Source organism: Sediminibacterium sp. GW821-FHT12F12 (assembly GCF_058806635.1).
Genome location: NZ_JBXAPW010000003.1, coordinates 230,400 through 345,742, shown reverse-complemented (window position 1 = coordinate 345,742; position 115,343 = coordinate 230,400). Strand labels below are relative to the sequence as shown.

The window sequence follows — 115,343 nt, the reverse complement described above, 5'->3', positions numbered from 1 at the left end:
TTACCCATCAGAAAAGTGCCGCGCACATTAATGCTCTGCATCAGGTCAAAACGTTTGGTCTCGGTTTGTTCGGTGGGGGTGAGCTGGATGGCTGAGGCATTGTTGATGAGTACATCAATCCCGCCAAAACGGTCTACCGCCTGTTGAACGGCCGCCTGTACCTGCTCTTCGTGACGGATATCTACCTGCACAGCCAGTGCTTTTCCGCCTGCAGCTTCTACTTCCTGCGCAGCAGAAAAAATAGTGCCGCCCAAGCGGGGATCTTCTTCTACACTTTTGGCAGCAATTACAATATTGGCACCTTCCTTGGCCAAACGCAGGGCCATGGCTTTACCGATACCTCTGCTGGCGCCGGTAATAAATACGGTTCTGTTCTGAAATGACATACGCAAATAGTTAGGTACTCAATTTCAGCAAAACCAGCTTACCAACCTAAGAAATCTTTGATGACCTGCTCGGTTTCGGCACAGGCTTTTTCCAGATCCTCGTTCAGGATGGTTTTGGTAAAATGGTGGTTGAACGACATTTCATAACTGGCTTTGTTTACCCTTGTTTCCAGGCTTTCGGGTGTTTCGGTACCGCGGGCTTCCAGTCTGCGCCTGAGTTCGGCCACCGATGGAGGTTGTATGAAAATAGACAGGCAGTTGTCCGCAAACTGTTGTTGTACATGAATGGCGCCCTGCACATCAATATCGAGCATCGGCACTTTGCCTTCATTCCAGATCCGCTGCAGTTCACTTTTGAGGGTACCATAGTATTTGCCCTCGTATACCATTTCCCATTCAATGAATTCGTTGGCATCAATTCTGGACCTGAAATCATCTACGCTGAGAAAATGATATTCTATCCCGTCTTTTTCCGTGCCACGGGGGGCACGGGTAGTGGCAGAAATGGAAAACGACAAACGCGGGTATTTACCAATCAGGTAGCGGGTGATGGAGGTTTTACCCGATCCGGAGGGTGCCGTAAGAATGATCAGTTTCCCGTTTGTTGCTGACATGGTGGCGATTTGGGCAAAGAAACAATTTTATTGTGAATGGTGAATGGGCAATTGTCAATTCACCATTCACCATTGCCCATTGACTACTCACGCCTCACGAATGCCATTTTACTTTCTCTTCCAACGGGATCCTTCGCTGGCCTTCTTTCACAGGTGCATCTGTGTAGCCGAGGAAGAGCAGGCCCATCACGAGGTCCTCTTCGCCGAGGCGGAGGTATTGTTTCATAGAAATATCATGTGTCATACCGCCGGTACTCCATAATGCGGCAATGCCGAGCGAGGCGGCACCCAGCAGAATATTCTGCATGGCTGCACTAACGGCAGCGATCTCTTCCAGTACAGGAATGCTGTTCTGCACACTGCGTTTCATGTATACCACGATAATATGAGAGAGCTGATCGCCCTGCTGTTCTATTTTTTCAAATTTAGCGTTGGTAAATTTTTCCGGGTCAGTGGCTGCTTTGTACAAGGCCGCATGGTCTTTACAGAATTTGCGCACAGCTTCCTGTTCATATACCACAAAACGCCAGGGTTCGGTACGGCCATGGGTAGGGGCCCAGTCGGCAAGATTCAACAACCGTTGAATGAGTGTGTTCTCTATTTTCTTCCCGTTCATATCAGAAGGCTTCACACTTCTTCTGTGCTGGATAATACTTTGTAAGGTATCGAATGTGTTCATACTGCAAAAGTAGAACCTTCTGCAGGGAATTAACAGTGAAAAATTTTGTGTAACATTCCGGTTCCTTACATAGGAATCTTCAGGAACACAGTAGTGCCTTTGCCGATGTTGCTCTGGATAGATAACTCTCCGCCGATTTCCTTGATAAAGTCCTTGATCAGAGTAATACCCATACCACTACCTTTTTCATCATTGGTACCGGTAGTGGTTACCACATTTTCTGTACTAACGATTTTGCTGATGATCTCCGGTGCCATTCCCACACCCGTATCGCTGATGGCTATCCGGTGATAGGTTTCTGCTACATCGTTGTACACGCTGATGCGTCCGTTATGGGTGAATTTATTGGCATTGGTAACCAGGTTTCTGATCATGAACCGTAACATATTCGGGTTGATGGTGATAGAAGCCGTTTTGTTTACCAGGTTGGTTAACTGGTTATTTTTTGCTTCTGCAGACAGCCGCACCTGTTCAAATTCCTGGTCAACGATCTCTTTCAGGTTTACTTCCTGTTTCACAGATTTTTCCTGCATTTCTATGGTGCCCCAATCAATCAGGTTATTCACCAGGTTAAAAGTGGTGCCTATCTGTTTGGCAAAAATGGAGATCAGCATTTTTCTTTCCTCTTCGGCTATCTCTTCTGATTCCAGCATTTGAAAGGCAGAAAGGATAGAACCGATAGGACCGCGAATATCATGTACAATCACAGAGTGCATTTTTTTCTGTAACCGGTTCTGCAATGCTATCTGCTGAGATGTTTTTTCCAGCTGTTTGCGTGCTACTTTCAGGTCTATAAGTTTGGCGAGGTGATTGCCCAACACCTCCAGCGTAAGTAACTGCTGGCTACTCAGCAGGTAAGGATTTTCATTACTGACACATAACATTCCCACCGCATATCCTTTGCGGCATAATAGCTGCACACCGGCATAAAATCTTTTCTGTAACGGTGATATTTCAATCGGATTGTCGAAAAAACGACTGCCTTTCAGTGCTTCCTGCACTTCTGCAAAATCATGGTCCAGTAAAATTTCCGTTCCGGTAAAAGAGTATTCGCCGGGGATTTCAATGGTTTCCATACCCGCTTTGGCCCTGAACCACTGCTGCGTTCTGTCTATGAGGGAGATCAGTGTAATGGGGGTATTACAGATCGTACTGGCTAACTGAACAATCTGACCAAACTCGTCCTGTATGGAAGTATCGGGCAGTTTTAGTTTTTGTATTTCTTCTGTCCGCACTGTGTTATCCGGTAATAAGATAGCCTGTTTCATAGTGCTGTTTTTACCTGGTGATGAATGGTATGTTACCTGTATCTAAACAGGTATCAGATATTGGACACTGTAAAGTTTCGACTATTATCCGGCCTGGGTAATAGCTCAAAAACGTATAAGTTTGTAGTCGGCTCACTACAGTTCATTCATGCTAGATGTAGACAATACCACTCGCCTCCACCGGCTATAGCAGGTGCTGCATCGAAGCGGCTGAGAACCAGTGGATCATATATAATAATACAGCAACATTATATAAAAGTGGATCATATAGAAGTTGGTAAATACTGGGATCGCAATGCGGCAGCCTGGACCCTGCTGGCACGTGCCGGTGCCGATGTATACAGGGATTACCTGAATACGCCTGCCTTTTTTGATATGTTACCAGATATCAATGGACTAGTAGGGATTGATATCGGCTGTGGCGAAGGCCATAATACCCGTTTGCTGGCCAAACAGGGTGCCCGTGTTACCGGTATTGATATTGCAGCTTTATTTATAGAGAAAGCACAGGAATGGGAACAGAACGAGCCGTTGCAGATCAATTACCAGGTAGCCAGTGCAGTGGCGCTACCTTTTATAGATCAAAGTTTTGATTTTGCTACTTCCTTCATGTGTTTTATGGATATTCCTGAAACAGAAACAGTATTGGCGGAAGCTTTTCGTGTGCTGAAACCCGGTGGTTTTCTGCAGTTCTCTATTTCACATCCCTGTTATACCACCCCGCATCGGAAGAACCTGCGCGATGCAAAAGGTGCTACCTATGCCGTAGAGATAGGTGGTTATTTTGCCGACACCAATGGATTTATTGATGAATGGATCTTTACAGCTGCACCGCCGGAATTATTGCAAGGACTCCCTGTTTTCCGGATCCCGCATTTTAACCGTACTGTAAGCCAGTGGGTGAATATGATTACCGCTACTGGTTTTGTAATAGAACAAATGGCAGAACCAAGGCCATCGGCTGCGCTGATCAAACAAATACCCAAACTACAGAACGCGGATGTGGTAGCTTATTTTTTACAGATCTGCTGCAGGAAACCCGCCTGAGTAAACAATCATTACGCAGGAATCCGCCTGATGGCGGCACCCAGATTACGCAAACGTTCATCAATGTACTGGTAACCTCGGTCTATCTGTTCAATGTTCTGTATCACACTTCTGCCGTCTGCACTTAAAGCAGCAATCAGCAAAGCCTGTCCGGCACGGATATCCGGGCTGCTCATGGTAATACCCCGTAAATTATTTTTTCTGCCCAGTCCGATTACCGTGGCGCGGTGCGGATCGCAGAGAATGATCTGTGCACCCATATCGATCAGTTTATCGGTAAAGAACAAACGGCTCTCAAACATTTTCTGGTGTACCAGTACACTGCCCCTTGCCTGTGTGGCCACAACCAGTACGATACTTAAGAGATCAGGTGTAAAGCCGGGCCAGGGATGATCGTAAATAGTGAGGATGCCCCCATCGAGGAAAGTCTGGATCTCATACACATCCTGTGCAGGAATATAAATATCATCTCCTTTGATATCGAATTGTATACCCAGTTGCCTGAATTTTTCCGGTATCACCCCCAGGTGTTCCACGCCCGCATCTTTGATGGTGATCTCGCTCTGTGTCATCGCCGCCAGGCCAATAAAACTGCCGATCTCGATCATATCCGGCAACATACGATGTGTGGTTCCGCCCAATGAAGTCACCCCTTCTATCACCAGCAGGTTACTTCCTACGCCACTGATCTTTGCGCCCATCCGGTTCAGCATTTTGCATAATTGCTGGATATAGGGTTCGCAGGCAGCATTGTAAATGGAAGTGGTGCCTTCTGCCAGCACAGCAGCCATCACAATATTGGCGGTGCCTGTTACCGAAGGTTCATCCAGTAACATGAAACAACCCCTGAGTTGGGGAGAGGATAATTTGAAACAACCCAGTGCCTCTTCATATTCATATTTCGCTCCCAGTTTTTCAAAACCGATGATATGGGTATCCAGTCTGCGGCGACCAATTTTATCGCCCCCCGGTTTAGGTATATACGCCCGCTTAAACCGCGCCAGCATGGGTCCCGCAAACATCACACTGCCACGCAGTTTGCCCCCTTTGCGCCTGAATTCATCCGATGCGAGGTAATCCGGATCAATCGAGTCGGCCTGGAAAGTGCAGCTATGCCGGTCGGTACGCGTTACTTTTACGCCAATATCTTCCAGCAGTTCTATCAGCAGGTTTACATCCAGAATATCGGGGATATTGGAAATGCTTACCGGCTCATCTGTGAGTAATACTGCCGATAAGATCTGCAAAGCTTCGTTCTTGGCTCCCTGCGGAATGATCTCTCCCTTTAATTTATTTCCACCGATTACTTCAAATGCATTCATGTTGGGTAGTTGGTTTACTGGTTTATTCGTTTATTGGTTCATTCGTTTACCGGGGATCATTTCAGCGAATAGAACCCATAAAAAAGCACCGGAATGTTCCGATGCCTAAAAATATCTTTTTACCGCTAAACCAGTAAACAAATAAACGGGTAAACTAGTAACGCTTCTTAAATTGTCCGCCTCTGCCTTCCTGCCGGCCACCGTTGTTACTCCTGTTCCCACCCTGGCCCTGCTGGTTGCCACCACCGCTGTTGCGGTTATTGCCCCCCTGGCTTCTGCCACCACCGCTGCGGTTGTTATCGCGCTGACCACCGCCGCCACTTCTGCCGCCGCTGCGTCCGCCAAAATTCTGCTGCCAGCGTCCGCCACCACTGCGCGGGTATTCATCGCGCTCAAAATTCTGGTTACGGTGTTTGATATAAGGGGTGTTACTGAATTCCAGTTGTCCGCCGGTGATACTATTCAGTTCGGTACGGATGGTATCATCATGCACCAGTTCTTTGTGCCAGTTGCTGTAAGCCAGCTTCATATAATAGGCAATGGCATGCGCAAATCCCGCTTTTTTCTCCGGATCTTCTTCTTTCAGGGCCTTGTCTATCACCACTTCCAGGTTTTTACCCAGGTGTGCATACTTGGGATGACGCTTGGGATAAGGCAGTGGATCGGGTTTCAGTTTATAAGTTTCTTTCTGGGGAATGGGGTAAGGACTGTCCACATCCAGTTTAAAATCGCTCATAAAAAACAGGTGATCCCATAGTTTATGCCTGAAGTCTTCTACATTCTTTAAATGCGGGTTTACAAAACCCATCAGTTCTATCACATACTGGGCCTGTTCCTGGCGCTTGGCACGGTCCTCAATGGTCAGCAGAAACTCCACCATTTTCTGTACATGGCGGCCGTATTCTTTCATTCCCAGGTGACTTCTCTCCGTATTGTATTCCATAAAATTGTTCATCTACGGTAACAAATGTAAGTAATAAGCGCAGATTAGCAGGATTTAGGGTATGATTGGTTGATTTAGGCTGGTATTCTAAGCTGATTTAACAATCCAATTGGGGGTGATCAGCCTTTTCTGGTGTTGGATTAGCGGATTGGCGGATGTCGGATTCGCGGATTTGAGCAATCTTCTGCTGATTCAACCGATTCTTCCACGGAATCTATTCATTCGTCATCCGAGGACTTTATATCCACCAATCGCTTTTTTACCGGCTTTTCGGCTTCTGGCATCACCTGTTGCGTCGCACACTTGTACGCCAGATCTCATCCCTGCCGGGCATTAGCGGATGGCGGATTCGCGGATTTGAGCAATTTTCTGCTGATGTAACCAATTCCCCCCAATCTATTCATTTGTAATTCGCGAATCCGTCATCCGTCATCCGCTAATCCTCTTCCCCAACAAATCATACCCATCATACCCCAATCATATCCAATCTGCGTTTATCTTCGCAACATGGAACAGTTAGTACAACAGATCGAAGCCTACCGGCAGGAGATCGCGGCGGTTGAGGCAAATAGTCCGGAAGCTGTAGAAGAATTCCGCATCAAATACCTGGGCACCAAAGGACTGGTGAAAACCATCATGGGCGAAATGCGTAATGTACCGAACGAGCGTAAAAAAGAGTTCGGACAGATTCTGAACGATTTTAAACTGTTTGTAGAAGGTAAATACGAAACCCTCAAAGAAAATAACGCACAAGGCTCAACGCAGAACGCAGAACGCATAGATTGGAGTTTGCCGGGTGATCCTGTTGCTGTTGGTACCCGTCATCCGTTGAATATTGTCAGAAATCAGATTGTGTCCATCTTCAAACGCCTCGGTTTTGCGGTAGCTGAAGGGCCAGAGATTGAAGACGACTGGCATAATTTCGGTGCTATGAACCTGCCCGAAGACCATCCGGCCCGGGATATGCAGGATACGTTCTACATTAATCAGAACCCATCCTGGTTATTACGTACTCATACCAGCAGTGTACAGGCAAGGGTTATGGAAACACAGAAACCGCCGATCAGGGTAATCTGTCCGGGGCGAGTGTACCGGAATGAGACCATCAGCGCCCGCGCACACTGTTTCTTTCACCAGGTAGAAGGATTGTATATAGATGAAAATGTAAGTTTTGCCGATCTGAAACAGACTTTGTACTTTTTTGTACAGGAAATGTTCGGAAATGATGTGAAAGTGCGTTTCCGCCCGAGTTATTTCCCTTTTACGGAACCCAGTGCCGAAATGGATATCAGCTGCCTGATCTGCAAAGGAGATGGCTGTAATATCTGTAAACACACCGGTTGGGTAGAGATCCTCGGAAGCGGTATGGTGCATCCGAATGTGCTGGAGAATTTCGGCATCGACTCTAACAAATACACAGGTTTTGCCTTTGGTATGGGCGTAGAAAGGATTACCCAGTTAAAATACCAGGTAAATGATCTCCGCCTCTATTCGCAGAACGATATACGTTTTCTGAAGCAGTTTACGGGTGTTGTCTGAGTAACTGCTGTTAAAACTTGTTTTTTCAAAGACCCGCTAACCGGGTCTTTTTTTGTTTAACAACCATTTGGTCAGTTCGTATCACAAAACAAACAACTATATAAAGCATCGGCTTTTGCATATAATAGTTCAACAGTTACAACAATTGGCGGCTTTATTAGCTTACCTTACCCAGCTAACCCCCTAACCGATTTGTATGTTTGCCATTCTTAGTTTTTTTCTGCTGCATTGGTTCCTGTCATTGTTTTTCCATTCTTTTTTCCTGCATCGGTTCTGTTCGCATAAAATGTACAGTACCAGCAAAAACTGGGAGCGGGTGTTTTATATGAGTACCTGGTTGGTACAGGGCTCTTCCTTTTTGGTGCCACGTGCTTATGGGGTGATGCACAGAATGCATCATACTTACAGCGATACCGAGAAAGATCCGCATTCGCCTCATTTTTTTAAAGATGTGTACCAGATGATGCGCAGCACCATCCTGATTTTTCGTGGGTTTTTAACCGGCAAGAACCTGCCCGATGCACAGTTTACCGCAGCATACCTGCCTGTATGGGACAGGTTGGATAAGTTTGGTCACCATGCACTTACCCGCATCAGTTTTATGCTGGCTTATACTGGCTTTTATATTCTGTTTGCACCCAACCTATGGTGGTTTCTGTTATTGCCTGTTCATTTTCTGATGGGACCGATACAGGGCGCCATTGTAAACTGGTGCGGACATAAATACGGCTACAGCAACTTCGACAATGGAGATCATTCCAAAAATACTTCTCCCTGGGGTATCCTGCTGATGGGCGAGTTATTCCAGAATAATCATCACTATGCAAAAGACGATGCCAATTTTGCCAAAAAATGGTTCGAGTTTGATCTGACGTATTTTATTATGCGGGGGTTAAACCGTGTGAGGATCATTACACTGATTCCGGTTCCTGTACCTGTTAGCCAGAAAGACTAACCTCTCAAATAACATAGAATACACGGAGATGGGGAGCTACGCAGAGTTCACTCTGTGTTGAAAAACCACTGTATTTTTACAGCCACTCATTTCTCGCCACCCATGATTCACGCTACCAAAGGAATTGTGTTACGTACGGTAAAATATGGTGATACCAGTATCATCACTACCGTGTACACGGAGTTGTTCGGGATACAGAGTTATATAGTAAAAGGAGTACGGCAAAGCAGTAAAACCTCATCGGGTAAAGCAGGGTTCTTCCAGCCATCGGCCATGCTGGAGATGGAAGTATATCATAATGAACAGAAGCAACTGCAATTCATCAAAGAATACCAGTGGAGTTACCTGTATGAGAAAGTACTGTTTGATGTGGTACGAAATACAGTGGCTATGTATGTGATAGAACTATTACAACACAGCCTGAAACAACCCGAAGCCAATCCGGAACTGTTTTACCTGATCGAGGACACATTGAAACAACTGGATAAGGGCAATGATACACTAACGGGTAACCTGCCCCTCTATTTCACCCTGCAGCTTGCCGGCGAACTGGGTTTTCAGTTACAGGGCACTTATAGCGAACAAACCCCGGTATTGGATCTGCAGGAAGGCATGTATATAACCGATACACCGGCGCATCCTTATTATCTGGAAGGCATCATGGCCAAAACAACGGCTGATTTATCCGGACTGCAGTTTTACAACGACCTCGAAAATATCGCACTCAACCGGAATATGCGGAGGGAGTTACTGCAATCCTATCAGCTGTTTCTCTCTTTACATATACAGGACTTTGGAGAACTGCGGAGTTTTGCGATTTTGCAGGAGATTTTATCGTGAGTAGTGAGTAGTGAATGGTCAATGGTGAATTGTCAATATATCGGCACTCCACTGCCTACTCACAACTCACCATTCACAAAACTACCCCTAAAGCACCCTTTCTATCTTGCTCGGTGTAGTCAGTTTCCCATTTTCTATTTGTGATAACAATACCAGGCCGGGTTGCTTGCCTTTTTCAAAACTTCCTAACCGGTCTTCCATCTGCAAAGCCTGTGCACCATTGAGTGTAGACCATTGCAGCAGTTCAGCTAAGGGGATATGCGGAAAATGTTGGGTGATGGTTTTCAGTTCATCCAGGACACTCAGGCTCCAGTTGCTGGCCAGACTGTCTGTACCCACCACTAAACGGCTCTGATGTTTACGGAAAAGATCAATAGGCGGAATGGCCTGTTCAATGTATTGATTGGCGTTGATACAGATACACCAACTCAGATCTGACGACTCACGGCTGGCGAACAACAGATCTTCTTCGCTGGTAAATGTATTGTGCACCAGGATCTTTTGGGCAGCGGATCTCATTTTCGGGAAATACGATTGCAGGCTGCTTTTGCCCGTGGGTGTAAAGAAAGCCGTATCCATTTTCATCAGCTCATACATCCGCATAAAATCACCTTTCTTTTTCTCAAACAAACTGTCTTCAAAAGCGGTTTCCTGGTTATGTATGGTTACTGTATTGCCGGCAAAATAAGGAGTAATCAATTCCCATAATTCGTTCGAAACAGAATACGGTGCGTGGGGGGAAAGAGAAGTTGGGAGTTTGGAGTTAGGAGTTTGGAGTTGTTTGAAAGAGTGATAGAATGACAATGACCGCTCAAATCTTGCTTGCGAAAGACCGGGTACCCAGCCGGTGAGTTCGATAAAATTGTAATAGGCCAACCTGGCTTTTTGTTTTTGCGGAAGAGTGAGTGTGTTATTGCAGATATCACCCACTGCTACGATGCCGTTGGTCAGCATTTCTTCTTCTGCTATTGCAATGGCTTCGAGAATTTCTGCTTCGGGGAAATGACGTTCGTTCACGATTTTGAAAACAAAATCCACCAGACCGGTTTTTTCGGGAATGCGTCCGCGGAGATGGCTCAATTCCAGGTGGCAGTGACAGTTGACGAACCCGGGTGAGAGTATGCCATTCAGTTGCTGAATGTTTTCACCAGCCTCTTTTTCATCGAGGATGGTTTCTATTGTTCCTTTTTCATCTGTGATCAATACTTTTTCCGGACCGAGTAATTCGGTGCCGGTGAAGAGTTGGGTGGCCTGGAATTTCTGGTAGGGCAAAATTTACTGGAGTTTGTATTCTTTGATCAAAACTTCGGCAGGTATGCGAAGTATTTTACTGAATTTCCGGATCATGGTGAGTGATAGGGCCTGTTTGTAGTTTAATACTTTACTTACGGTGCCCTTATCGCCATATTCTTTGGCAAGATCGGCAGCTTTGTATCCGAAATCTTCCATTCTTATCTTAATGAATTCGATCGGGTCTACTTCGCCAAGGGAAAAATGCTTCTTCTCATACTCATTAATTAACGTTACCAGTAACATTGCCTCCCGGAAATCCGTGGTTCCTTTTTTAGCAAACCTGATTTCTTCAAATCTGGTCATTGCCTTTCTATATTCGTTTTCCGTTTCCAGGTGATACCAAACATTCATAGCGTAAATTTATATAGTTGAAGGATCTATCTTATCATATTCGCTGTGTGTGCCTATAAACCTGATTTTAACAGCAGATTTATCATACAATACTTCAGCAATCAGACGGTATTTATTATGCTGAATTTCAAAACGTGCCCTGTTGTTTTTGATCATTTTTGCATCAGGGAAAGAGGCAAGCACATCCATTTTATTTTTCCATGTGGATTCTTCTGTAATTTTTTTCCATGTTGCCAAACTTTTCCACGTGGAGGCATGATCCCTTGAAAACCGAAATAAAAGTTCAGTATTGAGAACAATCATATGGGTAGAAATGATTTCTCAAAATACTTCCAAAAGCTACTTATTCATTCTACATGCAGAAAATACGCCGTAAAACTACTCAAAAGTTGGCAATTTGCCAACTTTTTAACCTGGTCTGTCTGTTAAGCCTGCTGATTAAAAGCAGCTGAAACGGCTTACTACAGCTGAATTGTGCGACGCAACTGCAGTTACATAGCAGCAAAATCGCTGGTTTCATGCTGATAATTCAAAAATGATTCAAAATAATTATTGAAAATCAATAAGTTGCAAAGGTACGATCTAAAATACTTTCTCAAATTCTTGGAAAATTGAGTGGGTGAGGCCTACCTTCGCCGTCCATTTAAAGTCAGCGGGATAGCGCTGCTTCATTAAAACAAGAAATATTATGAGTAAACTTCATTTCACCACCAAGCATGCAAACGCGGCTACCGTACAGCACAACTGGTATGTGGTTGACGGTACTAATCAAACCGTAGGACGTATTGCATCAAAAATCGCTTCTGTTCTTCGTGGTAAGAACAAAGCCTATTACACCCCGCACGTAGATTGCGGCGATTATGTGATCCTGATCAACGCCGATAAGGTTGTTTTTACAGGTAACAAAGCTGAGCAGAAAATATACCTCAACTATTCCGGTTACCCAGGTGGTAAAAAAGAAGAAGTTGCTGAAGATCTGCTGAAGCGCCGTCCGGAAGTGATCATGGAAAGAGCTGTAAAAGGCATGCTCCCCAAAAACCGCTTAGGCCGTAAAATGATCAAGAAATTCTTCGTGTATGCCGGTGGAACACACCAGCACAGCGCACAGCAGCCGAAAGAATTGAAATTCTAATCAACTTAATCTAACAACTAATTCCAACATAAATGGAAAAACAAAAAAATGCAGTTGGTCGCCGTAAAGAAGCCGTTACCCGCGTCTTCATCAGCAAGGGCGATGGTAAGATCACTGTAAACGACAAAGATTACAAAGCTTATTTTCCACTGGTTTATTTACAGAACCAGGTTGAAGCGCCACTGAAAACAGCTGAAATGCTGGGTAAAGTGGATATCGTTATCAATGCACAAGGCGGTGGTTTAAAAGGCCAGGCCGAAGCAGCCAAACTGGGTATTGCCCGTGCACTGCTCGAAGTGAACGCTGAATTCCGTCCTGCCCTGAAAGCAGCCGGTCAGCTGAAACGTGACCCACGTGGTGTTGAGCGTAAGAAATTCGGTCATAAGAAAGCACGTAGAAGCTTCCAGTTCAGCAAACGTTAATATTCGGTTTATAGTTTGGGGTTTGGAGTTTGGAGTTTTTCCAGAACCCCAAACTCCAAACCCCAAACCTCAAACCATTTCAAATCATTACAATAATTCATACAAATGGAAAATAACACTTCATTACAACAACAACTGCTGGAGGCCGGTGTACACTTTGGTCACCTGAAAAAGAAGTGGAATCCAAAGATGTTGCCTTACATCTTTGCTGAGAAAAAAGGTATCCACATCATCGACCTGAACAAAACCGTTGATCACCTGCAGGAATCTGCAGCTGCTATCAAGCAGATCGCCAAAAGCGGTAAGAAGATCATGTTCGTGGCTACTAAAAAGCAGGCAAAAGAGATCGTTAGCGAGTGCGCTAAGCGTGTAAATATGCCTTATGCTACTGAGCGTTGGTTAGGTGGTATGTTAACCAACTTCAACACTGTTCGTAAGAGCGTGAAAAAAATGCAGAGCATTGAAAAAATGCTGGCTGATGGCAGTGCAGAAAGCCTGACCAAAAAAGAGCGTCTTACTTTGAGCCGCGATAAAGATAAAATGGAGAAAGTATTGGGCGGTATCGCTCAGCTGGGTCGCCTGCCGGCCGCTTTGTTCCTGGTTGATATCGGTCACGAGCATATTGCTTTATCTGAAGCCAAGCGTCTGGGCATCACTACTTTTGGTATGGTTGATACCAACTGCGATCCTAACAAAGTTGATTTCGCGATTCCGGCAAATGATGATGCTACCAAATCGATCGCTATCATCACCAACTATATCATTGCTGCCATCGCTGAAGGTTTGGCTGAGCGCCAGGCTTCTAAAGACGAAGATGAGTCTGATGATGGTAACAACGAAAACGAAGCAAGAGCCCGCCGCCTGGAAGCAGAAGCACAAGCTGAAGCCGCCCGTGGTGGTCGCTCACGCGGTGCCGCTCCTGCCGGTGGTCCGGGTGGTGCTCCTAAGCGTCGTGTACCAGGTAACCGTCGCCCAGCGGGTGGTGGTAGTGGCCCACGCTAGTATCCCGTTTTACACAGATCTTGATAGAATAAATTAGCAATTAGCAATTAAAAATTAACAATGAAACAGTTGTTGGTTCTTAATGGCTAATTGTTAATTGCTAATTGTTAATTTTTAATTTCCTAAGTAATGTCTACAGTAACAATAACCGCACAGGATATTAATAAACTGCGCCAGGCTACCGGTGCAGGTATGATGGATTGCAGAAAAGCGTTAACGGAAACCAATGGCGATTTTGAAGCTGCTATTGACTGGTTACGCAAGCAGGGACAGAAAGTAGCCGCCAAGCGCAGCGACCGTGAAGCGAAAGAAGGGGTGATTATCGCCAAAACTTCTGCTGATAACAAAGTAGGTTTTGTGGTATGTATCAGTTGTGAAACAGATTTCGTTTCTAAAAATGCTGAGTTTGTGGCTTTTGCACAGAGCATTGCTGATGCTGCTGTTGCCAATAATGTGAAGAGCACAGAAGAACTGAACGAAGTGATGATCAACGGAGCGAAAGTGTCTGATATGATCAATGATAAACTGGCTTCTATCGGTGAGAAAATCGGTATTGCCAAGTTTGAGCGAATTGAAGCACCTTATGTAGCTTCTTATATCCACGGTTCTAACCGCATGGGTGTGCTGGTAGGTATGTCTGCCGAAGCTGCTGAAGCCGGTAAAGACGTAGCTATGCAGATCGCCGCTATGAATCCGCTGGCGGTAGATGCCAACAGCATTCCTGCTGAAACCATTGAAAGAGAAAGAGCGATTGTGGTGGATACCATGAAAGCCGACCCTAAAATGGCCGGTAAACCTGATGAAATGATTGCCAAGATCGCTGAAGGCAAACTGAACGCTTTCTTCAAAGAGAACACTTTGCTGGCACAGGCTTTTGTGAAAGATGGTGCGATCACGGTAGAAGCTTACCTGAAATCTGCAGGTGATGTGAAAGTGACTGAATTTAAACGTGTGGCATTGGGATAATCCATTTCCGGATGAATGAATAGAAAAGGGGGTGCATTGCATCCCCTTTTTGTTTCCGGTAGTCACCGGTATATCCCGCCCATCACCGGCTTTCACCCGGATATCTAATCCATTATTGTTATACGAATAAATTCGTTTATTTAGTAGTTAAATCAACGACTATGCGATTACTGACAGCTTTAATGGTCATCTTACTGGCAAACCGGTTACCAGCACAGGTAAGTCTGACACTGCGTACTGATACTTCCATTCATAGTCCTTTGAATGGCCGCCTGTATATTTACACACAGTCAGATACTTCGAAAAAGGTACCTAATCAACCTGACCCCTCGCAGCCCATGTTCGCGTTTAACCTGAGCGGCTGGCAGGGAGAAAGGGTAGTGGAACTGAACAGCCAAGCAGATCACATGCCAGTAAATTTTTCTGCTTTACAACCTGGTTATTATAAAGTAGCCGGTATCATTGATACGGATCCGGCTGAACGGGGCAGCTTTAATCCGGGTAATGTATATGCCCGAAAAGAAGCGATACTATATGTAAATGAAAAAGGAGAAGGTACAGCCGAGATCCTGTTTGGCTCTGTTGTTCAACCGAGAAAATTCAGGGAGAACGACTCGTTGAAACAGGTAATCATAGCCAGTAAACTTTTATCTGATTTCAGAAAGAGACCAGTGTTTCTACAGTCAGCTGTCCTCTTGCCGTCTTCCTACCGTAATGACGCTTCCCGCAGGTATCCATTGGTACTGGTGATACCGGGCTGGGGTGGTACCCATTATGACTTACAGGGTAGTGGACCCGTGAAACGGTATGGAATGAAAGAGGGTAAAGAAAAGATATTTGTGTACCTCAATCCCGAAAACCAATCGCCTTTTGGTTTGCATGCATTTGTTGATTCGCGGGTTAATGGTCCCTGGGGTAAAGCATTGGTGGAAGAACTGATTCCTTACCTGCAGGAGCAATACCGTATCAATCCAGATCCATCCCAACATTTTGTGATGGGGCAGAGCACCGGCGGTTATGGCTCTCTTTGGTTACAGGCTCATTATCCGGATGCATTTGGCGGCTGCTGGTCAGTTTCGCCAGACCCGGTAGATTTCAGTGCTTTCACGGGAGTGGATCTTTATGAAAAAGGGGCCAATTTTTTTACAGACAAAACAGGCAGCCTCCGTCCTTTTTACCTGGTTAACGGAAAGCCTTTATCCTCTCTCAAAGAATTCGCAGACCTGGAAACTTTTACGGGTGATGGTGAACAACTACAGGCATTTGAAGCCGAGTTTGGTGTGCCGGATGCTTCGGGCAGACCGCGGATGTTGTTTAACCGCCGCACAGGAGCCATCGATCCTGCCGTGGTAAAAAGCTGGACGCCTTATGATATGGGTTCCTTTATCCAGCAAAACTGGCCAAAACTGGGAAAAAAGTTATCCGGCAAAATACATGTGTTTGCGGGTGGTGCGGATAATTTTTTCCTGAACAAAGCGGTAGAAGCTTTTGCCGCCAAAGCAAAAACGGCAAAGGCAGCACTGGTGGCAGAGATCATCCCGGGAGCTGACCACTGGAGTATCTGGTCTCCTGAATTTACCCGGCGGGTACAAAAAGAGATCGACGAAAGGATCAAATGATCCCTTTTCATCTATTTGAAAAGAGGACCCCGCAAAGGTCCTCTTTTTCCTTTTGGCAACTCATCGAAAAATCAGGTTATTTGCATACAAATCAACAGCCCATGCTCCCTAAGTTCAAACGTATCCTCCTTAAATTATCCGGCGAAGCTTTATTGGGTGACCAGCGCAACGGCGACCCCTTTAACCCTACCATTATTGAGCAATATGCGCATGATATTAAACTGGTAACAGAACTGGGTGTACAGGTAGCGATCGTGATCGGTGGTGGTAATATTTACCGCGGGATGAACGAGGCTGATAGTGGTATTGAACGCGCCCATGGCGATTATATGGGGATGCTGGCAACAGTGATCAATGCCATGGCCATGCAGGCGATGCTCGAAAAAATCGGGGTGTATACACGCTTACAAAGTGCCATTAATATGGAGCAGGTAGCTGAGCCTTATATCCGCCGCAAAGCATTACGTCACCTGGAAAAAGGAAGGGTGGTGATTTTTGGAGCCGGTACCGGTAACCCTTATTTTACCACAGATACTGCCGGATCGCTGCGGGCCATTGAAATGAAAGCAGATGTGATCCTGAAAGGAACCCGTGTGGATGGTGTGTACAATGCCGACCCCGAGAAAGACCCAACGGCGGTTAAATACGATAAGATCAGTTTCAGCGAGTGTATCAGTAAGAACCTGAAAGTGATGGACATGACAGCTTTTACCCTTTGTATGGAGAACAAACTACCCATCATTGTGTTTGATATGAACAAACCCGGCAACCTGTTACAGGTGGTAGAAGGTGCCAATGTGGGCACCCTGGTAAGCTGATTCACCCGTTCATATAAAAATTTAGTCAGGTTTTACCCGTGTTGATAATTTCACTACACATGAAAAAAATAGCTGTTCTCTTCTTTCTGACAACCGGTATGACAGGTTTTGCCCAGCAGAAAATGTCGCTCACCGATGCCATTAATACGGCTTTACAGAACAGCTATGACATCAAGCTGGCCAAAAACAATATCGAGATCAGCACCATCAATAATTATGTAGGAGTGGCAGGCGGATTGCCGGTGATCAGTGCTACCGGGAATGATAACGAACAGGTAACCAGCATCAACCAGAAATTTGCCGATCCGGCAAGGGATACCAAGCGGGATAATGTAAGTTCCAATAACCTTACGGTGGGTCTTACGGGTAGTATGTTGCTCTACAACGGCTCCCGTGTAGTGGCGGCCAAAAAAAGACTCGAAGAACTGCAACAGCAGAACCAGCAATTGCTGAGTGTGCAGGTACAAAATACGATTGCAGCGGTAGCTACCAAATATTATGATGTTGTTCGCCAGCAGAGTTACCTTAAAACCATTGCGCAATCCATTGATGTTTCCAAACAAAGATTGTCTGTTTTGCAGACCCGCAAGGAACTGGGCCTGTCTAACAATGCTGATATTTTTCAGGCGCAGCTTGATCTGAATGCACTGATTCAATCGCAGCAGGCGCAGCAACTGGTAATTGACCAGGCTAAAACAGATCTGTTGAACCTGATCTTTCTGAAACCTGATACAAAGATCCTGATCAGTGATACCATTATTGTTGACAGGAAGATCAATATCGACAGTGTTCGCAGTAATCTCGCCAAAAATCCGTTACTGGCCGCAGCAGATAAACAGATCCGGATCAATGAATTGCTCGAGAAAGAAACAGCAGCCTTACGTTATCCCACCCTCCGTGCCAATGCCGGTTATAACCTTACCAGCAGCAAGAGTGCCGCAGGTTTTAGTTTACTGAACCAGAGTTACGGCCCTTTTGTGGGTATCAACTTAGCTATTCCGATTTACAATGGCAGCATCAGTAAAAAGCAACAGCAGGTAGCAGCTATCAATACCCGTAACGCCATGATCCAGCGCGATAATATCCTGCTCGATAATGAAAACGGAATGATCCGCACTTACCAGGCGTATACCAACTCTCTTGCCCAGCTGGAAACCTCCCTGCAGAACTATGCTTTATCTACCCAGTTACTGGAGCTGATCTTACAGAAATTTCAATTAGGTCAGGCCACTATCATTGATGTAAAACAGGCGCAGCAGAGTTTTGAAAATGAAGGCTACCGGTTGGTAAACCTGAACTATGCAGCTAAAGTAGCTGAGATAGAACTGAAGCGGCTGGCCAGTGCATTGGCTTTATAAACAATTCGATCCTCCTTTCTTTACCGGGTATGATTCTGTTGGTGTTGGTTTATTCCTCATTAACTAAATTGCCGACCTAATACCTGTAACATGACTCCGAGCATTGTATCCAAACTGCCCGATGTAGGCACTACTATTTTTACGGTAATGAGTCAACTGGCTACAGAGCTGGGTGCGGTAAACCTGGGTCAGGGTTTTCCTGACTTTCCGATGAGTGCAGAACTGACATCTTTGGTGGATGCAGCCATGAAGAACGGCTATAACCAATACACCCACATGAATGGTTTGCCCTTACTGCGGCAGCGGCTGGCAGAAAAAGCAGCGGATCTGTATGGTGCAGTTGTTGATCCGGATACACAGATCACGGTTACACCGGGAGGCACCTATGCCATTTATACTGCATTGACCACCGTGCTGCGGCCTGGCGATGAAGTGATCGTATTTGAGCCGGCCTACGATAGTTATATCCCCAATATTGAGATCAACGGAGCGATAGCGGTGAGAATCTCTCTTCAATACCCTGATTATTCCATTCCATGGGAAGAAGTGCGTTCAAAGATCACCGCACGCACAAGGATGATCATGATCAACACACCCCATAATCCAACAGGCAGTGTATTAAGTGAAGCGGATATTGCAGAGCTGCGCAGTGTGGTAAAAGATACAGGTATCATGATCCTGAGTGATGAAGTGTACGAACACCTGATCTTTGATGGAATTGCCCACCAGAGTATGCTGCGTTATCCCGATCTGCTGGAGCGTAGTTTTGTGTGTTTCTCTTTTGGTAAAACCTATCACTGTACCGGCTGGAAACTGGGCTATTGCATCAGCTCGCCCGCTTTGATGAAAGAGTACAGAAAAGTACACCAGTTCAACTGTTTTTCCTGCGATACACCCAAACAGGTAGCGATTGCGGAGTATATTCAAAACAAAGAGGCCTACCTGGCATTACCAGCTTTCCTGCAAGAGAAAAGAGATTTTTTCAGGGAACTGATGAAGGCAACTCCTTTTCAATGTATACCCTCGCATGGCAGTTATTTTGAGTGTTACAGTTATGGACATTTCAGCCAGGAACCGGATAAGGAACTGGCTATCCGCTTAACCAGGGAATATGGCATTGCTACTATTCCGATGTCGGCTTTTTACAAACAGGGAGAAGACAATAAAGTATTGCGTTTCTGTTTTGCTAAAAAAGAAGAAACCTTACAGAAAGCTGTGGAGAAACTGGTTGGCCTACAATAGAAACATGCTGCTTACAACTGTGCCCTTGTGCCCTGGTGCGGAAAATGCACACCAAGGCACAAGGGCGCAGTTTTACAGGCTCCACCAGTAATTGAACTTCAGCACCAGCGCACGGTTTTTAACGGAGAACGGACCGGGGAAGTAATTATCTGTGTACACAATAAACAGATCAGAAGCGGGTTTATAGCGCCACTGTAAGCGTGCATTTACATTCACATTTTTCTGCTGTTCGTTGTATTGGACATAAGTAGTAATAAACAATTTATTGGTAAGGGTCAGATCTGCTTTGGGGCCAATGAGAAAAAAAGACACATTACCCCAGGGTTGTGGTAGTTTCAACTGATTGTAACTGGTGCTTATTGCCAGACTCAGGTATGGCTGGAAACGATACCCGATATCTGATAAGAAAGAGAATTTGGTGCCATCTGCATAATAACCACCATAACGAACGGAAGCAGAATAGGTAAATAATTGCTGGGGTTGCGATACCACATCGAACCCATAGGTATTGGCCGAATGGCGCGTACCTTTTGCCAGTGAATCTTTTCCGGTATTGGTAGGATCAAAGGGGTTCAGTAATTCTATAAAATCGCGCTGGAAAGAACCGGTGAAAGTAATGCGGTTACGCAGTGTTATCAGGTAGGACACATTAAACCAGTCGTCTGTTCTGCGCATTTTTTCTGTGAAGTACATGGCTGCACTTAATTGTGGTCCATGACTCAGTATTTTACCTGTTCCCGGAAAATAATTTCGGATAAGCACCGGGTTGAATTTGATATAACCCTGCCTCGGCACATAACCCGCTTCTGCTGTATAATTTTTGCCAACGTATTCGTGCTGCCAGGTAATATTCCAGATACGGCTGTTGTAATTGATACTACCGGTATGTGCCAGATCATTACCCGTTTTACCTGGTGTAAATGATTTGATAAACATGCTTTTACCTGTCCAGATATTATTGGAGGAAGCAAGGTTGTATTCGAAACCCAGGTTGCGGTTATACAAACTGTACTGCGGTTTGGAAAGATCGCTGCCCGGTTGGTAATTCAAAGAGGTTTTATCGAGATATAAAAAACCGATCGATGATCTTTTAAACAGTTTCCGCTGTAAAGAAACAACGGCAAAATTTTGTGCGGGCAGTCCCCGTTCTTCCACTTTTTCTGTCTGGATATTCATCGCGCCTATGCGCCAGTTTTTGTCGAGTTTACCACTGAGGCGGGCGCCGAAACTGATCGGCACACCTAACCCGATCCTGCGCGAAAAAAATGGGCGGATATTGGTATTCCCGAAATTGCCGAAGATGTCATTGTTTTCCAGAAAGAATTGTCTTCTCTCCGGAAAGAATAATTCAAACCGGTCCAGGTTGGTTACCTGCTTGTCTACTTCTACCTGCGAAAAATCAGGATGAAGGGTAAGGTCGAGGTTGAGGGAGGAGGTAACCGAAATCTTGGCGTCCAGTCCGATATCAGATTTGTATTGGATGGGTGTTTTGTTCACATAGTCTTTCGAAAGGCCACTCAGTACATAAGGGATCACAGAAACATTGGGCCCCTGCACCGGTGGGGGTTCATCCCATACCAATACACCTGTGTAAGCCAGCGAAGCTGTGGGGAATTGCCGGGGCACCGGTGCCCAGCTCGATTTTTCAGTTGTTTTCAGATCGTTCCTGCTGAAATTAATACCCCATTCCCGGATTCCCTTTTTATACCGGATGGTTTTAAAGGGGATGGCCGCTTCAAAGATCCAGCGGTCGGGATAGTCGGTAACGGCAGATGTCCATTTGTTGTCCCAGTTCAGATCCGCTTTTCCGCCTTCGTATAAAGTAGCATCCCACTGGGCACCTGCGGCATTGGCACCGAATGTGAAACCATTGGTCTGGTCTTCAAACGGATCGATGAAAAAAATGAAATTATCATTCTTACCGAAATTGAAATCCCTCCTCAAAGATTCCACCATATTGACACCCGGAATCTTTTTGTAGCAGATGGCGATGATATAAAGGTTATGATCATCGTAACACATCCGCACATCGGTAGGTACCGTAGCCATGCTGGTGTCCATGGGTAGTACCATGTAAAATTTATCGGCCCGTTCCGCTTTTTCCCAGGCAGGATCGTTGATGGAACCATCTACCTGTACAGCAGCATTTGTTCGATGAATGGGTAGGCGGAAAGCGTCGTTCTTTTTCTGGGCAGCAAGGGTCAGCGACAGGAGCAGACCGATCAGGGAACAAAGTTTTTTCAATGCAGTAGATTTCCTTGGGGGCGATAAATGGCTGTAAGGTAAATCCTATTTCTGAATCGTATCTGCTTTCCCATAGGGAAATGAAAACCACGGATTCGCAGATATATTCATCTGCGGACCCGTGGCTCAAAAAAGTGTATTCGGATTATCTCCAGCCGTCACCGTCAAGTATATTGCCGATACCACCGAGAATGCTGCCTTCTTCTTTACGGCTGGTAGTGGCATAACGCAGTATTCTTCCGGCCAGACGGCTGATGGGCAGTGTCTGGATCCACACGGTTCCTGAACCACGCAGGGTTGCAAAAAACAAACCTTCGCCACCAAAGATGGTGTTCTTGATGCCGCCTACAAACTGGATATCATAATCAATGCCATTGGTAAAGCCTACAATACAACCTGTATCGATGCGCAATGTTTCGCCTGGTATCAGACGTTTTTCAATTACATGTCCACAGGCATGCAGAAAAGCCATTCCATCGCCTTCCAGTTTTTCCATGATAAAACCTTCGCCGCCAAACAAACCGGTACCCAGCTTACGCTGGAACTCGATACCGATACTCACTCCTTTAGCTGCGCAGAGAAAAGCATCTTTCTGGCATACCACCCTGTTTCCATAACGGGCCAGATCGAGTGGTATGATTTTACCGGGATAGGGAGAAGCGAAACTGACACTTCTTTTTCCATTGCCCACATTGGTAAAAGCGGTCATGAACAGGTTTTCGCCTACGAGTACCCGTTTGCCGGCATTCAATAGTTTACCGAGAAAACTGCTATTCTGCTGCTGGCTGCCATCTCCAAATAAAGTTTCCATCTGGATATTGTCATCCATCATCATAAAGGCCCCGGGTTCTGCTATGGCAGTTTCATTCGGGTCCAGCTCAACTTCTACGTACTGCATTTCTTCTCCAAAAATGCGATAGTCTATTTCGTGGTTCTGTAACATTTTTTTTGTTTTGATGAATGTAAGAAAGCTATGCCGGGTGTAAAAATTTTTTCGGGATGAGCGGGAATGATTTGCGAATTAACGGATTGCGGATTCACGGATTTTTATCAACAAATCTCAATTCGCTAATCCGCAATCCGTTAATCCGCGAATTTTCCCAAAAAAAACCGCCTCCGAAAGGGAGGCGGTTCAATTATAAAACCAAAATACAACTCTATCTTATTTAGCCGGTGAATCTTTCATTTTACCGAGCCATACTTTTTTACCCTGAATTCTTCTCACGAGGAACATGATACCTACGGTGATGAAGAAGAATGGTCCGGTGAAACCTAATAAAGCCACATACTTGGTGCCATAGAATTTCTCCATCGGTCTTCTCAGTCTTTCGCTGATCAGGTACATACTTGGTACCATTACCAGTGTTAAAAAGAAAGCGAAGATCAGACCGAAAATGATGGTCCAGCTCAGTGGTCCCCAGAATACCACACTATCACCGCCAATGAAAATATGCGGATTAAAATGGGTGAAGAGGGAAACGAAATCGATATTGAATCCTACTGCCAATGGTAACAGTCCCAGCATGGTGGCCAGTGCCGTCAGCATTACCGGGATGATACGGATCTTTCCGGCTTCAATGGCGGCGGCCCTTGTTTTGTATCCTCTGCCACGCAGTTCATCGGTGAACTCGATCAGCAGGATCCCGTTTTTGATCACGATACCCGCCAGACCAATAATACCCACACCCACCATGATAGTGGCCATTGACATACCCGTGATGGCATAACCGATCAATACCCCGATGATGGAGAAGAATATCTCTGTTAATACAATGAACGGTTTACTCAGACTGTTAAACTGTAATACCAGGATCAGGAAGATGAGCAGTAAGGCAGATAACATAGAAGTTCCGAGGAAGCTCATAGTTTCGGCCTGTTGTTCTCCTTCACCCGTCTGCTTGATGGTTACATCCGACGGGATCCTTGTTTTGTCTTTGAATTCTGCGATCTTCTTGGCCAATTCCGTATTGATCGGTCCTGTTAGAGACGGATCAGTTACATTGGATTGCAACTGGATAGTACGTTTTACGTTCTTACGTTTTACGCCACCAGAGGTATTGGTATAGTCAACCGTTGCCACTGCATTCAGCGGAACCTGTTTGATACCCATGGTGCTCATATCACGGAAAGTGATACGCATATTCATCAGGTCGTTGATATTGTTACGCTGTAACTGGTTATAACGGATCTGGATCTTGTATTCATCTTCGCCATCTTTCAGTTTGCTGGCTTCTTTTCCGAATACGGCGGCACGGATTTCCATACCGATCTGCGCAGTGCTGATACCTTCGCGTAAAGCCCTTTCACGATCAATGTTTATGGTTACTTCGGGGTTTTGCAGGTCCACATCCAGTTTCAAACCTTCAATTCCGTTGATCCGGTTGGTGTCGAGGTGGTTCTGCAGATCGTAAGCTACTTTGGCGATCTCATCAAAATTGTCACCGGTTACTTCAATATTTACCGGAGGATCTGTTGGCGGACCAGCATCTTCCTGTTTTACTTCAATCGTGGCGCCGGGTATTCCCTTCATCTGTTCGCGGATGGCAGCCATCAACGGAGCGGTGGATTTGCCATGTCGTTTTTCAAACTCCACAAAAGAAATCTGGATCCTTCCGAGGTTACTCTGGGTACTGCGGTTATTGTCTCTCGGGTTATTGGCACTTACGGCAACGTTCACGATCACACTTTCTACGATAGCGTTTTCCTTACCGGGTAATTCTTTGTCCAGTACTTTATACACCCTTGATTCAAGGATACGGGTAACCGAATCTGTAGCCGTGGTTTTGGTACCGATCGGCATTTTCAGGTATACATATACAAAGTTCGGATCTCCGCTGGGGAAAAACGGTTTGGGGTTATTCCGCAATACCAGCATGAATAAAGAGATCGGGAATAAGAGGAATAACCAGAGCATCAGTCTTGCCGGACGTGCACCCTTTAATACCCAATGCAGCATTTTCTCATACTTGTTCATCAGGTTGGGTAATACTTTTTCCTGGAAAGTATGTATCATATCACGTAGCACAAAACGGTTCAGCACCATGAAGGCGGCCATTACCAGCAGGAAATTGCCAAAGCCATGCCATCCGGCCAGATTGAAGAGTATACCAAAAGAGATCATTGCCCAGAAGAACGGGTTTCTGAATACTTCTTTTTTGGGTTTATCAAATTCTCTTCCGTCGGGGCGCATGAAACTTACCGCAAATACAGGGTTCATGATAAAGGCTACGATCAGGGAAGCTGCCAGTGTCAGGATCAGCATGGTAGGCAGGTAGATCATGAATTTACCAATGATCCCTTTCCATAGTAATAGCGGGAAGAAGGGAGCCAGCGTAGTCAGTGTACCAGCCAGAACGGGGATGAATACTTCACCCGCCGCTTCTTTTGCGGCCCGCTGAATTTTAACTCTTCCGTTATTATAGATCCGGTGCGTATTCTCGATCACCACAATGGCATCATCCACAATAATTCCCAATCCAAACAGCAGGGCAAAAAGCACAATGAAGTTGAGGGTTACATGCGTACCCACGATCGAGTCTGCCGCCGGTAGAAAGAGGAAGGCTACGAACACACTTAACGGTACGCTCAATGCCACAAAAAAGGCGTTGGTTACACCCATGAAGAACATCAGTACGAGCAGTACGAGTACGAACCCGATCACGATGGTATTTACCAGTTCGTTAAACGATGTTTTGGTTTTTACACTCTGGTCGCCGGTGATAACGATCTTCAGGTTTGGCGGCAATTCCTGTTTCTCTTTCATTTCTTCTACAATCGCCTTGATCTTGTCTGCCGCATTAATCAGGTTTTCCCCACTTCTTTTAATGATGTTAAGGGTTACCACATTTTTGCCATCAAGGCGGGCAAAACTTTCCGTTTCCTTTACCGTATCTATGATCTCTGCTACATCTCTCAGGTAAATAGGAGCTGCCTGTAAATTCTTCACCACAATATTGCGCATCTCGAGGGCAGAGGCAAACTGTCCTTTTACACGGATGGTTCTTTTCATCTCACCCACTTCAATCAATCCACCGCTGATATCGCGGTTTTCGTAACTGATGGCATTGGAGATATCGGTGAACGAAAGTTTGGCCGCCTGCATTTTAAAAGGATCCACGTTGATCTGGATCTCTCTTTCCGGTGCACCCACAATATCGGCTCTGCTGATCTCTGTCAACTCTTCAAAGTGATCCTGCATATTGTCGGCATACTTTTTCAGCGTCATGCCGTCATAATCCCCACTCACGTTTACATACATGATGGGCATTTCACTGAAATCGAATTCCTGTACATTGGGTAGCTGGGTAAGGTCGGTAGGCAGATCGGTCTGTGCTTTGTCTATCGCATCTTTTACTTTCTGTTTAGCTACTTCTGTTTTTACATCGGTATCAAACTCAACAATGATGAGCGAGAAATCCTGCTGCGAGGTAGACTGGATCTTTTTTACCTTGGCGCCACTGATCCCTTTCAATTGCTTCTCGATGGGGCGTGTTACCAGGTTTTCCATGTCTTTTGGCGAGGTTCCGAAATAAACGGTGCTTACACTGATGGTAGGTACCACAATATCCGGGAACTGCTCCTTGGGTAATGTATTGAACTTGTTCAGTCCATACAATGAAATCAGTATGGTGATGATATACATCGCCGTACGGTTGTCAACAGCCCAACTGGTAGGTTTGAACTCTTTGAATTTTTTGGCGATGCCTTCTATGAATGGATGCATGTTATATTTTTTTAAGTAGTCAGCTTGGTTCGGGAATCGTGAGTCGTCAGTAGTGAGTAGGGAGTTGTCAGTGTTTATACTCACTACTGACTACTCACTACTCCCGATTAATTCGTTCTCAATAACTGTCCGTCGTAAATATTCTGGAAACCTTCGGTAATCAGTTTCTCGCCGGCCTGTAAACCCGACTTTACTTCAATCAGTGCATTGTATAATTCACCTACCTGGATCTGTCTTTTTCTGGCCACCAGTTTGCCGCCTTCTGATACGGATACATATACGTATTTTCCTTTTTCATCAGTGCCAACGGTATTTACCGGGATGGCAATGGCATTTACGGCACTATAATCGAGGATCCGTACCATGGCAATCTGGTTAGGGCGGATAGCCGGATCAGATGGTAAAGAAGCTTCTGCGCGGAAGGAGCGGTTATTAGGATCGATCACTTTACCCGAAACAGAGATGCTGGTATTGAAGGTCTTGTCGATATCGGGCAGTGAAACTACCACCACAGAACCCTGTTTAATCTTGCCACTGTAGTTCTCCGGAACATCGGTTACTACCTTCAGGCTTTTTGTATTCACGATCTTGATCTGTGGTAAGGTGCCCGCAAAACCGGTAAACAGTTCACCTACACGTACATTCACTTCGTCCGCAATTCCTTCCACATCACTATACACATTGGCACCGCTCTGCTGCTCCTGTTGCACTTTGATAGACTCTTCTGCTGCTTTCACCTGTCTTTCCAGACCTTCCACATTGGTTCTGGCACTGATCAGTTCTATCTCTGTACCAATACCCTGTTTCCAGAGATTACTTCTTCTGTTATACACATCTTTGGCAAAAGTGAGCTGGGTTTTCAATGCTTCTGCATTCTGTCGTGAAGCGGCAATCTGCTGTTTTACGATGGCGTCGTCCAGCTTCAGCAGTAACTGCCCTTTTTTTACATAATCGCCTCTTTTCACATACACTGCCCGAACCTGTCCGCCGCCTAAACGGGGAGAGATATAGGAGATGTCATTTGCATCTACCCTGCCCTGCAGGTCTATATAATGTGAGAAGTTCTGCGTGGTAATATCTGCAGTGCCTACCAGTTTGGCCACATCTTCTTTTACAGCCGAAGTATCCAGTTTGGCGATCTCTGTTTCCAGGGCCTTGATCTTATCGGCCACGGTATTGTGTTCTTTTTTCAGTTTCTCCAGTTCTGCTTTTTTAGCGGTTAGTGATCCACTGCTTTCTGTGTTATTACCACAGGAGGCCAGAACAAGGGAGCTGGTGAGTAAAATAACTTGTATGAACTTTTGCATATCCTAAGATTTATTAGTTGTTGGTTTTATAATTTTCCGGTTGCTTTCTGGTAATCTACTTTGGCAATAATGGCACTATACAATGAACTGATATAATTGGTTTGTGCCGTTACCAGGTCTGTTTGTGCAGCAGTGATCTCGGTATTGGACCCTGTTCCTACTTCAAATTTCTTTTTGGTCTGGTTGTATACTTCTTCTGCCAGTTCCATATTTTTTTTCTGTGTAATCATGGTAGCGAGCGCAGATTTGAAGTTGATCTTTGCTTGTTCTACTTCGCTGTCAATGGTCAGCTTCAGGTTTTCCAGTTGGTTCTCTGTTTGCTTCAGCTCGATCCTGGAACGTTTGATACGGGCACTGCGGGCAAAACCATCAAAAATGGGGACGGAGAGATTCAGTCCTACATAGGATGTAGTGAACCAATCTCCTTTCCCGAAAATATCGAACTTATTCCGCTGCGCGTTTTTGCTATAGGCGCCGGTGAGTGAAAGGGTAGGGATATAACTCAACTGGTACCGTTTGATATTAAACTCGTTCAGTTTTTTACCCAGCGAAAGATATTGAAACTCTTTTCTATCTGTATACTGGTATGCTGTATCATTCGAAAAGTCTTCTTTTACCTGCTCATCACTGATCTTATCTGTCAGTACCAGGGTGTCTTTTACAGGCATACCCATCAGGGTTTTCAATCCCAGGTAACCGATACTGATACTGTTCAGCGCTTTTGTTTTTTCGGTTTGCAGATTCGCCAGTTGTACAGAAATTTTGTCGAGGTCCAGTTTCTCAGCAAAACCATTTTTGTATAATTCACCTGCGTCATGTTTCAGTTTCTCCAGGCGGGCAATATTTGCATCCAGTAATTCCAGTTGTGTTTTACTTAATACCAGCTGGTAATAGATTTTGTGAATATTGGTTTTGATCACTTCTTCCGTTACTTCCTTGTTTTTGGTCTGGAACTCAATCGAAGTAGCCCTTGCCTGCAAAGCAATAAATACCTGACCATCGAACAGCAGTTGCTGCAGCTGTATGGTAGCGGTAGAGTTATACTTGGTACCAAACTGAACCGGGATATAAGTGCCGGCCGGCTGACCAAATATCTCACCCGGTAACAGCGAGGTAGGGATTTTAATGTAATCGGTGATACCTGCAGATCCCGTAATGTTCGGTAAAGCAGCTGCGGTGATCTCGCGGTTGGTTTGTTGCTGGCTTTGGATATTGAGCAAAGCGTTCTTCACCTGTACATTGTTTTTGGCAGCGTATTCCACCGCCTGTTGAATGGTGAATGCATGTTTTGTGGGTGTTTGGGCATAAACAAGCGAAATGCCTGTCATCAACACCAAAACCAGGGATGCAATTCTTGTAAGTCCTCTGTTGTTCATAAGCTAAATGGATTTTAGTCTTTGTTGCTTGTATTTCTGAATCAGTTTCTGGCCCTTGGCTGTTGCCAGTCCGTATAAAAAGTTATCGGTTATTTCTGTTACCACCGTAGGAAGACTGTTTTTACCCACCGGGAACATTTCCGGGTTAAATACGAGGTAAGTAGCTGCCAAACGAAAACGGGCCATGATCTCTGTATTTACTTCTTCCCTGTACAATCCATCCCTTTTGCCCCATTCCATGTTCTCTTTGATAATGGTGTATAAGAACTTGTTTTTGAACTCGTTATGTTTTTTAAAAGCTACCGGGTGGTATTTCTCCAGGTCAAACAGCACATTCGGGTTCATCTTGGTCAGTACTTCCTGTAACATGTCTACGGCCATGAATACTTCATGTATCGCATTTTCACTTTTGGCTTTGTGCTGGGTACATTCGTATTGACTGGCATCTAATTCAATATCAATCACATCTGCTACCAGTGAATCCTTGTCTGCATAAAACTGGTAAATGGTTTTTTTGCTCATTCCCAGCTGACTGGCCACTTCGTCCATGCTCACACTCCGGATCCCGTACCGCATAAACAGCTCGTGGGCCTTATTGGCTATTCGCTCTCTTGGTTCCATAATAATTTTACAATGAGGGAGTGCAAAACTATGGAAACTCAAACCGTGACCAAAGTTTCCGGCCTGTTTTTTTTATTATTTTTGTGTTAAACGGTTACTGGTAGGGATAAATGAAAGCTGCAAAAGCTCACTGGCGTTAGTTTTCAGCGGATTTCGCTGCTGCCGAAAGTTAATAAAGCCGCCCGAATCCTGATTTCTTATTTACTTTACAGCTTAATCAATTTTGCATGAAAAGGCCTCAACCCCGAGTAACCATACGTTTTTACCTGAAAAAGCTACTGCAGTTTTTCTTCCAGGGTTTGATTGTATTGGCACCTATTGGTATCACGCTTTGGGTGGTAGTGGGGCTTTTCAATTTTGTAGATGGTATCCTCCCCAATATAGTATACACACTGGCGCCGGAATTGCTTACCAGAGATGCGGGTGGTAATATCAGTAAAATTCCCGGACTGGGTTTTGTGGTAGTGATTGTGCTGGTATTATTTGTGGGCTGGGTTTCTTCCCTCTTTGTGGTAGGCCGCCTGGTTACCTTATTGGATACGGTATTGGAGAAAACGCCCGGCATCAAATTCATCTATTCTTCTGTAAAGGATTTCCTGGAAGCTTTTGCCGGTAATAAAAAGAAATTCGATAAACCTGTACTCGTTAATGTAGATGCCCCCGAAGTTTGGCGGATCGGTTTTATTACCCAGCAGAATGCCCATGAATTTGGCATGCAGGAGCATGTAACGGTTTATGTGCCGCATTCTTACGCCATATCCGGTATCACCTATATTGTTCCCCGCGAGCGGATCCGGTTACTGCCTCATGTCAGCGCCGCCGATGCCATGAAATATACCGTATCGGGTGGGGTAACGGATGTGCATGAGTGAGGGGTGTGAGACGTGAGTCGGGGCTGTGGGCCGTCTTGTTCTGCGTTTCTGCATAAAATAGTAACAAATGCCCAATCAGCAACTACCTGCTCACTACTGACGACTCACGCCTCACGATTCACGAATTCCTTACTTTCGCATCACAAGCAATCGATATGAAACTGCATAATTTTAATTCTGGCCCATCTATTCTGCCGCAATCTGTACTGGAAGAAGCTTCCAGGGCAATCCTCAATTTCAATGATACCGGATTATCCATACTGGAGATCGGGCACCGTACGCCCTGGTTTGGTGAGGTATTGAACGAAGCCATCAGCTCCGTAAAAAAACTGATGCAGCTGGATGATAGTTATGAAGTACTGTTTCTGCATGGCGGCGCCACCACCCAGTTTATGCAGGTGCCGATGAATTTGCTGGATGAGGGAGAAACAGCGGCTTATTGCGATAACGGCATCTGGGGAAAAAAAGCAGCCAAAGAAGCTTCCCTGTTCGGAAAGGTACAAGTGGTGGCCGATAGTTCGGATAAACAGCATACATATATACAGAAGCAACTGGTGATCCCGGCAGATGCCAGGTACCTGCATATTACCTCCAATAATACGGTAGAAGGTACCCAGTGGCACCGGTTTCCGGATACATCCATACCGCTGGTGGCGGATATGAGCAGTGATATTTTCAGCAGACCAATTGATTTTAAGAAATTTTCGCTGATCTATGCCGGTGCGCAGAAGAATATGGGCGCAGCGGGCGTAAACCTGGTGGTGGTGAAAAAAGAGATTCTGGGTAAGATCCGTCGCAGGATCCCCACTATCATGGATTACCAGAAACATATCGAAGCCGGCTCGCTGATGAATACACCACCCGTTTTTGCCGTATATGTAAGTATGTTAACCCTGCGCTGGATACTGGAGCAGGGCGGACTGCCAGAAATGGAGAGAAGAACCATCGAAAAATCTACTTTATTATATAATACCATCGACAGCCTGCCCATATTTAAAGCATTGGTTGCCAGGGAAGACCGGAGTCAGATGAACGCGGTTTTCTTCCTCAGTGATCCTGCGTTGGAAGCACCCTTCCTCGACCTCTGTAAAAAAGAAGGAATGATCGGTGTGAAAGGCTACAGAACCGTGGGTGGTGTACGGGTAAGTATGTACAATGCTCTCCCTCTTGAAAGTGTACAGTTCTTCTGCGACCTGATGAAAGTTTTCGCATCGCGTAAGGGATAATTTGATAAACGGTTGCTATGGTATATGCTTTTGACGTAATTTTGGACCGAAAAACGATTTTGGTCGAAAGTATGATTCCAACAAAAGACGATATTATCCGTGAAGAGATCCTGCGGGAAGCACAGCAACTATTCAGGCAGTATGGCGTGAAGAAGACCACCATGGAAGACATTGCCAAAGCCATGGGTAAGGGTAAGAGTACGCTCTATTATTATTACTGCAGTAAGGAAGAGATCTTCGATGCCGTGATCCTGAAGGAGATGGGCGAAGTATTTAACCAGGTGAAACAGGCTGTAGCCAAAGCGGTTACAGCTGAAGACAAACTGCGCGCCTTCACACTTACCAAGATCAAAGCCGTTCAGAAATACGCCAATCTATACAAGATAGTAAAGGGCGAAATGCAGGAGAACCTGCATTGCATGAAACATTTGCATACAGAATATGACACCCACGAGATCAAACTGGTAAAAGAGATCCTGAAATACGGGGTGAGTAATGGCGAATTCAGTAAAGTGATAGGGAAGGAACTGGGCATCCTGCCATCGGTAATGGTAAGCTCGCTGCGTGGATTGGAGCGGGATATGTTTATCGATGCCCGTTACGCTAAACTGGAACCTCGTATGGAATCCATCATGGCTATTATGATCCGTGGATTAAAATCGGATCCTGTATAATATCGTATATCCTGAAAAAAACATCAATAAAAAGAAAAATATGAAAGAACAGATTCAACCTGCAGATGGAAAATTAGGTATCCTCTTACCCGGTTTGGGAGCGGTTGCCACCACCATGATCGCCGGCGTTATTGCGGTGAACAAAGGATTGTCACAACCCATCGGGGCCCTTACGCAGATGGGTAATATCCGTTTGGGAAAGCGTACCGAGAACCGTTATCCACTGATCAAAGATTTTGTGCCACTGGCCGAACTCAATAATATCGCTTTTGGCGGTTGGGATGTGTATTCCGATAACGTGTACGAAGCCGCTATGAATGCCAAAGTGCTGGAAGCCGGTCTGTTACAATCCATCAAACCCGAACTGGAAGCCATCAAACCCATGAAAGCGGTGTTTGATAAATCTTATGTGAAAAATCTCGATGGTACACACATTAAGACAGCTGCAACAAAGTATGACCTGGCAAAAGAAGTGATGAATGATATCGAAAACTTCAAAGAGGCCCATGATTGCAGTCGCGTGGTAATTGTATGGTGTGGCTCTACTGAAAAATATATTGAAGAATCAGCGGTACATCAGACCATTGAATCATTTGAAGAAGGTTTACGCAACAATGATCCTGCCATTTCGCCCAGCATGATCTATGCGTATGCCGCACTTACCTTAGGTGTTCCCTTTGCCAATGGTGCACCCAATCTTACCTGCGATATTCCTGCGCTGATTGAGCTGGCCAAAGAAACCGGCACACCTATCAGCGGTAAAGATTTCAAAACAGGGCAGACATTGATGAAAACCATCGTAGCACCGGGTTTACATGCACGTGCATTGGGTGTTCGTGGCTGGTTCTCTACCAATATTCTTGGTAACCGTGATGGACTGGTATTGGATGATCCGGATAATTTCAAAACCAAAGAAGTTTCCAAACTCAGCGTGCTGGAAGATATTCTGCAACCGGAAATCAACCCTGCTTTGTATGGCGATCTGTACCATAAAGTACGCATCAACTATTATCCGCCGCATGGCGATAATAAAGAGAGCTGGGATAATATCGACATCTTCGGTTGGTTGGGTTATGGCATGCAGATCAAGATCAATTTTCTTTGCCGCGATTCGATACTGGCAGCGCCGATTGTGTTAGACCTGGCCCTGTTCATGGATCTGGCCAAACGTGCAGAAATGTCGGGTATCCAGGAATGGTTGTCCTTCTATTTCAAATCACCGCAAACAGCACCAGGGCTGCGTCCGGAGCATGATATTTTCAAACAATTGATCAAACTGCAGAATACCCTGCGCCATATCATGGGTGAGGATCTGATCACACACCTGGGATTGGATTATTACCAGGATCTGGTAGAAGCTTTATGATGCAGTTACCTAAGATAACAGCCAGTTGCCTGGGCATCGGGTATATCAAAGGCGGTGGAACAATTGCTGCTTTGGTAACCTGTTTTCTCTGGTGGAAGGCGGTAATAAATGGTGTTACAGAAGAAACGATGATAGCTGCTACGGCAGCCATCATCGTTATCGGAATATGGGCGGCTTATGTGGTAGAGAAAGACTGGGGTAAAGACAGTAGCCGGGTGGTAATTGATGAGGCAGCAGGTATGAGCATCAGCCTGCTCTTTATACCTGTTAGCTGGCCCTGGATACTGACGGCACTGGTGCTGTTCCGTTTTTTTGATATTGTAAAACCGCTGTATATCCGAAAAGCAGAATCGTTACCCGGAGGTTGGGGCGTAATGGCTGATGATATACTGGCCGGGGTTTATACCAACCTATTGTTACAACTGATACTAGTAATTATTGCATGGCAACATTTGTAAAAGCACAGGCAGCATCTATCACGGCCACATTGGTGGATTTTGCAATAACCATTGTATTAAAAGAAGTGTTGGGTTGCTGGTACCTGCTGGCCAGCGTGTTGGGAACGATCAGCGGGGGAGTGGTGAATTTTCTGATGAACCGTTCCTGGGTATTTAAAGCAAAGAGCAGAAAAATTCACTTCCAGGCCTTACGGTATATCCTGGTCTGGATAGGAAACCTGGTACTGGTATCGGGTGGTGTTTTTTTACTGACACATTTTGCCGGTTACAGCTACGTAGTATCAAAAGCTACGGTATCGCTGGCGGTAGGGGTGTTCTATAATTATGTATTGCAAAAAAGATTCGTGTTTAAATAATAACAAATGACAAGTAAACAATTGAGAAGAGGGGTATTGCTGGCGCTGATAATATTCACCGGGATAGTTCAAAGCTTTGCACAAACGGTTGTACAGGGCGTGGTTACCGATATTTATAGTAAACAACCGCTTCAATATGTCAGCGTGGTGCTGAAAGGCGGCCGCGGAACAGTAACAGATAGCCTGGGAAGATATAAGCTGACCTCCAGCAGTAAAATTGCCACACTGCAGGTAACTTATGTTGGTTATCTGACCATCCTGAAACCGATTACACCGGGTATTACGCAGACCATCAATTTTGAGCTGGAAACCGATCCCAAAGCGATCAACAGTGTTACGGTAACCACCCGTAAAAGAGCACCTTATCGCAACAAGGGTAATCCGGCGGTAGAATTGATCAGGAGGGTTATTCAGAATAAACCACTTAACCGTACCGATAGTTACAATTATGTGCAGTACGAACAGTACGAGAAAATGCAGGTATCTATCAGTAATGTTTCTGATAAACTGGCCAATTCTAAACTGCTCAAAAACTATAAATTTCTTTTCGAAAACAGAGATACTACCAAACTGGAGGGTAAGGCATTATTGCCGGTGTATCTCGAAGAAACCCTCTCGCAGAAATATTACCGCAAGAAACCCGAGAAAACAAAGACTATTGTTACGGGCGAGAAGCGTGTGAACTTTGGCGAGTACATCGATAATGCCGGTGTGAGCAGTTACCTGAACAGACTGTATATGGATGTAGACATCTATGATAATGATATCCCGCTGTTCACGTACCAGTTCCTGAGTCCGATCGCCGACCTGGCCCCTACTTTTTACATGTATTATATCAGGGATACCACGGTGGATGCCAATGGACACAAACTGATCAAAATTTATTTTACACCGAGAAATACCAACGACCTGTTATTCCGCGGAAACATGTGGGTTACACTGGATGGAAATTATTCGGTGGAAAAGATCAACATGTTCCTGAGTAAAAATGTTAACCTGAACTTTGTCCGGGAACTGCATATTGACCTCGACTTTGAAAAAAGTGAAGACAGCCGTTACCACCTGAGCCGTAGTAATATTATGGCCGATGCGAGTGTAACCAAAGGTTCGGGAACAGGCTTTTTTGGAGAACGCACGGTTTCGTACCGCAAATTCAAGATCAACCAGGCTTTGCCGGATAGTGTGTACGACGGACCGGCACTGGTAAAAAGAGAGAAAGCTGATAAACTGCCGGATGATTTCTGGAAAGCCGGACGACATGATACACTTACACATACCGAGTCGAAAGTGTACAGTAATATCGACAGCCTGGAAAAAATGCCTTCTTTCCGCAGAACCCTGGCCATTGCTACTTTTTTGCTGGCAGGTTATACCTCTGTTGGACCATTTGAAATCGGACCAGCCGCTGCTTTCTACAGCTTTAACCCGGTAGAAGGTTTTAAGCTGCGACTGGGTGGAAGAACCACTCCCAAATTCAGCAAACGTTTGTATTTTGAAACCTATGGTGCGTATGGATTTAAAGATGAACGCTGGAAGGGGTTCCTGAGTACCACCTACTCGCTCAATAATAAATCGATCTATTCCTTCCCGCTGAATTATGTGCGGGTGAGTTACCAGCACGACACAAAAATTCCCGGACAGGAACTGCAGTTTGTGGCAGAAGATAACTTCCTGCTTTCTTTCAAAAGAGGTAAGAACGATAAATGGTTATATAACAGCAATTTCAAAATAGATTTTGTAAAAGAATTTGATAATCACCTGTCTTTTTCACTCGGTTACAAAAACTGGAAACAGGAACCGGCCGGTGCAATTATTTACAACAAAGAGGTAAACGGAAGTCTGGTGAATGTAAACAAACTCATTACTTCTGAGTTTTCCGGCGAATTACGCTGGGCACCCAAAGAGCAGTTTTACCAGGGTAAAGTTTATCGAATTCCTATTATCAATAAGTATCCCATATTCACCCTGCGTTTTATTGCCGGTGTGAAAGGATTGCTGAACAGCGAATACAATTACCAGAACATCAGTGCCCGTTTTGAAAAACGTGCGTATATGTCGCAGCTGGGTTACAGCGATCTGGTAGTGGAGGGAGGATATATTTTTGGAAAGATTCCTTACCCGCTGATGACGGTACACCGTGCCAACCAGACCTATGCTTATCAGCTCAATTCCTATAACCTGATGAACTTCCAGGAATTTGTGAGCGATCGTTTTCTGGGGATTTCGGTTGATCACCATTTTAACGGGCTCTTCTTTAACCGCGTTCCCCTGCTGAAAAAGCTGAAACTGCGAGAAGTTGTGTCTGTGAAAGTATTGTACGGTGGGGTAAGGGATGAGAATGATCCTGCCAAGGATCCTTCTTTGATCAAATATCCCATATTTGATGGATCGCCTACTACCTTTGCCTTGAATAAGAAACCTTATATCGAAGGAAGCGTAGGTATCGCCAATATTTTTAAACTGATCAGGGTAGACCTTGTAAAAAGATTTAATTACCTCGAAAACCCATACGTAGCCAGTTTGGGTGTAAGGGCCAGGTTTAAATTTGACTTTTAATATTTTACGATAGAAATAAAAGGTTAATGGAAAAAGTTCCACTCAGAATACGGATACAGAAAGGGATTTATGTGGTGATAGATCCTTTTGTGAAGCTGCTCATCAAAGCAGGCCTCACGCCCAATGCGGTTACTACCATCGGTTTTATATTGAATATAGGCGTAGCAGTGATCTTTATCAAAGGTGCCGAAAGAGGCCACCGCGGAGATCTTTCCTATGTGGGCTGGGCAGGAGCCCTGATCCTGTTTGCCGGTTTATTTGATATGCTGGATGGCCAGGTGGCCCGATTGGGAAATATGAGTTCGACTTTTGGGGCATTGTATGATTCCGTATTAGATCGTTACAGCGAACTGGTCATGTTTTTCGGGATCTGTTATTACCTCGTAGGACATCATTATTTTCTGAGCTCCATTTTTGCTTTTATTGCCATGATCGGATCGATGATGGTAAGTTATACCCGCGCGCGGGCGGAAGGATTGGGGATTGAATGTAAAGACGGGTTAATGCAAAGACCTGAACGCGTGATCCTGATCGGTATCACGGCCATAGCCTGTGGTATTACCGCCAATTATCTCGGTGGAGATTATAAATGGTACCTGCCCGGTGTTTCCTTTCATGTGCTGGAGACCATGTCTATTTTTACCATCCCGCTTGCTGTAATGGCTGTATTAACCAATATTACCGCTATCAAAAGACTGACCGGTGCCAAAAAAACACTGGATGAAAGGGATGCTGCCAGATCAACTGCCCATACACCTGGCAAAACATTACTCTCCGGATTGGCAGTGCTGGTGATCAGTGGTATGGCTTTTACAACTGCGGCGCTGCCCGACCAGGGTAAAAAGCCGGCTACCGCCTATACCAATCCTGTAATTGAACCGCAGGATACTTTCCCGGTACCCACCGGTAACCCACATCAGTTGTTTTACCTGCAGCGTACCGCCAATACCAATACCATTGTGTGTGAACTGAATTACGACAAAAACGGAAAACTGAATGATGAATCGCCGGTACATGTGTTCTGGATCCGTTACCCGGAAGGAGGGATGCGCAAAGAGCTGAATTATATCCAGCGTGTATTTGCGTATGGAATGAAATCGCAGGCGATGGGCGATGGTACCTATAAATTGCATTTTGTTTCTTATCGTAAACAGACTTTTACTTTAATGCCTTCCCCCAGAGATAATAAATACCGTGTCTACGCCACTATCAACAAAAGACAGGCCCAGCTAAACCGCTTGTTTGTGAAAGTAGACGGAGGTACATTCTGGTCGCCCAATGTAGTATATATGGAAATGAAAGGGATTGATGTGGCCACCGGTAAAGAAGTAGTGGAAAGGTTCAAACCCTGATGCCATGGATGTTACAGAGAAAGATCCGGATTCTTTTTATAACACCCGCCAGTTTCTGGTGGTAGCTGTTATCTCGCTGGTGTACCTGTTGCTGTCTTATTTCCTGATTGGTTTTAAAACAGACCAGGTGTACCTGATGTTGCTCTTTAATGCCATGTATTTTGGCACCCGCCTCACCCGGAAATTTATCACAGGCTTCTCCATCTTTATCATTTTCTGGATCATTTTTGATTTCATGAAAGCTTTCCCGAACTACCTTTTCCAGGAAGTTCATATCGAGAGCCTGTACAATACAGAAAAAGCGTTGTTCGGTATTGTACAGGATGGGCGCACTGTTACCCCCAATGAATTCTGGATCACCCACCAGCATCCATTTCTGGATGTGTTAACCGGTTTTTTTTATTTATGCTGGGTACCGGTACCATTGGCTTTTGCTGCCTATCTGTTTTTTAAAAACCGGGAAGCGTTTCTTCATTTCTCACTTACTTTCCTGTTTGTAAACCTGCTGGGTTTTGTGGTCTATTATGTGTACCCGGCCGCACCACCCTGGTATGTGCAGTTGCATGGATTTGAGTTTGTGGCTGCTACACCGGGTAATACCGGCGGACTGGAACGCTTTGATGCTTTTTTTGGGGTGGATATTTTTCATTCCCTGTATAGCAAAAGTTCCAATGTATTTGCTGCCATGCCATCGCTGCACTCATCTTATCCGCTGATTGTGCTGTATTATGCCACCCGCTATCAGCTGGGCTGGATCAGGCTTTTCTTTGGCGTAGTGATGGCCGGAATCTGGTTCGCAGCGGTTTATAACAGCCATCATTATGTACTGGATGTACTGGCCGGCATACTCTGTGCCCTGGCAGGTATTTACCTGTTTCAGTGGATTCTGCAGCGAAGCGACAAGGCACAACGCCTATTACAAATGTTTGTTAGGGCCATAGAATAGCCAATTGCCCCCTCGGTCAGTTCATAACTTTTCATTTATAATTATTTACTGATATTTGCGCAATGGCAAGTATCAGACCGTTCAAAGCATTACGACCACAGGCCCAGCTGGCCAAACAGGTGGCCAGTCGCCCATACGATGTATTAAGTTCTGCGGAAGCAAAAACGGAAGCGCAGGGAAATCACAGCTCTTTTTTACATATCACCAAAAGTGAAATAGATCTGCCCGATACGGTAGATGTGCATGATGCGGCTGTGTACGAACAGGCAAAAGAAAACCTGGCCGCTTTTATCCAGCGGGATATCCTCTTCCGTGAATCCAAAGAGTGTTATTATATCTACCAGCTGGTAATGAACAGACGTGCACAAACAGGATTGGTATGTGTGAGCAGTGTGGATGATTATGAAAACGATATTATCAAGAAACATGAGTTTACCCGTCCGGAGAAAGAGCAGGACAGGATCAACCATATCAAAACATCCGGTGCCCAAACGGGGAATGTGTTTCTGGCTTACCGCAACCATGATGGCATAGATGCCATCATCAACAACTGGAAAGAAACAAAATCGGCTGTCTATGATTTTGTGGCCGATGATGGTATCCAGCATACGATCTGGATTGTGAACAATGATACTGTGGCCGACCAGATCACGACAATCTTTGAGAAAGAAATTCCCTGTACTTATATTGCAGACGGCCATCACCGTGCCGCATCGGCTGCTAAAGTGCGCAAGTCTTTGGGAGAAACAGCCACAGTGGGTGCTGATTATTTCCTTACCACGCTTTTTCCCTCCAATCAGTTATATATCATGGATTATAACCGGGTGGTGAAAGACCTGAACGGCTTATCGCCTGCGGCGCTGATCAAAGAACTCAGTAAACAATTCACGGTAGAATTATTTACGAGTGGAGCCTACCGCCCAGAAACCCTGCACACATTTGGATTGTATCTTGATAAGAACTGGTACAAACTGAGTTCCAAACCTGGCACTTTCACCAATGACCCGATTGGTGTACTGGATGTTACCATCCTTTCGAACAATATACTGGATAAACTGCTGGGTATCAAAGACCAGCGTACCGATAAGCGAATCGATTTTGTGGGAGGGATCCGCGGACTGGAAGAACTGGAGAAAAGAGTAGACAGCGGCGAAATGGCTGCGGCTTTCAGTTTGTATCCGGTTACCATTGACCAGTTATTTGATATTGCCGACAGTGGTAATGTAATGCCTCCGAAAAGTACCTGGTTTGAACCCAAACTCAGGGATGGCCTGTTAACGCATCTTATCTACGAATAACCATCCAACAGTTGTACGGCTGTTAATGGTTTAATACATGATCATGAAATATTGGCTCTTTTTAGGGTTTTGGTTAGCTGCAGCCACCGGCGTTACCGCGCAGGAGCAGCAGACTGCAAAATTATTACAGGAAACAGCCCGCACCCTGGTGCAGAAGGGCGATTATGATAATGCAGTAGTGATCCTGGAACGTGCCAAACAGCAGGAGCCCAATAATAGCGGGATACTGAAAGATCTCTGTTTTGCCGCCTACCTGAAGCGCGATTTTGCAAAAGCGATAGAAACGGGCAAAGAACTGGTAGAAAAACCCGATGCAGATGCACAGGCTTTTCAGTTACTGGGGATGGCTTATAAGTCCATTGCTTCGTATAAAGAATGCGGCAAATTGTACCGTACGGCGCTGCGTAAGTTTCCTAACAGTGGGGTGATCTATAATGAGTATGCAGAAACTTTTGCGCTGGAGAACGAGATGGAAGAAGCCATTATTCAATGGGAAAAAGGCATCGAATCAGATCCCGGTTATAGCAGTAACTATTACAATGCGGCCATGTACTATGTTCGCAAAAGTAACTGGTTACGGGCCGCTTTATATGCAGAACTGTTTCTGAACCTGGAAAGTTATTCCACCCGTACCGAAGAGATCAAAGGGCAGTTATACAGCAGTTGGACCAACCTGCTGGCGCCTGGAAAAATACAGCAGTTACAAGAACAGAAAACAACGACTGCATTTGAGAAAGAAGTACTGGGAGTGTTGGGAAAAGCTACCAAACAACCAGCCACTGCCATATCTATTACAGATATTTTATCCGTACGTACCCGCTTTGCGGTAGAATGGATGGCTGTAAACCAGAAAAAATATCCATTTACCTTATTTTCTCACCAGCAATATTTATTGAGCCAGGGTTTGTTTGAAGCCTATACCTATTGGCTGATGGCCCCTTCGGTAGGGGCAGAAGTTTACCGGACCTGGCAGCAACAGCATCCCAAAGAAGCAGCCGGGTATACCGCCTTTCAGCAAAGCCGGGTATTTAAGCTGCCGGCAGGAGAATATTATTTTTCGCGTTAATATCTTAACAGTTATACAGAAGCCGTGTTTTGTACACCGGCTTTTTTATTTGTGCTTATTTGCCTAATTTGACTGTCTTAAATACTGCCTGCTTATGGAACAGTCGAACGATGAAAGACTTTGGCGCATTGCCCGCAAGAGGGCGATGTTTAAAAAAAGTCTGTACAGCTACCTCGTAGTCAATGCTTTTTTATGGGCTATCTGGTGGGTCACTACCGGAAGGGTGGAAGGCTCGCAGGCGTATCCCTGGCCTGTATGGGTAATGCTGGGCTGGGGGCTGGGTCTGGGGTTCCAGTATTTTGGGGCTTACCAGGGTAACCGGCAGGACCTGGCTTCGGAAGAGTTTAAAAAGCTGAAAGAAAAGGAATAATCAGCCGGCCGTAGATAGCCGGAACATAGTTTGCTCCGGAATGGCTATTGTTTGGCAGAAACCCCGCAATAGCAGATTTTTGTTTGAACGATTAACGATTGCACATGACCATTAAGAGACTCTTTGACTGCGTAGATCATCAGTTGCAGCATTTTCCCAAAAATGATATGCTGGCCGCAAAAGAAAATGGCCAGTGGGTTACTTATAGTTCCCGGCAGGTAGCTGATACGGTTAATCAACTCAGTGCAGGTTTATTAAAACTGGGTGTCAGCGGAAATGATATGACACCCGAGGGGAGCGATAAGATCGCGATCATCAGCAATAACCGGCCCGAATGGGTTTTTACTGATCTGGCGGTGCAGCAACTGGGTGCCATACTGGTGCCGGTATATCCTACCACCAATCCGCTGGAACTGGAATTTATCCTCAATGATGCCGCTGTCAAATACATGTTTGTAAGCAATGAGGAACTGTTGCAGAAAATCAAATCATTGTTACCTCGTGTGCCGTCCATCAAAGGGGTATACACATTTGACAGGCTGGAGGGGGCGGCCCACTGGACAGAAGTGACGGCCCTGGCCGATGCAGCTGCTTTGCAAGAGGTGGCTACTATCAAACAATCCATTCCTGTTTCACACCTAGCCACTATTATTTATACGTCGGGAACGACAGGTACACCCAAGGGGGTAATGCTGAGTCATAAAAATATTTACTGCAATGTGCAGTTCTCCAAGGAAAGTTTTCCCTTTAATGATGCCCCTGATACACATGTGTTAAGCTTTCTGCCACTGAACCATATTTTTGAAAAAACCTGTACCTATATCTATCTGTACAGCGGCATCGGCATCTATTATGCTGAAAGCCTGGAAACCATCGGCGATAACCTGCGTGAGGTAAAACCGAATGGCTTTACCACCGTGCCAAGATTGCTGGAAAAAGTGTATGAGCGGATCATGGTAAAAGGAAATGAACTGACCGGCATCAAACGAAAACTCTTTTTCTGGGCGGTAGATCTCGCAGAAAAATACGATAACCGCATCAGCGGAGGGCTTTGGTATAATATGCAACTGGCATTGGCCAATAAACTCATTTTTACCAAATGGAGGGAAGCGCTTGGGGGCAATGTATCTTTTATTGTTACCGGTGGAGCCGCCTGCCAGGTAAAACTGCTGCGCATTTTTAATGCAGCCCGGGTACCGGTATACGAAGGATATGGTCCCACCGAGAACAGCCCGGTAATCAGTGTTAACCGGCAGGAAAAAGGGGGAATGAAGTTTGGTACCGTAGGCCCTGTACTTAATGGCATCCAGGTAAAACTGGAAGAAGACGGAGAGATCTGTGTATCTGGTCCCTGCGTGATGGAAGGGTATTACAAACGCCCCGATCTGACGGCGGAAACCGTGATCAATGGCTGGCTGCATACGGGAGATATAGGCGTGTTTCAGGATGATAAATTCCTGAAGATCACCGACCGGAAAAAAGAACTTTTCAAAACCAGTGGTGGTAAATATGTGGCACCGCAACCGATTGAGAATAAACTGAAAGAGAGCCCTTTTGTAGAACAGGTAATGGTGGTGGGTGCAGAGCGTAAGTTTGTGGGTGCGCTGATCGTTCCCTCCTTTCCGACCTTATTGGAATGGATGCGGGAGAAAGGAATCAATTACACCACTAATGAGGATGTGATACACCACCCCAAAGTGCTGGAATTGTACCGTGAACTGGTAGAAAGCTTTAACGAGTTTTTTAACCATGTGGAACAGATCAAGAAATTTGAATTATTACCCCGCGAATGGACGATTGAAACCGGTGAAATGACACCCAAAATGAGTCTGAAGCGGAAAGTGGTGATGGAAAAATTCAAAGATGCCATTGAGCGGATTTATGCCTGATATAGGAGGTGATGAGAAGCTATGTACGAACGTCCCGCAACAGCGGGACGTTTTTGTATGGGACACATTGTTTACATTAAAACAAATCTTGGAAGAAAAGTAAATCTTACCGAACTTGAACCCGGCTGCAGAGACAGGTGATAGCTGCAGTATTTTCAGAATCAAATATCCACCATGGAGTGCTATGCTTGCGACCTCTCTATATGAATCTTTCTTTCGATCTTCTCTTCATGCATTGATCATTGCAACACCGGATGGTATCATACAGGAGGCCAACCAGGCGGCTTCCGAAATGTTCGGCTATACCGTGGATGAATTAAAGAACCTGGGAAGCACCACACTTGTTGATATGGAAGAACCTGCTTTTCACCAATTGATGGCTGAAAGAGCGGTTAGTAAAACCATCAAAGGTGTGATTACGGGGATTCGTAAAAACGGACAAAGGTTCCCGCTCAAAATATCTTCCGTTATTATACAGGATGCCGGGGGTAATCAATTTGCCAGTATTATTGGTGCTGATATCACCGATATTTTTCAGCAGGAAGAGAAACTTACCCAACTGCTCGCCGATACACAGAAACTTCACCAGCAGGAAGAAGACAGCCGCAAACTGCTCGAAACCGTGCTGGATAGTGTAACAGACGGTTTTTTTATTACCGACACAGGCTGGAATGTTGTTTTTTTTAATAAGGCTGCCGAACAGATAATGCAGAAAAATGCAAAAGAACTGATTGGCAAAAACCTATGGGAATGCTTCCCCGATCTGCTATTACTGCAACAGGAAGTCGATTTTGATACGCTGGTGAACCAGAAGCGGGCGATACGTTTCCGCGAGTTTTTCCCAAAGTATAAGATTTGGGCAGATGTGAGTGTATTTCCTTCTGAGAAGAATTACTCTGTATATATCAAAGATGTAACCGAAGTAAGAAACCTGCGCATTCTCGAAAAACTGGAAAGAGAAGTACTGGAAATGAATGCCCGGCCGGATAGTGCATTGGAAAATACACTTGATTTTTACCTGAAACAACTGGAGGGACTGCATACGGGGATGATCTGTTCTGTTTTGCGTTTAAAGGGCAACCGTTTGTATAACTGGTCAACACCCAGTCTTTCTGATACTTTCCGTTCAGCGATAGAGGGTGGGGAAATCGGTGAAAGTGTGGGTTCCTGTGGAACGGCAGCTTTTCGCAAAGAAAAAGTAGTAGTAACAGATATAGAGAACGATCCGCTCTGGGCTAATTTCCGGGAATTGGCTGCTCAAGAAGGACTTCGCTCCTGCTGGTCTTTTCCCATTATGGATTCGCATAACCAGGTAATGGGTACGTTTGCGATCTATTACAAAAAACCGAAATCACCCACCAAAGAAGAAGAGAATACACTCGAAAGGGCCAAGAACCTGCTTATGATTATCCTGGAAAATAAGCTGGCAATGGAAGCGGTTAAATCCAGTAACCGTAACTACGATATGGTGGCACTTGCTACCAATGATGCTATCTGGGATTGGGATATTGAAACCGGTGAAGTAACCAGAACCGGACAGGGATTGCAGATCTTTTTTGGGTATGATCCGAAAAAAGCTTCAGAAGAAAAAGATTTCTGGAACAAAAGGGTACACCCGGATGATCTGGGAGCGTTATTGGCAAACAGAGCGGTCGTTATTGCAGATCCAACACGTTTATACTGGGAAGATGAATACCGTTTTCAGAAAAGTGATGGTAAGTATGCGCATGTGTTCGACAGAGGGTATATCATCAGGGATGAGAAAGGAAAAGCGTTGCGGCTGCTGGGTGCTACGCGGGATATTACAGAGCGGAAAGAAAGTGAGGCCCTGTTGCTGGAGCTGAATACCCGGTTAAAACAGCGAGCCGATGAACTGGCTGCATCCAATGTCGAGTTAGAGCGCTTCGCGTATATTGCCTCGCACGATATGCAGGAGCCGTTAAGAATGATCACCAGTTTTTTGCAGTTGTTCAAGAAAAAATATGAGGACCAGATTGATGAAACAGCTGAGCAGTACATTCATTTTGCGATGGATGGGGCCGACAGGATGAAGAAACTGATCATGGACCTGCTGGAATATTCGCGCGTGGGTTCTAATAAAGGTAATTTTGAACCGGTAGATCCTGCCCTGGTGGTAAACGAAGTGATTAATGTGTTTATGAGCAGGATTGAAGAAATGAAAGCAACAGTGAAAGTAGGAGTGTTACCCCCTACCATTACGGCTAACCGTATCCAGCTGTTCCAGTTATTTCAGAACCTGATAGGAAATGCATTGAAATATCATAGTGGTGAATCACCTTTGATCGAAATAAACGGTACAGAAGAAGATTCGCATTATCTTTTCAGCGTAAAAGACAATGGAATCGGGATCAAACCTATCTTTTTTGAGAAGATCTTTGTGTTGTTTCAGCGCCTGCACCATAAGAACGAATACAGTGGCACAGGAATCGGGTTATCGGTGTGTAAAAAGATCGTAGAAAGACATGGCGGCAAAATCTGGGTAACATCCGAACCGGGCCATGGCAGTTGTTTTTATTTTACGATCAGTAAATCAGCAGAAGACTACCGCTTGTAAAGACTTTTAATTGTATAGAGCTCTGACGGAATACCGGATGACTCCTTAAGCAGAAGACACTATCATGGCAATAACAGAAACACAACCCTCGCTTTCCGTCCTGATTGTAGAAGATAATCCGGGCGATCTTTTTTTGCTCGAAGAAACACTCCGCCTCACCAAACTGCCGTTTAAAGAGGTATTGAAAGCAACCAGTGCCGCCGGAGCAATCAAATCCCTGCAGAAGCAGAAAGTAAGCGTGGTATTGCTGGACCTTTCCTTGCCGGATAGTTCCGGGTTTAACTCTTATCACCAGGTAAATGAATATGCTGATGATGTGCCTATCATAGTGTTGACCGGTCTGGCTGATACGGAACTGGCATTGGAAACCATGGCCCAGGGTGCACAGGATTACCTGGTAAAGGGCGAATATGATGAGCGTTTACTGGCTAAATCCATACAGTACAGTATCGAGCGTAACCGGATCCGTTTAAGTCTGGTAGAAAGTAATGAAAGCTACCGGAACCTGTTCTTCAACAATCCGCTTCCCATTTTTATCTGGGATATTGAAACCCTGGCCATCCTGGAACTGAATGATATTGCCCAGGAAGAATATGGGTATACGAGAGAAGAATTGTTAAAGATGAGCGTACTGGATCTGCGCAAGCCTGAACATCATTATAAGATCCGTGCTTTTGCCAAAGAATTTCAGCAAACAGATACCCTGAAAAAATCGGGGATCTGGGAGCACGTGAAAAAAAACGGGGAGGCTTTGATCCTGGATATTTCTTCGCACCGCATCGATTACAAAGGCCGTCCGGCTATTCTGGCTATCCATAATAATATTACCGAAAAGGTAAGGCTGGAAGAAAAACTCGCTGAGCAGAAAATACTGAAGCAGAAAGAGATCAATGAAGCCATGATCCGGGTGCAGGAAAAAGAACGGTACGAGATCAGTACCGAACTGCATGATAACGTGAATCAACAGCTGACCGTAGCCATGATGTATATCGCATCGGCAGAGCAGAAGTTCAAAGATGAATCAGGACTGCTGAAACAATCTTCCGGTTTTATCCTGCACGCCATTGAGGAGATCCGGAAATTATCCCAGACACTGGTGACCCCGCTGATCAAACATTTCGGATTGAGTAAGGCTATCGAAGGATTACTGGATGATATCGCGGCGGTAAACACTTTACAGATCGATCTTACAGCGGATACTTTTTTTGAAGATGATATCAAATACGATTTCAAACTAAGTATTTTCCGTATGGTGCAGGAGCAGATGAACAATATCATCAAACACGCCCAGGCTTCGCAGGTAAATATTGAGCTGATGCGCAATAACCACATGATCTATCTTAAAATAGTAGATAATGGTGTTGGCTTCGATAGTAACCAGCAACGGAAGGGGATCGGTCTTTATAATATCATCAGCCGCGCAGAAGTGTATAACGGCGTGGTGGATATACAAACCGCACCCGGAAAAGGATGCGGCCTGTATATTACTTTCCCCCTGAGTAAAGAAGTGTTTGCATAAGCTACAGGCCGGGTTGCTTCAGCTGCCAGCCTGTTTTTTTCTTTTCTTCATCTACCAGCTGCTTTACATCCGATAGTAATTTTTTGGCATCGTAAACGATGCCGTCTTTGATGGTATACAATACACCACCGGTACGTACCACTTTGTTTTCTCTGGTAAGTTCAATGGCGCCGGTGCCGTATAGTACCTGCAGGTTCTTTAACGGATTGGCATTGATGATTATAATATCAGCCAGTTTGCCTACTTCCACCGAACCAATCTCTTTGTCCAAACCCAATGCCTGCGCTCCGTATAACGTAGCCGAGCGGATCACTTCCAGCGGATGAAAACCAGCTTCGCGCAGCAGTTCCAGCTCGCGGATATAACCAAAACCGTAGGTCTGGTAAATAAATCCGTTATCCGAACCCGTGGTTACCCTTCCGCCACGGTTTTTGTATTCATTGATGAAAGTCATCCATAAACGATAATTGTTTTTCCACTCCACTTCCTGTTCTGTACCCCAGTTATGCCAGTAAGAACCATGCGATTGCTGGCTGGGTTCATAGAATTTCCAGAGCGAGGGCAGGGTATAGGTCTCATGCCATTCTGCCCTGCGCGCCCGCATCAGATCACGGTTGGCATCGTAGATATTAAATGTGGGATCCAGCGTAAAGTCCAATGAAAGCAATTCATTCATCACTTTGTTCCAGTGCTCACTATAAGGTTCAGCCGCCTGTTTCCATAATTTACCCGCTTCTTCAAAACGGTTTTGTTCATTGCTGTAGTTGTATTCCAGCGGATAGTTCTGGATGGTTTTGTTGGTGAAGAGCGCTTCGGGTAAACCATACCAGTGTTCCATGCTTGTCATGCCGGCACGGGCAGAGTTAACCACGTTCCAGCGGGCCACATCGGTTTGTGCGTGGTGGCAGGTAGACCGCAATCCCAGTTTTTTATTCTCACGAATAGCTGCATCCATCACTTCGGGCGATGCGCCAAAGAATTTGATCCCATCGGCCCCGTTTTTAGCATTCTGCTGTACCCATTCCCTGGCCTGCTCTGCGGTTACAATCGGTGTTTTACTTCCCATCCCGAAAGCGGTATAGGCCTGTATGCGGGGAGCGGTAATGAGGTTGGCGGCACTTTTCTTTTTCTGGTCCAGTACCCAGTCCAATCCATTGCCGGTAGAGGGGTCGCGTATCGTAGTGATCCCATGCGCCATCCATAATTTGAATACATATTCTGCAGGTGTGCCCTGCTCGGTTCCACCAATATGACCGTGCATATCTATCAGTCCGGGCATGGCATACATACCTTCACAGTTGATCTCTTTGCCACCGGCTTTCAGTTGCGGGCGCCGGGCGGGATCTATTTTACTGTCGGGGTTACCCAGTGTTCTGATCTGAACAATGCGGTTCTGTTCAATCACAATATCTACCGGCCCCATCGGTGGTGCACCGGTACCGTTGATCAGGGTAACACCGCGTATGATGAGCTGGGTATAGGGGCCCATGCCTTCTTTCCGCTCGGGTGCTTTGGCTATCTGCGCGGAGGATGACATAACAACAGACATTACCAGCAATAGCGTGAAGTAAATTTTTCTCATATCAGTTTAATTAGGTTGTTGAAAGTACCGAAATCATTTTTATCTCAACCGTGTCTTTGCGCGAAAAATTATCAATATACAAAAGCCGTAAAGACCTATACCTCTGCCCTTTTCAACGCTTCGAGGTATTTCTGCCGGATAATGGTCTGTACCGGCACATGATTGATCTTACTCTCCAGCCAGGAAATAATATCGAGGTACATAAAGGCTCGACTTTCGAGCCGGCTTTTTTCAAGGGGTTTCAAAGTAGCCAGTAAGGTTTCGAACTGCGGCTTCAGTTGTTTGGGCGATAGGCGGAAGGATTTGCGCAGGAAACCAAAGATCTCTTCTTCCACTGTACTCAGGTTCTGCATTTTGTACATGAAGCGGTATACCGATTTAAGGAGATATTCCAGCAGTTCAAAATTACCGAGTTCATAATGGGCTATCAGGTGCAGCAGCCTCGCATAACATTGCAGGTCTGTTCGCAGATCCACTTTCCAGTTGATGATCTTGTTCAGGTAGTCGATACTTTTGTCAGCATCGCCACTACCGAAGTAAAGGGAAGCTATTTTATAATAGAATACCAGCACGCGGTGACGGTCGAGATACAATTCAAAGGCATCCAGTTTCTCTTCAATATACGGCACCAGTTCCAGCCCTTCGCTGAAAGTGCCTTCCATAAAATGTTTGTTCAGCTTGGAAATATTGAGATAGATAAAGGTCTGGATCAGGTTATTGCGGTTCTGCTGTATCACCGGTGTTTGCATGAACTGCTCAAACTGCTGGAGGGTATCGTTGAATTTCTGGTAATTGCGCAGGTCAAAATGGGCGCCCATCAGGTTATGCAGGCCTTTGATATAATGTGCTGTTTCAATTTCAATCATCCGTGGCCGGGCCTCGAACAGGTCTACCCATTTCTGGCAATACCGGTAATATCCCAGAAAGTTCTGGGTAATGAATGCATGCCAGCAATAACACTGGTACAGGTATAAGCGCTCGTAAAATTCTTTTACATCTTTGGCGCGAAGGATGGCCGGATCGTTCAGAAAAGCATCTACAGCCGCGGTATCTTCCTCGTTCCGGGCATGGCCGTTTTTGATGTACCAGCTATAGAGTTGCAGCGACAGGTTCGACAATACACTGATCAGTTCCAGGCGCTGGTTCACTTCATTTACTTCACAACTCAGTTTTTCTGCCCGGTCCTGCATACTGCGGGTAATATGCAGCGATTCGATCTTTTTCTCCAAAAACAATGCCTGCAGCTGGTAAGTTACCTGGTTATTGCTGCGGGCAAGGTCCTTGATCCGGTCCAGGATCTTCAGGCTTTGCAGGTATAGTCCTTTATTGTATAATAGCCGGGCAAAATCGAGTTGTTCATGCAGTATCAGGTCAATATTCTCTTCCTGGTTCAGCAGCCGCAGACTCACCAGGATCTCGCGGTAGAGATGGGCTTTCAGGTTCGATAACTGCTGTTTCTGGATCGAGGGGGTTTTAACTAACAACTGTTCTTCATCGTACAGCTTCATTTTATCCAGTGCATCAAATAGCTGGATCACTTTCAGGTCGCCGGAACCCGAATTCCGGGTCATATAGAGCTTAAAGTTCCGCTTCTCTGATCTTTCCAGTGATTGGATCAGTTGAAATAAAGCATCGGTGGAACGGTTAGGCATCGTATTTGTTTTTAACTAAAATCCAGTACCGGTAAGGGTTTTATGGCTTTTTACCGGGTTTATAGAGTGTAAAATACCGTCAATTTTGGTCTTGTTTCCTGTATTACACAAAGTACATTCGAAAATGGCAGGCTATGAGCTTTGTTATTAACGGCAATCGATAACAAAAGTAATAGCCTGCCTTTTCATCTGAAAATTAGCTTAAAAAATATTAATGGATCAGCAGGTCTTCATATTCGATACTACCCTCCGCGATGGCGAGCAGGTACCCGGTTGTAAACTCAATACCAAAGAGAAACTAACCCTGGCCCTGCACCTGGAAGCATTGGGGGTGGATATTATTGAAGCAGGTTTCCCCATTTCGAGCCCCGGCGATTTTGAATCGGTGACCGAGATCTCCAAAATAGTGAAAAACGCTACTATCTGCGGACTCAGCCGGGCGGTGCAGAAAGATATTGAAGTGGCAGCCGAGGCGCTGAAGTTTGCGAAACGTCCGCGTATACATACCGGAATCGGCACATCTGATTACCATATCAAGGCCAAATTCAATGCTACCCGTGAGGAGATCCTGGCCCGTGCCGTTCAGTCGGTAAAATGGGCGAAGAATTTTGTAGACGATGTAGAGTTTTACGCCGAAGATGCCGGCCGTACCGATAACGAATACCTGGCCCGTGTGGTAGAAGCCGTGATCAGAGCCGGTGCTACCGTAGTCAATATCCCGGATACCACCGGTTATTGCCTGCCACAGCAATACGGCGAGAAGATCGCTTTCCTCAGGAACAATGTACCTAATATAGATAAAGCGATCCTGTCATGCCATTGCCATAACGATCTGGGACTGGCCACGGCCAATTCCATCGCGGGTGTGATAGCCGGTGCAAGGCAGATCGAGTGTACCATCAACGGTTTGGGCGAAAGGGCCGGTAATACCTCACTGGAAGAAGTGGTGATGGTACTGAAACAACACAAACACCTGGGTTTATATACGAATATCAATACCCGGATGCTGAACCCGCTCAGCCGCGAAGTGGCTGATACCATGCGGGTACCTGTGCAGGTGAACAAAGCCATTGTGGGTGCCAATGCATTTTCGCATTCATCCGGCATTCACCAGGATGGCTTTTTGAAGGATTCGCTTACTTACGAGATCATTAATCCCGAAGAAGTGGGAGCAGAAGGCAGTAAGATTGTATTAACTGCCCGGAGCGGACGCAGTGCACTGGCACACCGCTTCCAGAAGATCGGTTATGAGTTTACACGTAACGATATAGATGTTCTCTATGAATCATTCCTGCAGGTAGCAGACAGGAAAAAAGAAGTTGAGGAAGAGGACCTGCACCAGCTGGCCAAAGCTTATAAAGCGGAGCCGGCTATCGCTTAGGATTTTCTCATCAGTATAGTTTTAGTTTGAGAGCGTGGTGTTTCTACACCACGCTTAATTTAAATTTGTATGGCAAAGACATTATTTGATAAGATCTGGGACAAACACGTAGTACAGAAAATAGAAGATGGCCCTTCTGTATTGTATATCGACAAACACTTTATACACGAAGTAACGAGTCCACAGGCATTTAACGGAATTGAAAAAAGAGGCCTTACCGTATTCCGTCCGCAACAGGTAGTAGCTACAGCCGATCACAATGTACCTACGCAGAACCAGCATTTACCTATCAAAGACGAACTCTCGCGTTTACAGGTACAGCAACTCATCGAGAATTGTAAGAAACATCATGTTGAACTGTATGGCCTCGGGCATCCTTTCCAGGGCATTGTGCATGTGATAGGGCCCGAGTTGGGAATTACCCAGCCCGGCATGACCATTGTGTGTGGTGATAGTCATACCTCAACGCATGGAGCCTTCGGTACCATTGCCTTTGGCATCGGCACCAGCGAAGTGGAAATGGTATTTGCCTCGCAGTGCCTGCTGCAGACAAAACCCAAACTGATGCGCATCAATATTGAGGGAGAGCTGCATCCGGGTGTGGTATCCAAAGATATCATCCTCTATGTCATTGCGAAGATCACAGCGAGTGGGGCTACCGGCTATTTTGTAGAATATGCCGGCTCTGCTATCCGTGCCTTATCCATGGAAGCAAGGATGACCATCTGTAATATGAGTATTGAAATGGGCGCCCGTGGCGGCATGATTGCACCGGATGAAACTACTTTCAACTATATCAAAGGCCGCCAGTTTGCACCTGGTGTTGCACAATGGGATAAAAAAGTAGCGCAGTGGAAAGAATTGTACAGCGATGCAGATGCTGTATTTGATGCAGAAATCAATATCAATGCATCAGAGATTCAACCGATGATCACGTATGGTACTAACCCCGGACTGGGCATCGCCATTAACGGAACTATTCCTGTTACAGATACGATACCGGATGAAGGAGAAAGAAATAATATTATCAAAGCTTTGAAATACATGGGACTGGAATCCGGTAAACCGTTACTGGGTATGCCGGTTCAGCATGTATTCATTGGCAGCTGTACCAACTCGCGTATTGAAGATTTACGGTTGGTAGCGGCATTGGTAAAGGGAAGAAAGAAAAACGAACAGGTGCAGGTGATGATCGTGCCGGGTTCGCAGCAGGTAGCGAGGCAGGTGCAGGCAGAGGGCCTGGATCAGATCTTTAAAGAAGCCGGCTTTGAAATACGCCAGGCGGGCTGCAGTGCCTGTTTGGGAATGAATGAAGACAAGATTCCCCCGGGCGAATACTGCATCAGTACGAGTAACCGGAATTTTGAAGGCAGACAGGGCGCAGGCGCCAGAACCCTGCTGGCCAGTCCGTTAACCGCTGCCGCTGCTGCCATTACAGGGGTAGTAACAGATGTAAGAGAATTAATTTAAAAGAGAAAAACGTTGTGCGTTCAGCATTAAGTAGATATCATGAAACCCTTACAGAAAATACATAGTCGTTTTGTTCCGCTTCCCATGGAAAACGTGGATACCGACCAGATCATTCCGGCACGTTTTTTAAAAGCCACTACCCGCGATGGGTTTGGCAAGAACCTGTTTCGCGACTGGCGTTATATGGATAATGACGAGAGCAAACCCAAATCCGATTTTGTACTGAACCAGCCACAGTACAGTGGCGAGATACTGGTAGCGGGTAAAAATTTCGGATGTGGCTCTTCAAGGGAACATGCTGCATGGGCCCTGCAGGATCATGGTTTTAAAGCAGTGGTATCCAGTTTTTTTGCCGATATCTTCAAGAATAACGCATTGAACAATGGCGTATTACCGGTGAAAGTGAGCGATGCTTTTCTGGCAGAACTGTTTTCATTGGGCAACGAAGCTACCATCAGTATCGATGTGGCTGCCCAGACCATCACCATTGATGCTACGGGTGCACAGGAAGTGTTTGACATCAACACCTATAAAAAAACATGCCTCTTAAACGGCTATGATGATATTGATTACCTGATCAGCAATAAAGCACAGATAGAAGCTTTTGAAGCGCAATTGACATCTTAATTTTATGACAGCATCTCCTCTTTTGCAGGTAACAGGCCTTACAGTACAGCTGTCAGGTCGGCCTGTGTTGCAGGATCTGTCTTTCAGCCTGACAGCAGGCCAGCGGCTGGCAGTGATTGGTGCGTCCGGCTCTGGCAAAACCAGTTTGATCAAAGCATTGGCTGGACAGTTTTTTTCCCGCGGAGAAATTATTTTTCATAACGATTGCAGGCCAAGGATGGCGGTGATTGCACAACAACATCAGTTTAAGAATTTATCCAACCTCAATTCTTTTTATTACCAGCAGCGGTTTAATTCCAATGATGCAGAAGATGCACCAACAGTAACTGAAGTATTATCGGAGATCACAAACGATGAAAGCCTGCTGGCAGAAACACTTGCGTTATTGCAGATCTCTCATATTGCCGATACCCGTTTGATCCAGTTATCCAACGGGGAACACAAACGGTTTCAGCTGGCACAGGCTGTTTTGCTAAATGCCGAATGGCTTTTGCTCGACAGCCCTTACACGGGCCTCGATATCGCTGCCAGGGCCCTGCTGAATGAGCTGCTGGATACACTGGCAACCCGTGGCATTCATTATATACTGGTAACAGCAGATGCTGATATACCAGCTTCTGTTACCCATGTGGCGGTACTGGCGCAAGGTAAACTGGGTAATATGATCAGCCGTGTAGAGTATGCTGCCCAACCCATTGTGCCCAAATACAATGATGCGGTAAGTGATAGATTCATCGCTTCCTGCAAAACCATTCCGCCGGCATACACGTATCCTGATTTTTCAGTGGCCGTCCGTATGATAAATACGAGTGTGGTATATAATAACCGAACCATCCTCAGTCATATCAACTGGGAAGTGAAGAAAGGAGAGTGCTGGAGTGTATCGGGTCATAATGGTTCCGGTAAATCAACTTTGCTCAGTCTGGTGAATGGCGATAACCCGCAGGCTTTTGCCAATGAGATCTATCTATTTGACCGGCGCAAAGGCAGTGGGGAAAGTATCTGGGATATCAAACAGCAAATCGGGTATGTGTCTCCTGAATTACATCATTATTTTGATTCGGCCGCTACTGCTCTTGAAGTAGTGGCTTCGGGTTTGTTTGATACGATCGGTTTATTCAGGCAATTATCGCAGCAGCAGCGTTCCATTGTTGAGCAGTGGATCGCAGTGCTGGATTTGACTGCTATCAGTCAGCAATATTTCAGGCAGTTATCCAATGGCCAGCAGCGACTGGTGTTACTGGCCAGGGCACTGGTCAAGAATCCTCCCATGCTGATACTGGATGAGCCCTGCCAGGGACTGGATAGTGAAACCACGGCACGTTTTATCGCATTGGTGAATACGATCTGTGTAGAGATGCAGAAAACATTGATATACGTTAGTCACTATACAACAGAAATCCCTTCCTGTGTTACCCGTTGCTTACAACTGGAGCAGGGAAAGGTGGCAGCATAAAACGAAGAAATACTATCTGATATGGAAAAGAAGATTGCGGTAATATTAGGAGATGGCATTGGTCCGGAAGTGACGCAGCAATCCATCAAAGTACTGAATGCCATTGCGCATCGCTATGGGCACCAGTTTCATTACAGTTATGGCATCATGGGTGCAGATGCGATCGACAAAACGGGAAATCCGTTACCGGATGAAACCATTGCTACCTGCCTCGCCAGCGATGCGATCTTATTCGGTGCTATCGGTCATCCCAAATATGACAATGACCCTACCGCCAAAGTGAGGCCCGAACAGGGATTGCTGAAGCTGCGTAAAGAGTTGCAGCTGTTTGCCAATATCCGACCCATTACTACCTATCATGCACTGCAGCATTTGTCTCCGCTGAAAGCGAAACAACTGAAGGGGATCGATTTTGTGATCTTCCGCGAGCTGACCGGTGGTATTTATTTCGGTAAGAAGGAATTGAGCGAAGACCAGACCCGTGCTTCGGATGATTGTGTATATACCAAACCCGAAATAGAAAGGGTAGCGCACCTGGCTTTTCAGTATGCACAGAAAAGAAAAAAGAAATTAACGCTGGTAGATAAGGCCAATGTGCTGGAAACCTCCCGTCTCTGGCGTAGAGTGATCCAGGAGATCGCTGTGCAGTATGCCGATGTGGCGGTAGATTATATGTTCGTGGATAATGCAGCCATGCAGATCATCCTGAATCCCGCGCAGTTTGATGTGGTATTAACTGAAAATATGTTTGGTGATATCATCAGCGATGAAGCCAGTGTGTTAAGTGGTTCACTGGGATTGTTGCCTTCTGCCTCAGTAGGTAATCAATCGGCTTTGTTTGAGCCGATCCACGGTTCTTACCCGCAGGCTGCCGGAAAAGATATTGCCAACCCACTGGGTTCTGTGCTATCAGCTGCTATGATGCTGGATCATTTCGGCATGGAAGCGGAAGCACATGCCGTGCGCGAAGCGGTGGCCTGGACCTTATCGCATGGTTTTGTTTCGAAAGATATAGACCCGGTGAATAATTATACCACTACTGCTATCGGCGACCTGATCGTAGATCATATAGAGCGCCACAGAGACAGCGGCAGACGCAGCAACAATGCGAGTTTGAATCAGTCTACGATCATCTGACACTAACACACGTTTGTGAAAAATAAACGGGTGTTTTGAAAATAAATGAAAGAGTTCTTTGTTTTTTGCGATGGTGGGAGTACTTTTGATTTAATACATCATCCATGTTAAGAGGCAGAACAAATAATGTGAATACGGTTATTACAGTCATTGCGATTGTGATCGTCATTATTATTCCTGCACTGCATGGAGGATGAGTTTATACAGTATAAAAGATACTAAGCATATAAGCCCCGCCTCCAAAAAGGCGGGGCTTTTTATTACCCAGAAACTTTTGGAAAGTTCTAAACTTTCCAAAAGTTGAAAGCTAAAACAAGATGTATGGCCAATTATTACAACGAGAACACGGTACTCTACCTCAATGGCAGCTTTGTAAAAGCGTCGGAGGCGAAAATGGATTTTTACAGCCAATCGTTTCATTATGGCTATTCTGTTTTTGAAGGGATCCGTTCTTATCGTACCGTAACCGGTGAAACCAAAATATTCAAAGCAGAAGCCCATTATGAGCGTTTGAAGCATTCGGCAGCAGCATTGAATATGCCCTATACCTGGTCGGCAAGTGAGCTGATTGCAGCAACCTATGAGTTGCTGGCCAAAAATAACCTGCAGGATGCCTACATACGTCCGGTGGTATATGCGCCGGCCAATATGAGTTTTAACCTGAATACGGAATCTTTTATTGTGATAGAAGTGTGGGAAATGGCGCCGTTCCTGGGAGATAAACTGTTACGAGTGATGAGTTCTTCTTTCCAGCGCCCCAATCCGAAAGGGTTTAAAATTCATGCGAAAGCAGCGGGTCATTATGTGAATTCCATCCTCGCCAGCCAGGAAGCCAAGGCAAATGGTTTTGATGAAGCCCTGCTGAGTGATATGAACGGCAATGTGGCAGAAGGTCCGGGCGCCAATGTGTTTTTTGAAAAAGAAGGCCGTTTATATACCACGGCACTGGGTAATATCCTGCCCGGTATTACCAGGGCAACGGTACTCGAGATCTGTGAAGAGCTGCATATACCGGTAGAAGAAAAACTCTTCACCAAGGAAGATATGTATGGGGCAGATGCCGCTTTTTTCTGTGGCACCGCAGCCGAAGTGATCGGCATGCATTCACTGGACGATCAACCCTTTACAATGGCGTGGGAAAATACCGTAAGCAAACAGATCCAGGATGCGTATAAAGAACTGGTTGTAGAAAAGAAAGGAGTCCTGATAAATGAAGTGTTGGGAGTGGAGTAGTGAGTAGTCAGTAGTGAGTAGGGGCGCGAGCAAGCAATTACAGCCTACTCACTACTGACCACTCACACACCCTTTTTCGTTAGAAGTAAAACATAAGAAAATAAAACCTTTCATCCGAAAGGAAACAAAACAAGCAGACCGTTGACATCATGGCAAACGAAATCAATAAGTACAGTAAGACATTAACGCAGGACGTAACGCAGCCCGCTGCACAGGCTATGTTATATGGTATTGGCTTAACAGACGAAGACCTGCAAAAAGCGCAGGTGGGCGTGGTAAGTATGGGTTACGATGGTAACACCTGTAACATGCACCTGAACGACCTGGCACAGCTGGTGAAAAAAGGCGTATGGGAAAACGATCTGGTAGGATTGATCTTTAATACCATAGGTGTGAGTGATGGCATGAGTAATGGAACCGATGGTATGCGTTACTCACTGGTGAGCCGTGATATTATTGCTGATTCTATAGAAGCTGTTTGCGGTGCACAATATTACGATGGGGTGATTGCCTTGCCGGGCTGTGATAAAAATATGCCGGGCTCCATCATCGCTATGGGCAGGTTAAACCGTCCGGCTATCATGGTGTATGGCGGAACCATAGCACCGGGGCATTACAAGGGGCAGGATCTGAATATCGTTTCTGCATTTGAAGCGCTCGGACAAAAACTGGCTGGTAACCTGGAAGAAGCCGATTTTAAAGGCATTGTCAAACATGCCTGTCCGGGTGCAGGTGCCTGTGGTGGTATGTACACAGCCAATACCATGGCATCGGCCATTGAAGCATTGGGAATGAGTTTACCATATTCCTCTTCCAACCCTGCCTTGAGTGATGAGAAACAGAAAGAGTGTTTAGACGCAGGCAAAGCCATTAAGTTATTGCTGGAAAAAGATATCAAGCCCAAAGATATCATGACACGGAAGGCATTTGAAAATGCGATTACCATGGTGATGGTGATGGGTGGAAGCACCAATGCCGTATTGCATTTACTGGCCATGGCCAAAAGTGTGGATGTAGCATTGACACAGGATGATTTCCAGGCTATCAGCGACAGGGTGCCTGTGCTGGCAGATTTTAAACCCAGTGGTAAATACCTGATGCAGGATTTGCACCAGTATGGCGGTGTGCCGGCTGTGATGAAATATTTATTGCAGAAAGGATTGTTACACGGCGATTGTTTAACTGTAACCGGCAAAACAGTAGCTGAAAATGTAGCCAGCGTGCCTGATCTGGATTTTGAGCAGCAGAAAATTATTCTGCCTATTGAACATCCGGTAAAAGCAACCGGACATCTGCAGATATTATACGGCAACCTGGCCGAAGGGGGAAGCGTGGCCAAGATCAGCGGAAAAGAAGGTGAGTTGTTTGAAGGTCCGGCGCGGGTATTTGATGGTGAGCATGAACTGATCAACGGCATCAACAGCGGTCGTATTCAACATGGTGATGTGGTGGTGATCCGATATGTGGGCCCGAAAGGTGCACCTGGTATGCCGGAAATGCTGAAACCTACTTCGGCTATCATTGGTGCGGGTCTGGGTAAAAGCGTTGCGCTGATCACGGATGGAAGATTCAGTGGCGGTACCCATGGTTTTGTAGTAGGACATGTAACACCTGAAGCATTTAAAGGCGGACTGATTGGTCTGGTGCAGGACAATGATATCATTGAACTGAATGTGGCCACTAAAAAAATGACTTTGAAAGTGAGTGAGGAAGAGATTGCGAAGCGCCGAGTCAGCTGGAAGCAGCCTGCACTGAAAGCAACGAAAGGAATCCTGTTCAAATATGCACAACAGGTGAAAGATGCTTCGGAAGGCTGTGTTACAGACGAGGCCTGAACTTCATCTCCCCCAAAGGGGAATTACCAAAGAAAAAAAGATTGTATGAGTACAATTGAAGAAATAAAAACAACCACTAACCCCGCACCCAAAGTGATCTGTTCAGATAAAGGCAGTGAGCTTACCGGTTCACAGGCGGTATTGGAAGCCTGTTTGATAGAAGGGGTGGATACTATTTTTGGTTATCCTGGTGGCGCCATTATGCCCATCTATGATGCGCTGTACGACTATAACGATAAACTGAAACATATCCTTGTTCGCCACGAGCAGGGAGGTATTCATGCGGCACAGGGATATGCCCGCGCTTCGGGCAGGGTAGGTGTAGTGTTTGCTACCAGTGGTCCGGGAGCCACTAACCTGGTTACGGGTCTTGCAGATGCCATGATCGACAGCACCCCCATTGTAGCCGTTACCGGCCAGGTGTTTGCGCATTTGCTGGGTACCGATGCTTTTCAGGAAACAGATGTGATCAATATTACCACACCGGTTACCAAATGGAATTACCAGGTAACCGATGCCACTGAAATTCCTGCTGTACTGGCGAAAGCTTTTTACATCGCCCGCAGCGGCAGGCCCGGTCCGGTGCTGATCGACATTACCAAAAATGCACAGATGCAGAAATTCAGTTACGAAGGGTATACCCCTTGTAACCATGTGCGCAGTTACCGGCCCAAACCGATTGTACGGAAGGAATACATAGAGGAAGCGGCAGCGTTGATCAACGCGGCAGAGAAACCCTTTGTGATCTTTGGCCAGGGAGTGATACTGGGAAAAGCGGAAAAAGAATTCAAAGCCTTTATTGAAAAAGCCGGCATCCCCGCCGCCTGGACCATTTTAGGATTGAGTGCGCTGCCAACGGATCATCCGCTGAATGTAGGTATGCTGGGTATGCACGGCAATTATGGTCCGAATGTAATGACCAATGAATGTGATGTATTGATAGCCGTGGGTATGCGATTTGACGATCGCGTTACCGGAAGGCTCGATAAATATGCCAAACAGGCCAAAGTGATACACCTGGATATTGATCCATCAGAAATTGACAAAAATGTAAAAGCGGCGGTAGGTGTTTGGGGCGATTGTAAAGAAACCCTGCCCCTGTTAACCAAACTGGTAGAAACCAAAGTGTATCCAACGTGGGTGGAGAAATTCCGCGCCTGCGATGCGGAGGAAAATAAGGAAGTGATTTTTGAAGAATTACATCCCACTACCCAAAAAATGACGATGGGTGAAGTGATGCGAAACCTGAATGACCTTACCGGCGGTAATGCCATTATCGTAACCGATGTGGGCCAGCACCAGATGGTGGCCTGCCGCTATGCTAAATTTAACCAGAGTAAAAGCAATATCACTTCCGGCGGTTTAGGTACAATGGGTTTTGGTTTACCCGCAGCCATTGGTGCCAAATTTGGCGCGCCGGAAAGAACCGTGGTAGCTATCATTGGTGATGGTGGTATGCAAATGACCATCCAGGAACTGGGAACCATTATGCAAACAGGAGTAGCGGTGAAGATCCTGATCCTTAACAATGAGTTTCTGGGTATGGTTCGTCAATGGCAGCAGCTGTTTAACGACAGGCGTTATTCATTCGTGGATATAGCCAGTCCGGATTTTGTGATGGTAGCCAAGGGCTATGGCATTGAAGGAAATAAAGTAACCGATCGTGCCAACCTGAAAGCGGCTTTGCAAACCATGCTGGAACACGAAGGATCTTATCTGCTGGAAGTGATGGTAGGTAAAGAGAACAATGTGTTTCCGATGGTGCCGCAGGGTTGCAGTGTGAGTGAAGTGCGATTAAAATAATACTATTAACCGAATTGTATAACCAATTCCCCGTAGAGGGGCTTAGGGGGTAAACATGACAAAACAGGAATTTACCATTACCGTATATACTGAGAACCATATTGGCTTACTGGTTCGTATTGCCACCATGTTTTCGCGCAGGAAGATCAATATTGAGAGCCTGAACACTTCTCCATCCGAAGCGGAAGGTATTCACCGTTTTACGATCGTGATCAACGAAACCGAAGATGTGGTACGTAAACTGGCGCGCCAGATAGAGAAGCAGGTAGAAGTACTGAAAGCTTACTATAACAACAATGATGAAATTGTTTGGCAGGAGCTGGCTTTGTATAAAGTACCTACGGATGAGATCGCCGAAAAAGTAAAAGTAGAAAGATTGCTTCGCGAACATGGTGCCAGAGCCGTTGTGATCAGGAAAGATTATACCATTTTTGAAACCAGTGGTCACCGCGAGGAAACCGATAAACTGGTAGAAGTGCTGGCACCCTACGGACTCATTGAATTTGTACGCAGTGCCCGGGTGGCCATTATCAAAGAGAGCAAGGGTTTTCATGAAAAACTGAAAGAATTTGAACAGGCCGAACCGGGGGAGGAACTGGTAGAGAATGAGTTTCTGGATAAACAGGATGAAGTGTTTACGATGTGAGTAGTGAGTAGTGAGGGGCGGCAAAGATAATATATACTCACTACTGACAACTGACCACTCACTGAGCAATAGCGAACCGGAAGTACAAGTGAGTGACACAACGAAGATGAGGGAAGAACAAACTGTAAAAGCAAACAAACCAATAAAACAAAACCAATTAACCGTTAAACTTTACAAAATGGCAAAATTAAATTTTGGTGGGGTAGAAGAAAATGTAGTGACACGCGATGAGTTTCCTTTGGCAAAAGCGCAGGAAGTATTAAAAGATGAAGTAGTAGCCGTGATCGGTTATGGTGTACAGGGGCCCGGGCAGGCATTGAACCAGAAAGAAAACGGGATCAATGTGATTGTGGGTCAGCGTAAGAATTCAAAAAGCTGGGACAAAGCAGTGAAGGACGGATTTGTGCCCGGACAAACCTTATTCGAAATTGAAGAAGCCCTTGAAAAAGGAACCATCATCTGTTATTTATTGAGTGATGCGGCACAGATTGCCATGTGGCCTACCGTGAAAAAACATTTAACACCCGGTAAAGCTTTGTATTTCTCTCATGGCTTTGGGGTTACGTATAACGACCAAACCGGCATCATTCCGCCGGCAGATGTGGATGTGTTTTTAGTGGCACCCAAGGGTTCCGGAACATCTCTTCGCAGAATGTTTCTGCAGGGCCGTGGACTGAACAGCAGTTATGCTATTTTCCAGGATGCTACCGGCCGTGCTTTTGACAGGGTGGTGGCATTGGGTATTGCTATCGGTTCGGGTTACCTGTTCGAAACCAATTTCAAAAAAGAGGTATATAGCGATCTTACCGGCGAGCGTGGTACGCTGATGGGTGCGATCCAGGGAATCTTTGCGGCGCAGTACCAGGTATTACGTTCTAAGGGACATACACCATCAGAAGCGTTTAATGAAACTGTAGAAGAATTAACCCAGTCGCTGATGCCGTTGGTGGCAGAGAATGGTATGGATTGGATGTATGCCAACTGTTCTACCACTGCACAGCGTGGTGCGCTGGATTGGTGGAAAAAATTCCGCGATGCCACTTTACCTGTGTTCACTGAATTATACGAGAGTGTAGCAAGCGGTAAAGAAGCGGCCAAATCCATCGAAAGCAACAGTAAAGCGGATTACCGCGAAAAACTGGATGCAGAACTGAAAGAATTACACGATAGTGAAATATGGCAGGCGGGAAGGACGGTGAGAAGTTTACGTCCGGAGAACCAACCAGCCAAATAAAAACTGACTCATCCCCCGGCCCCTTCTCTGCAGGCAGAGAAGGGGAGGTTGGAGGGGTGAAAAATATAAGTTATGGATACGCGATCAAGCACTGATACACCCACACTCGATTTTGAAGGCGCGAAAAAACGTTTGCAGAAAATTGTGAACCGCACACCGCTTACGTATAATCACAACTTATCGCGTAAGTACCAGTGTGATGTTTTTCTGAAAAGAGAGGATCTGCAGGTGGTGCGTTCTTACAAACTGCGTGGTGCGTATAATATGATGAGCAGTTTACCACAGGAGCAATTGCAGAAGGGAGTGGTATGTGCCAGTGCGGGTAACCATGCACAGGGTTTTGCGTACAGCTGTAAAAAACTGAACGTGAAAGGGGTGGTATTTATGCCTATTATTACCCCCAACCAGAAAGTGCACCAGACCAAAATGTTTGGAGAAGGATTTATTGAAGTAAGGCTGACAGGCGATACATTTGATGATTGTGCTGCTGCCGCCAAAGAGTATACGGTAGCGAACGGCATGACTTTTATCCCGCCATTTGACGATGTCCGGATCATTGAAGGACAGGCAACGGTAGGCATGGAGATCATGGAAGACCGGTCTGATATTGACTACCTGTTTGTACCGGTTGGTGGCGGCGGCCTGAGTGCGGGCGTGGGTGCTTATTTCAAAACCTTTTCACCCAAAACAAAAGTGATAGGGCTGGAACCCGAAGGAGCACCTTCTATGTATGAAGCGATGCGGGCCGGTCATCCGGTTACGTTGGATAATATTGAGCGTTTTGTAGACGGGGCCGCAGTAAAAAGAGTGGGAGATGTTACGTTCAGTATCTGTAAAGATGTACTGGATGATATGCACCTGGTGCCCGAGGGAAAAGTGTGTTCTACCATTCTGCAGTTATACAATGAAGACGCCATTGTGGTAGAACCCGCCGGGGCTTTATCGATAGCGGCATTGGATGATTATGCGGAAGTGATCAAAGGGAAAACAGTGGTTTGCGTGGTAAGCGGCAGTAACAACGATATTGACCGGATGCAGGAGATCAAGGAAAGATCCCTGCAGTATGAAGGGCTGAAACATTATTTCCTGATCCGTTTTGCCCAGCGGCCGGGGGCACTGAAAGAGTTCGTGAACCATGTATTGGGTCCGGATGATGATATTACCCGGTTCGAATACATGCAGAAGCATAACAAAGAAACCGGTCCGGCACTGGTAGGGATAGAACTGAGATCGAAAACGGATTATGAGGTATTGTTGCAGAACATGAACCGGTTTCATATTAATTACACGGAACTGAAGCAGAACGATAATTTGTTCGGTTACTTAGTATGATAAAAAAAATTTTTCTGTATCTTCAACATGTTATAGAAATCTATGCCACAAAAGCAGTTACATATTACTTACCCTGTTGCAACAGCTATGCTGTTCATTACTGCTATTATTACCATTACAACCCTGTAAGGGGTTATACATTATCATATCATCTCCGGGCTTTTATAGCTGTTCTCCTGAAAAGGGAATAGCGCACAGTTTACATCAAATAATTTTCACAAGATAAGTTTCCATATATGCAGGTATTAAAATTCGGTGGTAGTTCGGTAGCCAGTGCAGAAAACATGAATAAGGTAGTTGACATTGTACAAAAGTCAATTGAAAAAGAGCCGCTTATCCTGGTGGTATCGGCACTGGGGGGTATTACAGATAGTTTGTTACATACAGGAGAACTGGCTTCGAAAGCCAGTGAAGAATATAAAACGGTACTGAAAGAAATGGAGAACCGACACCTTGAAACGGTTCGTACTTTACTGCCCATTCAGCAGCAGAGTGCTACCCTAAGCCTGGTAAAACAACAGTTTAATGAACTGGAAGGCATCTGCGATGGCGTATTTCTGCTGGGCGAATTGTCGGCGCGTACCAAAGACCGCATTGTGAGTTATGGCGAACTGTTATCATCGATGATGATCTCGGCAAGGTTTCAATCGATGAGCATTGACCAGCACTGGCTGGATTCGCGAAAGCTGATCACCACCAATTCTAACCATGGCAATGCGGTCGTTGATTTTGTGCATACGGAAAAACATATTCAGGACTACCTGCAGGCACATAAGCACCAGTTATATGTGGCGCCGGGATTCATCTCCAGCGATGCGAATGGCAATACCACCACCCTGGGTAGAGGCGGATCCGATTATACCGGCGCTATATATGCGGCAGCAACCCATGCCAGTGCGCTGGAGATCTGGACCGATGTGAGCGGTATGATGACAGCCGATCCCAGACTGGTACAGAATGCCAAACCGATCCAGCGGATCTCTTACCAGGAAGCCATGGAGCTGTCGCATTTCGGGGCCAAAATTATTTACCCGCCTACCATACAGCCGGTAATGAAAAAACATATCCCGGTTTGGGTGAAAAATACTTTCGCACCTGATGATTTCGGAACACTGATCGAAAATGAATCTGCTGTTACTACCGATAGTTTTATCCGCGGTATCTCCAGTATTAACCGCATCAGTCTCTTAAGTCTGGAAGGAAGTGGTATGGTGGGTATCCCCGGTTTCTCCAAACGTCTGTTCGAAGCATTGGCACAGGAGAAAGTGAATGTGATCCTCATCACACAAAGTTCTTCTGAACATTCTATCTGTGTGGGCATCAATGAAGCGGATACAGAAAAAGCCAAGCGGGTGATTGACCAAAGCTTTGATCACGAAATTCAATCCGGTAAAGTAGATCCGCTGAAAGTAGAAACAGGCTTGTCAATTGTAGCACTGGTGGGAGAGCAGATGAAGAGTCATCCGGGTGTAAGTGGTAAAATGTTCGGGGCATTGGGCAGGAACGGGATCAATGTAAGGGCCATTGCACAGGGTTCTTCTGAGAAAAATATCTCGGCTGTATTATCATCCAAAGATGTTAAAAAAGCCATCAACGTTTTACACGAAGAATTTTTTGAAACCACGTATAAACAATTGAATGTGTTTATTGCCGGTACGGGTAATGTGGGTGGCAAACTGATTGGTCAGATTCAAAAGCAGTTCAAATACCTGCAGGATACCCTTCGTTTGCAGATCCAGATCACAGGCCTGGCCAATAGCAAACGCATCCTGATCAATGAAGATGGGCTGGCATTGGACAGCTGGAAGGAAGACCTGCAGCAGGCACCCAATGGTACCATTCATGATTTTGTACAACAAATCTGCAGCAAAAATCTCCGGAACAGTGTGTTTGTAGATGTTACGGCCAATGCAGAAGTGGCGGGAGTATATGCCGCACTGTTGGAGAAAAGCATATCGGTAGTGGCCTGTAATAAAATAGCCGCTTCTTCCTCTTATGCTTCTTATAAAAAATTAAAATCGCTGTCGCGCGAGTTCAATACTTCTTTCCTGTTCGAGACCAATGTAGGGGCAGGATTACCTGTGATCGGAACATTGAATGACCTGCTGCGAAGTGGCGATACAGTAAATAAGATCCAGGCCGTATTATCAGGCACACTCAATTTTGTGTTTAATAACTACGATGCCACAAAGTCTTTTGCTTCGGTGGTTAAACAGGCGCAGGGTGAAGGGTATACCGAACCCGATCCAAGGCTCGACCTGGGCGGAACAGATGTGATGCGTAAGATCATGATTCTCGCACGCGAAGCAGGACAGCAACTGGAAATGGATGATATCAGCAACGAATATTTTTTACCTGCCTCCTGCTTTGAAGGAAGCGTGGCTGATTTTTATGCCGAAATGGAAAAACAGGAAACGCATTTTCAGTCCATTTACAAAGCAGCAGCAGCCAAAAACTGCAAGCTGAAATTTGTGGCTACCTATGAGAATGGGAAAGCCTCGGTTGGACTGCAGCATATTCCTGCTGAATCCGATTTTTATCATCTCTATGGAAAAGATAACCTGGTATTGTTTTATACCAACCGATATCCGGAACAGCCATTGGTGATCAAGGGAGCGGGGGCAGGGGCCGATGTAACAGCGAGTGGTGTGTTTGCGGATATTATACGTGTGGCGCGATAATCAACCCACCCCGACTTCGCTTCGCTGGTCGACCCTACCTGCTGGGCAGGGAGGGTTGGAGAAAACAATCATTATGAAACTACTTTTTAATACCAATTTTTTATACGCTCCCATGATGGGGATAGATGCAGTGGTTTCGGTGCATGCACCAGCAACGGTGGCCAATATGGTCTGTGGGTTTGATGTACTGGGGTTTGCGGTGAAGGAACCGTATGATGAAATGCATATCCGGTTTACAGACAAGCCGGGGGTTACCATCATTAACCTGGATGCCTACAACTTACCCACGGAGCCCGAACTGAATGTGGCGGGTGCGGCTTTGCTGGCTATGCTGGAAGAGATCCCGGAACCCATAGGTTTTGAGCTGAGTATCTGTAAACATATCAAACCCGGCAGTGGTGTGGGTTCCAGTGCGGCCAGTTCGGCGGGGGCGGTGGTGGCGGCCAACCGTTTACTGAACGACCGGTTCAGCAAGCAAGACCTGGTTCGCTTTGCCATGAATGGAGAGAAAGTAGCATCGGGCGTGAAACATGCCGATAATATTGCTCCCTGTATTTATGGTGGTGTTACCCTGATCCGTTCCATTTTTCCGCTGGATATTGTGCCATTGACCGCACCGGAATTATATGTAACCATTGTACACCCGCAAATTGAAGTAAGAACAGCAGATGCCAGAAGTATCCTGAAACAACAGGTGTTGCTGAAAGATGCCATCCGCCAATGGGGTAATATTGCCGGACTGGTGGCGGGGCTGTTGCAAAAAGATTATGCACTCATTGGCCGATCGCTGGAAGATGTATTGATAGAGCCGGTAAGAAGTATCCTGATCCCGGGTTTTGATCAGATCAAACAACTCAGTAAAGAAGCCGGTGCATTAGGGGGAGGGATTTCCGGTTCGGGGCCGTCTATTTTTATGCTGAGTAAAAATGAAGCCACTGCCAAAGCCGTAGAACAACAGATGCATACCGTTTACGAAAAATTGTCGCTCGATCACCATACTTATGTAACCACGATCAATGATACCGGTGTACGTTTTGTAAACAAGTAACATTAACTATTCACCATTGACCATTCACCATGCACTACTATAGTTTAAACAAACAAGCCCCTCATGTCAGTTTCCGCGAAGCCACTATCAAAGGACAGGCGCCGGATAAAGGTTTGTATTTTCCTGCAACAATTCCAACAATAGATCCACTGGTGATCAGGAATAGTAACGACTATACCAAAGAAGAACTGGCCATGCTGGTGATGCAGCCCTATGTGGGTGATACGATTGATGAAAAAAGTCTGTTCCGCATTGTGTCAGAAACCATCGGGTTCGATTTTCCGCTGGTGAAAATCAATGAACAGATCTCTTCGCTGGAATTGTTTCATGGACCTACCCTCGCTTTTAAGGATGTGGGTGCGCGGTTTATGAGTCGTTGCCTCGGTTATTTCTCTCAACAGCAAAAAGGAAAAGTAACCGTGCTCGTAGCTACTTCAGGCGATACGGGGGGTGCCGTAGCCAATGGGTTTTTGGGTGTGGAAGGTGTGGAAGTGGTGATTCTGTATCCTTCGGGTAAAGTGAGCCCGGTGCAGGAGCTGCAGCTTACTACCTGCGGACAAAATATCAAGGCCCTCGAAGTATCCGGCAGTTTTGATGATTGTCAGGCCATGGTAAAAGATGCGTTTATGGATGCTGATCTGAACAAAGCACTGCAACTTACTTCGGCCAATTCCATCAACGTGGCGCGCTGGTTGCCGCAGCAGTTGTATTATTTCTTTGCCTGGCAGCAATGGCCCGACAAAGCCCATCCTCCGGTGATCGCTGTGCCCAGTGGTAATTTCGGAAATATCTGTGCCGGTTTACTGGCACATGTAAGCGGTTTGCCGGTGCAACATTTTATAGCTGCCTGTAATGTGAACGATGCGGTGCCAGAATACCTGCGCACCGGAAACTATGCCTCCAAAACAGCTGTGCCTACCATTTCCAATGCGATGGATGTGGGTAGTCCGAGTAATTTTATCCGGGTGATGGAACTGTTCGGCAGCCAGTACGAAACGATCAAAGAAAAGATTTCGGGATATACGGTTACCGATGAACTTACCCGGCAAACCATCGCAGATGTATACCAGCAGGAAGGATATATCCTGGATCCGCATGGGGCCGTTGCATATTATGCACTGGCAGATTATCTTTCCCGGCATCCGGAACAGCAAGGGTTTATTTTAGAAACAGCACACCCGGTTAAATTTCCCGATACGGTAGAAGCCATGATAGGGAAGCAACTGGAAGTGCCGGCCGCTGCACAGCATTTATTCGCACTGGAGAAAAAGAGTGTACCCATGAAAGCTTCTTTTACAGAGCTGAAAGAGTGGTTGCTGCATGCTTAAATGGAGGTTCTGTTTTCTGCTATAACTAACACGCGGGACTAAAGTCCCGGAGCCAATAATCAAATGATCTTCTTATCCACGCCCTGAAGGGCGTGGCAATATTTGATTGGCTTAGTGTCTAACTACCCTATTTTTTCATTTCTGCATCGCTTGTAGAAATTCAGCGTCTATCATCAAATAATTTTATTGCACGCTGGAAGGTCGGCGCAATATTTTCTAATTGCTACGCCCTTCAGGGCGTGGACACCCTATTCTCTTTGATTTCATAGCCGGGTTTTAACCCGGTGTATGTACTATTCAAAGCTCCTTCTTGCAGATATATTTACTATCTTACTGTTTCAACCAAACAGCTGATATGTATCGAATGCCTGCCCCTCCTTTGGCTCGGTTAGTGGCCCTTTTGTTGTTATGTATTCCTTTTCAAGCCGATGCACAATCTTCGACCAAATTAGCTGTAAAAGGATTGCAGGCACCGGTAGAAGTACTCCGCGACCAGTGGGGCGTGAATCATATTTATGCCGCTAACCAGCATGATCTTTTTTTTGCACAGGGCTATTGTGCCGCTAAGGATCGCTTATTCCAGTTCGAGATCTGGCGCAGGCAGGCAACGGGTACCGTGGCAGAAATTCTTGGACCGCGCGAATTGAAACGCGATATCGGTACTCGTTTGTTTCAATACCGTGGCGATGTGAAAAAAGAACTGAATCATTATCATCCGCAGGGCGAAGCCATTATCAAAGCCTATACTGCCGGGGTGAATGCGTATATAGACGAGGTATTGAAACAGCCGGAAATGTTACCGGTAGAATTTCGTTTGCTGAATATACAACCCGGCAAATGGACACCCGAAGTAGTGGTCTCCCGCCATCAAGGCCTGTTGGGTAATATCACCGAAGAACTGAATATTGCCAGGGCAGTAGCTAAAGTGGGCGAAGCCAAAGTGAAAGAACTGGCCTGGTATCATCCCCAAGAGCCTGTGCTGACAATGGATGCGGTCATCAAACCGGAACTGCTCTCGCAGAATATTCTGGAGCTCTATACCGCTTACCGCAAAGACATCCTATTTGAAGCCGGAGATATTTCCAAAACAGCAGGAGACCCACAGGCTGTTCTGCAGCAACTGAATCAACCCAAACCTTTTGTTGGCGAAGAACCGGTAGAACATGGGTTGGAAGGAAGTAATAACTGGATCGTGAGTGGCAGCAGAACAGCCAGTGGTCATGCCATGCTGGCCAATGATCCGCATCGTAAGATTGCAGTACCCTCCCTTCGGTATATGGTGCATCTGGTGGCACCGGGATGGAACGTGATCGGTGGCGGCGAACCGGTGATACCGGGCGTATCTATCGGCCACAATGAACAGGGTGCGTGGGGATTAACTATTTATGAAACCGATGGAGAAGACCTCTATGTGTATGATCTCAATCCCAATGATCTTAGCCAGTACCGTTACAAAGATCAATGGGTACAGATGAAATCGATCAGTGAAACCATTGCTGTTAAAAATGCGGTAGCGGCCAATGTTACTTTGCGTTATACGGTGCATGGACCGGTTACCTATATCGATTCTGTTAACCACAAAGCCTACGCCGTGCGTTGTGCCTGGCTGGAACCCGGCGGGGCACCTTATCTGGCTTCGCTGCGAATAGACCAGGCCAAAACCTGGGAAGAGTTTCGGGAAGCCTGTGCCTACAGTCATATACCCGGTGAGAATATGATCTGGGCCGATCGAAAAGGCAATATAGGCTGGCAGGCGGTGGGTATTGTACCTGTGCGCAAAACGCATAGTGGACTGGTTCCCGTACCCGGCGATGGGCGCTATGAATGGGATGGTTTTCTGCCCATTAAAGAAAGACCGCACTTACTCAATCCGGCCAAAGGATTTTTTGCCACGGCCAACCAGAACGTAACGCCTAATGATTACAAACACTGGAATGCAGTGGGTTATACCTGGGCCGATCCTTTTCGTGGCAACCGCGTAAATGAAGTACTGGCAGCAGATGATAAAATGACGATAGAAAAAATGCAGTCACTGCAAACCGATTATCTCTCGTTACCGGCAAGAACATTGGTGCCGATGATCAAAGATTTTTCTTTTGAAGAAGCAGCTGTTCAACAGGCTGCAGCCAGATTAACAGGCTGGAATTCTGTACTCGATAAAAACAGTATTCCCGCCGCGATCTATGGTATGTGGGAGCGGCAATTGATGTTGCTGGCCAACAAACGGTTTGTACCTGATCCTATCAAAGGTCTGATCAATATCCAGCTCAGCAAACTGATCGGCTGGTTACAACAGCCGGATAGTAAGTTTGGTACCGATGCCATTGCCGGAAGAAATGCTTTTCTGAAAGAAGCATTTGTTACTACGGTAAATGAATTGACCAAAAAACTGGGCAGCGCTATGGAACAGTGGCAGTATGGACAACCCAAAAACAAACACGTACTCATTACTCATCCCTTAAGCACGGCAGTGAACGAAACCTGGAAGAAGAAACTGAACCTGGGTCCATTGCCCCGCGGCGGTAACGGACATACACCAGGCGCCAATGGCGGATTGGATAACCAGTTAGCCGGTGCCAGCTTCCGCCTGATTGTGGATACGGGCGATTGGGATCGGGCGGTCATGATCAATACCCCCGGCCAGTCGGGCGATCCGAACAGTGATTATTATCGCAACCTCTTCCCGCTCTGGGCCAATGACCAGTATTTTCCGGCGTACTATTCAAAAGATAAGATCCAAAAAGTAACCACTACTAAAACCAGTTTAACACCTATTAAATAACTCTGCGAAACCTCTGCTTCTCCTGTTCTCTGCGGTTGGATGGAACTTTCACCAACCGCAGAGAACGAGAGAGCGGGGAGGTTTCGCAGAGATCATTTCGCCCACTATGAAATTACGTGACACTTTTTTTGCTGCAGTACTCTTGCTCATGAACACCGCAGCAAACGCACAACAGAAAACCTACTGTAATCCCATCAATATCGATTACGGTTATTGTCCTATCCCCAATTTTACCGAGCAGGGTAAACACCGCGCCACAGCCGACCCTGTGATCACGCTGTTCAAGGGCAACTATTACCTCTTCTCCACCAACCAATGGGGTTACTGGTGGAGTGCTGACATGCTGAAATGGAATTTTGTACCGCGCAAATTTCTCAAACCCTGGCATAAAGTATATGACGAGCTGTGTGCTCCCGCTACGCTGGTGCTGGGCGATACTTTACTGGTGATCGGCTCTACCCATGAAAAAACATTTCCGTTATGGATGAGTACCAACCCGCAGAAAGATGAATGGAAAGAAGCAGTAGATTCATTCCAGGCCGGTGCCTGGGATCCGGGCTTTTTTGTGGATGATGATAAACGGGTGTACCTGTATTGGGGCTCGAGTAATTTTTATCCTATTTACGGACAGGAAATAGATCGCAAAACCTTACAACCCATTGGCGAGAAAAAAGAACTGATCCGTTTGCATGATGATGTGCATGGTTGGGAGCGTTTTGGCGAGCATAACGATAATACTTTTCTCAAACCCTTTATGGAAGGTGCCTGGGTAAACAAACACAGGGGTAAATATTACCTGCAGTACGGCGCCCCCGGTACCGAATTCAGCGGGTATGGGGATGGCGTATATGTTTCTGATAAACCCATGGGGCCATTCACGTATCAGTCACACAATCCCTTTTCGTACAAACCCGGTGGTTTTGCCAGGGGGGCGGGGCATGGGGCCACTTACCAGGATCTGTATGACCAGTGGTGGCATGTATCTACCATCGTAATTGGTACCAAGAATAATTTTGAAAGAAGGATCGGTATCTGGCCCGCACAGTTTGATAAGGACGGTATTCTTTCTGCCAATACCGCTTTTGGCGATTATCCGCATTACCTGCCTTCGGCCAAAGCGGATCATAGTGGTTCGCAGTTTACGGGGTGGATGTTGCTGAACTACCAGAAGCCGGTAAAAGTTTCTTCAACCCTCGGTGCCTTCTCACCCAATCTGGCGGTGGATGAAGACATCAAAACCTATTGGAGTGCCGCCAGCGCCAACAAAGGCGAATGGATCCAGACCGATCTGGGTGCGGTATCTACCGTACACGCCGTTCAGATCAATTATGCCGATCAGGATGTGACGCTGATGGGGAAATACGCGAACACCTATCACCAGTATAAATTATATAGTTCTGTAGATGGCGTACACTGGAAACTGCTGGTAGATAAGAGCAATAACAAAACGGATGTGCCTCACGAGTATGTGGAACTTTCTATGCCCATTCAAACCCGTTATCTCAAACTCGAAAACATACATATGCCCACCGGCAAATTTGCTATCAGCGGCTTTCGGGTATTTGGTAAAGGAAAAGGTGCTGTGCCGGATGAAGTAAAACATTTTGTAGTACTGCGTGGCGAGAACGAACGGCGCAATAGCTGGCTGAAATGGGAAGTGAATCCAACGGCTACCGGTTATACCATTTATACGGGCACTGCACCGGATAAGCTATACACCAGCATCATGGTATACGGCACAAACGAATATTATTTTTCTGCCATGGAAAAGAACGAGCCGTATTATTTTCAGATAGAACCCTTTAATGAAAACGGGTTGGGTAAAAGAACGGCGGTTGTAAAAGCGGAGTAATTTTCTCCGCGTAAACTCCCCGCTCTCTCGTTCTCTGCGGTTGGACGGAATTAAGGCCAACCGCAGAGAACGAGAGGAGCAGAGGTTTCGCAGAGTGGAGGGGATCTTACAGATTTTATTTAGGTAACACCACACCATCGATCACGTGTATTACACCGTTACCGGCTTTCAGGTCGGTAGCTACTACAGTAGCAGTGGCACCGTTCTCGTCAGTCAGAATTACTTTACCATCTTTCAGTGAAGCGGTAAGACTTCCACCACTTACAGTTTTCACTACCACTTTTCCTTTACCATCGGTGATGGCTTTTACAACCGCAGCTGCATCCAGGTTACCGGCTACTACGTGGTAGGTAAGAATTTTGGCCAGGGTAGCTTTGTTCTCTGCTTTCAGCAGATTCTCTACGGTACCGGCTGGTAATTTGGCAAAAGCAGCATTGGTAGGTGCAAATACAGTAAAGGGTCCGGCGCTTTGTAAAGTACTCACCAGGTCGGCAGCTTTTACGGCAGCTACCAGGGTAGAATGGTCTTTAGAACCTACGGCAATGTCAACAACGGTTTTCTGCGCAGATACAGATAAAGTACCGCCAATCAGCAGCATCAGAATAAATTTCAGTTTCATAGTAGGTGTTTAGTTTAGACGATAATTACATACTATGCAGAAAGAAAGTTGTGCGCTAACAGATAATTAACAGTCGTGTTTAAGGTGGGTTATATGATTTTTTGCTTCATCATAAACAGCGGGTCATGTTCAGGCGGAAGCTGTTTTTATTTTGTAGATGCTGCGCATAAGAACAGGCTGCTTCTTTTAAACAAGGATCTCTGCGAATCCGCTGCGTGCTCCGCGGCTCTGCGGTGAATAGCGGGTCGTTAATCGTGAATCGTGAGTGGTCAGTGGTGAGAAAAGCGGGGTAGTAGTGGTTTTCCTTCTTCGAAGAGAAGATGCAAAAATCAACATATACCAGCTCGCTTACACACCCTCCTGTTTTTAAGAAAAAGCAGGAGGGTATTGTAACTGCATCGCTCTTATTTACTATCGGCCACATATTCTAAAATATCGGCCGGCTGACAGTCGAGCGCTTTGCAGATGGCTTCGAGGGTGCTGAAACGGATGGCTTTGGCTTTCCCCGTTTTTAAAATGGACAGATTAGATAAGGTCAGATCCACTCTTTCGGACAGTTCATTCAGGGAGATTTTCCGTTTGGCCATCATTACATCTAAGTTTACAATAATCGGCATGGTTTATACGGTTAAATCGTTTTCGTTCTGGATCTCTACTCCCTTGGCAAAAATGGCGGCAATCACATAGATCACTGCTGCCATTAAAACAAACGCCTGGCTATCTGTCCAGAACGGGTTCAGCGGACTACTGTCGTACCCATAGTGAATAAGCGATTTGGCTGTTTGCCGCCCGATATAACTTATGATCCCTATTGAAAATGTGTAATAGCTCAGTTGTGTGATCTGTTGAGATACATAGCTGTTAAAAGGTTTTGCGAGGTCCAGTTTAAGTAGCAGCCGGATAACGATATAAAACAGGTGCGCTTTTAACAGGGCAATGCTAATAATAAAACTATACATGCCATAATAGGCCCATTGGCTGCGCTGGTACAGGACACTCAAGTCTACCTTCTGGTATAAATATTTTACCACGGAGGGTTTGAACAGGCTGTAAGCGAAATTAACGAGTATGGCCCCGGCCTCAATACATAGGCCTACGAAGATGATCCAGGCTACTATCTGCAGGATCGTGAAGAGGATGTTGGTGTTCTTTGTCATGGTGTGTGAATTTTAAATAACACTGCAATAATAATAAATATTTATTGATAAACAATAAAAATAAGTCTTTTTTCGAGAAATCGTGAGTCGTGAGGCGTGAGTCGTGAGTGGATAATGGTGAATGGGGGAGTTTTGTGGGGGGATACCCACCGGGAGTAACTCTCTGCGAATCCTCTGCGCGCGCTGCGGCTCTGCGGTGAATGGAGGGAGTGGTGAGTAAGGCAGGGGGAGTTGCGGTGTATGTGGTTTGCTGGTGTTTACTGGCTTGGTTGCCCGAACAAGACACCTTGCATTTGAAGTGTCTTGAGGCGCATTTGAGGGGATGGGGCGAGATTAGGGATTGGAGAGTCGGGTGTCTTATGGCTAAACTAAGAAGTGTGTGGGTACACACTATCTCTTGCCTGGGGCTCCTGGCCTGGTAGTACCGAGGCATTATTGAGTAATAGGTTTTGCACAAGAAATTAATGGGGTTGATTCTGGCTGCCGTAGTTGGTCGTCTGACCACAGGTGTTCGGAAGATGTTTAGTACTCTTTTATACAATTCTTTACTCGGGACTAAAGTCCCTGATAAAGAATTGTAATCTGATGTCTCCGCCGCTCTGAAGAGCGGGGCAAAAGGGAAAAGACAATTTGCCACACTCTTCAGAGCGTGGATGCAAAGAATAGACCTATTTCTTGTTGGGACTTCAGCCCCGGGTAGCAAAATAGAATGTTCCGAACACCTGTGGTCAGGCGACCAAAACGGCGGGAGAAGAGATGTTCCATCGTGGGTACTACGCTTCCGGTGGTGGTTACTGCTTCATTTCAATGTCAATAATTTTTCTTCCGAAGTTGCCTAAGTAATGCAGTAATAGTTTTTCATAAACTTTGTAACCATCGTCTACATTGGTAAAAATAATTAGCCCTTGTTTTGTAGCAGGAAGAAGAAAAACAATTGTTTGGCATCCTTTGTCAGAACCGCCGTGCGATAAAGCATATTCCCCATTTCCCAAGTCATAGATCTCAAATCCAAGCCCAAAATATTTGTCTTTTTTGGTAGCCACCTGGTGTGTTACCATATCAGCAAAGACTTTTTTCGATAAACCGCCGCCATTCAGTATGCCTGCTAAAAAAGTGCCATAATCTTCAACCGTAGTTAATAAATCGTCGGCGGCATTTGCTGTTTTGTTTTTAATGGTTGTATAGGGTACTCCTTCGGGATTATAACCGGATGAAAACCTTGTACTGTCTGTTTTGTCATCCCAAAAATATTTCGTGTCCTTCATCTTCAGGGGTTCAAAAATTAATTCAGCTGCCAGTTGATTCAGTGTTTTTCTGAATTTATTTTCCAATGCTTTTCGTAAATACTCAAACCCCTCACCCGAATATTGATATTTTGTTCCCGGTGCAAATTCAAAATGTAGTTTTCCATCCGGGTTATTACCGCGCCAATTGGTAAAACCTGTTTGGTGGGTTAAAATATGCCTTGTTGTCAATTTTTTTACATTTTTATCTTTTGCAACATCGGAGTCTATCCAGTATTTATAAATGGGTTCATCCAAATCCCAGTTGCCTACGCTTACCAGTTGTAAAGTTAGCATGGCAGTTATGGGTTTGGTAAGTGAGGCTACATTAAATAGGGTGTTATAGGGTGCAGCAACACCCTGTTGCAATTCGCCGTAAACTTTTACCTGGTTCAACCTGCCGTCTTTGATCAGGCCTATGCCCAAAGTAGGGACCTTGTTTTTCCGCAACCAGTTTTCCATTTCTGCATCGTTGGTAAATAGGGATGTGTGGGCAACAGCAAGTTGCTTTTCCTGGTGCTCGTAACTTAATACTTTTCTAAGTTTCCATTCGTTGTTTTCTAACAGCCAGAGGTGGGTAAACCTGGCCGAACTTCCAAATTTTTCAGGTTTGTTGGGTTGTTTTTCGAAGAACTGATGTATCCCCTCCTGAATTGCCCCGTACAGGGTTCCATTATTGTACAGGGCAAAAATTTCCGTTGTTTCGGGCAAGAGTTCCCTTCTTGCCTGAAAATCAGCAGGGCTTTTGCACAGCCCGTTTCGTAGATCATTCAGAAATTTAGTTTTATCAGCAAAGCCCCCCTGGTCGTGAAAGAATTCCAATTTGTCACTTACCAAGGCCTCAAACTGTGCGATGTTGCAGGTGTTGAACCCTACATTAAAAAGCAGGCTGTCTTTTGAAAGGATGGTTCTGTATAGCTTACTGTCTTTTGAAATCTGCGCCTGGCTGGTTAGGCTTACGGTTAGCATAAAAAGGGCACACAAGAATCGTTTTTTTGGCATAGCTGTGATTTTTGCCAAAGTTGATAACTGCACTCAGAACGTAAAAAAATCAACCCCGCCAATAACCTGACAATACCCCGACAGCTTTATATCAAATTGAAATCCAATTTATAGTATAGTCTATTTTTTTTATCTATCTCAACCGCGTTCCTGAGAACGATGTACAGATTGGATGCGGCCAACAGGAGCATCAGTACCGGGGTAAAACCACTGCCCAACTTCATAAACACACCCAATAAGAACAACAGGGGTGCTACAATGGTCCACATGATTTGTACAGAAACTATTTGCCTGGCGATAGGGTTCTTCTGTTTAGTTGCAAACATCAGTATTAGTGGCAGCAGAATATTCAAGGGCGGGAGTATGACGAATGGTATTGACGATAGATTGATTAACCTGATTAATGCGTAGTTAAATAAAACCGGGCTTTCATTTTGTGTTGCTGGGGAAGACGCTTCCCTGTTTTCGATGCCAGGTTGTTTATTCAATAAGTTGATTTCCGGAACGCCCAGTTTTTCTGATAATATTCTGAGTGTGTATCCTTTGGGGTCTTTTCCGGCTTCAATTCGCTGAATTGTTCTTACGGATAGGCCAGATCTTTCTGATAATTCCTCCTGTGTCAGGTTTTGTTGTTCTCTGATATCTTTTAGCTTGGACATGCTTGCTATTTGGCAGTAAATATCTATCGTTTACCTTAGATACGGAGCCAGCCGTGTAAAATTCAGGCCTGTTGCCCCGACGTTTCTCCCGGTAGCTTATCCGGCACTTCCCATTTTTCTTCTTCGCAGGGTATGCCGCAGAAGCCGGGTGGTTATCCATGGGTTAGCGGTGGCTTATCAAAACATGGTAATCGGCTTACTGATGGCTTGTTTCTGGCCTATAGAACAAAATACATTTGGTGTTTTACAGGGAATCGGTTTGGGGAGTCTGGAGTTATATGTGTTACAGGTAAACTGCGAAGAAGTGGGTTGAAGGTAGCTCTGGCAGCGGATGCTACAGTATATGGGGTACGATGATTTATTATAAACGGAACTCCCTGCGTTTTCCAAAAAGCCTCCGCCAGGGGGCTCTTTGCCTGGTAGCACCCACCATCATTGAGCAGTTCGTTTTGCACAAGAAATTAATGGGGTTGATACTCAATGGATTGGCAATACTAAGCGAAGAACAGAGCCGATTTTTTTGCAGAAGGAAACTTGTTTTAGGATGAGACACTCATTTATTAACTAAGTCTAATAATTCTTTGTATGCATCCCTTGGTCGCTCTGCCCTTTTACTAATAATTTTACCGTCTTTGTCAATAATTGCATAATGTGGTATGCCATTAATTACAAACAGTTCTTCAGCTTCTCTTATCATTTTGTCATCTAACAGGTAATGTTCTCCCTGAATGCCTATTTGGTTACGTGCTTTTAGCCAAGCCTTTTCTTTATCATTATATCCTAAATAAAGAAATACAATGTTTTTCCCTTTTAGTTTATCTTTTAATATACTAGCATTCGGCATTTCGGCTCTGCATGGTATACACCAACTGGCCCAAAAGTCTACGTAAATTACTTTCCCTTTATACTTGCTGAAAATGTCAGTAATAGAATTTGCTCTCTTATTATCAAAATATACAGATGAAGATAGTGTTGGAGTTAAATAATCATTTCGTCTACTAACTACATTTTGTTTCATTTTTTTGTCATGAACAATTTTGTCATACCTATCAAATAATTGACTATAAATACTGTCTGGGGTTTTAATCAACCATGCCATAAACCTGGATAGGTAGACTTCTTTTGTATTTCCTGTCAGGATATTACTGTCGGCTACATAATTAAAACGATCGTTTAGCGTTAACTTTCTTCCAATTTTATTTAGTTTCGAAGCAACGTAAAAATCAACAAGATCATTATACCCGCTCGTATTTAATGCAGCATACTCATCACTAATTCCTTTCTCTATAAGTTTTGATATTGTGCCATCATCCAAGGAATCCCTATTGGATATATTCTCTACCAGTGTTCTTTCATAGGGTTCATATGCATATTGAGACAGAAGCCAATTATAATAAGTATCAGACATCTCATGCTTAGTTCTGTACTTCTTCAATAGATTTATTTTATATGAGGCGAAGTTTTTCCGGTAAAATAAAACACTGTCAATATTCTTGTTTCTTTTTTTTTCTGAAAAATGGTGTTTTGAAAAATAATTAATTATACTGTCATGCAAAATGATAGAAAAATTAAAATCTCCTGCATTTTTTCCAATTGCATAAATAGGATTGGGTTGAGAAAAATCCACAATTAATTTTTGACTTTCCCCTTTCACAAAATCAAATATTTGATTTCCGTTTTCTGTCTTGATGTACCAAGCCCCAATGGATTCTTCAGGAATTGTAACCTTAAAGGTCTTATTCTTATTGACCATTACCTTTACCCTATTGTCTCGCCAAACTCTGGTAAAGTTATTAAAGCCCCCTGTTTCGGTAATATAAAATATAGAGTCATTATAGTTTTTTACATTACCAGTTATTTCTACTTGTGCGTTAGCGTTTAGAATGATCGCTGAAATAAATAATGTCAAAAATATTCTCATTGCTATCAGGATTTTTTGTTGTGCTGAGTGTCTGCGGATGCATTACAGGCAACTCATAAATATAATAAGTTTCCTGAATTTCTCCCTTTTCTATAACTCGCTGATAGCAAATCTCTTCGCGATATTGGGGGAACTAAAATGTGGCAGATCAGTATCGCTTATTTACTTTTTTCCTCGTAAAACAGAGGTTGCTTTTCGGATAGTGCTGTAAAACTGCTCAGCCCCCGCGGGGCAAAAGGTCTGTAGAAAACAGATTCCATTTCATTTCCAGTGTGCCGTAGGTACACCACCTGCGTTATCGGTGTATTCGTTTAACATTTATAACCATAGGGTAGCCCCTCCGGGGCATCGTGGATAGTTTTTGTTATGGGGTGTTACAAACCTGTTGCCCCGCTGGGGCATATAGAAATCTCTATTAGGTGTTGTTAGAAACCGGTAGCCCCTCCGGGGCATCGTGGATAGTTTTTGTTATGGGGTGTTACAAACCTGTTGCCCCGCTGGGGCATATGGAAATCTCTGTTAGGTGTTGTTAGAAACCGGTAGCCCCGCCGGGGCATTGACGAAATTTTTTGTTGTGTGGTGTTACAAACCTTATGCCCCGCTGGGGCATGGTTTATGGTGAGGTGTATTTTTTGTAATAGGGGGTCAAATACAAGCTATAGGAATAGAAAGTTGTAAAGCCCAAGCCTGCACTGCAGCTCAAGTGTGCGACGCAAGTAAAGATGCCATGATTTCTACAGGTGGAAACCAAAAAATACAATCACGCGGCGATACTCACCTTCTCTTAAACACCCCAAAATACATATCAGACCGGTGCGCAAAACCGAGGCGTTCGTACATTTTAATGGCGCGCTGGTTGTCCCATTTTACGTGCAGGAAGGGGATCTTTCCCTGCGCAATGATCTGTTGGGTTACGAGCGATACGAGTAAAGCGCCATAGCCCTTTCCTTCATAATCGGGGTGGGTGCATACGGCACTGATCTCGGTGTATCCGTTCAGGTGCAGTCGCTCGCCGGTCATGGCCACCAGTTCTTCGCCATCGAATATGCCATGGTAATTGCCGAACTCGATGGTGCGTTGCAAAAATGGGCCGGGTTTGGTGAGGGCCGTTAATGCGAGCATGGCGGGTACATGGCTGGTATTGAGTGGCTGCGTTTCGAGCTCGCCATTGGTATAGGGGATAAAGTTTTCGCAGGTCATCTGGTGCAGGGTGGTAGAGAATTTCAGTTCCCATTCCGCTTCAAACACGATGGGCTCTTTTACCACGGCCGACCAGGAACGGTTCTCCGGCAAACGCTGGTATAATACCTGCTGCATAGCCGCGCTCCAGTTGGGTAAGGCGGCAAAGGGTGAGACTTCTTCGGGGAAATAGCCGGCCACGGCATCGCCCTGGTTAAAACGACTGTCGGCACTGTTGAGTGCCTGCCATACGGGGTTGTCTAAAAGATGCACGGGTAATTGAATTACTGAAAGGCGAAAGTACAGAAACTAAGAAATCTGGTTAATTAAATCATCTAACCTGTTGCGCTAGTATAAACACCCTGTTAGTTAGAATTTCTTGTCGCTCCTGGGCCGCTGGGCCCCGTCCCTGTTACCGGGCTGCATTGGCCTCTGATCAGATCTGCTTCGCATGATCTGATCTGTCTTCGCTTCGCTCGACACCGAACCCAATGAGGCCCGTCCACAGGGACTGAATAGAAATTTTTCATCGAACACCCTTATAAGGCAATTTTTTATTCTTATTTTTTCAAGAGCCTTGACTTTTTTTGTTACTTTTTTGTGTCAAGACAAAAAAGTAAATAGTGGGATTGCTATTCTGCTAGATGTTTAAGCATAGAACATCTCGTCTTATTTAAATAATTCAATAACAAAGGCGTAAATCAGATATAATCTTCCCTCTGGGTAAACTCCCCGTCCTCTGCGATGAAAGCAAGCTTCATTCACCGCAGAGAACGAGAGCGCAGAGGTTCGCAGAGAGGGAATTAAGCTAGCAGAGCGGGAGCAAACTGTTTTTGTGTCAGTAATTGTAGTGCCTGCTCTTTCACTTTCTCCAGTAGCAGAGGCATGGCCTGTTCGATAGCAGGTGTTAATTCAATCCCCTGTTGCTGAATGGTTTCGATGCTGACTACAAAGAGATAGATATGTGGCATTTTCTCCATCCACTGCAGGGCGCTTACCATATCGCGGAGGCCGATATCGTGGGTGCTCATGGCGCGGGGGAAGTCTTTGGCAAAACGGGGTTCTATTAAACGGATGGTGCCGGGTGTATTACCATCGAGTGTGGCATCGATGAGGATCATGGTATCGTGGTCTTCAAAATATTGCAGGAGATGAAAACCGCCGGTTCCCCCATCTACTATTTTGATGTTTTCCGGAAGACCCATCTCCTGCAGCCTGAGTGCGGTGTGTACGCCCACGCCTTCATCGCCCATCAGGTAATTGCCGATACCGAGTATCAGTATTGGGGAGTTGCTAACCATCATTTGCTTTTTGGTTTGTTAGGGGTATGGTGTTCCTCGTTCTGGAACACATCTTCTTCGATAAATTTCCAGCCACCGCCCATACTACTCATTTCGCCGCGTCCTTCTACATAATCATGGTAAAATACGAGGTATACATGTATCACCGCAAACAGGATAAAAAACCACATGGCCCAGTGGTGTACCTGCCGGGTCATGATATCGCCGCCGAACATAGCCGGAACCCAGCTGAATAACTTAGGCAGCCACCAGGTGCCCATGGCAGCATAGAGGCCAAAGCCGGTTAAACACTGGATGAGGAAAGCCCAGAACGTAAGAAAATAAATAAAACCAGCCATGGCATTATGGCCCACACTGATATGTTCTTTACCGCGCAGCATCAGGATATCGATCTTGAATACCGTCCACATTTCTTTGATGAACTTGCGTGATGTGGGAATGAACTGGCGCCAGTTGGCGTATTTGTTACCCACAAAACCCCAGTACAGGCGGAAGAGAAAATTGAAAAAGAACACATACGATGCCACAAAGTGGATCACGCGCACCCAGCCCATGGTATAACGCATGGTGGCTTCGTCTTTGCTTTGCAGGGCCAGCGGGTCTGCAATAAAAAAGCCGGTGATGATCAGCGCAATAATGGCCAGCGCATTCAGCCAGTGATAATAACGTACGGGCAGTTCCCATACATACACGCGGCGTAAACGGTGAACATGCAGGTATTTTGTTTTCATATGAATTGCTTGATGATTAGATGCCGATCCATTTCTCTCTGCGTAACCTCTGCGTTCTCCTGTTCTCTGCTGTGAATCTATCCTGCTCACCGCAGAGAACGAGAGAGCAGGGAGGTTTCGCAGAGGGGGTATTACTATTCTCCCACTACACTTACCCGGCTGATGGTTTTTCCTTCTTCATCGTACAGGTGCACACTGCAGGCCATACAGGGGTCGAAGCTGTGGATGGTGCGCAGTATTTCGAGTGGTTGTGTTTCGTTGGCCACCGGTGTATCGATGAGCGAAGATTCGTAGGCAGATAAACCGCCTTTACCATCTCTGGGCGATGCGTTCCAGGTGGTAGGTACCACCAACTGGTAGTTGGCAATTTTTCCATCTTCAATATTGATCCAGTGTGCGAGGGCGCCACGGGGGGCTTCTGCATGTCCTACACCCACTGCCTGTTTGGGCCAGGTTTTGGGATCGAACATCGTAGCATCTGCCATCCGCGTATCGCCGTTTTTGATATTGGCGATCAGTTTATCGAAGAACTCCATGCCCCACTGTGCCACCAGCACACTTTCCAGTCCGCGGGCGGCTGTTCTGCCCAGTGTTGAGAAAAGTGCGGTTACGGGTATATTCAGGTCTTTCAGGGCTTTGTCAACCACCGCTTTGTAATCTTCCCTGCCCCTTGCATAACCGATCAGCACACGGGCCAGCGGACCCACTTCCATGGCATTACCTTTCCACCTCGGTGTTTTCAGGTAACTGTATTTCTGCGTGGTATCTAAATGTTCGAACGGTGGTTTTGGACCGGTATATTTTACTTTGCTTTCTCCCTTCCATGGGTGCAGACCCAGGTCATCTCCGCCTTTGTACTCGTACCAGGAGTGTTTGATGAATTCCTGCACTTCATCGTCTTTGCGCAGGTCTACCTCAAATACCTTGCTGATATCTTTGTTGAGGATAGCGCCGGAGGGGAACTTGTAAGATTTTTCATCGCGGTAATCATTCACCGGCAGGTCGCCGTAGGCAAGGAAGTTGCCGAGTCCGCCGCCGATAGCGCCCCAGTCTTTGTAGAAAGAGGCAATGGCCATCAGGTCCGGAATATATACCTGCTCAATAAATTCTTTACCATCCTGCAGCAGTTGCTGCACATAAGCCAGGCGTTCTGCATTGATACCGCTTACGTCATCCAGACTGATGGAACAGGCCATACCGCCCACGAGGTAATTGGGGTGCGGGTTTTTACCGCCGAAAATGGCATGTATTTTTACGATCTCTTTCTGCCATTCCAGTGCTTCGAGGTAGTGGGCAAGGCCGATCAGGTTTACTTCGGCAGGTAGTTTATAGGCGGGGTGTCCCCAGTAACCGTTGGCAAAAATGCCAAGCTGACCACTCGCTACAAATTTTTTGATGCGCTCCTGTATATCACTGAAATACCCCACCGAGCTTTTGGGCCATTTGGAAATGCTCTGTGCCAGTTCCGATGTTTTTTTCGGATCGGCTTTCAGTGCATTTACCACATCTACCCAGTCCATGGCGTGTAAGTGGTAAAAGTGTACCACGTGATCGTGCATATACTGTGCGCAGAACATGATATTACGAACCAGTTCTGCATTGGGCGGAACGGTAATACCCAATGCATCTTCTACACACCTTACCGAAGTAAGGGAGTGAACAGAAGTACATACGCCGCATACGCGGCCAACAAAGGCCCAGGCATCGCGCGGATCGCGGCCGCGCAGAATTTCTTCGAGCAAACGTACCATGGTACCGCTGCTGAATGCATCTTTGATCTTGCCATTTTCGATGTCTGCTTCTATCCGCAGGTGGCCTTCTATGCGGGTGATGGGGTCTACAACAATTCTTTTACTCATATAGCAAATTGTATTGTTAACGGATGGTATTATTAAAATCAATTACCCGACTATTCGGGATTGTTTTTGTCGCTCGCGGCCGCTGGGCCCCGTCCCTGTTATCCCGCCGATGGCGGGACTGCATTGGCCTCTGATCAGATCTGCTTCGCATGATCTGATCTGTCTTCGCTTCGCTTGACACCGACCCCAATGAGGCCCGTCCACAGGGACTGATTAGGATTTTTTCTTCGATCACCCTGAATGGGCAGTCTTTATCATTCTGTACATCACATTATTATCAGTAATCAGGATTTGAGTTCTTGTTCATTTTGTTTGCCTTCGTCTTCCACTTCGCGGATCAGTTTTTTCTTGCGTATGTTGGTCATTACCGCATGTCCGGCCAAAGCCGCGCCGGTTATGCCCAGTGCCACTTTACCGAAAGTGTCTGCATTGGCTTCAATACCAAAACCGGCAAAAGCGGAGCCTCTTTCATAGAACCTGCCGTTGTCCCAGAAATTCTCTTCACTGCAACCGATGCAGGGGTGGCCTGACTGGATGGGGAAGCTGGTTCCGTTGTTCCATTTGGTAACACCGCAGGCATTATAGGTAGAAGGTCCTTTACAACCCACTTTATAGAGGCAGTAGCCTTTTTTGGCGTTTTCGTCGTCGAAGCTTTCTACGTACAAACCGGCATCGTAGTAGGGGCGGCGGTAGCAGGTATCGTGTACCCTTTTGCTGTAGAAAGCTTTGGGGCGTCCGAGGCGGTCCAGTTCAGGAATACGGTCGAAAGTTACCAGGTGAACGATCACACCGGCCATTACTTCGCCGATAGGAGGACAGCCCGGTACTTTAATAATAGGTTTGCCCTTGATCAGTTTATGAATAGGCGTGGCCTGGGTAGGATTGGGTTTGGCGCTCTGAACGCAACCATTGCTGGCGCAGCTGCCCCAGGCAATAATGGCTTTGGCACCTTCAGCTGCTTCCTCTAAGATCTGCAAAGAGGTTTTGCCCCCGATCATACAGTACACCCCGTCTGCTCCCATCGGTACGCTGCCTTCCACACATAAGATGTATTCGCCCTTGTATTTTTTCATGGTGTTCTGCATGGCTTCTTCGGCCTGGAAACCGGAAGCGGCCATCAGGGTCTCGGTATAATCGAGCGAGATCTTATCGAGCAGGATATCGGCTACAATGGGGTGGGAAGAGCGGATAAAACTTTCGCTGCAGCAGGTGCATTCCTGAAAGTGAAGCCATATTACCGGCACCCGTGGATGGGTTTCCAGCGCTTTGGCTACCTGGCCAATGGCCGTATTCTCCAGACCAATGAAGGCGGTCATCATACTGACGAAGGTGAGAAAATCACGACGGCTATACCCTTTGCGTTGCACCTCTTCGTAGTAGGTAGGTTGTTGGGTGGGAAAGATCTCGTTAGGCATGATTTGTGGGTTTAAGAGAGTACAAAGTACTCGTCTCTATACCCTTTTTAAATGACGCTTATCAGCCCCGGAAATGATTATTGTCATATTTATCCGGGATCTCATTTGCTACTTTGCAGGAGATAGTAATCCGCTAAAACCACTTTTATATGAAAAAAATCATTGCATCGCTGGCTACGCTTATTCCCTTGCTGGCACTGGCGCATCCGGGTCATGGAGAAACCGATGGGTATACCATTATCCACTATTTCACCTCTCCGCAACATGTGCTTGTAACCCTGGCAGCCGTAGCCGTTACGGGTGTATTTATTGCCTGGGAGAAAAAAAGAAAACAAAAAGAATCCTAACCCACTCCTGTACCACATGCACGAGTTATCTATTGTAATGAGCATTGTTGAACTGGCTACGGCACAGGCCGCCAATCATGATGCTACTGTAATAGAAGAGATCGAACTCGATATCGGCTGTTTAAGCGGTATTGAAATGGATTCTTTTGATTTTGCCTGGCAACAGGCTGTTAAACGAACGATACTGGAAAATGCACAACGCAAAGTGAACCGGATAGCAGGCAAGGCTTTCTGCCTGGACTGTGAAACGGAATTTGCCATGGCGCATTTGTACGATGGTTGCCCTGTGTGTGGCAGTCATCTATGCCAGGTCAAAAGTGGAAAGGAACTCAGGCTCCGATCCTTGGTACTACCCGATTAATCTCACAAAAACCAATCTTATGTGTGCAACCTGTGGCTGTGGCCCCAACTCTCACGAGCACGATCATTCGCATGATCATTCCCTGCAGCCGGGAAAAGGGAAAAAAGTAGTGGAGGTAGAGCAGGATATCCTGCAGGAGAATAACCTACTGGCCCAGCGCAACCGCGGTTTTTTTGAAGGAAGAAATATCCTCGCCATCAACCTCGTCAGTTCACCCGGTTCGGGTAAAACCAGTTTACTGGAACGAACGCTGACCGATCTGAAATCAGCACTAAACTTTGCTGTGATTGAAGGTGACCAGCAGACCACCAACGATGCGGACCGTATTCATGCCACCGGTACCAAAGTAACACAGATCAATACCGGTAAAGGCTGTCACCTGGATGCCCATATGGTATTACATGCTGTACAGGGAATGAAACTGCAGCCCGATTCTGTATTGTTTATAGAGAATGTAGGCAACCTGGTTTGCCCAGCCATGTTCGACCTGGGCGAGCAGGAACGTGCCGTAGTGATCAGTGTAACCGAAGGCGATGATAAACCGCTGAAGTACCCGGATATGTTCCACTCATCCACTTTGTGCATCATCAATAAAATTGATTTACTACCTTATGTGAAGTTTGATGTAGAAAAAGCCAAAGAATATGCCCGGAAAGTAAACCCCAAATTAGAGATCATCGAACTCAGCTGCACCACCGGCGAAGGCATGAGCCAATGGTACGACTGGCTGAAAGCAAAAGTTTTACAACCTGTTTAACCCCCGCATAATCAATGCCTGCGTATCAGATACATATTACGGGAATGGTACAGGGCGTGGGTTTCAGGCCTTATGTACACAAACTGGCCGTACAGCACCAGCTGAACGGAAGGGTGAGTAATGGCGCTGACGGCGTACATATTTACTGCAGCGGCACCCAAACTGCCGTACAGGCTTTTTATGATGCACTGATACAGCAACCGCCGGTGCAGGCCATCATCACAGATTACCATATCTGTCCGTATGAAGGAACCCTCGCGGATGGTTTTATGATTGATATGAGTGAGGATAGTGGGGAAGTGGATCTGCTTATTACGCCCGATCTCTCGCTTTGTGATGATTGTCGCCGCGAGCTGAATGATCCTGCCAACAAAAGATACCGGTATCCTTTTACTACCTGTGTAAACTGCGGTCCGCGGTATTCTATTACCACCGCTTTACCCTACGATCGCCGGCATACCACCATGGAATTCTTACAGCAATGCAGCAGCTGTAAACAGGAATATGAAAATGTGGCGGATATCCGTCACCACAGCCAGACCAACAGTTGCCCGGATTGCCGGATCACCATGCATTTGTATGACGGCTACCGGCAGGAGATCAAGGCGGAGCAGGCAGCAGCCCAGCTGGCCATGGTGAATCAATGGTTACAACAAGGTAAAATCGTTGCTGTTAAAAATACGGGTGGTTATCTGTTGTTGTGCGATGCTACCAACGCTGGTTCGATACTATTACTGCGTGAGCGCAAACACCGTCTATCCAAACCTTTTGCCCTCTTATATGCCGACCTGGAAATGCTGCAGGCAGATGTGAAACTGCGTGCCATAGAGATCAGGGCACTCAAAGACAAAACCGCACCGATTGTTCTCTGTAAGCTGAAACCATATCCTGAAAACGCCATCGTGGTGCAACAGATAGCACCGGGATTGCAGCAGATCGGTGCCATGTTACCATCCTCTCCTTTGCTGGAACTGATAGCACAGCAGTTCGGGAAACCACTGGTGGCCACCAGCGCCAACCTGAGCGGTTCCCCCATGATTTATGAAGATGCAGAAGCCTTGCATTGGTTACCGGCCATTGCCGACTATATTCTTACGTACGACAGGGAAATCGTAGCACCGCAGGATGATAGTGTGCTGCAGTTCAGCAGCCGCGGACAAAAAATCATTCTCAGGCGCAGTCGCGGAATGGCCCCCAATTATTATCCACTGCCATTCAGTAACCTGCCCAACGATACGCTGGCTATGGGAGCGGAATTAAAAAGTGCATTTGCCGTTTCGCATGGCAACCGTTTATTCATCAGCCAGTACCTGGGCGATCAGCAATCGGTGGAGTCGCAGGAGAGTTATGAAAAATCTTTGCAGCAGGTAAGCAGGCTGCTACGCTTTACACCCAAACATATTGTGGCCGATAAACATCCGCGTTACCATGTATCGCAGCGGGGGCGTGATCTGGCTGCTACCGATGCCTGCTCTTTTACCGAAGTGCAGCACCACGAAGCACATTTTGCCGCCGTAATGGCCGAACACGATCTGTTTGCACAGAAAAAACCTGTACTTGGTATTGTCTGGGATGGTACCGGTTATGGTAACGATGCACAGATCTGGGGTGGTGAAGTATTTCTGTATGATCAGGGTGAGATCAACCGCATGGTGCATCTTGCTTATTTTCCGCAACTGCTGGCAGATAAAATGAGCCAGGAGCCGAGACTGAGTGCCTTGAGTTTACTGGGAACCACCACTGCCGCCAACAGATTAAAAGAACTATTTACAGAGAAAGAGTGGGTGTATTACCAGCAACTGCTGCAACAGCCCGCCCGCCTGCAAACCAGCAGTATGGGCCGGCTGATAGATGCCGTAGCCTGTTTACTCGGGCTCGTATCCAAAAACAGTTACGAAGGCGAAGCTGCTATGAAACTGGAAGCATTGGCGCAAAGCTGCACCTATCATTCCTACGATTCTTATAGTATGCCTTTAACAGAAGGTGTGTGGAACTGGCAGCAGTTGATCAATGAATTACTAGAAGACTGGCAGCACAAAGAACCTAACGACATGATTGCCTGGAAATTCTTTTACTCGCTGGCCAAAGCCATTGCCTACATGAGCTCTTACTACGATATTGACAAGCTGGCTTTCAGCGGCGGTGTATTCCAGAATGCATTGCTGGTAGACATGATCATTGAACTGTTGCAGCACAAAAGGAAACTCTATTTTCATCACCAGGTGAGTCCGAATGATGAATGTATCAGCCTGGGGCAACTGGCCTGGTATGCCCATTTTGGCAGCCGGCCGCCTACCAGTATGGAAGCGCAAAAAAAAAGATTTGACCATATCATCGCACCGCTGATGCAGGTGCAATAACGAACCCTAAAAATTATCACCATGTGTTTAGCCATACCCGGAAAGATCACCGCCATTACCGAAGAACTGGATACCACTTTCAGAAAAGGAAAAGTTTCTTTCGGCGGCATCATCAAAGAGATCAATCTCTTCATGGTACCCGAAGCCAAAATCGGTGATTTTGTACTCGTGCACGTTGGTGTAGCCATCAATATTGTTGACGAAGAAGAGGCTCAGAAAACATTTAGTTATCTGAAGCAGATGGGGGAGGTGGAGGAGTTGGAAGATAATGATAGAATGATAGAATGATAGGATGATAGAATGATAGAATGATTTGATGAGGGGGGGTGATAGAAATATTTCTACTAACGGGGAGAGTTTTGGTTTGTTAGTTTAGTGGAAATGTTTTTTTATGACGGAGAAATCGTTGTTCATTGAAGTTTTTAAGAAACGGACAAAACAAATGGCTATTCATGCTATCCGTTTGTTTCAATTGCTCCCGAACACAGACGAAGCGCGGGTGATGGGGAAGCAGCTGGTGAGAAGTGCCTCTTCCACTGCGGCTAATTACCGGGCTGCCTGCAGAGCAAGGTCTCAACAGGAGTTCTTTGCTAAAATCAGTATCGTAATTGAAGAGTGTGACGAAACATTATTCTGGCTTGAATTAATAGAAGAGTCGAAGATCTATACAAAACCTGAACTAAAAACCTTACAAATAGAAGTAACTGAAATCCTGAGAGTCGTTTCCAAGGCAAGGAAAACACTTTCTACCTGAGTGCAAAACAAGATATTCTATCATCTTATCATTTTATCATAATGAAATACTTCTTCAAATATTACTATCCGCTACATTCACTTCATTTTTCCACTAAGAAAACTGCTCCCCCTCTGCCCACCAACCAAAACATTCTATCATTCTATCATCCTATCATTCTATCATTATGAAATACCTCTCCGAATACCGCGATCCCCAACTGGTGAAGGAATACGTGGAAGAACTACACAACATCACCACAAAACCCTGGACACTGATGGAGATCTGTGGCGGGCAAACGCATAGTTTGGTGAAAAACGGGATTCTGGATATGTTGCCCGAACAGATCACGATGGTGCATGGGCCGGGTTGTCCGGTATGTGTGACCAGTGTGAGTGTGATTGATGAAGCCATTTACCTCGCGCAGCAGCCGAATGTGATCCTTTGTTCTTTTGGGGATATGTTACGGGTGCCGGGCAGTACCAAAAGTTTGCTGGAAGCAAAAGCCGAAGGGGCCGATGTACGTATTTTATATTCGCCGCTGGAAGCGGTGGAACTGGCGAAAAACAATCCCGGTAAGGAAGTTGTGTTTTTTGCGGTGGGTTTTGAAACCACGGCGCCGGCCAATGCCTTAAGTGTGGTGCATGCCGATAACCAGGGGGTGATGAATTACAGTATTCTTGCTTCGCATGTGCTGGTACCGCCGGCCATGGAAGCGATTTTGAGCGATGAAGAGAACCAGATCGATTCTTTTCTCGCGGCAGGACATGTATGCACCATTATGGGTATGGAAGAATATTATCCTGTGGCCGAAAAATACCGGATCCCGATTGTGGTAACGGGGTTTGAACCGGTTGATCTGTTGCAGGGTATTGTAATGGCTGTACGGCAGCTTGAAAAAGGAGAGTACAAGGTAGAGAACCAATATGCCCGCAGTGTGCAGCGCGAGGGTAATCGTATGGCACAGGATACGATTCAGAAAGTATTTGCCGTAAGCGATCGGGTATGGCGCGGTATTGGCTCCATACCACAGAGCGGCTATGAAGTGAATGAACGTTACCGCCAGTATAATTCGCGTCTCAAATTTGCCATTGATATTCCGCTGGCTGAAGAGAACAAGGAATGTATCAGCGGCGATATCATGAAGGGATTGAAGAAACCCCGTCAATGCCCTAATTTCGGAACCAAGTGCAAACCCGAACACCCACTCGGAGCGCCGATGGTGAGTAGTGAGGGTGCCTGTGCCGCGTATTATCAATACAGTTTTTCCGACGAACCGGAAACAGCGAAAATTTCATCTTAAAAAAAATGACCGTGTCTGATATTTCCCAATTTCAGTTACAATGCCCCATGCCCAAATTCGATTTTGACGTGATTACGATGGGGCATGGCAGCGGGGGACTGCTTACGCACCGTTTATTACAGAGCGGTGTATTCGATATCCTCAAAAACGAACTACTGGATCAGCAACATGATGGTGCCAGTTTTGAGCTGAATGGCCGAACAGCTTTCAGTACAGATAGTTATGTGGTTTCGCCCATCTTTTTCCCGGGCGGCAATATTGGCGAGCTGGCGGTGAACGGAACCGTGAACGACCTGGCCATGTGTGGGGCCAACGCGCAGTACCTGTCGCTGGCTTTTATTATTGAGGAAGGTTTATCCATGAAAGCCTTCTGGGAAGTATTAACGGGTATCAAATATGCGGTACAGAAAACCGGTGTAAAAATTGTTACCGGCGATACCAAAGTAGTGGAAAAAGGAAAGGGCGACCAGCTCTTTATCAATACCTCCGGTGTTGGCATTATACATCCGAATGCACAAATTCATCATAAGAACATAATGGTGGGTGATAAGATTATTATCAGTGGTAACCTGGCGCAGCATGGTATTGCCATCATGAGCAAACGGGAAGGACTTTCTTTTGAAACAGATATTGTGAGTGATACTGTTAACCTGAATCATACCGTACGATCACTACTGGATGTGCTGGGTACCGATATCAAATTCATGCGCGATCCTACGCGTGGCGGACTGGCATCGGTGCTGAACGAACTGGCCGAGATCCGTAAACTGGGTTTTGTGATTGAGCAGGATACATTACCCATTGACGAACAGGTAGAAGGTGCCTGCGAAATGCTGGGCCTTGATCCTTTGTATGTGGCCAATGAAGGTTCTTTTGTAGCCGTTGTTTCGCCAGAACGGGCAGACCTGGCCCTATCCTTGTTACATGCAGATCCCAATGGCGTAAATGCCGCTATTATTGGTGAAGTAACGGAAAACCATGCGGGTAAAGTAATGCTCAAAAGCCGCATCGGCGGACACAGGGTAGTGGGTTACCTTACCGGAGAGCAGTTGCCGCGGATCTGTTAAGCTATCTCTGTGTACCTCCGCGCCCTCTGCGTCTCTGTGTTGAAAAAAACTACAAATCTTTTTCAAAACAGAGATGGGGAGATACAGGGATGTACAGAGAGAAGTTAGAATTCTATAATGAATCCCACCGAAGGTGTAAAACTCACTTCATCATTCAGTAACAATAAAGGAATGGCATTACTGCCATCTGCTTTGAGCGCTCTTCCATCGGTGGTAAGAAAAGCGGTATTGTCTGCATTGCGTTTAAACGTATAGTTGGGTGTTCCCTGGTTGCGTGCCCGGTAAAAATTGGTGATATCAAGGAAGAGATCGATGGTGGTTTTTCTGAAATTCCATTTTTTATCGATGCGCAGATCGCCGGAATGGAAAGCGCGGAGGCGCTGGCTGTTTACCTGTGTATAATCCAATAAGCCACGTCCCAGTGAGAGATAATTGGTTTTGGAAGCGATCATATCGAAAGGCGTATACGGTGCGCCACCCTGGTAACGGAATTTCATACCGAGCTCCCAGTTGCGTTTGAACTTGTAACCCCAGGTAATACTCAGTAAATGCGTATTGTCCCAACTGCTGGGCAAAGAGTAACCATTGTTGCCGCTGTACTTACTGCGGTAGTACGTGTAGGAGAAAATACCAAAGAACCGTTCGGTCAGTTTTTTCTGCGCAAACAATTCCATACCCCATGCTTTGCCCTTGCCATTGGTGGTTACGGCTTCATTACCGAGTACATCAAAGTTACTTCCGAGGTTGGCGAGCGAAATGCCGTTACGAACCGATACCGGTACCTGGTCGTAGAATTTAAAGAAACCTTCTGCAGTGATCCGAAAACCATCGTTGGGCAAATATTCTATTCCTGCTACATAATGATCACTGCGCTGGTATTTACTGTTTTTGTTTACCAGTAAACCGCTGTTGTTGGCAAAACCGAGAATAGTGTAGGGGGGTAATTTATAGTATCGGCCTACAGAAACGTTCGCCGTCCATTTATCAGCCAGTACATAACTGAACGAGATGCGGGGCGATAAAGTTTGTAAAGGGTTGTTGCCATCTGTTGTAAAACTATTCATATCCGTACGCAAACCACCGCTTACGCCCAACCGGTTGTCAAAGAAACGTTTACCCCCCTGCATAAATGCACCATAGCGCCACAGATTAGCCAATGGGCTGTTGAAGTTGACCGTAGTAGCAGGCTGAATAATATTGCCGGCACTGTCTTTCAGCTCTTTCCTGATCATCGTGAAAGAGCGGTTCTGGTATTGCACATACTGCAGCGAAGCGCCGTAACTGATCTTCCAGCCATTGATATTTTTGTTGACATCTACCCGCAGTTTGTTCTCCGTTTCGCGCGAAGTGTAATCGAGTGTGAGCTGGGAGGGGAGTTTGGTGGTATTGTCTTCGTATGACTGGATCGCATTATCAAACGCATTGCGGCTGAGTGCCCAGTTCACATATCCGTTCTTCACCAATTTTTTCAGACTCAGGCCAAAAGTATAGTTCCACTGGTTAATGGTAGGGTTGGCATTGATGATATATAATTTTTCAGGTGTTGCTTTTTTGATGGGGGCGAGACTGAATTCATCGATGGCACCGAGAGCCATGAACGACAAAGTGGTTTTGGGGTTGAGCTGGCGGGTGATCTTGGTCTGAAAATCCCAGTAATTGGGGCGGATGGGCAGATCGATGGCAGAAAACAATAACTGTAAATACGAGCGCCTGGCCGAAGCGAGGAAAGTGGTTTTTTTATCTTTCGACATCGGTCCTTCCAGTGTAGCGGATACATCGGTGGCACTGATGCGGGCATTGCCCTGGAATTTGTTGGCGTTACCGTTGCGCTGTTTAAACTGGAATACGGAGCTCAACGCGTTATCGTACCGCGCATCAAAAGCGGAAGAACTCAGTTTCACCTCTTCAATAAAAGAAATATTGAGCATGCCCTGCGGTCCGCCGGAGCTGCCCTGAGTTTGAAAGTGGTTTAATACGGGAATCTCGATCCCATCTAAATAATACACATTTTCGTTGGGTGCACCACCACGGATGATGATATCATTTCGGAAACTGCCTCCCTCGGCGCCACCACCCACACCGGGTAATGCCTGTATGGCTTTACTGATATCGAAATTACCGCCGGGATTGCTGCGGATCTCTTCCAGTGTTAAGCGTTGTACACTTAACGGACTCTCCAGCGTAGCCGCTTTGGCGGTTCGGCGGTTATTGCTGACCACTACGGCCGTGAGTTCGCTTACCTGCGGTTCCATTTCTATAGTTACCGTATACTCATTACCGGCGTTCAGGATGATATTGTATAAAGTAGTTGTCTGGTATCCCGTAATGCTAATCTCCACCGAATAGGTTTTAACCGGTATATCCGTGATGCGGAACACACCATTGGTATCGGTAATAGCCGCTTTGGTACTCCCTTTTACCCGAACCGTGGCATTGGCAATGGCTTTTTGGGTGGTTTTATCGAGTACCGTACCGGAGATCCGGCCATTGTTCTGGGCAAGGGTAATCAGGGTGGCAAAACTACAGCTGATTAATAATGATAAACGTAACAACACGCTTCCTGGTAACATAACCGATCTGTTTAGGGTATAAAATTCTGATGCTTTACCCCATTAAACAAAAAAAGGAGGTTTTGGTTTGAACCTATGTGCCTTTTACCTGATGACCATCTTACCCTTGAAGAAATTGTAATTTTACATTTTAAGTAAAACCTCCCTGTTTTCCCCTACCTTATGCAGATTCCTTTTTCCGTTTTACCTTAGTTATCCTAATCACCCCGCCAACCATGTACCAGCTGCTGTTATTTTTCAGGAACGCATGCCTACTCATGGGTGCTTGTTTGTATGCAGGCGGATGTGAGCAACAAGGCAAACTGCCCATTGGTACGGCAGCTGCGGCCGATAGCCTGTTACGGGTAAAAGGTAATGAGTTTGAAAGCGGCCAGGTGATAAAAGCCATGCACTATGTGGATTCGATGTTTCAGACCAAAACGGAACATACGGTATACGAATACACCCGCTATTACAGTACTGCGGCCTATGTAAATGGCATCATGGGCAAAACGCAGTTACAGATGTTGTATATGGACTCGCTCGTAAACCTGTTACGGCATTACCCAAAGGATGCGGGTTTAACAGATTTTCTGTCGAGTACGCTGATGGGAAGGGGGGATGTGAAATTTCACCTGAAAAAATACGCAGAATCTTATAACGACTTTTTTGAAGCGATACAACTGGCCCGCAACAGTAATGATGTATGCCGTAAAATGCGGGTACCCTATACCATTGCCATGATCCTGTACCGCCAACAGCAATGGGCGGCTTCGGGGCAGTATTTTAAAGAATCCCTGCAGTATATCGACTCCTGCGAAAAGATCATTCCTTACATCAATAACAAAAAACAGGAAGTACTCGATAATATTGGCCTCTGTTATACCAAACAGCAAAAGCACGACAGTGCCATGCTGTATTACCGGCAGGCCCTGGCACTGGTAGCACAGAATCCCCACCAGCTGGCTATTGACAGTGCTAACAGCCTTAACCGCTATGCCGCCGCCTTAGGTGTGATTTATGGTAATATGGCCAAAGTACATGCCGCAAAAGGCAATAAAGATTCGGCTGTTTTTCTCTACCGCCGCGCCATTGATCTGCAGGCAAGCAAGGGTTTTGTTATAGATGATATGCAGTTATGTATGCTGCAGCTCTCCGAGGTCTATCTCTCACAAAACAATCTTGTCGGCATGCAGCAAACCCTGCAAAGCCTGTCTGCTTCGCTGGATACAACCCGACCTTCTGCCGAGATCAGGATGGACTATGAACGGTTGATGTATGAATACTATAACAAAAAAGGAGATGCTGCCCAGGCACTCCGGTATGTAACCAGCTATATGAACAGAAAAGATTCTGCTGCCGAACAGCAGAAATGGCTGTTGCAGACAGATATCAGCAAAGAACTCAAAGACAAACAACAGCAGTTTGAGATTGACCTGTTGCAGAAGAATAATGAGTTGAATAGAACTTATCTGGCGGTATTGGTGGCACTTTCGGTACTGATCATCATTATTCTGGTACTGATATACTCGCTGTACCGATCTAGTAAAAAGAAAGCAGCGCAGTTGATACAATTCAATCAGGAAATCTCGGGTCAAAAACAGGCACTGGAGCAGGCCAACGAAGAAAAAGACCGGATACTGCGCGTAGTGGCGCATGATCTGCGTAACCCCATTGGCGGTATAGGTTCCTTAAGCCAGCTGATGCTGAGTGGTAATATGGTAACCGAAGAAGGCAGAACCTATGTACAAACCATTGCCAAAGCGAGTAATAGTGCTACCGCACTGATACAGGACCTGCTGAACAGCGAAACACCAACGCTGTCTGCCGCCGACCGCATCATGACCGATATGGGCCTGCTTTTACAGCAGGTAGTGCAACTGGCGCAGTTTAAAGCCGAAGAAAAAAAACAACAATTACAACTACACCTGCCACCACAACCTGTTATGTTATTGACTCATCCCAACCAGGTGGAGCGGGTGGTAAATAATTTACTGGTGAATGCGGTTAAGTTCAGTCCGGCAGGCGCTACTACCCATATTAGTTTACAACAGGCGGGTAATGAAATATTGATCATTGTACGAGATGCAGGTATTGGCATAAGTGCGGAAGATCTGCCCCAGGTATTCGATCGTTTCAGTTCCTTACAACGTGCAGGAACCGCCGGGGAAAAAAGTTTTGGACTGGGCCTTTCTATCTGCCAACAGATAGTAACATCTATGGGTGGCCGCATCTGGGTAGAGAGCGAACCTGGCAAGGGTTCGGTTTTTTATGTAGCACTGCCTCTCTCTTAAATGCGATGTTGTTTATATGGTAACAGCTTACAAAAAATAATGGGTAATTTCACATACTGGCTATTGTTTTATTGGTAACAGGTGTGAAACATGTAACCAGCTCTCTCAATGATGTAATGCGGTTGGCAAAAATGAATTGACCTTGGATAATAATAAAATCACTTCCCTATGAAAAACAAAACAGTGATTGTAACCGGAGCGGCATCTGGCATTGGCAAAGCCATCGCCATCCTGTTTGCAGCAGAAGGTGCCCATGTGGTTGTATCAGATATAGCATCAGCCGAAGGAGAAGCGGTTGTTAAAGAGATTACTTTGGCAGGTGGTAAGGCAAGTTTCTGTAAAACAGATGTTTCGCAACCTGCAGAAATGGAGGCACTGGTTAATTTTGCAGTTAGCACCTATGGCCGGTTAGATATTGCCGTAAACAATGCAGGCATTGGTGGCGAAATAAATCCGATTGCCGATATGAGTATTGAAGGATGGCAAAAAGTTATTGCCATTAACCTGAACAGTCTTTTTTACGGAATGAAGTACCAGATAGCCTCCCTTTTACAGCATGGCGGTGGAAGTATTGTAAACATTTCGTCAATTTTAGGTTCAGTAGGTTTTGCCGGCTCTGCTGCTTATACTGCTGCCAAACATGGTGTGGTAGGGCTTACACAAACCGCAGCGCTGGAATACTCTGCAAAAAACATCCGAATAAATGCAGTAGGTCCCGGTTTTATAGATACCCCCCTGTTAAGCGGACTGGATGCCGGGATAAAGAACCAACTGGTTGCCCTGCATCCCATTGGCCGCCTCGGCAAAAGCGAAGAAGTAGCAGAACTGGTTCTCTGGTTAAGCAGTGAAAAAGCTTCTTTTGTTACAGGCAGTTATTATCCGATTGATGGGGGCTATCTGGCGAGGTAATTATTTCCGGGAAACGGCTGCCGTATACCCCCTGGGCTTCTTCTCATTTCTTCATACGCTACCGTACCATGCCTCCCGATTCTTCCGTAACTTCAGGCAAAGCCCAACCCATGAATTGGCACCGCCTTGGTATCGACGCTGTTTTTGAACTACTGGGCTCGGCATCCGGTGGACTGAGTTCTATGCAGGCAGAAGAGAAACTGTTGGAAACCGGTCCTAACCAGTTAGAAGAAGCCAGAAAAAAAACTGCGCTCAGTATCCTGCTCTCTCAGTTTACAGATGTCATGATTTTGATTCTGCTGGCTGCTGCTGTTATCTCGGCTATCATCGGAGAAGCTACAGATACAGTTGTGATCATTGTAATTGTGGTGCTGAATGCCGTGATCGGTTTTTTTCAGGAATACCGCGCCGAAAAAGCCATGCAGGCATTAAAGCAAATGAGTACCTCCCAGGCCAAAACCCTGCGTAACGGAACCATCCTCTCTTTACCCGCTACCGAACTGGTTCCCGGTGATGTGGTATTGCTGGAAGCAGGTAATGCGGTACCGGCCGATATCCGCATCATGGAATCCATCAACCTGAAAATAGAAGAAGCGGCACTAACCGGCGAATCGCAGGCAGTAGAAAAAATAGCAGCCCCTATAGAAACTGATGATCTGCCCCTTGGCGACCGGCTGAACATGGCTTTCAAAGGCACATTTGTAACCTATGGCAGGGGCTGTGGTATGGTGATAGCCACCGGTATGCAAACCGAACTGGGCCGCATAGCCAAAATGCTGCAGGAAGCCGAAGTGCAAACGCCCCTGCAGCAACGCATGGCTTTGTTTGGGAAAAAGCTGTCGGTGATCGTACTCATTTTATGTGTACTTTTTTTTATTGCGGGCTGGTTGCGCGGTGAGGGGCTGGTAAAAATGGTGATGACCAGTATTTCGCTGGCAGTGGCTGCCATACCGGAAGCATTGCCTGCTGTAATTACGATTTCACTGGCGCTGGCAGCCAAACGATTGATCCGCTTCCATACCCTGATACGCAAGCTGCCTACGGTAGAAACCCTGGGTTCGGTTACCTATATCTGCACCGATAAAACAGGTACCCTCACCAAAAACAAAATGCATACCGAACAGGTATATGTGAATGGCCGGCTGCACGATAGAAATGAACTGGCGGGTCTGAAACATGAGAAAGATATTTCACTGCTGCTGCATGCGTTTGCCCTTAACAACGACGCACGTATAGATGGAGATGTTATTATAGGAGATAGCACAGAGATCGCTTTGATGGAAGTGTCGAATGAGCATTATATCCATCCTACGGTCTGGCCCCGTGTGGCAGAGATCGCTTTTGATTCGGAACGTAAACTCATGACCACTTTTCATGAACATAGTGGCAGGATCATTTCTTTTACCAAGGGTGCACCCGATATTTTGATTACCCGTTGCGGAAATACAGATCCGGGTAAAATACAACAACAGGTAGATGAGATGGCAACCCGTGGTTTGCGGGTTCTGGGCTTTGCGTACCGTTACTGGGAGCAACTGCCGGCCAACCCTACCAGCGAGGCACAGGAACAGGAGCTGCATTTTCTCGGACTGGCCGGTATGATCGACCCTCCCCGGGAAGAAGTATACGATGCCGTAGCACAATGCAAAACCGCTGGTATTGTTCCTGTAATGATCACCGGCGATCATCCGCTGACAGCCCAAACCATTGCCCGGCGCATTGGTATTGTACAAACAGAACAGGATCTGGTGATTACCGGTATGGAGTTAGCAGCTATGGAACATACCGATTTTTTTGCCAAAGTGGAACAGATCAAAGTTTATGCAAGAGTGTCGCCCGAGCAGAAATTGCAGATCGTAAAAATGCTGCAGGAAAAAGGTCATTATGTAGCCATGACGGGTGATGGAGTGAATGATGCCCCTTCCCTCAAACGGGCCAATATCGGTATCGCCATGGGTATTACCGGCACCGATGTGTCTAAAGAAGCGGCACACATGATTCTGCTGGATGATAATTTTTCTACCATCGTAAAAGCTATTAAAGAGGGCAGGAGGATCTATGATAATATTTTAAAGTTCATCAAATACCTGATGACCACCAATTCCGGTGAGTTATGGACCCTGCTGATGGGACCGATACTCGGTTTGCCCATTGCCTTACTGCCCATCCATATTTTATGGATCAACCTGGTATCGGATGGGTTACCGGCTATCGCATTGTCGTTTGAGAAAGCGGAGAAAAATATCATGCACCGTCCGCCACGTCCGCCCAAACAAAATGTATTTGCCAATGGCCAGGGCCTGCATATGATCTGGGTGGGTATGCTGATGGCAGCCGTGGCATTGGGCATACAGGCATGGGCCATTGCAGAAGGGTTGCATTGGCAAACAATGGTATTCAATGTGCTCTGTTTATCGCAGATGGCGCATGTGGTGGCCATCCGTTCGCAACACCAGTCGGCGTTCCGGATAAGCCTGCTCAGCAACAAACCATTGTTGGGATCGGTATTGCTGACCCTGTTGCTGCAGCTGGGGGTAACCTATACCCCTTTTATGCATGCCGTTTTTCAGACAGAATCGTTGAACCTGCGGGAGTTTATCATTGTAGGCCTGGCTTCCATGGTAGTGTTGATGGGCGTTGAAATGGAAAAAATTTTTGTGAGACGGAAGCATCATATAACTGCATTGGGATAACTTCATCCGTTAAGTTAGTAATAGTATTTCCCATCATAAAAATGGTAAAACTTATCTGCTATGTTTATGAGGGCAATTCCGGGTTGCTAAAAGTGAAAAAATATGTTAATCCCATACTGCCTTTCAGCATGCTGCAGTATGTTTTGTATTTTAACAAAGATCCTCAATCAAAAATCTGCGTATGACCAGTGCCATTATAATTACTCTTTGTGTTTTACTGCTGATCGCATATTTATTTGATTTTACTTCCTCCAAAACAAAAATACCTTCGGTTATTCTGCTGCTTTTGCTGGGTTTTATTGTACGGAAACTGACAGACCTGTTGGATATTCCCCTGCCCGATCTTAGTCCTGTACTGCCGGTGCTGGGTACTGTTGGTTTGATATTGATTGTACTGGAAGGCTCGCTGGAGCTTGAATTCAATACCACCAAAATGCCATTGATCAGACGCTCTTTTGCAGTGGCATTGTTTCCTATGCTGGCACTGGCTTTTGGATTAGCCTGGGTATTGCAGCAAGTGGGAGGCGGCAGTTTTAAAGACAGTTTAACCAATGCTATTCCGCTCTGTGTTATCAGCAGTGCTATTGCTATTCCCAGTGTAAAATCGCTTGGGCAGCATACGAAAGAGTTTGTGATTTATGAAAGCAGCTTGTCGGATATACTGGGGGTACTGCTTTTCAATTTTGTGGCATTGAATGAATTCTTTGACCTGCATACAGTAGGCAGTTTTTTTATACAGCTATTACTGATTGCAGCAGTTTCTTTTATTGCCACGATTGGTTTGGCTTTGCTGCTGAGCCGGATTGACCATCATATCAAGTTTGCACCTATTATTTTACTGGTGATCCTGATCTATGCGATATCAAAAGTGTACCATTTACCCGGACTGATCTTTATCCTGCTCTTTGGCCTGTTTCTCGGTAACCTGGATGAACTAAATCATATCAAATGGATCCAGAAGTTAAATCCGGTGGCATTAAACCGGGAAGTGCATAAATTCAGGGAAATCACCACAGAAGCTGCTTTCCTGATACGGGCTTTGTTCTTTCTGCTTTTTGGTTATCTGATTGAAACCGCAGAACTATTGAATACCCAGACCCTGATTTGGGCGATAGGGATTGTTGCAGCCATTTTTCTGTTACGTGCCGTACAACTCAGGTTATCCGGGCTTCAGCTGGCTCCACTGCTGTTTATTGCACCGCGTGGATTAATCACGATTCTGTTGTTTCTCTCTATTTCACCTTCCGGCAGTATTCCATTGGTGAACAGATCGTTGGTTATTCAGGTGGTTATTCTTTCGGCATTGGTAATGATGATGGGGTTAATGACAACCCAATCAGGAGCAAAGCAAAAGGAGTAAAATCGGGTATATAATACATCTGTCAGATAGGTTTTGCAGCACCTGATTATTTTTCTCAACAAAAAAACAACCGGTAATTATCCGCAATCATCCGGTAGCGAGAACCTGCAACCTTATGAAGCCGTTAGTATCTCCTTGATATGATTTTGTCCACGCTCTTCAGAGCATGGGTACAGAAGAGCTAAAGAAAAATCCGGGACTTTACTTTAGTCCCGGGTGAGTATATTAATTCTTCTGATTATTCAACTATCAGTTTAAACACCAGCGCCTCGGTATCTCCTGCTTGTGTAAAACGGATGGTTACTTCATTGGCCGTTACCATAGATTGTATTTTCTGCGTGCTGCCCAGCAGACTTATCTGTTTGGCATTTTTAAAAACATCACCTTTCAGTGTCAGGCTGCTGGCCGTTTCTTTTTCGCCCAGCTGGTAGATAGCATATATATATTTGCCTTTGCGGGTAAATACCCAATTACCCTGGCGGGGAAGAGAGGGATCGGCTTCGGTATCATAAACAGCTTCTCCATTTAGTTTCATCCATTTACCTACCTGTTGTAAACGTTCATACGCCACCGGATCCCATTCGCCATCGGGGCCGGGGCCAACGTTGAGCAGGAGGTTGCCGTTTTTGCTGATGATATCTGTTAGCAGGTGAATGATTTTGCGGGAAGACTTATAGGTATCATTCGGCACATACGACCAGGAATTACCCATGGTAATACAACTCTCCCAGGGATAAGGAAGATACCCCGACGGTACTGCCTGTTCAGGGGTAACATAGTTCTCATATTCACCATGTACGGTGCGGTCAACCACCAGTAAGCCTGGCTGGTAACTGCGGCTCATGGCGGCAATCTTAGCCATATCTATATCCTGGTTATATGGAATGGTGCGTTGCCATTCTACGGTGGTATCTATACTGCTGAAGGGGCGTACCCAGCCACCATCTAACCAGAGTATATCCATTTTGCCATACTCACTCATCAGCTCTTTGATCTGGTTATAGGTAAAGTTTTTAAACCCTTCCCAACGTTCCGGGTATTTTTTGGGATCGTAAGAAACATTGCGGCTCTTGGGTGGGAAGTATTTCCACCAGTAATGATCGGTATTCCAGTCGGGTTTGGAAAAATAAGCGCCGATCATAAAATCCTGTTTCCGGAAAGCACTGAATACTTCTTTGGCCACATTGGCTTTAGGATTACCGGCGAAAGGAGATTTACTTCCTGTGATCTTATAGTCTGTTTCATGGCTGTCGAACATGCAGAACCCATCATGGTGTTTGGTAGTGAACACCACGTATTTCATACCCGCATCTTTGGCAGCATTGGCCCAGCGTTCGGGGTTGAAGCGGGTAGGGTTAAAACTGGTTTGCAGATTTTCATATGCTTTCAGGTAGGTGTACCAGTCTGCCGCATACGGACCGCGGCGTTTGGTCCAGTCCTCATCTTCCGGACAAATACTCCAGCTCTCTACCACGCCCCATTGGCTGTAAGTGCCCCAATGCATCAATAAACCGAATTTGATCTTTTTCCAGTTATCCAGTTTGGCCCGAACCTGCGGGTCGGAAGGAGGCTGGTACCGGTAACTGGCGGTATGTTCCTGTGCGGATAATTGCAGTGAAAGAAGTAGTAGGCAAAGCAAGTTTTTCATACCGGTAAGATACGAATTTGAGAAAAGAAAACTCCCTGCCCTCTCTTACCCGGGGTGAAAAATAACCGCTTTAATATAATGATCTACCCATCTATTTACGGAATACTTTTTTCAGAAATCCATCCATATACGAAAGCGTTGGTGTAAACCAGGGTTCAAACAAACAGAAAGCATGGGGTGCTTTTTCAAACTCGTGTACTTCGGTATAAATGTTGAATGATCGCAATACAGAGATATAATCCTCTCTTCCTGCATGCATTCTTGCCACACTACTGTTGAGAAAAAGGGTAGGTGGCGTAAACGCAGTTACATAACTGAGCGAAGAAGCGGTTTCCCAGATTTTTTCATATCCTTTTCTTGGATAACCCAGCCAGTAAGTAGCGGCAGAAGTTCGTTTGCTGTCATCGCCTTCACCCGATTCGGGATGTACAAAAGAGAGAATACCATCTATATCGATCACTGCCTGTACGTTGGTGCCTGTAGTAGTAGGTCCTTGTGTGCCCTCGAACAGTGGCAGGTTGCCGGTAACACCGAGAAAAGCGGCCAGCTCGCCACCAGCAGAAAATCCGGCTGCACAAATACGCGTAGTATCTATCGAATACTGTTCAGCATTTTCTTTCACCCAACGGATGGCTGCTTTCAGGTCGTAGACAGCGGCTGGAAACAAGGCTTCCGTTGATAGTCGGTACTCCGGTGTAAAAACAGTGTATCCCAGTTGGGCCAACTGTCTCGCCAATGGATAATGCTGGGTTCTGCTACCGGTACGCCAGCCGCCGCCATGAATAAAGAGGAGGGCGATCTGGTTACGTTTGTTTTTATCTTCCGGATAAAACACATCAAGTAATAATTGACGCTTGCCGATGCGGGTATAACTGAGTGCTTTTTCTTCGGCCACACCCGGCAGCATTTTATCTGCTACCCATTGGGTTTCAGGATTCGTTTTTTTGGTAGACTGGTACGCACTGTAATTGGTATAGGAGGTATCGGCCCGATGGGTGATACCCGCCAATGATTGAGCCATGGCAAAACTGCAAATACAGTAAGAGATACAGGCCGAGATCAGTTGTTTCATGATAATAATTGGAGAGAAAATTACATACAATCTGCATACCGCCCCCGGATTTTACCGGCAACGTTACCGGAGAACAAATCCGGTATCTTTACCCCCCACTAACCCTATTTACTTTATATACTTTATTTACTCTATATACTCTAAATACTTAATCAACCCACCATGCCAACCCCACTCATCCGCGAGGCTACGCTACAAGACATACCCCTTCTCCGTCAGTTTGAACAGGGTGTGATCACTGCAGAACGCCCCTTTGATCGTACATTGAAAGAAGATCCGATCGAATATTATGATCTGCCACTACTGATCAGTTCGCCCGATTCTCACCTGCTGCTGTTGGAACTCGATGGCAAACCGGTGGCTTCGGGTTATGCGAGGATCGAAGTTGCTAAATCCTATCACCGGCATACACATCATGCTTATCTTGGATTTATGTACACAGTACCGGAGCATCGGGGTAAGGGGTTTAACCAGTTGATTTTGCAGGCACTCACAGACTGGTCGCGTGGCAGAGGCATCACAGAACTGCGGCTCGAAGTATACCAGGATAACCAGCCCGCTATCCGTTCTTACGAGAAAGCTGGTTTTAGCAAATACATGATTGAAATGCGGATGGGGATTTGATTTTTCGTAAGCTGTCGGCGAAAAATTAGGCAACTTCGGCACTTTCCTATTTCGCCGAAAAGTATTATCTATACATCTCTAACCATTACTACTGTAACCCATTGTCTATGATACAGCTGCGTTTCTGCATAGCTGCCTGCTTGTTTTGCTGCCTCTCGCCGGTAATGGGTTCGGGGGTATTTGACAGTGTGTTTCAGGTGCCGACCAAACAACGAATTGCCAAAGCGCTGGATATTTACGATGAACAGGTAAAACGCCGGGACTCTGTTTTTTCCATTACCGCCATCCGCCAGCTGATCAGCAGCGCAGAAGAACGGGATGATAAGGAGCTGCATTGTTTCTCCCTATCCCTGCTGGCAGATCAGTATGCGCGCATCCGTGGTTTTAATCCGTATTCTACTTCTCTGCATGAGTCGGCCATTGCTCTCGCTAAAAAACACCGGCTTCCTTTAATGATTGGAATGACCAATTTTCGTGCAGGTGGCTACTATTACAGTTTTAAAAAATATCCGCTGGCCTTCGAATACCTGTTACGGGCCGATACCTATTTTAATGAGATCGGCTACAAAGAAGTGCCCGATATTGATAAGATCCTGTTTTTTATCGGAGGCATTTATTATGAGTCGGGCAACTATGAAAAAGCGGAACCCTATCTGCTACAGATCCAGAAACTGAAGAAGGTAACCACTTACCTGCGCAAACAATCTTTGAATACCCTGGCCATTATTCACAAACAAAAAGGAGATACGGCAGGCGCTTTTCACTGGTTTCGGTTAACATTGGCAGAAGCGCAGGCTAACCGGGATACGGCCTGGCTAGGTATTACGTTTGGCAATATCGGTAGTCTGTATTTTTCCAATGGGTTGTTTGAGAAAGCCTATCCTTTGCTGGAACAGGGTAGCCGGTTCAAAGTTACCAGGGGCCTGCCCGAAGATGCGGCAGCAGACCAGTTATTGCTGGCCCGGATAGACCTGATGAAAAACAATCCGATAAAAGCTGCTGCCCGGATAACCGAAGCCAGGTCAATGGTAAAAGGGTCTTTTGGTTTCCAGGGAAGAAGAAATCTATATGAGGCACTGGTTTTGTATTATGAACGCACCGGGCAGGAAACACTGGCGTTGGAGGCACAGCGAAAGCTGATGCAGGTAAAAGACAGCCTGACGGCTAACCGCGACAGGCAGGCTTACGAAAAGATCCAGTTGCGTGTAGAAACCGAAAGACACCTGAATCAGGTAAATCAAATGGAAGCAGACGCTACAGCTGAAACCCTTCGGAGAAATGCGGTGATCCTGATTTTGTTTCTGTTATTGGTAGTGCTGTTGTTACTGTACGGACGCTATCGCCAGAAAGCGAGAAATACAGCCGCTATATTGCAGAAAGAAAAACAGATAGCGGAGGAAAAACTGCAACATGCCAGGCAATTACTCCAGGATTTTACCCGTAATAACCGCCAGAAAAACGAATTGATAGAAAAATTTGCCGCAGAAATGGAACGGCTGAAAGCCAATATGACCGGCAATCCTTTGTATGAGGAACGACTGCAGAATTTTGAGAAGCTGGTACAGTCTACCATATTGACAGACACAGAATGGCAATCTTTCCGGGAATTATTTGATAAAGTACACAAAGGTTTTTTTGTGCGCCTGGAACAGAAGATTCCGGGTTTAACGCTGACAGATACCCGTATCCTTACATTGGTAAGACTGCAATTGCCTCATACCGAAATGGCCCGGATGATGGGGATGGATGCAGCGGCTATTGAAGCCTCTATCCAAAAGCTACGTGATCAAATTCATCCTCACCAGGATGGTATTACTATCGAAGACCTGGTGCAGGCTATCTGATATACAGCGATGAATTAAAGTCTTCTGCCCTGTATGATGCGCAGGATAATGGCAATGGCCGCTATTACCAGCAGTATGTGAATAATGCCGCCTGTATTGTAACCCACAAATCCGATCAGCCAGCCAATGATCAGAATAACTGCAATTGCATATAATAAGTTTCCCATGGTTGATTGTTTTGAGTTGTGATAAATTGCAGATATATAAGAACATAAGACCTGCCTTGTTTCCACAATAACAGGCCCTATGGATCTATATAGCTCCTTTCATGTGTTAGTCTTTTACATTCTTAACGGTAAGATCTTTGAATGCTTTGCCAAGCTCATCCATATCATGGCTGAATTCAGTTTTAAAGATCTGCCAGTTGTCTTTTCCGGTAGCTTTATAATCGGCTAACCTTTTTTTCAGATCACTGTCTTTCTTTTCCAGTTCGGCTATTTTTTTGAGATAGGCTTCCCTGGTTTCTTTTTTCTCGGAAGCAATACGGAGCTTGAATTCTACCAGTGCTTTATCGTTGGCAGCTACTTTGGCGACATTCTCGATTCTGTATTTTTCGATATCGGCAGTATATTCTTCGTTGGCCTGATCGAGATCTTTGTTGGCTTCTGCCACTTTGGTTTCGGCGTTCTCCACTTTTTCGGCAGGGGTGCTACACCCGCTAAATGTTCCCAACGCGAAAAGCGAAAAGGCGGATAGGGTAAGGAGGGATAATTTCATAGTGTATGTTTACTAAATGTGAATGAATCGGGTTATTTACAAATCGCCGAGAATGGCATGGATCTCTTCTTTGGTTTTGCCCAGTTTAATCTGTAACCTGCCTAATAACTCGTCCTGCTTGCCTTCAATCAGCAAAAGGTCATTATCGGTAAGTGTGGCATACTTCTGTTTCAGTTTTCCTTTGATCTCGTTCCAGTTGCCTTCTAATCCTGTTAAGTTGCTCATGATAATAATTTAAGATGGTGAATGAATTTTCACCCTATAAAGTTCTTCATTCGCGTTTTATATATTGTTATACAGGCTGTTTCATAATTTACAAGATTCACTTGTTGTGCTGAACAGAAAATCCCGGCGTTTAGCCAGGATTTTCTGATAATCAATGTATTTGGTAGAAAAATGTTAGTGTTTTCCTTTTTTGCCTTTCTCTTTGCCTTTGCCCTCTTTGCCCTTCCATTTGTTATGCTCCGGATGATTTTTATTTACAAAATATTTTTCGTCATGACTGTAACGGATGGCCTGTTGGCTATGGTTGTTTTTATAACCTGCATACTTGGTACGGTACATGGCAGCATTACGGTATGGTCTGTCTTCGTTGATAACTACTTTATAACCCTTGTACAGGTCGTAACTGCTGTAACGCACAGGCAGTGTACTGGCTGAGATCCACTGGCCACGGTCAAGATAGAAATACTGACGTTTCGGTACATTATAATACACATCTATATCGGGCAGGTAATAATTATCTACATGGTCGTAGCCTACAGGTCCCCAAACGGGTTGTGAGCCAATATTGAGATTAACTCCCAGACTGAACTGAGCAGTAACGGTACTGGCTGTAAATCCGCTGAAGAAAACGGCGAGTAATAAGATAATTTTTTTCATGGTTATTGTTTAATGGCTTGCTTTTCAGCAAACACCTGTTAGAAAGTGCCGGGCAGGTAGCCGTTCTGGCAGAAATTGTATCTGTGAAGTTCTATGGTTCTGTTAGTTTGTTTGTTACAGTCTGGGTTCATTGTTTTACAGGATTCACATATTTGTAATACCTGTAACAGCAGTATCCTCATGTATTACATTCTTTCCATATACCAGTTCAGTTCTGTTTCAATCTTTTTGATCCGGAGAATGGTGGTAATGATCTTCTGCAGACGTAAAAAGGCTGTCTCGCTTTTCACCACATAATCAAAGGCTTTGTGGTGCATACAATCAATGGCAACATCAATTTTATCCTGGGCAGATAACATAACAACGGGAATGTCTGCGTTAACCGCTTTGATCTTATCCAGTGTTTCAATTCCGTTCATGGCATCCGGATCTATACCGTCCAGCAGATAATCCAGGATAATGATGTCAGGATTGTTGGCTAAATGCGACAGGCATTCATCGCCGTTGGCATAGGTTTCTATTTCCAGATTGCCATGTGCGAGGAATTCTATTTCAAGCAGTCTCAGGTAAACGGCATCGTCGTCTACGAGAAAGATTTTGATTTTTTTATTATTTTTCATGAATGCCCATTTTTATATCGTTCAATACTTCGGTTAATTCTGCACATGCCTGGTTACACACATTCTCAAGCTGTGTAACCATGTTCGAAATGGTTTCGAGCGGTTCCTGCCGGGCAGCAAACTCTTTTACATGAATGGCTATCTGCTCAAATTCTGCACTGATGCCCATGATAGAAAAAGAAGGGATCATCTTATGAACAGCAGCATGTAAGCCTTCCCAGTCTTTTGTTTGTAAACTGCTTTTCATAACATTGATCAGCGGGGGCGTTTGCTCGAGATACAAGGAAATCATTTCCATCATTAAGGCCGGATCTGATTTGGTACGCTTGGATAAATACATCAGGTTGGTGCATTTCCAGTTCACGGCCGGTGTATTATCAGGAGATGTTTCCTTACTACTGATCTGTGCTGCCGGTTTATTCACGAGACTGATGATTTTATTATACAATAGTTTTTCATCCACCGGTTTGGCAATATAATCGTTCATGCCAACGGCTCTGCATTTGGCCAGATCAACAGTGGTTACATCTGCCGTTAAGGCAATAATGGGAATAGATAAATGTAATTGGTTCCGGATGTATTCTGTGGCTTCAAACCCGTTCATTTCAGGCATTTGCAGGTCCATCAGGATAATATCATATTTCTCCGTTGCCATTTTTTCAATAGCAATCTTTCCGTTCGAAGCAATATCACGCTCAAACCCGAAATCGTCCAGCAAGGTTTTCATCAGTAACTGATTCAGAGCCATGTCTTCTACCACCAGTACCTTAATGTCTTTGATCCGCTTGTCTACTTCCAGAATTATCGGATCATCTTCTGCAGCTGACTTTGTTTTCAGAAAGCTGAGTTCAAAACTGAAAGTTGATCCTTTGTCCACCGCACTTACTACCCGTATTATTCCACCCTGTGCCTCTACCAATTGTTTTACAATAGCGAGTCCCAACCCTGTTCCGCCATACAGGCGCGAAGTGCCGCTGGAAGCCTGCTGAAAATTCTCAAAGATCTTTTCGATCTTATTATCAGGGATCCCGATGCCGGTATCTGTTACGGAGAATTGGATGGTCACTTTATCTTCTTCTTCTGTAAGCAGGCTCACACTTACCGTAATAGTGCCGGACGAAGTGAATTTTACGGCATTACTTACGAGGTTCAGGATGATCTGGTGTAATCTTACCGCATCGCCCACCAGTACAGTTGGGATACGGGTGTCATATTCTTTCACCAACACCAGGTTTTTTTCTTGTATTTTCTGCTCAAACAGGTGCAGCATGGCAGAAATGGACAAAGCCATCTTGAAGGGTGTTTCTTCGAAACTCATTTTACCTGCATCTACCTTTGCCAGATCCAGAATATCATTGATGAGTACGATCAATGCATCGCCGCTCATTTTAATTGCCATCAGGTATTCTTTCTGTTTGGCACTTAACTCAGTCTTTAATACTACTTTGGTAAAACCAATAATCGCATTCATTGGCGTACGGATCTCGTGGCTCATATTCGAGAGAAACTGTTGTTTTGCTTTTACCGCATCTTCTGCAATACGGGTAGCTGATTCAGCCTTGCTTTTGGCTTCTTCTGCTATTTCAGTAGCGAGCTCGGCAAATACCTTGGCTTCTATGAATTCCTTTTCAATCCTTTTCTGTTCAGTAATGTCACGGGCTACTACTACAGCACCCAATACCTGCCCCAGCTCGTCCTTATATACAGAACCGTTAAACAAAACGTCTGTCAGTTTATGATCGCGGATGGTTAAAGGGTAGTCAGCAACAAACCCCTTGTCAAATACAGCTTCATACACTTCTGTTGCTTTAGCCGGTTCGGTAAAATATTCAAAAAAATTAGTGCCGATCAGTTCTATTCTTGTTTTCCCGGTAATACGAATGGTAGCTTCATTCATATCAGTGATCTTACCCTCAGTGCTGATAGTTACCAACGGATCAAGACTAGCTTCTATCAAACTCCGGGCATATCCGGACTCGTTACGGCTTATAATAACAGATTTCATGGTTTTAATTTTTCAGGATCACGGTTTTCATTTCCGATCTCTTCTATAGGTGTTCTTCTTTTCTGTTTCAGCTGTTTAAAATGCGTTGGCGAAAAGCCGGTAATTTTTTTAAACTGATTGGATAAGTGTGCCACACTGCTGTAGTTCATCTTCCAGGCTATCTCGGTGATGTTGAATTCGTCGTAAATGATCAGCTCTTTGATCCTTTCTATTTTATGCAGGATGATGAACTGCTGTATGGTAATTCCTTTGATTTCGGTGAACAGGTTGGAGAGGTAGGTGTAGTCGTAGTTTAATTTTTCACTGATATGGTTGGAATAATTAACAATGGGGAGCTCCTCCGATACATGTATCATTTCCATGATCACATGTATGATCTTTTCGATAAGGATGGTTCTTTTGT

95 protein-coding genes (2 of these 95 cut by a window edge) are annotated in these 115,343 nt (G+C 45.7%); 57 read left to right on the top strand and 38 right to left on the bottom strand.

The features are described from left to right. The 4 genes from AC1RNB_RS06625 to AC1RNB_RS06610 all read right to left on the bottom strand — a co-directional run. Nucleotides 1-386 carry the 5' end (the start) of an SDR family oxidoreductase gene (locus AC1RNB_RS06625; RefSeq protein ID WP_493081780.1) on the bottom strand. Its footprint begins 433 nt before the window's first position, so only the first 386 of its 819 coding nucleotides appear in the window; it begins with the start codon at nt 384-386; its stop codon lies off the left edge, out of view. A gap of 38 nt (nt 387-424) precedes the next feature. Continuing rightward, complete coding sequence (gene gmk, locus AC1RNB_RS06620; RefSeq protein ID WP_493081779.1) at nt 425-1,000, bottom strand: guanylate kinase; 576 nt, start codon at nt 998-1,000, stop codon at nt 425-427. 94 nt (nt 1,001-1,094) lie between these two features. Further along, nucleotides 1,095-1,679 carry a nitroreductase family protein gene (locus tag AC1RNB_RS06615; protein ID WP_493081777.1) on the bottom strand — a complete coding sequence of 195 codons (585 nt, stop codon included), beginning with the start codon at nt 1,677-1,679 and terminating at the stop codon, nt 1,095-1,097. Between the two features lie 65 nt (nt 1,680-1,744). Further along, nucleotides 1,745-2,947 carry a sensor histidine kinase gene (locus AC1RNB_RS06610; RefSeq protein WP_493081775.1) on the bottom strand — a complete coding sequence of 401 codons (1,203 nt, stop codon included), beginning with the start codon at nt 2,945-2,947 and terminating at the stop codon, nt 1,745-1,747. A 258-nt stretch (nt 2,948-3,205) separates the two neighbouring features. Here AC1RNB_RS06610 and AC1RNB_RS06605 point away from each other — a divergent pair, with 258 nt between their 5' ends. Further along, nucleotides 3,206-3,994, top strand: coding sequence for a class I SAM-dependent methyltransferase (locus AC1RNB_RS06605; RefSeq protein ID WP_493081773.1), 789 nt, complete (start codon nt 3,206-3,208; stop codon nt 3,992-3,994). An 11-nt stretch (nt 3,995-4,005) separates the two neighbouring features. On the opposite strand, the gene murA is transcribed toward AC1RNB_RS06605, so the two are convergent. Together murA and AC1RNB_RS06595 are read right to left on the bottom strand one after the other, a co-directional pair. Further along, entirely contained in the window at nt 4,006-5,316 is a 1,311-nt protein-coding gene (gene murA / locus AC1RNB_RS06600) for a UDP-N-acetylglucosamine 1-carboxyvinyltransferase (RefSeq protein WP_493081772.1), read from the bottom strand. A 154-nt stretch (nt 5,317-5,470) separates the two neighbouring features. Beyond that, nucleotides 5,471-6,259: a DUF4290 domain-containing protein gene (locus AC1RNB_RS06595; protein ID WP_493081770.1), complete on the bottom strand. Its 789-nt coding sequence runs from the start codon at nt 6,257-6,259 to the stop codon at nt 5,471-5,473. 507 nt (nt 6,260-6,766) lie between these two features. Between AC1RNB_RS06595 and pheS the strand changes: the two genes are divergently transcribed. From pheS to recO, 3 genes are all read left to right on the top strand, one after another. Continuing rightward, nucleotides 6,767-7,798 carry a phenylalanine--tRNA ligase subunit alpha gene (pheS, locus tag AC1RNB_RS06590; RefSeq protein ID WP_493081768.1) on the top strand — a complete coding sequence of 344 codons (1,032 nt, stop codon included), beginning with the start codon at nt 6,767-6,769 and terminating at the stop codon, nt 7,796-7,798. Between the two features lie 196 nt (nt 7,799-7,994). Further along, entirely contained in the window at nt 7,995-8,753 is a 759-nt protein-coding gene (locus tag AC1RNB_RS06585) for a fatty acid desaturase (protein ID WP_493081767.1), read from the top strand. Between the two features lie 102 nt (nt 8,754-8,855). Beyond that, nucleotides 8,856-9,593 carry a DNA repair protein RecO gene (recO, locus tag AC1RNB_RS06580; protein ID WP_493081765.1) on the top strand — a complete coding sequence of 246 codons (738 nt, stop codon included), beginning with the start codon at nt 8,856-8,858 and terminating at the stop codon, nt 9,591-9,593. A gap of 87 nt (nt 9,594-9,680) precedes the next feature. Here the strand turns inward: recO and AC1RNB_RS06575 are convergent, their stop codons facing one another. The 3 genes from AC1RNB_RS06575 to AC1RNB_RS06565 are packed head-to-tail and all read right to left on the bottom strand — an operon-like array spanning nt 9,681 to nt 11,474. Beyond that, the gene (locus AC1RNB_RS06575) at nt 9,681-10,865 is read right to left on the bottom strand and encodes an amidohydrolase family protein (protein ID WP_493081763.1); all 1,185 of its coding nucleotides are present in this window, start codon (nt 10,863-10,865) and stop codon (nt 9,681-9,683) included. A gap of 3 nt (nt 10,866-10,868) precedes the next feature. After that, nucleotides 10,869-11,237: a helix-turn-helix domain-containing protein gene (locus tag AC1RNB_RS06570; RefSeq protein WP_493081761.1), complete on the bottom strand. Its 369-nt coding sequence runs from the start codon at nt 11,235-11,237 to the stop codon at nt 10,869-10,871. Between the two features lie 9 nt (nt 11,238-11,246). Next, nucleotides 11,247-11,474, bottom strand: coding sequence for a type II toxin-antitoxin system HigB family toxin (locus tag AC1RNB_RS06565; protein WP_493081760.1), 228 nt, complete (start codon nt 11,472-11,474; stop codon nt 11,247-11,249). A gap of 451 nt (nt 11,475-11,925) precedes the next feature. Between AC1RNB_RS06565 and rplM the strand changes: the two genes are divergently transcribed. The 8 genes from rplM (at nt 11,926) to AC1RNB_RS06525 (ending at nt 19,796) form a co-directional block, all read left to right on the top strand. After that, nucleotides 11,926-12,369, top strand: a complete 444-nt coding sequence (rplM, locus tag AC1RNB_RS06560; RefSeq protein ID WP_493081759.1) for a 50S ribosomal protein L13 — start codon at nt 11,926-11,928, stop codon at nt 12,367-12,369. A gap of 32 nt (nt 12,370-12,401) precedes the next feature. Continuing rightward, a complete protein-coding gene (rpsI, locus tag AC1RNB_RS06555) occupies nt 12,402-12,791 on the top strand; it encodes a 30S ribosomal protein S9 (RefSeq protein WP_493081758.1) in 390 nt (129 codons plus the stop codon). A gap of 105 nt (nt 12,792-12,896) precedes the next feature. Then, nucleotides 12,897-13,793 carry a 30S ribosomal protein S2 gene (rpsB, locus tag AC1RNB_RS06550; protein WP_493081757.1) on the top strand — a complete coding sequence of 299 codons (897 nt, stop codon included), beginning with the start codon at nt 12,897-12,899 and terminating at the stop codon, nt 13,791-13,793. A 129-nt stretch (nt 13,794-13,922) separates the two neighbouring features. Further along, entirely contained in the window at nt 13,923-14,759 is an 837-nt protein-coding gene (tsf, locus tag AC1RNB_RS06545) for a translation elongation factor Ts (RefSeq protein WP_493081756.1), read from the top strand. A gap of 161 nt (nt 14,760-14,920) precedes the next feature. After that, nucleotides 14,921-16,378: an alpha/beta hydrolase gene (locus tag AC1RNB_RS06540; RefSeq protein WP_493081755.1), complete on the top strand. Its 1,458-nt coding sequence runs from the start codon at nt 14,921-14,923 to the stop codon at nt 16,376-16,378. A 101-nt stretch (nt 16,379-16,479) separates the two neighbouring features. Beyond that, nucleotides 16,480-17,196 (top strand): UMP kinase, encoded by a 717-nt coding sequence (pyrH, locus tag AC1RNB_RS06535; protein ID WP_493081754.1) that lies wholly within the window; start codon nt 16,480-16,482, stop codon nt 17,194-17,196. A gap of 59 nt (nt 17,197-17,255) precedes the next feature. Continuing rightward, nucleotides 17,256-18,554 carry a TolC family protein gene (locus tag AC1RNB_RS06530; RefSeq protein ID WP_493081753.1) on the top strand — a complete coding sequence of 433 codons (1,299 nt, stop codon included), beginning with the start codon at nt 17,256-17,258 and terminating at the stop codon, nt 18,552-18,554. A 90-nt stretch (nt 18,555-18,644) separates the two neighbouring features. Beyond that, nucleotides 18,645-19,796 carry a methionine aminotransferase gene (locus AC1RNB_RS06525; RefSeq protein ID WP_493081751.1) on the top strand — a complete coding sequence of 384 codons (1,152 nt, stop codon included), beginning with the start codon at nt 18,645-18,647 and terminating at the stop codon, nt 19,794-19,796. Between the two features lie 72 nt (nt 19,797-19,868). Here AC1RNB_RS06525 and AC1RNB_RS06520 read toward each other — a convergent pair whose 3' ends face one another. The 6 genes from AC1RNB_RS06520 to AC1RNB_RS06495 all read right to left on the bottom strand — a co-directional run bounded on the left by AC1RNB_RS06520 (nt 19,869) and on the right by AC1RNB_RS06495 (nt 30,067). Further along, nucleotides 19,869-22,040: a DUF5916 domain-containing protein gene (locus AC1RNB_RS06520; protein ID WP_493081750.1), complete on the bottom strand. Its 2,172-nt coding sequence runs from the start codon at nt 22,038-22,040 to the stop codon at nt 19,869-19,871. Nucleotides 22,041-22,185: 145 nt separating this feature from the next. Then, entirely contained in the window at nt 22,186-22,983 is a 798-nt protein-coding gene (locus AC1RNB_RS06515) for a TIGR00266 family protein (RefSeq protein ID WP_493081748.1), read from the bottom strand. Nucleotides 22,984-23,202: 219 nt separating this feature from the next. Further along, complete coding sequence (locus tag AC1RNB_RS06510) at nt 23,203-26,763, bottom strand: efflux RND transporter permease subunit (RefSeq protein WP_493081746.1); 3,561 nt, start codon at nt 26,761-26,763, stop codon at nt 23,203-23,205. 107 nt (nt 26,764-26,870) lie between these two features. Beyond that, nucleotides 26,871-28,070: an efflux RND transporter periplasmic adaptor subunit gene (locus AC1RNB_RS06505; RefSeq protein ID WP_493081744.1), complete on the bottom strand. Its 1,200-nt coding sequence runs from the start codon at nt 28,068-28,070 to the stop codon at nt 26,871-26,873. Nucleotides 28,071-28,096: 26 nt separating this feature from the next. Then, a complete protein-coding gene (locus AC1RNB_RS06500; protein ID WP_493081743.1) occupies nt 28,097-29,446 on the bottom strand; it encodes a TolC family protein in 1,350 nt (449 codons plus the stop codon). A 3-nt stretch (nt 29,447-29,449) separates the two neighbouring features. Beyond that, nucleotides 29,450-30,067 carry a TetR/AcrR family transcriptional regulator gene (locus tag AC1RNB_RS06495; protein ID WP_493081741.1) on the bottom strand — a complete coding sequence of 206 codons (618 nt, stop codon included), beginning with the start codon at nt 30,065-30,067 and terminating at the stop codon, nt 29,450-29,452. A 227-nt stretch (nt 30,068-30,294) separates the two neighbouring features. Here AC1RNB_RS06495 and AC1RNB_RS06490 point away from each other — a divergent pair, with 227 nt between their 5' ends. From AC1RNB_RS06490 to AC1RNB_RS06420, 15 genes are all read left to right on the top strand, one after another. Next, on the top strand, nt 30,295-30,939 hold the full coding sequence (locus AC1RNB_RS06490; protein ID WP_493081739.1) for a DUF502 domain-containing protein: 645 nt from the start codon (nt 30,295-30,297) through the stop codon (nt 30,937-30,939). Between the two features lie 155 nt (nt 30,940-31,094). After that, nucleotides 31,095-32,165, top strand: a complete 1,071-nt coding sequence (serC, locus tag AC1RNB_RS06485; protein WP_493081738.1) for a 3-phosphoserine/phosphohydroxythreonine transaminase — start codon at nt 31,095-31,097, stop codon at nt 32,163-32,165. 71 nt (nt 32,166-32,236) lie between these two features. After that, nucleotides 32,237-32,839, top strand: coding sequence for a TetR/AcrR family transcriptional regulator (locus tag AC1RNB_RS06480; protein ID WP_493081736.1), 603 nt, complete (start codon nt 32,237-32,239; stop codon nt 32,837-32,839). Between the two features lie 40 nt (nt 32,840-32,879). Continuing rightward, complete coding sequence (locus AC1RNB_RS06475; RefSeq protein WP_493081734.1) at nt 32,880-34,205, top strand: inositol-3-phosphate synthase; 1,326 nt, start codon at nt 32,880-32,882, stop codon at nt 34,203-34,205. Next, the gene (locus AC1RNB_RS06470) at nt 34,202-34,663 is read left to right on the top strand and encodes a phosphatidylglycerophosphatase A family protein (protein ID WP_493081732.1); all 462 of its coding nucleotides are present in this window, start codon (nt 34,202-34,204) and stop codon (nt 34,661-34,663) included. The genes AC1RNB_RS06475 and AC1RNB_RS06470 overlap by 4 nt, the downstream gene beginning before the upstream one ends. Next, a complete protein-coding gene (locus tag AC1RNB_RS06465) occupies nt 34,648-35,019 on the top strand; it encodes a GtrA family protein (RefSeq protein ID WP_493081730.1) in 372 nt (123 codons plus the stop codon). The genes AC1RNB_RS06470 and AC1RNB_RS06465 overlap by 16 nt, the downstream gene beginning before the upstream one ends. 6 nt (nt 35,020-35,025) lie before the next feature. Beyond that, nucleotides 35,026-37,575, top strand: a complete 2,550-nt coding sequence (locus AC1RNB_RS06460) for a DUF5686 and carboxypeptidase-like regulatory domain-containing protein (RefSeq protein WP_493081728.1) — start codon at nt 35,026-35,028, stop codon at nt 37,573-37,575. Between the two features lie 26 nt (nt 37,576-37,601). Next, nucleotides 37,602-38,927, top strand: coding sequence for a DUF4833 domain-containing protein (locus AC1RNB_RS06455; protein WP_493081726.1), 1,326 nt, complete (start codon nt 37,602-37,604; stop codon nt 38,925-38,927). Between the two features lie 4 nt (nt 38,928-38,931). Next, nucleotides 38,932-39,873, top strand: coding sequence for a phosphatase PAP2 family protein (locus tag AC1RNB_RS06450; protein ID WP_493081725.1), 942 nt, complete (start codon nt 38,932-38,934; stop codon nt 39,871-39,873). Nucleotides 39,874-39,935: 62 nt separating this feature from the next. After that, nucleotides 39,936-41,171 (top strand): DUF1015 domain-containing protein, encoded by a 1,236-nt coding sequence (locus AC1RNB_RS06445; protein WP_493081723.1) that lies wholly within the window; start codon nt 39,936-39,938, stop codon nt 41,169-41,171. A 43-nt stretch (nt 41,172-41,214) separates the two neighbouring features. Next, on the top strand, nt 41,215-42,237 hold the full coding sequence (locus tag AC1RNB_RS06440) for a tetratricopeptide repeat protein (RefSeq protein ID WP_493081721.1): 1,023 nt from the start codon (nt 41,215-41,217) through the stop codon (nt 42,235-42,237). A 94-nt stretch (nt 42,238-42,331) separates the two neighbouring features. Further along, complete coding sequence (locus tag AC1RNB_RS06435; RefSeq protein WP_493081719.1) at nt 42,332-42,607, top strand: 2TM domain-containing protein; 276 nt, start codon at nt 42,332-42,334, stop codon at nt 42,605-42,607. Between the two features lie 104 nt (nt 42,608-42,711). Further along, nucleotides 42,712-44,496 (top strand): AMP-dependent synthetase/ligase, encoded by a 1,785-nt coding sequence (locus AC1RNB_RS06430; protein WP_493081718.1) that lies wholly within the window; start codon nt 42,712-42,714, stop codon nt 44,494-44,496. Between the two features lie 184 nt (nt 44,497-44,680). Continuing rightward, nucleotides 44,681-47,071 (top strand): PAS domain S-box protein, encoded by a 2,391-nt coding sequence (locus AC1RNB_RS06425; RefSeq protein ID WP_493081716.1) that lies wholly within the window; start codon nt 44,681-44,683, stop codon nt 47,069-47,071. 64 nt (nt 47,072-47,135) lie between these two features. Then, a complete protein-coding gene (locus AC1RNB_RS06420) occupies nt 47,136-48,590 on the top strand; it encodes a PAS domain-containing sensor histidine kinase (protein ID WP_493081714.1) in 1,455 nt (484 codons plus the stop codon). Nucleotide 48,591: 1 nt separating this feature from the next. Here the strand turns inward: AC1RNB_RS06420 and AC1RNB_RS06415 are convergent, their stop codons facing one another. Together AC1RNB_RS06415 and AC1RNB_RS06410 are read right to left on the bottom strand one after the other, a co-directional pair. After that, a complete protein-coding gene (locus AC1RNB_RS06415) occupies nt 48,592-50,172 on the bottom strand; it encodes an amidohydrolase family protein (RefSeq protein WP_493081712.1) in 1,581 nt (526 codons plus the stop codon). 95 nt (nt 50,173-50,267) lie between these two features. Beyond that, complete coding sequence (locus tag AC1RNB_RS06410) at nt 50,268-51,824, bottom strand: hypothetical protein (protein WP_493081710.1); 1,557 nt, start codon at nt 51,822-51,824, stop codon at nt 50,268-50,270. A 214-nt stretch (nt 51,825-52,038) separates the two neighbouring features. Between AC1RNB_RS06410 and AC1RNB_RS06405 the strand changes: the two genes are divergently transcribed. The 16 genes from AC1RNB_RS06405 (at nt 52,039) to AC1RNB_RS06330 (ending at nt 75,669) form a co-directional block, all read left to right on the top strand. Next, the gene (locus AC1RNB_RS06405) at nt 52,039-53,205 is read left to right on the top strand and encodes a 2-isopropylmalate synthase (RefSeq protein WP_493081708.1); all 1,167 of its coding nucleotides are present in this window, start codon (nt 52,039-52,041) and stop codon (nt 53,203-53,205) included. Nucleotides 53,206-53,274: 69 nt separating this feature from the next. Beyond that, nucleotides 53,275-54,675, top strand: coding sequence for a 3-isopropylmalate dehydratase large subunit (gene leuC / locus AC1RNB_RS06400; protein WP_493081706.1), 1,401 nt, complete (start codon nt 53,275-53,277; stop codon nt 54,673-54,675). Nucleotides 54,676-54,714: 39 nt separating this feature from the next. After that, nucleotides 54,715-55,302, top strand: coding sequence for a 3-isopropylmalate dehydratase small subunit (gene leuD / locus AC1RNB_RS06395; protein WP_493081704.1), 588 nt, complete (start codon nt 54,715-54,717; stop codon nt 55,300-55,302). A gap of 4 nt (nt 55,303-55,306) precedes the next feature. Next, nucleotides 55,307-56,758, top strand: a complete 1,452-nt coding sequence (locus AC1RNB_RS06390; protein ID WP_493081702.1) for an ATP-binding cassette domain-containing protein — start codon at nt 55,307-55,309, stop codon at nt 56,756-56,758. Between the two features lie 21 nt (nt 56,759-56,779). Next, the gene (gene leuB / locus AC1RNB_RS06385; RefSeq protein WP_493081700.1) at nt 56,780-57,895 is read left to right on the top strand and encodes a 3-isopropylmalate dehydrogenase; all 1,116 of its coding nucleotides are present in this window, start codon (nt 56,780-56,782) and stop codon (nt 57,893-57,895) included. 321 nt (nt 57,896-58,216) lie between these two features. Next, nucleotides 58,217-59,128 (top strand): branched-chain-amino-acid transaminase, encoded by a 912-nt coding sequence (ilvE, locus tag AC1RNB_RS06380; protein ID WP_493081698.1) that lies wholly within the window; start codon nt 58,217-58,219, stop codon nt 59,126-59,128. Between the two features lie 149 nt (nt 59,129-59,277). After that, nucleotides 59,278-60,963: a dihydroxy-acid dehydratase gene (gene ilvD / locus AC1RNB_RS06375; protein ID WP_493081696.1), complete on the top strand. Its 1,686-nt coding sequence runs from the start codon at nt 59,278-59,280 to the stop codon at nt 60,961-60,963. Nucleotides 60,964-61,008: 45 nt separating this feature from the next. After that, complete coding sequence (gene ilvB, locus AC1RNB_RS06370; RefSeq protein WP_493081695.1) at nt 61,009-62,766, top strand: biosynthetic-type acetolactate synthase large subunit; 1,758 nt, start codon at nt 61,009-61,011, stop codon at nt 62,764-62,766. Nucleotides 62,767-62,821: 55 nt separating this feature from the next. Next, nucleotides 62,822-63,412, top strand: coding sequence for an acetolactate synthase small subunit (gene ilvN / locus AC1RNB_RS06365; RefSeq protein ID WP_493081693.1), 591 nt, complete (start codon nt 62,822-62,824; stop codon nt 63,410-63,412). A gap of 178 nt (nt 63,413-63,590) precedes the next feature. Further along, nucleotides 63,591-64,646 carry a ketol-acid reductoisomerase gene (gene ilvC, locus AC1RNB_RS06360; RefSeq protein ID WP_493081691.1) on the top strand — a complete coding sequence of 352 codons (1,056 nt, stop codon included), beginning with the start codon at nt 63,591-63,593 and terminating at the stop codon, nt 64,644-64,646. A gap of 72 nt (nt 64,647-64,718) precedes the next feature. Further along, a complete protein-coding gene (gene ilvA / locus AC1RNB_RS06355; RefSeq protein WP_493081690.1) occupies nt 64,719-65,978 on the top strand; it encodes a threonine ammonia-lyase in 1,260 nt (419 codons plus the stop codon). A gap of 236 nt (nt 65,979-66,214) precedes the next feature. Further along, entirely contained in the window at nt 66,215-68,659 is a 2,445-nt protein-coding gene (gene thrA / locus AC1RNB_RS06350) for a bifunctional aspartate kinase/homoserine dehydrogenase I (RefSeq protein WP_493081688.1), read from the top strand. A 73-nt stretch (nt 68,660-68,732) separates the two neighbouring features. Continuing rightward, entirely contained in the window at nt 68,733-69,707 is a 975-nt protein-coding gene (locus tag AC1RNB_RS06345; protein ID WP_493081687.1) for a homoserine kinase, read from the top strand. 29 nt (nt 69,708-69,736) lie between these two features. Beyond that, entirely contained in the window at nt 69,737-71,035 is a 1,299-nt protein-coding gene (thrC, locus tag AC1RNB_RS06340; protein ID WP_493081685.1) for a threonine synthase, read from the top strand. Between the two features lie 355 nt (nt 71,036-71,390). After that, nucleotides 71,391-73,817: a penicillin acylase family protein gene (locus AC1RNB_RS06335; RefSeq protein ID WP_493081683.1), complete on the top strand. Its 2,427-nt coding sequence runs from the start codon at nt 71,391-71,393 to the stop codon at nt 73,815-73,817. A 148-nt stretch (nt 73,818-73,965) separates the two neighbouring features. Then, on the top strand, nt 73,966-75,669 hold the full coding sequence (locus AC1RNB_RS06330) for a family 43 glycosylhydrolase (RefSeq protein WP_493081681.1): 1,704 nt from the start codon (nt 73,966-73,968) through the stop codon (nt 75,667-75,669). A gap of 115 nt (nt 75,670-75,784) precedes the next feature. Here the strand turns inward: AC1RNB_RS06330 and AC1RNB_RS06325 are convergent, their stop codons facing one another. From AC1RNB_RS06325 to AC1RNB_RS06275, 11 genes are all read right to left on the bottom strand, one after another. Then, nucleotides 75,785-76,288, bottom strand: a complete 504-nt coding sequence (locus tag AC1RNB_RS06325; protein WP_493081680.1) for a fasciclin domain-containing protein — start codon at nt 76,286-76,288, stop codon at nt 75,785-75,787. A 404-nt stretch (nt 76,289-76,692) separates the two neighbouring features. Next, nucleotides 76,693-76,905 (bottom strand): helix-turn-helix domain-containing protein, encoded by a 213-nt coding sequence (locus AC1RNB_RS06320; protein ID WP_493081678.1) that lies wholly within the window; start codon nt 76,903-76,905, stop codon nt 76,693-76,695. 3 nt (nt 76,906-76,908) lie between these two features. Beyond that, nucleotides 76,909-77,445 carry a DUF2975 domain-containing protein gene (locus AC1RNB_RS06315; protein ID WP_493081676.1) on the bottom strand — a complete coding sequence of 179 codons (537 nt, stop codon included), beginning with the start codon at nt 77,443-77,445 and terminating at the stop codon, nt 76,909-76,911. Nucleotides 77,446-78,236: 791 nt separating this feature from the next. Next, entirely contained in the window at nt 78,237-79,697 is a 1,461-nt protein-coding gene (locus AC1RNB_RS06310; protein WP_493082068.1) for a serine hydrolase domain-containing protein, read from the bottom strand. 119 nt (nt 79,698-79,816) lie between these two features. After that, on the bottom strand, nt 79,817-80,389 hold the full coding sequence (locus tag AC1RNB_RS06305; RefSeq protein WP_493081674.1) for a helix-turn-helix domain-containing protein: 573 nt from the start codon (nt 80,387-80,389) through the stop codon (nt 79,817-79,819). A gap of 553 nt (nt 80,390-80,942) precedes the next feature. After that, nucleotides 80,943-82,310, bottom strand: coding sequence for a TlpA family protein disulfide reductase (locus AC1RNB_RS06300; protein WP_493081672.1), 1,368 nt, complete (start codon nt 82,308-82,310; stop codon nt 80,943-80,945). Nucleotides 82,311-83,084: 774 nt separating this feature from the next. Then, nucleotides 83,085-83,762, bottom strand: coding sequence for a GNAT family N-acetyltransferase (locus AC1RNB_RS06295; protein ID WP_493081671.1), 678 nt, complete (start codon nt 83,760-83,762; stop codon nt 83,085-83,087). 530 nt (nt 83,763-84,292) lie between these two features. Further along, on the bottom strand, nt 84,293-84,793 hold the full coding sequence (locus AC1RNB_RS06290; RefSeq protein ID WP_493081670.1) for a hydrogenase maturation protease: 501 nt from the start codon (nt 84,791-84,793) through the stop codon (nt 84,293-84,295). Then, on the bottom strand, nt 84,790-85,521 hold the full coding sequence (gene cybH, locus AC1RNB_RS06285; RefSeq protein WP_493081668.1) for a Ni/Fe-hydrogenase, b-type cytochrome subunit: 732 nt from the start codon (nt 85,519-85,521) through the stop codon (nt 84,790-84,792). Before cybH ends, AC1RNB_RS06290 begins: the two co-directional genes overlap by 4 nt. Before the next feature lie 134 nt (nt 85,522-85,655). Further along, nucleotides 85,656-87,380 carry a nickel-dependent hydrogenase large subunit gene (locus AC1RNB_RS06280; protein WP_493081666.1) on the bottom strand — a complete coding sequence of 575 codons (1,725 nt, stop codon included), beginning with the start codon at nt 87,378-87,380 and terminating at the stop codon, nt 85,656-85,658. Between the two features lie 284 nt (nt 87,381-87,664). Next, nucleotides 87,665-88,795 carry a hydrogenase small subunit gene (locus tag AC1RNB_RS06275; RefSeq protein WP_493081664.1) on the bottom strand — a complete coding sequence of 377 codons (1,131 nt, stop codon included), beginning with the start codon at nt 88,793-88,795 and terminating at the stop codon, nt 87,665-87,667. A gap of 149 nt (nt 88,796-88,944) precedes the next feature. Here AC1RNB_RS06275 and AC1RNB_RS06270 point away from each other — a divergent pair, with 149 nt between their 5' ends. From AC1RNB_RS06270 to hypE, 8 genes are all read left to right on the top strand, one after another. Next, nucleotides 88,945-89,142 carry a hypothetical protein gene (locus AC1RNB_RS06270; protein ID WP_493081662.1) on the top strand — a complete coding sequence of 66 codons (198 nt, stop codon included), beginning with the start codon at nt 88,945-88,947 and terminating at the stop codon, nt 89,140-89,142. Nucleotides 89,143-89,158: 16 nt separating this feature from the next. After that, entirely contained in the window at nt 89,159-89,503 is a 345-nt protein-coding gene (gene hypA, locus AC1RNB_RS06265) for a hydrogenase maturation nickel metallochaperone HypA (RefSeq protein WP_493081660.1), read from the top strand. A gap of 19 nt (nt 89,504-89,522) precedes the next feature. Further along, nucleotides 89,523-90,260, top strand: coding sequence for a hydrogenase nickel incorporation protein HypB (gene hypB / locus AC1RNB_RS06260; RefSeq protein ID WP_493081658.1), 738 nt, complete (start codon nt 89,523-89,525; stop codon nt 90,258-90,260). Nucleotides 90,261-90,274: 14 nt separating this feature from the next. Further along, nucleotides 90,275-92,620 carry a carbamoyltransferase HypF gene (gene hypF / locus AC1RNB_RS06255; RefSeq protein ID WP_493081656.1) on the top strand — a complete coding sequence of 782 codons (2,346 nt, stop codon included), beginning with the start codon at nt 90,275-90,277 and terminating at the stop codon, nt 92,618-92,620. 21 nt (nt 92,621-92,641) lie between these two features. Beyond that, complete coding sequence (locus AC1RNB_RS06250; protein ID WP_493081655.1) at nt 92,642-92,908, top strand: HypC/HybG/HupF family hydrogenase formation chaperone; 267 nt, start codon at nt 92,642-92,644, stop codon at nt 92,906-92,908. 103 nt (nt 92,909-93,011) lie between these two features. Further along, on the top strand, nt 93,012-93,374 hold the full coding sequence (locus tag AC1RNB_RS06245) for a four helix bundle protein (protein ID WP_493081653.1): 363 nt from the start codon (nt 93,012-93,014) through the stop codon (nt 93,372-93,374). Nucleotides 93,375-93,540: 166 nt separating this feature from the next. Continuing rightward, complete coding sequence (hypD, locus tag AC1RNB_RS06240) at nt 93,541-94,656, top strand: hydrogenase formation protein HypD (RefSeq protein ID WP_493081652.1); 1,116 nt, start codon at nt 93,541-93,543, stop codon at nt 94,654-94,656. 47 nt (nt 94,657-94,703) lie between these two features. Next, nucleotides 94,704-95,723, top strand: coding sequence for a hydrogenase expression/formation protein HypE (gene hypE, locus AC1RNB_RS06235; RefSeq protein WP_493081650.1), 1,020 nt, complete (start codon nt 94,704-94,706; stop codon nt 95,721-95,723). A 104-nt stretch (nt 95,724-95,827) separates the two neighbouring features. On the opposite strand, the gene AC1RNB_RS06230 is transcribed toward hypE, so the two are convergent. Then, nucleotides 95,828-98,293 carry a TonB-dependent receptor gene (locus tag AC1RNB_RS06230; RefSeq protein WP_493081649.1) on the bottom strand — a complete coding sequence of 822 codons (2,466 nt, stop codon included), beginning with the start codon at nt 98,291-98,293 and terminating at the stop codon, nt 95,828-95,830. Nucleotides 98,294-98,508: 215 nt separating this feature from the next. Between AC1RNB_RS06230 and AC1RNB_RS06225 the strand changes: the two genes are divergently transcribed. The 4 genes from AC1RNB_RS06225 to AC1RNB_RS06210 all read left to right on the top strand — a co-directional run bounded on the left by AC1RNB_RS06225 (nt 98,509) and on the right by AC1RNB_RS06210 (nt 105,528). Continuing rightward, nucleotides 98,509-100,566, top strand: a complete 2,058-nt coding sequence (locus AC1RNB_RS06225) for a tetratricopeptide repeat-containing sensor histidine kinase (RefSeq protein ID WP_493081647.1) — start codon at nt 98,509-98,511, stop codon at nt 100,564-100,566. Nucleotides 100,567-100,734: 168 nt separating this feature from the next. After that, on the top strand, nt 100,735-101,475 hold the full coding sequence (locus tag AC1RNB_RS06220) for an SDR family NAD(P)-dependent oxidoreductase (RefSeq protein ID WP_493081645.1): 741 nt from the start codon (nt 100,735-100,737) through the stop codon (nt 101,473-101,475). 110 nt (nt 101,476-101,585) lie between these two features. Continuing rightward, entirely contained in the window at nt 101,586-104,168 is a 2,583-nt protein-coding gene (locus AC1RNB_RS06215; protein WP_493081644.1) for a cation-translocating P-type ATPase, read from the top strand. Nucleotides 104,169-104,349: 181 nt separating this feature from the next. Continuing rightward, nucleotides 104,350-105,528 carry a cation:proton antiporter domain-containing protein gene (locus AC1RNB_RS06210; RefSeq protein WP_493081643.1) on the top strand — a complete coding sequence of 393 codons (1,179 nt, stop codon included), beginning with the start codon at nt 104,350-104,352 and terminating at the stop codon, nt 105,526-105,528. Nucleotides 105,529-105,766: 238 nt separating this feature from the next. Here AC1RNB_RS06210 and AC1RNB_RS06205 read toward each other — a convergent pair whose 3' ends face one another. Together AC1RNB_RS06205 and AC1RNB_RS06200 are read right to left on the bottom strand one after the other, a co-directional pair. After that, complete coding sequence (locus AC1RNB_RS06205) at nt 105,767-107,176, bottom strand: alpha-L-fucosidase (protein ID WP_493081641.1); 1,410 nt, start codon at nt 107,174-107,176, stop codon at nt 105,767-105,769. A gap of 91 nt (nt 107,177-107,267) precedes the next feature. Further along, complete coding sequence (locus AC1RNB_RS06200; protein ID WP_493081639.1) at nt 107,268-108,248, bottom strand: alpha/beta hydrolase; 981 nt, start codon at nt 108,246-108,248, stop codon at nt 107,268-107,270. 162 nt (nt 108,249-108,410) lie between these two features. Between AC1RNB_RS06200 and AC1RNB_RS06195 the strand changes: the two genes are divergently transcribed. Both AC1RNB_RS06195 and AC1RNB_RS06190 read left to right on the top strand, forming a co-directional pair. Continuing rightward, nucleotides 108,411-108,872, top strand: coding sequence for a GNAT family N-acetyltransferase (locus AC1RNB_RS06195; RefSeq protein WP_493081637.1), 462 nt, complete (start codon nt 108,411-108,413; stop codon nt 108,870-108,872). A 107-nt stretch (nt 108,873-108,979) separates the two neighbouring features. Further along, nucleotides 108,980-110,716 carry a tetratricopeptide repeat protein gene (locus AC1RNB_RS06190; protein ID WP_493081635.1) on the top strand — a complete coding sequence of 579 codons (1,737 nt, stop codon included), beginning with the start codon at nt 108,980-108,982 and terminating at the stop codon, nt 110,714-110,716. 14 nt (nt 110,717-110,730) lie between these two features. Here AC1RNB_RS06190 and AC1RNB_RS06185 read toward each other — a convergent pair whose 3' ends face one another. The 7 genes from AC1RNB_RS06185 to AC1RNB_RS06155 form a co-directional block, all read right to left on the bottom strand. After that, complete coding sequence (locus AC1RNB_RS06185) at nt 110,731-110,883, bottom strand: lmo0937 family membrane protein (RefSeq protein ID WP_493081634.1); 153 nt, start codon at nt 110,881-110,883, stop codon at nt 110,731-110,733. Between the two features lie 106 nt (nt 110,884-110,989). Then, nucleotides 110,990-111,433: a sll1863 family stress response protein gene (locus AC1RNB_RS06180; protein WP_493081633.1), complete on the bottom strand. Its 444-nt coding sequence runs from the start codon at nt 111,431-111,433 to the stop codon at nt 110,990-110,992. A 36-nt stretch (nt 111,434-111,469) separates the two neighbouring features. Further along, on the bottom strand, nt 111,470-111,658 hold the full coding sequence (locus AC1RNB_RS06175; protein ID WP_493081631.1) for a CsbD family protein: 189 nt from the start codon (nt 111,656-111,658) through the stop codon (nt 111,470-111,472). 174 nt (nt 111,659-111,832) lie between these two features. Then, on the bottom strand, nt 111,833-112,315 hold the full coding sequence (locus AC1RNB_RS06170) for a hypothetical protein (protein ID WP_493081629.1): 483 nt from the start codon (nt 112,313-112,315) through the stop codon (nt 111,833-111,835). 185 nt (nt 112,316-112,500) lie between these two features. Beyond that, nucleotides 112,501-112,935 (bottom strand): response regulator, encoded by a 435-nt coding sequence (locus AC1RNB_RS06165; RefSeq protein WP_493081628.1) that lies wholly within the window; start codon nt 112,933-112,935, stop codon nt 112,501-112,503. Continuing rightward, on the bottom strand, nt 112,925-114,940 hold the full coding sequence (locus AC1RNB_RS06160) for a PAS domain-containing hybrid sensor histidine kinase/response regulator (RefSeq protein ID WP_493081626.1): 2,016 nt from the start codon (nt 114,938-114,940) through the stop codon (nt 112,925-112,927). The genes AC1RNB_RS06165 and AC1RNB_RS06160 overlap by 11 nt, the downstream gene beginning before the upstream one ends. Further along, nucleotides 114,937-115,343: the 3' portion of a helix-turn-helix domain-containing protein gene (locus AC1RNB_RS06155; protein WP_493081624.1), read on the bottom strand. It continues 190 nt past the right edge of the window; the window shows 407 of its 597 coding nt (coding positions 191-597); the start codon falls outside the window, past its right edge — the gene reads right to left on this strand; its stop codon occupies nt 114,937-114,939. Before AC1RNB_RS06155 ends, AC1RNB_RS06160 begins: the two co-directional genes overlap by 4 nt.

What these genes read in the sequence shown, in the direction of transcription:
- AC1RNB_RS06525 (WP_493081751.1), top strand. Translation starts at nt 18,645, where the DNA reads ATGACTCCGAGCATTGTATCCAAACTGCCCGATGTAGGCACTACTATT.
- hypB (WP_493081658.1), top strand. Translation starts at nt 89,523, where the DNA reads ATGTGTGCAACCTGTGGCTGTGGCCCCAACTCTCACGAGCACGATCAT.
- AC1RNB_RS06410 (WP_493081710.1), bottom strand. Translation starts at nt 51,824, where the DNA reads ATGCCTAACCGTTCCACCGATGCTTTATTTCAACTGATCCAATCACTG.
- AC1RNB_RS06250 (WP_493081655.1), top strand. Translation starts at nt 92,642, where the DNA reads ATGTGTTTAGCCATACCCGGAAAGATCACCGCCATTACCGAAGAACTG.
- AC1RNB_RS06245 (WP_493081653.1), top strand. Translation starts at nt 93,012, where the DNA reads ATGACGGAGAAATCGTTGTTCATTGAAGTTTTTAAGAAACGGACAAAA.
- AC1RNB_RS06310 (WP_493082068.1), bottom strand. Translation starts at nt 79,697, where the DNA reads ATGCTAACCGTAAGCCTAACCAGCCAGGCGCAGATTTCAAAAGACAGT.
- AC1RNB_RS06165 (WP_493081628.1), bottom strand. Translation starts at nt 112,935, where the DNA reads ATGAAAAATAATAAAAAAATCAAAATCTTTCTCGTAGACGACGATGCC.
- AC1RNB_RS06210 (WP_493081643.1), top strand. Translation starts at nt 104,350, where the DNA reads ATGACCAGTGCCATTATAATTACTCTTTGTGTTTTACTGCTGATCGCA.
- ilvB (WP_493081695.1), top strand. Translation starts at nt 61,009, where the DNA reads ATGAGTACAATTGAAGAAATAAAAACAACCACTAACCCCGCACCCAAA.
- AC1RNB_RS06435 (WP_493081719.1), top strand. Translation starts at nt 42,332, where the DNA reads ATGGAACAGTCGAACGATGAAAGACTTTGGCGCATTGCCCGCAAGAGG.
- rpsI (WP_493081758.1), top strand. Translation starts at nt 12,402, where the DNA reads ATGGAAAAACAAAAAAATGCAGTTGGTCGCCGTAAAGAAGCCGTTACC.
- AC1RNB_RS06300 (WP_493081672.1), bottom strand. Translation starts at nt 82,310, where the DNA reads ATGAGAATATTTTTGACATTATTTATTTCAGCGATCATTCTAAACGCT.
- AC1RNB_RS06450 (WP_493081725.1), top strand. Translation starts at nt 38,932, where the DNA reads ATGGATGTTACAGAGAAAGATCCGGATTCTTTTTATAACACCCGCCAG.
- AC1RNB_RS06230 (WP_493081649.1), bottom strand. Translation starts at nt 98,293, where the DNA reads ATGTTACCAGGAAGCGTGTTGTTACGTTTATCATTATTAATCAGCTGT.
- AC1RNB_RS06405 (WP_493081708.1), top strand. Translation starts at nt 52,039, where the DNA reads ATGGATCAGCAGGTCTTCATATTCGATACTACCCTCCGCGATGGCGAG.
- ilvN (WP_493081693.1), top strand. Translation starts at nt 62,822, where the DNA reads ATGACAAAACAGGAATTTACCATTACCGTATATACTGAGAACCATATT.
- AC1RNB_RS06470 (WP_493081732.1), top strand. Translation starts at nt 34,202, where the DNA reads ATGATGCAGTTACCTAAGATAACAGCCAGTTGCCTGGGCATCGGGTAT.
- AC1RNB_RS06515 (WP_493081748.1), bottom strand. Translation starts at nt 22,983, where the DNA reads ATGTTACAGAACCACGAAATAGACTATCGCATTTTTGGAGAAGAAATG.
- serC (WP_493081738.1), top strand. Translation starts at nt 31,095, where the DNA reads ATGAAACTGCATAATTTTAATTCTGGCCCATCTATTCTGCCGCAATCT.
- AC1RNB_RS06175 (WP_493081631.1), bottom strand. Translation starts at nt 111,658, where the DNA reads ATGAGCAACTTAACAGGATTAGAAGGCAACTGGAACGAGATCAAAGGA.
- AC1RNB_RS06185 (WP_493081634.1), bottom strand. Translation starts at nt 110,883, where the DNA reads ATGGGAAACTTATTATATGCAATTGCAGTTATTCTGATCATTGGCTGG.
- AC1RNB_RS06440 (WP_493081721.1), top strand. Translation starts at nt 41,215, where the DNA reads ATGAAATATTGGCTCTTTTTAGGGTTTTGGTTAGCTGCAGCCACCGGC.
- ilvE (WP_493081698.1), top strand. Translation starts at nt 58,217, where the DNA reads ATGGCCAATTATTACAACGAGAACACGGTACTCTACCTCAATGGCAGC.
- AC1RNB_RS06225 (WP_493081647.1), top strand. Translation starts at nt 98,509, where the DNA reads ATGTACCAGCTGCTGTTATTTTTCAGGAACGCATGCCTACTCATGGGT.
- AC1RNB_RS06445 (WP_493081723.1), top strand. Translation starts at nt 39,936, where the DNA reads ATGGCAAGTATCAGACCGTTCAAAGCATTACGACCACAGGCCCAGCTG.
- AC1RNB_RS06490 (WP_493081739.1), top strand. Translation starts at nt 30,295, where the DNA reads ATGAAAAGGCCTCAACCCCGAGTAACCATACGTTTTTACCTGAAAAAG.
- AC1RNB_RS06170 (WP_493081629.1), bottom strand. Translation starts at nt 112,315, where the DNA reads ATGAAAAAAATTATCTTATTACTCGCCGTTTTCTTCAGCGGATTTACA.
- thrA (WP_493081688.1), top strand. Translation starts at nt 66,215, where the DNA reads ATGCAGGTATTAAAATTCGGTGGTAGTTCGGTAGCCAGTGCAGAAAAC.
- AC1RNB_RS06315 (WP_493081676.1), bottom strand. Translation starts at nt 77,445, where the DNA reads ATGACAAAGAACACCAACATCCTCTTCACGATCCTGCAGATAGTAGCC.
- gmk (WP_493081779.1), bottom strand. Translation starts at nt 1,000, where the DNA reads ATGTCAGCAACAAACGGGAAACTGATCATTCTTACGGCACCCTCCGGA.
- AC1RNB_RS06570 (WP_493081761.1), bottom strand. Translation starts at nt 11,237, where the DNA reads ATGAATGTTTGGTATCACCTGGAAACGGAAAACGAATATAGAAAGGCA.
- AC1RNB_RS06500 (WP_493081743.1), bottom strand. Translation starts at nt 29,446, where the DNA reads ATGAACAACAGAGGACTTACAAGAATTGCATCCCTGGTTTTGGTGTTG.
- AC1RNB_RS06220 (WP_493081645.1), top strand. Translation starts at nt 100,735, where the DNA reads ATGAAAAACAAAACAGTGATTGTAACCGGAGCGGCATCTGGCATTGGC.
- pheS (WP_493081768.1), top strand. Translation starts at nt 6,767, where the DNA reads ATGGAACAGTTAGTACAACAGATCGAAGCCTACCGGCAGGAGATCGCG.
- ilvC (WP_493081691.1), top strand. Translation starts at nt 63,591, where the DNA reads ATGGCAAAATTAAATTTTGGTGGGGTAGAAGAAAATGTAGTGACACGC.
- AC1RNB_RS06195 (WP_493081637.1), top strand. Translation starts at nt 108,411, where the DNA reads ATGCCAACCCCACTCATCCGCGAGGCTACGCTACAAGACATACCCCTT.
- recO (WP_493081765.1), top strand. Translation starts at nt 8,856, where the DNA reads ATGATTCACGCTACCAAAGGAATTGTGTTACGTACGGTAAAATATGGT.
- AC1RNB_RS06280 (WP_493081666.1), bottom strand. Translation starts at nt 87,380, where the DNA reads ATGAGTAAAAGAATTGTTGTAGACCCCATCACCCGCATAGAAGGCCAC.
- AC1RNB_RS06305 (WP_493081674.1), bottom strand. Translation starts at nt 80,389, where the DNA reads ATGTCCAAGCTAAAAGATATCAGAGAACAACAAAACCTGACACAGGAG.
- AC1RNB_RS06320 (WP_493081678.1), bottom strand. Translation starts at nt 76,905, where the DNA reads ATGCCGATTATTGTAAACTTAGATGTAATGATGGCCAAACGGAAAATC.
- AC1RNB_RS06205 (WP_493081641.1), bottom strand. Translation starts at nt 107,176, where the DNA reads ATGAAAAACTTGCTTTGCCTACTACTTCTTTCACTGCAATTATCCGCA.
- AC1RNB_RS06540 (WP_493081755.1), top strand. Translation starts at nt 14,921, where the DNA reads ATGCGATTACTGACAGCTTTAATGGTCATCTTACTGGCAAACCGGTTA.
- AC1RNB_RS06180 (WP_493081633.1), bottom strand. Translation starts at nt 111,433, where the DNA reads ATGAAATTATCCCTCCTTACCCTATCCGCCTTTTCGCTTTTCGCGTTG.
- AC1RNB_RS06460 (WP_493081728.1), top strand. Translation starts at nt 35,026, where the DNA reads ATGACAAGTAAACAATTGAGAAGAGGGGTATTGCTGGCGCTGATAATA.
- AC1RNB_RS06455 (WP_493081726.1), top strand. Translation starts at nt 37,602, where the DNA reads ATGGAAAAAGTTCCACTCAGAATACGGATACAGAAAGGGATTTATGTG.
- AC1RNB_RS06510 (WP_493081746.1), bottom strand. Translation starts at nt 26,763, where the DNA reads ATGCATCCATTCATAGAAGGCATCGCCAAAAAATTCAAAGAGTTCAAA.
- AC1RNB_RS06290 (WP_493081670.1), bottom strand. Translation starts at nt 84,793, where the DNA reads ATGATGGTTAGCAACTCCCCAATACTGATACTCGGTATCGGCAATTAC.
- hypA (WP_493081660.1), top strand. Translation starts at nt 89,159, where the DNA reads ATGCACGAGTTATCTATTGTAATGAGCATTGTTGAACTGGCTACGGCA.
- AC1RNB_RS06200 (WP_493081639.1), bottom strand. Translation starts at nt 108,248, where the DNA reads ATGAAACAACTGATCTCGGCCTGTATCTCTTACTGTATTTGCAGTTTT.
- AC1RNB_RS06330 (WP_493081681.1), top strand. Translation starts at nt 73,966, where the DNA reads ATGAACACCGCAGCAAACGCACAACAGAAAACCTACTGTAATCCCATC.
- AC1RNB_RS06420 (WP_493081714.1), top strand. Translation starts at nt 47,136, where the DNA reads ATGGCAATAACAGAAACACAACCCTCGCTTTCCGTCCTGATTGTAGAA.
- AC1RNB_RS06530 (WP_493081753.1), top strand. Translation starts at nt 17,256, where the DNA reads ATGAAAAAAATAGCTGTTCTCTTCTTTCTGACAACCGGTATGACAGGT.
- AC1RNB_RS06215 (WP_493081644.1), top strand. Translation starts at nt 101,586, where the DNA reads ATGAATTGGCACCGCCTTGGTATCGACGCTGTTTTTGAACTACTGGGC.
- leuB (WP_493081700.1), top strand. Translation starts at nt 56,780, where the DNA reads ATGGAAAAGAAGATTGCGGTAATATTAGGAGATGGCATTGGTCCGGAA.
- leuC (WP_493081706.1), top strand. Translation starts at nt 53,275, where the DNA reads ATGGCAAAGACATTATTTGATAAGATCTGGGACAAACACGTAGTACAG.
- thrC (WP_493081685.1), top strand. Translation starts at nt 69,737, where the DNA reads ATGCACTACTATAGTTTAAACAAACAAGCCCCTCATGTCAGTTTCCGC.
- pyrH (WP_493081754.1), top strand. Translation starts at nt 16,480, where the DNA reads ATGCTCCCTAAGTTCAAACGTATCCTCCTTAAATTATCCGGCGAAGCT.
- AC1RNB_RS06160 (WP_493081626.1), bottom strand. Translation starts at nt 114,940, where the DNA reads ATGAAATCTGTTATTATAAGCCGTAACGAGTCCGGATATGCCCGGAGT.
- hypF (WP_493081656.1), top strand. Translation starts at nt 90,275, where the DNA reads ATGCCTGCGTATCAGATACATATTACGGGAATGGTACAGGGCGTGGGT.
- cybH (WP_493081668.1), bottom strand. Translation starts at nt 85,521, where the DNA reads ATGAAAACAAAATACCTGCATGTTCACCGTTTACGCCGCGTGTATGTA.
- AC1RNB_RS06345 (WP_493081687.1), top strand. Translation starts at nt 68,733, where the DNA reads ATGAAACTACTTTTTAATACCAATTTTTTATACGCTCCCATGATGGGG.
- AC1RNB_RS06595 (WP_493081770.1), bottom strand. Translation starts at nt 6,259, where the DNA reads ATGGAATACAATACGGAGAGAAGTCACCTGGGAATGAAAGAATACGGC.
- AC1RNB_RS06585 (WP_493081767.1), top strand. Translation starts at nt 7,995, where the DNA reads ATGTTTGCCATTCTTAGTTTTTTTCTGCTGCATTGGTTCCTGTCATTG.
- AC1RNB_RS06505 (WP_493081744.1), bottom strand. Translation starts at nt 28,070, where the DNA reads ATGCAAAAGTTCATACAAGTTATTTTACTCACCAGCTCCCTTGTTCTG.
- AC1RNB_RS06615 (WP_493081777.1), bottom strand. Translation starts at nt 1,679, where the DNA reads ATGAACACATTCGATACCTTACAAAGTATTATCCAGCACAGAAGAAGT.
- AC1RNB_RS06270 (WP_493081662.1), top strand. Translation starts at nt 88,945, where the DNA reads ATGAAAAAAATCATTGCATCGCTGGCTACGCTTATTCCCTTGCTGGCA.
- AC1RNB_RS06425 (WP_493081716.1), top strand. Translation starts at nt 44,681, where the DNA reads ATGCTTGCGACCTCTCTATATGAATCTTTCTTTCGATCTTCTCTTCAT.
- AC1RNB_RS06325 (WP_493081680.1), bottom strand. Translation starts at nt 76,288, where the DNA reads ATGAAACTGAAATTTATTCTGATGCTGCTGATTGGCGGTACTTTATCT.
- ilvD (WP_493081696.1), top strand. Translation starts at nt 59,278, where the DNA reads ATGGCAAACGAAATCAATAAGTACAGTAAGACATTAACGCAGGACGTA.
- AC1RNB_RS06390 (WP_493081702.1), top strand. Translation starts at nt 55,307, where the DNA reads ATGACAGCATCTCCTCTTTTGCAGGTAACAGGCCTTACAGTACAGCTG.
- AC1RNB_RS06480 (WP_493081736.1), top strand. Translation starts at nt 32,237, where the DNA reads ATGATTCCAACAAAAGACGATATTATCCGTGAAGAGATCCTGCGGGAA.
- AC1RNB_RS06430 (WP_493081718.1), top strand. Translation starts at nt 42,712, where the DNA reads ATGACCATTAAGAGACTCTTTGACTGCGTAGATCATCAGTTGCAGCAT.
- AC1RNB_RS06610 (WP_493081775.1), bottom strand. Translation starts at nt 2,947, where the DNA reads ATGAAACAGGCTATCTTATTACCGGATAACACAGTGCGGACAGAAGAA.
- ilvA (WP_493081690.1), top strand. Translation starts at nt 64,719, where the DNA reads ATGGATACGCGATCAAGCACTGATACACCCACACTCGATTTTGAAGGC.
- AC1RNB_RS06465 (WP_493081730.1), top strand. Translation starts at nt 34,648, where the DNA reads ATGGCAACATTTGTAAAAGCACAGGCAGCATCTATCACGGCCACATTG.
- AC1RNB_RS06275 (WP_493081664.1), bottom strand. Translation starts at nt 88,795, where the DNA reads ATGCCTAACGAGATCTTTCCCACCCAACAACCTACCTACTACGAAGAG.
- tsf (WP_493081756.1), top strand. Translation starts at nt 13,923, where the DNA reads ATGTCTACAGTAACAATAACCGCACAGGATATTAATAAACTGCGCCAG.
- AC1RNB_RS06190 (WP_493081635.1), top strand. Translation starts at nt 108,980, where the DNA reads ATGATACAGCTGCGTTTCTGCATAGCTGCCTGCTTGTTTTGCTGCCTC.
- rplM (WP_493081759.1), top strand. Translation starts at nt 11,926, where the DNA reads ATGAGTAAACTTCATTTCACCACCAAGCATGCAAACGCGGCTACCGTA.
- leuD (WP_493081704.1), top strand. Translation starts at nt 54,715, where the DNA reads ATGAAACCCTTACAGAAAATACATAGTCGTTTTGTTCCGCTTCCCATG.
- AC1RNB_RS06495 (WP_493081741.1), bottom strand. Translation starts at nt 30,067, where the DNA reads ATGGAACCAAGAGAGCGAATAGCCAATAAGGCCCACGAGCTGTTTATG.
- AC1RNB_RS06415 (WP_493081712.1), bottom strand. Translation starts at nt 50,172, where the DNA reads ATGAGAAAAATTTACTTCACGCTATTGCTGGTAATGTCTGTTGTTATG.
- hypE (WP_493081650.1), top strand. Translation starts at nt 94,704, where the DNA reads ATGCCCAAATTCGATTTTGACGTGATTACGATGGGGCATGGCAGCGGG.
- rpsB (WP_493081757.1), top strand. Translation starts at nt 12,897, where the DNA reads ATGGAAAATAACACTTCATTACAACAACAACTGCTGGAGGCCGGTGTA.
- murA (WP_493081772.1), bottom strand. Translation starts at nt 5,316, where the DNA reads ATGAATGCATTTGAAGTAATCGGTGGAAATAAATTAAAGGGAGAGATC.
- hypD (WP_493081652.1), top strand. Translation starts at nt 93,541, where the DNA reads ATGAAATACCTCTCCGAATACCGCGATCCCCAACTGGTGAAGGAATAC.
- AC1RNB_RS06335 (WP_493081683.1), top strand. Translation starts at nt 71,391, where the DNA reads ATGTATCGAATGCCTGCCCCTCCTTTGGCTCGGTTAGTGGCCCTTTTG.
- AC1RNB_RS06475 (WP_493081734.1), top strand. Translation starts at nt 32,880, where the DNA reads ATGAAAGAACAGATTCAACCTGCAGATGGAAAATTAGGTATCCTCTTA.